The organism is Hungatella sp. SL.1.14 (genome assembly GCF_024460495.1).
Classification (GTDB): domain Bacteria; phylum Bacillota; class Clostridia; order Lachnospirales; family Lachnospiraceae; genus Hungatella; species Hungatella hathewayi.
This window is the reverse complement of record NZ_JANFYJ010000031.1, coordinates 1-83,267: the sequence shown is the minus strand read 5'-3', so window position 1 is coordinate 83,267 and position 83,267 is coordinate 1. Positions and strand designations below refer to the sequence as shown.

At 45.3% G+C, this 83,267-nt stretch carries 68 protein-coding genes and 1 pseudogene; 65 read left to right on the top strand and 4 right to left on the bottom strand.

Features of this window, described 5'->3' with window-relative positions; genetic code table 11:
- Nucleotides 1-132: 132 nt before the first annotated feature.
- The 3 genes from NE473_RS25865 to NE473_RS25855 all read left to right on the top strand — a co-directional run bounded on the left by NE473_RS25865 (nucleotide 133) and on the right by NE473_RS25855 (nucleotide 6,510).
- Nucleotides 133-4,743 (top strand): S-layer homology domain-containing protein, encoded by a 4,611-nt coding sequence (locus NE473_RS25865; RefSeq protein ID WP_055652135.1) that lies wholly within the window; start codon nucleotides 133-135, stop codon nucleotides 4,741-4,743.
- A 332-nt stretch (nucleotides 4,744-5,075) separates the two neighbouring features.
- Nucleotides 5,076-5,840, top strand: coding sequence for a hypothetical protein (locus NE473_RS25860; protein ID WP_242866258.1), 765 nt, complete (start codon nucleotides 5,076-5,078; stop codon nucleotides 5,838-5,840).
- Between the two features lie 4 nt (nucleotides 5,841-5,844).
- A complete protein-coding gene (locus tag NE473_RS25855; RefSeq protein ID WP_081035034.1) occupies nucleotides 5,845-6,510 on the top strand; it encodes a VanZ family protein in 666 nt (221 codons plus the stop codon).
- Between the two features lie 255 nt (nucleotides 6,511-6,765).
- Here the strand turns inward: NE473_RS25855 and NE473_RS25850 are convergent, their stop codons facing one another.
- Together NE473_RS25850 and NE473_RS25845 are read right to left on the bottom strand one after the other, a co-directional pair.
- Nucleotides 6,766-7,107 carry a DUF805 domain-containing protein gene (locus NE473_RS25850; RefSeq protein WP_006776280.1) on the bottom strand — a complete coding sequence of 114 codons (342 nt, stop codon included), beginning with the start codon at nucleotides 7,105-7,107 and terminating at the stop codon, nucleotides 6,766-6,768.
- Nucleotides 7,108-7,274: 167 nt separating this feature from the next.
- Nucleotides 7,275-8,084 carry a LytTR family transcriptional regulator gene (locus NE473_RS25845; protein WP_022033455.1) on the bottom strand — a complete coding sequence of 270 codons (810 nt, stop codon included), beginning with the start codon at nucleotides 8,082-8,084 and terminating at the stop codon, nucleotides 7,275-7,277.
- Between the two features lie 263 nt (nucleotides 8,085-8,347).
- Here NE473_RS25845 and NE473_RS25840 point away from each other — a divergent pair, with 263 nt between their 5' ends.
- The 27 genes from NE473_RS25840 (at nucleotide 8,348) to hslO (ending at nucleotide 42,872) form a co-directional block, all read left to right on the top strand.
- Nucleotides 8,348-9,064: a LytR/AlgR family response regulator transcription factor gene (locus NE473_RS25840; RefSeq protein WP_172682309.1), complete on the top strand. Its 717-nt coding sequence runs from the start codon at nucleotides 8,348-8,350 to the stop codon at nucleotides 9,062-9,064.
- A 1-nt stretch (nucleotide 9,065) separates the two neighbouring features.
- Entirely contained in the window at nucleotides 9,066-10,394 is a 1,329-nt protein-coding gene (locus NE473_RS25835) for a sensor histidine kinase (protein ID WP_055652138.1), read from the top strand.
- A 113-nt stretch (nucleotides 10,395-10,507) separates the two neighbouring features.
- Nucleotides 10,508-11,314 (top strand): CPBP family intramembrane glutamic endopeptidase, encoded by an 807-nt coding sequence (locus NE473_RS25830; protein WP_055652139.1) that lies wholly within the window; start codon nucleotides 10,508-10,510, stop codon nucleotides 11,312-11,314.
- Between the two features lie 2 nt (nucleotides 11,315-11,316).
- Entirely contained in the window at nucleotides 11,317-13,317 is a 2,001-nt protein-coding gene (locus NE473_RS25825) for a type IV secretory system conjugative DNA transfer family protein (RefSeq protein WP_081035036.1), read from the top strand.
- Complete coding sequence (locus NE473_RS25820) at nucleotides 13,314-15,389, top strand: hypothetical protein (RefSeq protein ID WP_055652140.1); 2,076 nt, start codon at nucleotides 13,314-13,316, stop codon at nucleotides 15,387-15,389. The genes NE473_RS25825 and NE473_RS25820 overlap by 4 nt, the downstream gene beginning before the upstream one ends.
- Nucleotides 15,390-15,417: 28 nt before the next feature.
- Complete coding sequence (locus tag NE473_RS25815; RefSeq protein ID WP_138314213.1) at nucleotides 15,418-16,659, top strand: Mbov_0396 family ICE element transmembrane protein; 1,242 nt, start codon at nucleotides 15,418-15,420, stop codon at nucleotides 16,657-16,659.
- A 17-nt stretch (nucleotides 16,660-16,676) separates the two neighbouring features.
- Nucleotides 16,677-18,908, top strand: coding sequence for an Mbov_0396 family ICE element transmembrane protein (locus NE473_RS25810; protein WP_055652141.1), 2,232 nt, complete (start codon nucleotides 16,677-16,679; stop codon nucleotides 18,906-18,908).
- 27 nt (nucleotides 18,909-18,935) lie between these two features.
- Nucleotides 18,936-21,677, top strand: coding sequence for a VirB4 family type IV secretion system protein (locus NE473_RS25805; RefSeq protein WP_172682310.1), 2,742 nt, complete (start codon nucleotides 18,936-18,938; stop codon nucleotides 21,675-21,677).
- 11 nt (nucleotides 21,678-21,688) lie between these two features.
- Complete coding sequence (locus NE473_RS25800; RefSeq protein ID WP_006777417.1) at nucleotides 21,689-22,336, top strand: substrate-binding periplasmic protein; 648 nt, start codon at nucleotides 21,689-21,691, stop codon at nucleotides 22,334-22,336.
- Between the two features lie 6 nt (nucleotides 22,337-22,342).
- Nucleotides 22,343-22,594: a hypothetical protein gene (locus NE473_RS25795; RefSeq protein ID WP_006777416.1), complete on the top strand. Its 252-nt coding sequence runs from the start codon at nucleotides 22,343-22,345 to the stop codon at nucleotides 22,592-22,594.
- On the top strand, nucleotides 22,591-23,577 hold the full coding sequence (locus NE473_RS25790) for a hypothetical protein (protein ID WP_022033463.1): 987 nt from the start codon (nucleotides 22,591-22,593) through the stop codon (nucleotides 23,575-23,577). Before NE473_RS25795 ends, NE473_RS25790 begins: the two co-directional genes overlap by 4 nt.
- Before the next feature lie 66 nt (nucleotides 23,578-23,643).
- Nucleotides 23,644-23,991, top strand: coding sequence for an Mbov_0395 family pilin-like conjugal transfer protein (locus tag NE473_RS25785; protein ID WP_242866259.1), 348 nt, complete (start codon nucleotides 23,644-23,646; stop codon nucleotides 23,989-23,991).
- A 79-nt stretch (nucleotides 23,992-24,070) separates the two neighbouring features.
- Nucleotides 24,071-24,385, top strand: a complete 315-nt coding sequence (locus NE473_RS25780; RefSeq protein ID WP_022033465.1) for an STAS domain-containing protein — start codon at nucleotides 24,071-24,073, stop codon at nucleotides 24,383-24,385.
- 27 nt (nucleotides 24,386-24,412) lie between these two features.
- Complete coding sequence (locus NE473_RS25775) at nucleotides 24,413-28,186, top strand: hypothetical protein (protein WP_055652142.1); 3,774 nt, start codon at nucleotides 24,413-24,415, stop codon at nucleotides 28,184-28,186.
- Nucleotides 28,187-28,226: 40 nt separating this feature from the next.
- Entirely contained in the window at nucleotides 28,227-28,532 is a 306-nt protein-coding gene (locus NE473_RS25770; RefSeq protein ID WP_006776994.1) for an STAS domain-containing protein, read from the top strand.
- A gap of 21 nt (nucleotides 28,533-28,553) precedes the next feature.
- Nucleotides 28,554-30,290 (top strand): MATE family efflux transporter, encoded by a 1,737-nt coding sequence (locus tag NE473_RS25765; protein WP_242866260.1) that lies wholly within the window; start codon nucleotides 28,554-28,556, stop codon nucleotides 30,288-30,290.
- Nucleotides 30,291-30,306: 16 nt separating this feature from the next.
- Nucleotides 30,307-31,152 (top strand): formyltransferase family protein, encoded by an 846-nt coding sequence (locus tag NE473_RS25760; RefSeq protein WP_055652144.1) that lies wholly within the window; start codon nucleotides 30,307-30,309, stop codon nucleotides 31,150-31,152.
- Entirely contained in the window at nucleotides 31,142-32,758 is a 1,617-nt protein-coding gene (locus tag NE473_RS25755) for a SpoIIE family protein phosphatase (protein WP_055652154.1), read from the top strand. Before NE473_RS25760 ends, NE473_RS25755 begins: the two co-directional genes overlap by 11 nt.
- Nucleotides 32,755-33,162: an ATP-binding protein gene (locus tag NE473_RS25750; RefSeq protein ID WP_006776989.1), complete on the top strand. Its 408-nt coding sequence runs from the start codon at nucleotides 32,755-32,757 to the stop codon at nucleotides 33,160-33,162. The genes NE473_RS25755 and NE473_RS25750 overlap by 4 nt, the downstream gene beginning before the upstream one ends.
- A gap of 43 nt (nucleotides 33,163-33,205) precedes the next feature.
- On the top strand, nucleotides 33,206-34,126 hold the full coding sequence (locus NE473_RS25745) for a M48 family metallopeptidase (RefSeq protein WP_022033471.1): 921 nt from the start codon (nucleotides 33,206-33,208) through the stop codon (nucleotides 34,124-34,126).
- 26 nt (nucleotides 34,127-34,152) lie between these two features.
- Nucleotides 34,153-38,550 carry a hypothetical protein gene (locus NE473_RS25740; RefSeq protein ID WP_055652146.1) on the top strand — a complete coding sequence of 1,466 codons (4,398 nt, stop codon included), beginning with the start codon at nucleotides 34,153-34,155 and terminating at the stop codon, nucleotides 38,548-38,550.
- A gap of 193 nt (nucleotides 38,551-38,743) precedes the next feature.
- The gene (locus NE473_RS25735; protein ID WP_055652147.1) at nucleotides 38,744-39,727 is read left to right on the top strand and encodes a hypothetical protein; all 984 of its coding nucleotides are present in this window, start codon (nucleotides 38,744-38,746) and stop codon (nucleotides 39,725-39,727) included.
- A 180-nt stretch (nucleotides 39,728-39,907) separates the two neighbouring features.
- Entirely contained in the window at nucleotides 39,908-40,216 is a 309-nt protein-coding gene (rplU, locus tag NE473_RS25730) for a 50S ribosomal protein L21 (RefSeq protein ID WP_022033474.1), read from the top strand.
- Between the two features lie 16 nt (nucleotides 40,217-40,232).
- Nucleotides 40,233-40,523 carry a 50S ribosomal protein L27 gene (gene rpmA / locus NE473_RS25725; RefSeq protein ID WP_002603749.1) on the top strand — a complete coding sequence of 97 codons (291 nt, stop codon included), beginning with the start codon at nucleotides 40,233-40,235 and terminating at the stop codon, nucleotides 40,521-40,523.
- Between the two features lie 128 nt (nucleotides 40,524-40,651).
- The gene (locus NE473_RS25720) at nucleotides 40,652-41,161 is read left to right on the top strand and encodes an SEC-C metal-binding domain-containing protein (protein WP_022033475.1); all 510 of its coding nucleotides are present in this window, start codon (nucleotides 40,652-40,654) and stop codon (nucleotides 41,159-41,161) included.
- Between the two features lie 65 nt (nucleotides 41,162-41,226).
- Nucleotides 41,227-41,988 (top strand): class I SAM-dependent DNA methyltransferase, encoded by a 762-nt coding sequence (locus NE473_RS25715; protein ID WP_055652148.1) that lies wholly within the window; start codon nucleotides 41,227-41,229, stop codon nucleotides 41,986-41,988.
- 2 nt (nucleotides 41,989-41,990) lie between these two features.
- The gene (gene hslO / locus NE473_RS25710; protein ID WP_070102856.1) at nucleotides 41,991-42,872 is read left to right on the top strand and encodes an Hsp33 family molecular chaperone HslO; all 882 of its coding nucleotides are present in this window, start codon (nucleotides 41,991-41,993) and stop codon (nucleotides 42,870-42,872) included.
- Between the two features lie 192 nt (nucleotides 42,873-43,064).
- Here hslO and NE473_RS25705 read toward each other — a convergent pair whose 3' ends face one another.
- Nucleotides 43,065-43,262, bottom strand: a complete 198-nt coding sequence (locus tag NE473_RS25705) for a cold-shock protein (protein WP_006776951.1) — start codon at nucleotides 43,260-43,262, stop codon at nucleotides 43,065-43,067.
- Nucleotides 43,263-43,454: 192 nt separating this feature from the next.
- Between NE473_RS25705 and NE473_RS25700 the strand changes: the two genes are divergently transcribed.
- Both NE473_RS25700 and NE473_RS25695 read left to right on the top strand, forming a co-directional pair.
- Nucleotides 43,455-44,000, top strand: a complete 546-nt coding sequence (locus NE473_RS25700) for a DUF5662 family protein (RefSeq protein WP_055652224.1) — start codon at nucleotides 43,455-43,457, stop codon at nucleotides 43,998-44,000.
- Nucleotides 44,001-44,012: 12 nt separating this feature from the next.
- A complete protein-coding gene (locus tag NE473_RS25695) occupies nucleotides 44,013-44,819 on the top strand; it encodes a helix-turn-helix transcriptional regulator (RefSeq protein ID WP_055652223.1) in 807 nt (268 codons plus the stop codon).
- Nucleotides 44,820-44,829: 10 nt separating this feature from the next.
- Here NE473_RS25695 and NE473_RS25690 read toward each other — a convergent pair whose 3' ends face one another.
- Nucleotides 44,830-45,927, bottom strand: a complete 1,098-nt coding sequence (locus tag NE473_RS25690) for a ribonuclease H-like domain-containing protein (RefSeq protein ID WP_055652222.1) — start codon at nucleotides 45,925-45,927, stop codon at nucleotides 44,830-44,832.
- 267 nt (nucleotides 45,928-46,194) lie between these two features.
- Between NE473_RS25690 and ruvA the strand changes: the two genes are divergently transcribed.
- The 33 genes and pseudogenes from ruvA to NE473_RS33225 form a co-directional block, all read left to right on the top strand.
- Nucleotides 46,195-46,803 (top strand): Holliday junction branch migration protein RuvA, encoded by a 609-nt coding sequence (gene ruvA / locus NE473_RS25685; protein WP_006777095.1) that lies wholly within the window; start codon nucleotides 46,195-46,197, stop codon nucleotides 46,801-46,803.
- A 21-nt stretch (nucleotides 46,804-46,824) separates the two neighbouring features.
- Nucleotides 46,825-47,820 carry a Holliday junction branch migration DNA helicase RuvB gene (gene ruvB, locus NE473_RS25680; protein ID WP_006777096.1) on the top strand — a complete coding sequence of 332 codons (996 nt, stop codon included), beginning with the start codon at nucleotides 46,825-46,827 and terminating at the stop codon, nucleotides 47,818-47,820.
- A gap of 116 nt (nucleotides 47,821-47,936) precedes the next feature.
- Nucleotides 47,937-48,359 carry a cell division protein ZapA gene (locus tag NE473_RS25675; RefSeq protein ID WP_055652221.1) on the top strand — a complete coding sequence of 141 codons (423 nt, stop codon included), beginning with the start codon at nucleotides 47,937-47,939 and terminating at the stop codon, nucleotides 48,357-48,359.
- A gap of 99 nt (nucleotides 48,360-48,458) precedes the next feature.
- The gene (locus NE473_RS25670; RefSeq protein WP_055652220.1) at nucleotides 48,459-50,711 is read left to right on the top strand and encodes a U32 family peptidase; all 2,253 of its coding nucleotides are present in this window, start codon (nucleotides 48,459-48,461) and stop codon (nucleotides 50,709-50,711) included.
- 6 nt (nucleotides 50,712-50,717) lie between these two features.
- Nucleotides 50,718-52,046: an FtsW/RodA/SpoVE family cell cycle protein gene (locus NE473_RS25665; protein WP_055652219.1), complete on the top strand. Its 1,329-nt coding sequence runs from the start codon at nucleotides 50,718-50,720 to the stop codon at nucleotides 52,044-52,046.
- A complete protein-coding gene (locus tag NE473_RS25660) occupies nucleotides 52,033-53,460 on the top strand; it encodes a peptidoglycan D,D-transpeptidase FtsI family protein (RefSeq protein WP_055652218.1) in 1,428 nt (475 codons plus the stop codon). The genes NE473_RS25665 and NE473_RS25660 overlap by 14 nt, the downstream gene beginning before the upstream one ends.
- 113 nt (nucleotides 53,461-53,573) lie before the next feature.
- On the top strand, nucleotides 53,574-54,026 hold the full coding sequence (locus tag NE473_RS25655) for an NUDIX hydrolase (RefSeq protein ID WP_002603763.1): 453 nt from the start codon (nucleotides 53,574-53,576) through the stop codon (nucleotides 54,024-54,026).
- 302 nt (nucleotides 54,027-54,328) lie between these two features.
- Nucleotides 54,329-55,822, top strand: coding sequence for a carboxypeptidase M32 (locus tag NE473_RS25650; RefSeq protein WP_055652217.1), 1,494 nt, complete (start codon nucleotides 54,329-54,331; stop codon nucleotides 55,820-55,822).
- Nucleotides 55,823-55,930: 108 nt separating this feature from the next.
- Nucleotides 55,931-56,860 (top strand): cysteine synthase A, encoded by a 930-nt coding sequence (cysK, locus tag NE473_RS25645; protein WP_055652216.1) that lies wholly within the window; start codon nucleotides 55,931-55,933, stop codon nucleotides 56,858-56,860.
- 291 nt (nucleotides 56,861-57,151) lie between these two features.
- Entirely contained in the window at nucleotides 57,152-57,994 is an 843-nt protein-coding gene (locus NE473_RS25640; protein WP_055652215.1) for a tyrosine-type recombinase/integrase, read from the top strand.
- Nucleotides 57,995-58,234: 240 nt separating this feature from the next.
- The gene (locus NE473_RS25635) at nucleotides 58,235-58,573 is read left to right on the top strand and encodes a helix-turn-helix domain-containing protein (RefSeq protein ID WP_039894157.1); all 339 of its coding nucleotides are present in this window, start codon (nucleotides 58,235-58,237) and stop codon (nucleotides 58,571-58,573) included.
- Nucleotides 58,574-58,694: 121 nt separating this feature from the next.
- On the top strand, nucleotides 58,695-60,836 hold the full coding sequence (locus NE473_RS25630) for a polysaccharide biosynthesis protein (RefSeq protein WP_055652214.1): 2,142 nt from the start codon (nucleotides 58,695-58,697) through the stop codon (nucleotides 60,834-60,836).
- 14 nt (nucleotides 60,837-60,850) lie between these two features.
- Complete coding sequence (locus NE473_RS25625) at nucleotides 60,851-62,146, top strand: DegT/DnrJ/EryC1/StrS family aminotransferase (RefSeq protein ID WP_006776215.1); 1,296 nt, start codon at nucleotides 60,851-60,853, stop codon at nucleotides 62,144-62,146.
- 240 nt (nucleotides 62,147-62,386) lie between these two features.
- Nucleotides 62,387-63,424 carry a GNAT family N-acetyltransferase gene (locus NE473_RS25620; protein WP_242866262.1) on the top strand — a complete coding sequence of 346 codons (1,038 nt, stop codon included), beginning with the start codon at nucleotides 62,387-62,389 and terminating at the stop codon, nucleotides 63,422-63,424.
- A gap of 128 nt (nucleotides 63,425-63,552) precedes the next feature.
- Nucleotides 63,553-64,125, top strand: a complete 573-nt coding sequence (locus NE473_RS25615; protein ID WP_118077584.1) for an acyltransferase — start codon at nucleotides 63,553-63,555, stop codon at nucleotides 64,123-64,125.
- Between the two features lie 20 nt (nucleotides 64,126-64,145).
- A complete protein-coding gene (locus NE473_RS25610; RefSeq protein ID WP_006776218.1) occupies nucleotides 64,146-64,994 on the top strand; it encodes a sugar transferase in 849 nt (282 codons plus the stop codon).
- The gene (locus tag NE473_RS25605; protein WP_006776219.1) at nucleotides 64,987-66,177 is read left to right on the top strand and encodes an ATP-grasp domain-containing protein; all 1,191 of its coding nucleotides are present in this window, start codon (nucleotides 64,987-64,989) and stop codon (nucleotides 66,175-66,177) included. Before NE473_RS25610 ends, NE473_RS25605 begins: the two co-directional genes overlap by 8 nt.
- A 23-nt stretch (nucleotides 66,178-66,200) precedes the next feature.
- Nucleotides 66,201-67,382, top strand: a complete 1,182-nt coding sequence (locus tag NE473_RS25600; RefSeq protein ID WP_006776220.1) for a Gfo/Idh/MocA family protein — start codon at nucleotides 66,201-66,203, stop codon at nucleotides 67,380-67,382.
- Between the two features lie 52 nt (nucleotides 67,383-67,434).
- Nucleotides 67,435-68,463, top strand: a complete 1,029-nt coding sequence (locus NE473_RS25595; RefSeq protein ID WP_006776221.1) for a 3-deoxy-7-phosphoheptulonate synthase — start codon at nucleotides 67,435-67,437, stop codon at nucleotides 68,461-68,463.
- A gap of 28 nt (nucleotides 68,464-68,491) precedes the next feature.
- Complete coding sequence (locus tag NE473_RS32900) at nucleotides 68,492-69,658, top strand: DegT/DnrJ/EryC1/StrS family aminotransferase (RefSeq protein WP_055652212.1); 1,167 nt, start codon at nucleotides 68,492-68,494, stop codon at nucleotides 69,656-69,658.
- A 30-nt stretch (nucleotides 69,659-69,688) separates the two neighbouring features.
- Nucleotides 69,689-70,891 carry a glycosyltransferase family 4 protein gene (locus NE473_RS25585; RefSeq protein ID WP_006776223.1) on the top strand — a complete coding sequence of 401 codons (1,203 nt, stop codon included), beginning with the start codon at nucleotides 69,689-69,691 and terminating at the stop codon, nucleotides 70,889-70,891.
- A gap of 21 nt (nucleotides 70,892-70,912) precedes the next feature.
- The gene (locus NE473_RS25580; protein WP_055652211.1) at nucleotides 70,913-72,151 is read left to right on the top strand and encodes a hypothetical protein; all 1,239 of its coding nucleotides are present in this window, start codon (nucleotides 70,913-70,915) and stop codon (nucleotides 72,149-72,151) included.
- Nucleotides 72,152-72,187: 36 nt separating this feature from the next.
- Nucleotides 72,188-73,327 (top strand): polysaccharide pyruvyl transferase family protein, encoded by a 1,140-nt coding sequence (locus NE473_RS25575; RefSeq protein WP_055652210.1) that lies wholly within the window; start codon nucleotides 72,188-72,190, stop codon nucleotides 73,325-73,327.
- Nucleotides 73,328-73,380: 53 nt separating this feature from the next.
- Nucleotides 73,381-75,138: a thiamine pyrophosphate-binding protein gene (locus tag NE473_RS25570; protein ID WP_039893362.1), complete on the top strand. Its 1,758-nt coding sequence runs from the start codon at nucleotides 73,381-73,383 to the stop codon at nucleotides 75,136-75,138.
- Between the two features lie 28 nt (nucleotides 75,139-75,166).
- Nucleotides 75,167-76,255 carry an NAD-dependent epimerase/dehydratase family protein gene (locus NE473_RS25565; RefSeq protein ID WP_006776746.1) on the top strand — a complete coding sequence of 363 codons (1,089 nt, stop codon included), beginning with the start codon at nucleotides 75,167-75,169 and terminating at the stop codon, nucleotides 76,253-76,255.
- Nucleotides 76,256-76,258: 3 nt separating this feature from the next.
- On the top strand, nucleotides 76,259-77,254 hold the full coding sequence (locus NE473_RS25560; RefSeq protein ID WP_050797866.1) for a glycosyltransferase: 996 nt from the start codon (nucleotides 76,259-76,261) through the stop codon (nucleotides 77,252-77,254).
- 40 nt (nucleotides 77,255-77,294) lie between these two features.
- A complete protein-coding gene (locus tag NE473_RS25555) occupies nucleotides 77,295-79,310 on the top strand; it encodes a pyruvate formate lyase family protein (protein ID WP_055652209.1) in 2,016 nt (671 codons plus the stop codon).
- A gap of 60 nt (nucleotides 79,311-79,370) precedes the next feature.
- Nucleotides 79,371-80,825, top strand: coding sequence for a flippase (locus NE473_RS25550; protein WP_055652208.1), 1,455 nt, complete (start codon nucleotides 79,371-79,373; stop codon nucleotides 80,823-80,825).
- Nucleotides 80,815-80,994 carry a hypothetical protein gene (locus NE473_RS25545; RefSeq protein WP_006776751.1) on the top strand — a complete coding sequence of 60 codons (180 nt, stop codon included), beginning with the start codon at nucleotides 80,815-80,817 and terminating at the stop codon, nucleotides 80,992-80,994. Before NE473_RS25550 ends, NE473_RS25545 begins: the two co-directional genes overlap by 11 nt.
- Nucleotides 80,991-81,830: a radical SAM protein gene (locus NE473_RS25540; RefSeq protein WP_006776752.1), complete on the top strand. Its 840-nt coding sequence runs from the start codon at nucleotides 80,991-80,993 to the stop codon at nucleotides 81,828-81,830. The genes NE473_RS25545 and NE473_RS25540 overlap by 4 nt, the downstream gene beginning before the upstream one ends.
- Before the next feature lie 419 nt (nucleotides 81,831-82,249).
- On the top strand, nucleotides 82,250-82,492 hold the full coding sequence (locus tag NE473_RS25535; protein WP_006776754.1) for a hypothetical protein: 243 nt from the start codon (nucleotides 82,250-82,252) through the stop codon (nucleotides 82,490-82,492).
- Nucleotides 82,493-82,683: 191 nt separating this feature from the next.
- The gene (locus tag NE473_RS33230; protein ID WP_373237992.1) at nucleotides 82,684-82,845 is read left to right on the top strand and encodes a helix-turn-helix domain-containing protein; all 162 of its coding nucleotides are present in this window, start codon (nucleotides 82,684-82,686) and stop codon (nucleotides 82,843-82,845) included.
- Nucleotides 82,846-83,194: 349 nt separating this feature from the next.
- A pseudogene (locus NE473_RS33225) lies at nucleotides 83,195-83,267 on the top strand (IS66 family insertion sequence element accessory protein TnpA); the annotation flags it as partial.

Below are 83,267 nucleotides of genomic sequence, written 5' to 3'. Positions count from 1 at the left end.
TGAACCAGCGCTCCTGGAGGAGACCCCTCCTGATATGACATCACAGAATATCCTTACATCTATACCACAAAAAGAATAAGTCTATAGCCTGTTTTGCTTGGCTATAAACTTATTATACGAGGAGGGAAAAGAATGAAAAACAGGAAACATGCACGAGGCCTTTCACTGATTCTGTGCGCCGCCCTGCTGGCGGGACAACTGGGGACGACAGTTTACGCAAAGGGGATATCACCGGACATCGAAGGTTTGTGCGAACACCACCAAAAGCATACAGCAGAGTGCGGTTATAGGGCGGCTGAGGCAGGGCACCCCTGTGAACACGTTCATACGAACGATTGTTACTCGAACGAGGTGAACTGCGGCTATGAAGACGAGGACATGGAATTAGCGACGGACAGTGATGCCGTACATGAACACACGCAGGACTGTTATCCGCTGGATTGTCCCCATAAACGCGGAGAACATGACGACAATTGCGGTTACAGGGAGAGCGTGGAGAGCCAGGCCTGCGGCTATGTCTGTGACGAATGTGGGAAGGAACCTGGATTGAACCCCGAACAGCCGGAGGAAACGGCTGTATTTACCATCACACATTTTGACGAGCTGGATGAGAAGGTGCAGTTTCAGACGGTTCCTGTTGGTACCCGGATGGCTGATTTAAAATTGCCTTCCATGCTTGGCGCGTCCGGTTATACCGTGGACGAATCTAACCCGGAGACTGCCATCATTCAGAGCGTGAAGTGGGAGTCCGGCAGCACTTGGGATGAATCTGTTGGGGGCCGTTACGTCTTTACACCCATTCTTCCGGCCGGTTATACCTGTACAGAGGGGTTGAGTCTGCCGGAAATTTTCGTGCAGATTGGTGCGGAAAATGCTGCTTTGTTAAATCTTGACGATTACAATGCCGGTGATGTGGCGGTTATTAACAAAATAATTGAAAAAAATGGTCTTGCATGGACAGAGAATGCTCCTACAGACTGGGGGAAGAACGTCGTATGGGATGACAGTCCTTCAAAAAGAATTGTCGAATTGTATTTATATAAAGAGGGCTTGCACGGGGAACTGGACGTATCTGATCTGGAGGCTCTGACTACATTGGAATGCTCCTACAATACGCTGACGGCGCTGAATGTATCCGGTCTGTCCAAACTGGGAAGTCTGCTTTGCGGCTATAACGAACTGGAGAAGCTGGACTTGTCCAACCTGCCAGGTCTGTGGCATGTGTCCTGTAACGATAACCAGCTGACAGAATTGAAAGTATCCGGTTCGGACTACCTGGTAAATATAACCTGCACCAACAATCAACTGACGGAGCTGGATCTGCCTGCCCTTTCCAGGCTGACAGGTTTATCCTGCGCCAATAACAGGTTGACGGAGCTGGAACTATCAGGTCTTCCCAAACTGGATACCCTGGACTGCTCTAAAAACGAGTTGACGGAATTGGATTTGTCTGCCCAGGACAACCTGCAAATTCTGTTCTGTACCCATAATGAACTGACAGAACTGGATCTGTATGAGAAGAACAACCTGATGTTTCTGATGTTCAATAATAATCCACTGAAGTCATTTCGAGCAGTGAATGGAATTACCATGACTATTAACCAAACGAATGGAGGTACAGTAAAGGCGGATTCATTTGATTTAAACAGCCGCGAGCTGAAATTAACGGCGACGCCTGTGCTCGGATATGGTCTCAAAGAATGGAACGTATCCTCGGGTACATTAGGTCCAGGCACATCCGTTAGTATTCCACTGAATCAGAGCTTGTCAGCAGAAGCTGTTTTTGAAAATACGCATAACCTTAGTGATATAAAAGCTTTCCAGGAGATTCTTGAAGCACATCCCAGCTTAAAGAATATCAGCGGTATGGACGAAGATGACCTGACAAGCTGGCAAACAGCAAATTTGGTGACGTGGGACACGAGTAATCCGAAACGAATTACAGAGCTGAAACTCAACAACAGGTCATTGTCCGGTAAGCTGGCGGTATCTGAACTGACGGCTCTGACCAGACTGGAGTGCTACGCAAACCAGCTGGAGATACTGGAGGTGTCCGGCCTGAAGGATCTAAAGGAACTGTACTGCAGTATGAACAGTCTTACAGAACTGAAAGGGCTGGAAGACTTAACCGCGCTGACCATACTGAACTGTGATGTAAACAGGCTGGAGGCGCTGACCGGCCTGGAGAAGCTGACGAATATAACCTATCTGTACTGCTACCATAATCATCTGAAGGGAACTCTGGATGTAAGCGGTCTGATGGATCTGACTCACTTAGACTGCTCCGAAAATCAATTGACGGAGCTGGATGTGTCCGGCAAGTCCAGCTTAAAGACTCTGTACTGTTATAATAATCCGTTTACTTTCTTTAAGACAAAGGATGACCATACCCTGACTGTCAGACAAACGGCGAATGGCACGGTATGGACAACAGCATATGAGCTTGGCAGCAACAAGGTAGAATTAACGGCTGAACCTGATACCGACTATGGCTTTGAAAACTGGCCGGTTCTGCCGCTCGGTGTCCCGTCAGACACAAACCCGGTCAGCCTTTCACTGAATGATAATGTGACTGCAGAAGCGGCGTTTTCATATGTGGGAGCTGTATACACGATAAGCGGTACTGTCAAAGGAAGTGATACAGATGCAGGCATTCCAGCCACGCTTCAGTTAAAGCAGGGGAATGTCGATGTTGGCCGCGCGGTAACGGCGGACAGCAATGGCGCATACATGATTCCTGATGTCATACCGGGAACCTATATAATCGAGGTAAGCTGTACCGGGTATGAGAATAAGGTGATTGATAACATTACGGTGTCTGACACAAATGTGAACGGCAGGAACCTGACCCTGACTAAGACCTTTGTCCCCGTTACCGGAATTTCCATGATAAATGCCGCCACAGTTCATACAGGCGCCGATTTAAGCCTTGAGGCCGCAGTTATACCAGTTACTGCGACGAATACGGCCATCGAATGGAGCGTAGATGATGCGGGCAGTACGGGAGCAGCAGTCACAGGCAATACATTTAAGGCGTCGGCGGCAGGTACAGCCGCTGTAAAAGCGGTTATTAAAAATGGTCTGGCAAATGGGCGCGATTACGCGCAAACCTTTTATATCGAAGTGACATTAGAACCTGATACTACAAAGCCCACCGTATCGTTGGTCAGTCCAACAGGCAGTGATGCAGCTGTAAATGGTAAGATTGAGATTACGTTCAGTGAGGAAATGGATATCACAGAGGGCAGTGTGGCTCTTTCCGGCGGCGGCGGGACGGTAGATGTATTGGGATCATGGAGTGCAGGTGGTACGGTTTTTGCCATTGGCTATTCAGGTCTTGCTTACAATACAGACTATACGATCCATATTTCCGGCTTTAAAGACAATGCGGGCAACGAAATGGAGGCCAATACCGATCACAGATTTAAAACGGTAACGCGCAGTTTCGGAAGCTCTGATTCCGGAGGTGGAGACAGCACCGCTCAAACGAGTGCACTAAGAGACAGCTATAAGGTTTCAGGAGATAGAATTAACGAGACTATTTCACTCGCTGATTTAAAGCAGCTGGCAGATTCCGGAAGGAGCCTGACACTCTCCTGTGATAAAGCCGGTATGACCTTTCATGCGGCTGCATTGAAAGCTGTTTTCGCATCGGTACCCGCAACTGTGAACGGTATCACTTTTTCAGCCAGCCCTGCAGATTTAAACGCGTTCTCTGATGCGGCGGCACTGATCGGCGCCCGTCCGGCGTATGATTTTACGATCACCTGTAAGGACGGCAGGGGAGAAAACGAAACGGTAAAGGTGAAGTTCCCTGCAGACTCAGCTTCCATTACTCTGAATTATATACCGGAGGAAACGGAAATTACAGGCAGTCTGTTCATGGTATGTGTGGACGATTCCGGAGCTGTGATATGGCTGGATAAGTCCGGCTATGACAGAGGGAGGGTACTGGCTGACGTTCCCCACTTCTCTGTCTATGGTGTGGCCTGTAAAACGTCTGCCCCGGTGTTTTCCGATACAGCAGACCACTGGGCGAAAGAAGATATAGAATTTACAACGGCGCGTGGTTTGTTTACAGGAACGGAAAGCAATCGGTTCTTACCCGATGGGGCCATAACGCGTGGCCTGTTCGTTACTGCATTGGGACGTCTGGCGGGCGTCGATCCCGGAGCTTTTGAAACACGAAGCTTCACTGACGTAAAATCCGATACTTTCTATGCCCCGTACATCGAATGGGCTGTACAGAATAATATTGTAAAAGGGACGGGAGATGGCCTGTTCAGCCCGGAAGCACCGGTAACGCGGGAGCAGATGGCGTCTATGATTGCAAACTATGCCGGACAGATGGGTATTACGATCCCGGCAGTACTTGACGAGACTGCATTTGCCGACAGTGATACCATCAGCGCGTGGGCCGCAAAAGAAGTTAAAGCTCTGCAGCAGGCCGGTATCGTCAAAGGCAGAGTGGGAAACCGGTTTGATCCGCAGGCAGATGCCACCCGAGCTGAGGCGGCAGCCGTGCTGCACCGGTTTGTAAAAATTGTCATTGACCCGGCTTCGGCGCAGGGATGGGCCGCAAACGATTCCGGTCAGTGGTTCTATTATGAAAACGGCAGACCTGTCGTCGGATGGAAAGAGTTAGGAGGCAGGTGGTACTACTTCTATGCTGATGGTTTGATGGCCGCTGATACAGACAGTGACGGTTATAAAATAGGACCTGATGGAGTCTGGAACTCTTAAATATACTTATTTTCCTCTTTTTATGCGGAAAGCTCTAACCTAGGCGGTTAGGCATGCTTTCCGCATTTATTATTTTGGAGGTGAGGCGGAGGAATTACCGCCGCTGTCCGATTGACGGGTTTATTGACTTTTTTCCGGAGGAGGAGCGTCCCTCAGAAGATCTTATATAAAAAAACTGTTCAAGCAACTGTTTATGCTGTATAATAAATTGGATTATATTGAAAAAACATAAAAATTCAACGAATCTGGCGGTGATAACAATGGCGAAAAATCTCTCTTGTCCGGTAACTGATCCCTTAACTCAATCCTCAAGGCCAGGCTGTCCTGAAAAGATGCCTGGTTTACATGCGAATATCACCATGCAGGACATCATGGAGGCGATTGCAGAAGCCTACGAGAATCCGGCAGACGATGACTTTGGCGGCGACAGCTGTGCGGCTGAGAAGTGGAAAGAACATGCAAACTTAAATTTAATAGCGGAAGAATTTGGCATGACACCGCTGAAGGTAAGAAAACTGCTGATTACGGCCGGTTACCATTATCAGAGAGAAATTTACAGCACCCCCATAAGCCGGAAAGTGAATGATCTTTATATTGAAGGGAAGAATATAGAGGAGATCATGGAACTGACCGGACTGAGCCGCGCCTCTGTCCATGGATATCTGCCTTACAGCAAGACGGTATATAAGATGGAAGAAGAATCAGCGGCGTCTGAGCGGATCAGGCGGTATCAGGAGCGGAACTATGCATGTGAAAGACTGCGGACGGCGATTCATCTGCAGGAGCCTGAGGTGGATGAATTGCTGTGGAATACCATCATTCAGTTTGAAGGGTATCCATTCTGTACCAGCAAGGGACTTAAGTTTTCTTACATAATAAAAAAACGCAGGGACGGATCAAACAGCGGTGAGATGTTCATCAGCCGGAAAGAAAAGTCCATTACGAAGGCAACGGTGATGATTGCATTTCATAAGGCATTGGAGCTGATGGATGCGGAAGGGAGTGTATCGGGGCCGAAGAAACTGGGGACATTCGGTGCCAGCTATCTTTACCCGGTATTTATCAGATTATTTCTGCCGGAGAACAGGAGACTTTAAAACTATGTTTAACAGCATTACAAAGCTTATCTCATGGGACAGCATCTGGAATCCCTATACATTTACCGATGCAAAAATCATTGTGGCGAGTCTGCTTCTGGCGATGGCTGGAAGCATTGTTTTAACTGCGATTGTATGGGGGAGAAAAAGAGCGGCAGCGGTCTTAAAAAGAGAAATGCTTCTTTTCTGGCTTTTTACGATCTTTTCGGCCACCTTACTGGCCAGAAAAGAGACGGCAGAGCCCAAAATCAATCTGGAACTTTTCTGGACGATCCGGTATGCGTGGAAATACCATTCCGGAATCCACTGGTTCTATATTGTTGGAAATATTGCTCTTTTTATTCCGCTGGGCTTCCTGCTTCCGCTTAATGGAAAGCTGTTCCGGTCCTGTGTCCTCACGGCTCTTGCCGGCTGTCTGCTGTCCGTTTCGATCGAAGCGACTCAGCTTTTTCTGAAATTGGGATTGTGTGAACTCGATGATGTCTTTCACAACACATGGGGGACGTTACTGGGCTGCTGTATGTTCAGACTGATTACTCCTGATGCGGTGGTGCGCTCAAAAGGAAGGAAAGTGATCAACATTTTAAGCAGGGGACTCTGCGCGGTTATGCTTTTCGGTACTGTGATTACTTTTTGTATCCTGATCTGGATGAATGCGCCGGTGAAATGATCAATTTTTTTATTTAAATTGAAATAGGATGAATAAACGGCTTCGAAATGGGAAAGATAACAATATCAACGAAAGAAAAAAGAAATACTTATCCTCCCCTTTTTAACATCCTGTTCGCTGCAATGAGTGCGGCGGGCGGGGTGTTTTTTGTTCTGGAATTAAGTTTTATAATTTATAAATTTATATATAATTAAGAAGGGAGTGAAAAACTGTTTATAGTTTTCGCTCCCTTCTTAATTGAGGTATATATGTTCTTTACACCTGCATGGATCCGTAAATATTTCCTTCATCAACACTGCTTTTACAGAACCAGACGAGTAAAATAATCCCTCCCACAAGTGGAATCATGGGAAGAAAGACCCACCAGCCGCATCGGTTGATATCGTGAAGGCGGCGAATTTCAAGAGCGAAGAGCGGTATGATAGACGCGAATACATAAATGCCCGTTAATACAGCGAAAATTAACGTGAAATTACTCAGCAGCGTCAAAACGATCGTAACGATGATGTGAAACGCGATTGCCAGCCAATATCCGCGTCTTGAAGTGCGTCCCTTAAAATTCGCAAAGTTTTTCCATATTGATAAATATTCTGGCATGGTATACTTCTCCTCTTTTGTCTGTATGATTTTTATCGCACAAGTTGTTTATATCCTAGCATACTATTTTATTTGTGTCAAATACAAGAATTAAAGGGTAAAAATATAAAATAAAAAGCAAACAGACAGAAGAATATTCGCAGATTCTGCAAAAATATGGAAAGAGACTAGGGCCTTTTTTCTAAAAATCTTTTAAGACTCATGTAACGTTCCTTGCTGACAGGAAGAACCTGACCATTGAGTAAGGTTGCCTCATAGCGGCAAAGGGAACGGATATATCCGGTATTCACGAGGAAGCTTTTGTGAATCCGCTGAAAGTCTTCCGGTACAGCCTGTTCATGCGCAGCCAACAGCCCGTATGCCTGAAAACTGCCATTTGTCGTGTAGACAGTGGTCCACTGAAGCGCGGCCTGCATATATATGATCTCGGATGGATGCAGGTAACGGTGCCTTTTTTCTCGATCGCGAAAATCCAGTTTTGGTCCATTTGTCTTAAGGGAATCCAGGCGTTTCATAAATTCAAAATAATCGGAATCACTGGTCAAAGGTTTTGCTGAAGGTACAAGCTGGTTTAAGGGGATATCCTGCGCATGTGAGCCGTGGACATGGGCCAGAGTGATCACTCCGTTGATTCGTTTCCAAACGTAGGTGCCTCGTACATGAGCATGCATAACGGAACCGTCCTCGAGAATTGCAGTTACCTGGTAGCGTCCGTATAATACCCATACATTTCGTTCGTGAAACAGCAGATGGTACTCCTCGTCAGACAGATACACAGGAGGCTCTTCATATTCTTTTTTTGTCACTTGTAAAAAAGATTCCAGACCTTCGCACCATTGGAAATCGTTCGATCCTATCCACATAAAATCTTTCGCCATGGGAGCTGTTGTAATCTCCGGATTTCGGTTATAGAAGCTTCGAACATTATCCCGGGTCATTTGGATAATCTCTGATTCTGAAATACTGGACTTTCCCATTTGTTTTCCTCCTCAATCTCGTAAAATCAGTATATCAGATTCCTATGGCGTTTACAAGCGCGTTTACAAGGAAATCACGTCATATTCAGGAAAAAAGTCGAAAAAATATACTGTTTATTATCATATATATACTAATAATTATTAAAATTGACAATGAAAAAACACCATGATAAAATTTACAGGAGGGTGCGTAAGTGATCTGATTTGTGCTGGAAATATCTTTCGTGCTTTCGTTTAATGAACGGTTAATGGAGGACATTAAAATGAATATAGCAGTTTGTGAAGATGAGGAAAACATCCGTAATTTCTTGTTGGGCAGTCTTAAAGAAGAACTCAGATGTCGCAGACTGTACGCAAATGTGCAGACTTACGAGAGCGGTGAAGCGCTTTTGGAAGCGATGAAGCATATGACATTTGAAATTTATTTTCTTGATATTTTTATGCCGGGAGTCAGCGGCGTATCAGTGGCAGAGACACTGCGTGCGAAGGATTCTGATGCGGCCATCGTATTTACTACCTTCAGCCAGGATTATTATGCGGCTGGATTTGCAGTGGGAGCTGTCCATTATCTGGTGAAACCATTGAAAAGAGAAGATATCAGCGAGGCTTTTAAACGGTGCTTAAAACAGGTTGGCGAGATGGAACGGTATATTGAACTGACAATCGACCGGGAAAACCGCCGGATTATGCTTCCTGATTTTATCTGGGTGGAATCGAAAGACAAGGTATGTGAACTGCATCTGAAATCGGGAGCGTTTCGAACCTATCTGCAGCTCAATACACTGGAGTGCATGCTTGAAGATTCCCGTTTCCTGCGATGTCATCGCAGTTTTATTATCAATATGGATTATGTGTCCAGGATGGAAAATGGCAGATTTTATATGTCGGACGGAGCAGTTATTCCTGTCCGGCAGGCAGAGCGGGGGCGTTTTCGTATTGTATATGAAGACTATATGTTTGAAAAAATGAGGAGGCGGTGAAATGAAAGAAGCTTTGTTGCTGGCGGTGGGAAGGCTTGTTTGTACAACGCCCTGGTATGTGATCTGCTGCGTTCCTTTTTATGCACACCGACGCATCAGCCGCAGTAAAATAGCGGCGGTGATCACGGGGATCAGCATGCTTTTTTTTGTTTGTAATTTCTATCTTCAGTTTCGTTATGACAACTTTAAGACTCATGGAAGTCTTGTTTTTTGTGCGCTTTATATTATTTTAATCGGACTGTTTGTGTGGGGATTCCACGTGGAGTTTGCAAAGCTTTTGTATGTGTTCCTGATTGTACAGGCGATTTCCACTGCGATTAACTATATCGCTGCAATTATGCTGAAACCCTTTTTCAAAGATATGCGGATTTCTCTTCATACAACTCCGGTCTATATACTTGTCATTTTTTTTCTAACCATTGCGGTATACCCACTTCTCTGGTATTTCTTTTCCCATCAGCTTCGGGAAGCAGTGGAGGAATTGAAGGATCGGGATTTTCGATTGCTCTGTATCCCTCCGGTGCTGATTTTTATTATTACTGTGATTTTTAACGATGTAGGGGTTAATCCCGCAATACCACAGAGTCAGGCGATTGCGATTTTTCTGTTGATCACTGCATCAGGTCTGATCACTTATTTCCTGCATGTTCGTCTGGCATTGGATGCCGTGCGGCGAATTCGGCTGGAGATGGAGATGGAAGCCATAGAGAGTCAGATTGCAGTCCAGGAGCAGAGCTATGCACAGCTTACACAGAACATTGAAAGCGCACGCGCGGCGCGTCATGATCTGCGCCATCATCTGGCGGCCATGTCCGCTTTTTTGGAAAACAGTGATATGGAGGGCCTTTTAGAATATCTGGCAGAATACAGAAGAAGTCTGCCGGTCGAATTTGACCAGCCCCAGTGCGCAAACCATGCGGTAGATGTGGTAGTCCGGTACTATTTGCAGCAGGCTAAGGAGGCAGGGGCAGAACTGGATATCAAACTGGACGTACCGGTCGGCGCGGGATTTCGTGATACAGATCTGGTCATCGTCTTTGGAAATCTTTTTGAAAACGCAGCTCAGGGGATTTCCCGTCAGACAGCGGGAAAACGGTACATAACTGCAAGATGCGGAATGGAACAGGGGAAGCTGATTCTTACGATTGATAATTCTACCGGGCCGGGAGATGCGGAATATAAAAGCAGCACCGGCCTTGGAATTGGACAGTCATCGGTGAAAGCCGTGGCTCAAAAGTATCATGGGTCAGTGCGCTTTGAATTTAAAGAGGATATTTACAAAGCCTCGGTTTTGATGGTAATGCCTGTATCAGAAAAAGTACAAGAATAGATTTCGGTGATTCAAAGATAGATTTCGGTGGTTCTGTTGAAGTGAAAGACAGAATCTGTAATACTACAATACGGCGTTACTGCGAGTCGAGTCCGCGGAGGGGAGAAAGTTATATGATTGATGAGCGTACAAAAGCGATTGGCAGTATGTTTTTTATACTGCTGTGTTATATTTTGTCCTATGGGATTTTGAATGCGCTGTTGAGCGGATATCACGCGGATGCCTGCTTTGTTCAGATGCTGAGCGGAAGCTTTTTGCTCTATATGATTTGGAAACGGGAAAAGAAGAAACAGATTAATTTCTTTGAGGAGAGCAGATTTCTTCCATTTCCGCAAAGCTGGAAGCCTCTTGGCTGGGCGGTATTGCTGGGAATCGGCCTGAACTGTTTTGTAGGGGGATTTATTAATCTGCTCCCGTTAAGCGACCGTATGGTGTCAAGCTACATGGAAGCCTCCTCCGCACCTGTACGGGGAGTGGCTCCGGCAATGGCCTTTGTGATTATTTCGATCATTGCCCCTTTTATTGAGGAATGCCTGTTCCGGGGGGTGATATTGAGGCGCATGAGGAAATCCATGGATGATCTGGCGGCGATTGCACTGACTTCCACTGTGTTCGGATTGCTGCACGGGCAGATTATCTGGATCATGTATGCAATTATACTTGGGATGGTCTTAGGACTGGTTTATGTTCTGTATGACAGTATCTATCCGGCGATTGTTCTGCACATGAGTTTTAACCTGGTATCCGGAATACCGATGATTTTAAATCAGCAGGGTCTTGTATACCGCTTTACCTATGGTAATCCGTTTTTTCTGTTTCTTATGATGGCAGGCGGGTTTACAGGCGTGGCAGTAATCCTGTATCGGATTTACTTTAAGAGCTTTATGCAGAAAACTACAACAGCAGGCAGGGGAGAATGAATATGGAAGTCAAAGGAATTATTAAAAAAATATTGATTTATGGGGGACTGTTTATCTGTGTTTCGCTGGCGGTCGGGATTGCGATCGAGGGTATGATCGTTTATTTGATGGCTGGTATGAATGGGGAGACGGTTCCGTTTTTTTCCTGGTCTTATTTCGCTGAGGCCGATACCTACAAGTACGGGTTTGGGTTAACGCTTGCAGCAATTCTGCTATATCAGGTATTTTCCAATCAAAACAGTAAAAAAGCAAAGAGGATGCTGAAGGGGAAAGCAAAGGGAGTCGAATCAGTTCTGGAGAATTCCCGCTTTATGACGGATAAGGAACGAAATGAGATATTCCCCGGATACGGTTTTGCTCAGTCCGCTGAAAAGAAAAAGGATGGGGTTCCGGTACGGGCTGTATATGATAAGAAGAAAGGTCTGCAGGTGAATCTGGCTTCTCCCATGCACGCGTTAATCATTGGTTCTACCGGAAGCGGTAAGACGACTACCTTTATCAATCCCATGATTCAGATCCTGGGTGCATCCGATGCAGGATCGTCCATGATCATGACGGATCCTAAGGGTGAGTTGTTCCAGCTCCATTCTGGCTTCTTGAAAGAACGGGGCTATCAAGTCATGGTTTTGGACCTTCGTGATACATATGAATCCTATCGCTGGAATCCGCTGGGCGATATCTACGACCGGTACCAGCTCTACATTGAGGCCGGAAAAGGAATTTACATAAGGAACGATGCACCGGAAAATTCAGGTCTGGAGCTTCAGGATGATTTGGAAAAATTCGGTGAGGAGTGGTACGAGTACCAGGGACAGGGGTATGCGGACCGCAGGGAGCTGATTACCGTTGTTAAGATTAAAAAACAGAAAATTTACGATGAGTTATACGAGGATTTAAACGATCTGGTTGGAGTGCTTTGTCCCATCGAGTCAAAAGACGATCCGATGTGGGAAAAAGGCGCGCGTTCCATTGTAATGGCTACGCTTTTAGCCATGCTGGAGGACAGTGAGAATCCGGAACTGGGAATGACGAAGGATAAGTTTAATTTCTATAATCTGAACAAGGCCATGTCCAATTCTGAGAACAATTTTGAAGAACTGAAGAATTATTTCGCTGGACGCCCCATGACGTCCAGATGTGTGACATTAAGCCGCCAGGTTCTGTCGGCAGCCGACAGCACCCTGTCCAGCTACATGTCCATCGCTTTTGATAAGCTGAACATGTTTAATGACGAAGGGCTCTGCGCTCTGACCAGCAATACTGACATTGACCCCAACTGCTTTGCAGATGAGAAGACGGCTCTGTTCTTAAAGATCCCGGATGAAAAGGATACGAGACACGGACTGGCTTCCATGTTTATTCTCTGCATCTACAAAGCGCTGATTAAAAAGGCATCGGCCAGAGAGGACTTATCTCTTCCGAGAAACGTCTATTTTATACTGGATGAGTTTGGAAACATGCCTCAGATTAATAAGTTTGACAAGATGATCACCGTAGGGCGAAGCCGTAAGATCTGGTTTAACATGGTTGTTCAGTCCTATGCCCAGTTAAACAATGTCTACGGGGATACGGTAGCCAATATCATTAAGAGCAACTGCGGAATGAAGATGTTTATCGGTTCCAATGATATTGAGACGTGTAAGGAATTTTCAGAGCTCTGCGGCAATATGACGGTTACGACGGCCAGTGTCTCCAATGGCGGCCAGGATAAAGATATCTCTGTATCCAGCCAGCTTCAGACGAGACCGCTTATCTATCCTTCAGAGCTGCAGAAACTGAACAACAAGCAGAGTACCGGGAATTCCATTATCGTAACCTTTGGAAATTATCCGTTAAAAACTCAGTTTACGCCCAGTTATCAGTGCCCGCTTTATAAAATTGGAGCGATGGATTTAACCGAGGCGCGGAGAAATGTTTTCTTTGGCGACGAGGTTTATTACGACCTTGGAGAGAGGAACCGAAGTGTGCTGAATACGGAAGAAGGAAGGGAGAAAGAGGCATGAAGAGAAGAAGCGTGATAGCTTTCATCGTCTGTCTGATGGTGTACACCGGTTTTGGACGGATTGCGTATGGAGCGGAGAGAATCGTTTCCGATGAAAAGGGACCGGGAAAGTCCACGGTAACGCTGACAGAGACGTATAACCAGGAAATGGGGCTTTATGAAGAGCAGTTTGCAGGAGGACGCCGTTTTGTTACGAATATTCCTAATGGGGGACAGATGTATGACGCGGCCTACATTTCCCTTGGCGGAAGCATCCGCGGAAAGCTGGAACGCGACGGCGTAAGTATTGCCATTCCCGCGAACGGTTATCTCTACGATCCGGGTTACTATATTCTTACGGTGGAGGCCCAGCAGGTGGGAAAATCCATCTATGAGACCGCCGTATTTTCATTCCGGCTCTTAGGACAGCCCAGGGGTGCTGTCAATACCGAAGAATACTCTCATCCGAAGATCGTATGCGGTACAGAGGTGACGAGTGTGGCGGGAAGAGATGGCTGGTATCGTTTTGCTATGCCTAACTATAAAAGTGTGTTTTCCTCACTTTCACAGAATAACAGCACTGTGTCCTCTGCCACCTTTTATATCCCGGGAAATGTAGGTGCATCCCTGACCAGAGATGGGGCGGCGGTTTCTCTGATTAATCAGGTGGAGATAACGGCTCCGGGACAGTATCAGCTCAAAGCATGGGCGGAGAGCTATGGACCGGACAATGCGTGCCCGGTCTGGTACGAAACAACGATTTCCTTTACGATTCCCCAGCCGGAGTCGGAGGCAGCAGCGGCTTTTTCCAGTCTCTTTGGTTCAGGCGGGCAGGGAGATGAAAAAGAAAATCTGGAGACAGCGGAGACGCTGAGTGAGATATACCACGAAAATGCGGACTTATACGAGGAGGCGTTTTCTAACGGAACCGTTTTCTATACGAATACTGCAGGCGGCAGTATTACAGGCGGCAACGTCTATCTGGATATTCCGTCTAATATATCTGTTGTCATGATGAAGGATGGCAAGCCTGTAGCGTTTGAGAGCAAGGTTCCGATTAATGAAGAGGGAACATATCTGTTGAATCTGTCTACCGGTTACAGGGAAGACGGCGTCGTACATACGCTGACCAGCACTTTCCGCTTCCGCATTCAGAGAAGCCTTGGGGCAGCGCTGCCTGAAGAGGAGAATATGTCGGCACCGGCGGAGGGAGAGGAAGTTTCCCCGGTGGAATCAGACATTGACATGCCGGAAGAGATAACGGAATCGCTTTCTGGTGAATCGGAACGTACGGGAAGTGAAAGCTATGATGCAGACCGTGGGATGTTCCTGCATCAGTTTACCGATGGAACCAGCTTTTACATCAATGTTCCGCAGAACGCTGTGGTGAACGATGCTGTCCGGGCAGAGCTCCCGGAGCAGGCGACTGCAGTATTGACGATGGAGGATGGCCCGTCAATGGAGTATGAATCCGGCTCAACCATAGGGGACCATGGGTCTTACGCTCTTACCGTTGAGACGGCAGGGGGAGAGACTGTGACATGGAACTTCAGGATCATTCTTCATGCGGTGAATGATGTGACGGCTTTCACGGCACCCGATGGGTATTTGATTGCAAGTGTGAATCTAACAGACAAACTTGGCGAATCGAGTGAGACTCTGGAACAAGCCTCTTACTCCCTTACCGGGGATGGAACATACAGCTTTATTTTGAAAGGGAAGGAAGCAGGGCTGCCGGAGTTGTTTACTGTAATCATTCAGGACACTGAGGCACCTGTCGTCACCTTTGAAGGCGTGGACGATAAGGGCAAGGCAAAAAAAGGCTCATTTTCCTATTCCTGTGATGAGGAGAATGTATCGATTTCCATTAAAAAGGGGAATAAGGCGGTCAACACGCTGGGCAACACAGTGAAGGGCTCGGGAACGTATACGGTTACGGCTGTGGATGCCGCGGGCAATACCAGTGTCTATCAGATTAAGGCGGGAGTTCACCTCAATATGTTCTCCTATATCCTGCTGGTGATATTGGCGATCATAGTCGGAATACTGATTATATTTTATTCGGTAAACAGAGATCAGATGAAGGTACGATAAGCAGACAGGAAAGGGAGATGACATGCAGATGGACAGAGTGTATATGATACCTCTCGGATTTAATTTCATAAAGTGGCTCGGAGATCATCTGCTGAAGCCGATCATTGACGCGATTGTCAAGATTCTGGATCCCATCTTTACGGGATTTTTGGATTTCCTTGGCGACATGATCGTAAAGATGCTGGCCGGGGTATTTTATGCTATCTATACATCGCTTTTGTCCATGGTAGATTTCTCACAGACGATTTTTGATTTTCTGTCCGGTGCGAGGAAGGTCTATTCCCCTCAGGGAGGTTTTGCACTGGAAGACTATATGCTGAATTTCTTTATCAACTACGGTCCGGTTAAGAAGGCCTTTACAGGGATATTCATAGTCAGCCTGAGTCTTTGTACCATTTTTACAGTTATCGCCTGTGCTCAGGCGGCGGCAAACTATACGGATACGGGCAGAAAAGTGCGGGATGTCCTTCATGATCTATGGAAGGCGCTGCTTACGTATATCCTTGTGCAGGTGTTGGTGATTGCAACCATAGGCCTGACCAACAACCTTTTGACTGTGGTGGATAAGAGTATCCAGGTGGCGTCCATGGATAACCCTTCCGAGATTAAGTCTGACGGAATCCGGGTGGCTAACGTGATCTTTATTTCAACGACGTTAAGCGCTGCAAAGAATACGACGGCTACCATCCACGACCCCCTGAATGCCGACCCGTGGAAGAGCTATTACACGGGGGCGGCAAAATACACGGATGACAATGCGCTGAAAAACGATTTTGACGCGACGAAGGTAGATTACGTAAGCGGATATCTGTGCTGTATTTTTATGGTATTTGTCATGTTCAGCGCCGTTTTCCTGTTTATACAGCGATTTTTTGAGGTGGTGCTGCTGTATATCATATCGCCGTTTTTCGTAGCCTCCATGCCGCTTGACGGCGGGAGCCGGTTTAGCGCATGGCGGGAGATGTTTATAGCGAAATGTCTTGCCAGCTACGGGATCGTGGTGATTATGCGGCTGTTTATGATCTTCCTTCCCATCTTTATGGGAGATATTGAATACAGCAAGAACAGCACGGTCAATGCGATGATTCGTCTGCTTCTGGTATTGGGAAGCTGTATTGCGGTAAAGAAGGGCTCCGGCATTCTCCTGCAGGTGATCAATCCGCAGGCGGCCCAGTCATCCGAGTCGGCGATGGGCAGTCTGACGGCCATCGCCATGACGGCGCGAAGCGTGGCAGCCAGCGGAAGCCATGCATTCCGCGGCAAAAAATAAGAGAGAGGAGGAGATCTATGGGAACCAGTCAGTATATGTATACGTATTTAGGCATCTTCGACAAAATTGCCGAGTGGGTGTTCAGCGGGATTTCCAAGGCGATTTCCTGGCTCTTTAAGACTATTTTCGGGCCGATTTTTGAGGCGGTGCTCAATCCGGTGGCCAACGCTATCGTCGATGCGGTAAAAAGCGCCATGGCCGATGCGTTTTTCTATATTTTTCAGAAGCTTCTGTATCTCATCGATACGATTGAACGGGCGGCCAAGATTTTTTCTGGAGCTGAGTATGTGACCTATGAAGGAAAGCAGTGGTCCCTGATTAATATCCTGATCTTTGGAGAAGGAACAGTAGGCCGGGCTATCAAATATATGACTTATATAGCGGTACTGTTTGCGTTTGTGTTTGCGTTTATCTCGCTGAGCCGTTCAATCTTTGATTTGGAGACAGACAACAGAAGGCCCATCGGCGTTGTGCTGAACTACTGTCTGAAGGCTGTCATATCATTTCTCCTGGTTCCGGTCATGTGTGTGGCGGGATTTCAGCTCAGCAGCCTGCTGATTCAGGTGACCAGCCAGGTGACCGCCCCGGGAGGCAGCGCCGTGACCATAGCGGATGAGTTGTTCAGGACATGCGCCATGGGGGCATTTAAGACGGGAAAGGGGATAGGTGATTTATCTGGCGGTCTGTGGACCGACATCGCCAATACGAAGAAGGTGCTGGACCTTGCAAAGGTGGACTACATCACGGCCTATCTCTGCTCTCTCTTTATGATCTGGAATCTGTGCAGCATCAGCTTTGTATTTATACAGAGAATGTTTGAGATGATTCTTCTGTATCTGGCATCGCCCTTCTTTGTGGCCACCATGACGCTAGATGGAGGAGAGAAATTCCAAAGATGGAAAAATACCTTTATCGGAAAAGCGATTACCGGGATGGGGACGCTGATACTGCTCAATCTCTTCCTGATCCTGGTGCCCTTAATTACCAGTGATACGATCATCTTATCGGCAGGAGTCGCCGAGTCGGGGAATGCAGCTCAGCAGGCCTACACGGCGCTTACGAAGCTTCTCTTTATCCTCGGGTCTATTATGGCAGTAAAAAACGGCGGCTCACTTCTGACCTCCATCGTCGATGCCCAGACCGGCTCGGCGGAACAGGCCGCCAGCCAGCAGACATCGGCCATGATGGCAGGCGCCCTGCTGGGCGGAACCCGTATGGTGCGGGGCGGCGCGGCCAAATGGTCGGCCGGTAAGGAACAGCGCACGATGAAGAGGGAAGGCAAGGCGTTCATAAAAGGGGAGAGGGAGTATAAGAGGAATGAGCAGGCAGCCTCGGCCATGCAGGCCAGAGGCGATATACAGGGCGCTTCCAGGCTTCGCTCACTGAATGAAAGCCGCCATGCGCGTTCTCTGGTCCGGGCTGAGAAGGCCGGACTGGGAACTGCTTCCAGAGACCGCACCGGGAAGGTGGTCAGCAATGGGAAGTTCCAGTTAAAGGGCGGCGAACAGATGAAGGATATCAAGAAGCAGCTTAACAAAGTAAGAGGAAAATCCGGTATTATATATAATCTGGAGCACGGCTCGAAGAAAGTGGGGCAGAAGATTCATAATCTGCAGCGTGACCTGGATGAGAGATCCGAGATGTCAGATCTGAGAAAGAACAATGAAATGAGCAGCATTGAGGAAGGCTTTGGGTATCAGCTTAAGTCCATTAGAAGCAGTTACGATAAGAAGACAGCTAAAAATCCAATTATCGAGGGGCTCCGTAAAGGCGGGCTGTCCGTAGGCGGTGGAGAATCACCGAAACCACCGGGACCGCCGAAACCACCGGGACCGCCAAAACCGCCGATACCGCCGAAAGCATCGGCTCCGTCGAAACCGTCGGAAGCGCCGGAACCATCGGAGACGTCGAAACCGTCGGAATCTTCGATACCGCCGGAACCACCAAAAACGTCAGAAGCGTCGAAACCATCGGAAACGCTGGAAGCATCGGAAACTCCGATACCGCCGGAACCGCCCAAAGTGTCGGAACCGCCCAAAACGTCGGAACCGACCAAACCATCGGAATCGTCGATACCACCGGAACGGCCTAAAACATCGGAACCATTAAAACCGTCGAAACCATCGGAAACTCTGAAACCGTCGGAAGCACCAAAACCGTCGGAAGCATCGATACCGCCGGAACCACCCAAAACATCGGAATCGTCGAAACAAAAGGATAAATCCGATTTGCCGGGAAGCGATACGTAATGTAAAGGATAAAAAAGAGGTGAAACCATGAGAATTATACCGAAAAAAACAAAAGTGTCCATCGAGTTCTTTAAAGGTGTCGATATCATTGACCTGATAATAGGTATGATCGGCGTCTTTCTGGTGGCCATGGTTGTGATGTCATCGCTTCCCTTTAAGCTTCCCCTGACTATGGTGCTCATTATTATCTTCGGCGTCCTTTTGGTTCCCATTGACGAAGATAAAAACTATGAGGCTGTTCTCTACATTCTCCGCTATTTTGCCCATCCGAAGGTGGTAAAGAGAAATACGGAAAAGGAGAGCGGCCAGGAGACGGCAGAGGCCAAAGGAAAGGCGAAGAAAAAATCAGGAAAGAGCGTAAACGTAGAGGATGTCATGGCGTTTACGGGAATTAAGGGAAATGAAATCCTGTACGGCGACAGCTACGTTGCCTCCGTGATCGGGATATCGCCGGTGGAATTCCGCTTCATGGCGGAAAAACGCCAGGATTATATGATAGAGAGGGTGTTTGGCGCTGCGCTCCGCATGGTTACCGGAAGTAACCGGGGCGCCTCCATCGTGAAGGTGGAGCGGCCGATTCTCTATGATGAGACCATCCAGTATGAATTCCAGAAGATGGAGAGCTTAAAGGAAGCATTTTATAACGATATCATTAATGAGGAAGAGCTGACGACGAGAGTCGAGATTATCTATGACCGGATTATGGAGATCGAACGAATCAATTTTGACGATAAGGTCTACGACTCGTTCCACTACCTGGTTCTATACGATAAAAACAGCAAATCCCTAAGTGATATGACCAGGTCGGTCCTTCAGACGCTGGATGGCGGCGGCCTTCCCGTAAAGCTGTTAGATGAAAAAGAGCTTGCGGTATTTTTAAAATACAATATGACGAGAGATTTCGATGAGCGGGAGATCGAGACGCTGAAGCCGGAGGAGTATAAGGCGTGGATCATGCCGGAATGTGTGGAATTCGGGACGCGCACGGTAAAGATCGACGATGTGGTCACCCACAACTTAAAGATCGTCAATTATCCCACAGAGGTCGGCAATGCCTGGGGACACAGTATTTTTAATATGGAAAATACGAAGGTAATCATGAAGCTGACTCCTGTAGACCGTTTTAAGGCCGTGCGTAATATTGATCGCTCAATTGACGAGTTAAGGGGGCAGGAAGCGAATACGAACAAAGAGAGCCGTTTAATCGAGCTGGCTGGTCATATTGAAACGCTGCAGAACTTGCTTTTGATGCTTCAGAGTGATAATGAACAGTTATTTAACGTCAGCATCTATATGACGCTCTATGATTATGAGGAAACAGAGAGGCGGCTTGGGAAGAATAAAACAGAGGGAGAGCCAGTTCAGGTCAGCGATATGAAACGGCGTGTCAAGCGGCTTTTGGCGGAACAGTCCTTTCGTACCAGCGATATGTTCCTTCGTCAGTTTGAGATGTTCGTGGGTTCCCAGGTATCCAGATATGATCCTTTTGCTAAAAAGGCCAGAGGTATACACTCCAACTCAGTAGCAGCCGTTTTTCCGTTCGTGTACAGCCATATCCATGACAAAGGAGGCTTCCGCATTGGTCATTCTGCCGGACTTCCCGTGTTTATTGACTTTTTCGTCCGTGACAGAAACCGCGTGAACAGTAATATGGTCGTCATAGGTAAATCCGGAGGCGGAAAATCCTTTGCCACGAAGATGATGCTGACCAATCTGGCGGCGGAAAACAGCAAGATTTTTATTCTGGATCCGGAAAATGAGTATACGGCTCTGGCCAAGAGCCTTCACGGTAACTGGATTGACGTGGGAAGCGCCACACAGGGCCGCATCAATCCCTTCCACATTATCACGGCCCTGAACGATGATGAGAGTGGGGAAGAAGAAAACAATGTAAGCTATGCAGTCCATCTTCAGTTCCTGGAGGAGTATTTTAAACAGATTCTTCCCGGAATCGATACGGATTCCATGGAATTTTTAAATAATATCGTGATTCGAGTCTACGATGAAAAGGGGATTGACGAGACTACCAATTTAAATCTCCTTGGGCCGGAGGATTACCCTACCTTTGATGATTTATACGATAAGCTTCTGACAGACTATCAGGCATCAGACAGTGATTATATGAAAAACCACTTAAGAGTGTTAATCAGCTATATTTCGAAGTTTTCCACAGGAGGAAGAAACTCTCATTTATGGAACGGTCCTTCTACCCTGGATGTGAAGGAAAACTTCACGGTATTTAATTTCCAGTCCCTTCTGGCCAATAAGAACAACACCGTGGCCAACGCTCAGATGCTGCTGATTCTGAAATGGCTTGATAATGAGATCATCAAGAACAGGGATTACAATGAGAAGTACCATGCCAGCCGGAAAATTATTGTAGTTGTGGATGAAGCTCACGTGTTTATCGATGAGAAATATCCAATAGCACTGGATTTCATGTTCCAGCTTGCAAAACGAATCCGTAAGTATAACGGTATGCAGGTGGTCATCACACAGAATGTAAAGGATTTTGTGGGAACGGAAGAACTGGCAAGAAAGTCTACGGCAATTATTAATGCCAGTCAGTATTCCTTTATCTTCCCGATGGCACCGAATGACATGCACGACTTATGCCGTCTGTATGAAAAAGCAGGAGAGATCAACGAAACAGAGCAGGATGAAATCGTGAATAATGGCCGCGGACATGCGTTTGTAGTAACGTCACCGGCCAGCAGGAGCAGCATTGAGATTACGGCTGACGACAGCATGGTGCGTATGTTTGAATAGAGGGAGGCTTCATGAAACTCAAATGGAGAATGATAACAGCTTTGGCGCTCCTGGTTCTCTCCATGTGCGGGTGTATGCGTCAGGAGACGGAAAGTCAGGTGATACGGCTGGCCGTGGAGAGCGGCGGAGAGAATCTGTCCGGGCTGACGGAAGAACTGTCCAAAGCCTGGAACCGACCGGTGGAGATCGTCTCTGTGGCAGAAGACCGGTTGTTTGATGAGATTTCTCAGGGCAACTGTGATGCGGGAATTGGCTTGCCGGAGCGCGAAGAGAGAATAAAGATTGGTATCTGGTCACTGGCTGTAGGAGAGCCTGCTAACGCTGTGGTGATTGGGAATCAGCCATACCGGTACAGTAAGGAACTGGAGGGAAAGAAGATCGGTTATCCGGCTGGATTTCCGGAAAGTCAGCTGGTTCTGTCCGGAGGATTACAGCTAAACAGTTATCAGAACAGAAATTCCATGGAGCAGGATCTGGTAAACGGCGTACTGGATGGAATTATGCTGGAGGGATCGGATGGAGAGGTATTTATGGAGGAACACAGCGGCAGCGGTTATCTGATCTCTCAACTGAAGGATCAGCCAGTCCTGTCCAGATATTTATACAGCAGCAGTATGGATTTGATACGTTTGGCAGCAGGCAGAAAAAAGGGAGAGTGACAGACAATGGCTTATTTTGACGATCCGGAGAATCGAAAAAACTGGGAGAGAGAACTTCGGCAGATGAAGGTGGAAAAGGCCCGGCGTGCCGGAGGTTATGAGAGCTCGGTGAAACGGGCGGAAGAGTCTTATCGCAGAGCGGTTACCTTTGAAGAACTGATGGCCATGGAGGGGATCGGTACCGGGAATGCTGTTTCTAAGAAGAGTATGGAAAAAGGGTTGGAAAAGCAGAATCAGATAGAAGGACGAACTTTATGAAAGGGCGGGGCATTTTTTTTGTTTCCGTGTTCAGTCTGCTGACAGCCTTCAACGCTTTTGCACAGACAGAAACGGTTTCGTCCTCTGCAGTACAGGATCATCTCGTTCAGGGCTATGATTCTGCAGCTAAGATGTATACACAGACCTTTGCGAATAAAAAAACGTTCCGGACAAACGTTCCGAACCGTATGATAACCAGCCGCAGTGTAGTGATGGAGTTTGACACTGGGGAACTGATTTATACGCTGACCCGGGATGGGGAGGCGATGGCATACGAGTCAGGGCAGATTATTACTGAGCCGGGCTACTACTGTCTGAAAGCGATGGCACTTCCGGAGATTCTGGCAGAAGACGTTCCGGAACCGACGATAGACCAGCTTTATGGCGAGGCGGCAATGCCGGAGTTTACTTTATATGAAGATGACAATGTCTATCAGAGCTGTTTTTATTTTTTTATTCCGGGAAAAGCAGAGAACCGGCTGGATTATATCAATGCACCGGAGGGATATCAGATTGGATATGTGGAAAAAAACGGACAGCGTGTACCTGGAGATTCGCCTGACTGGCAGCGGCTGAAAGAAGATGGAAGCTACCGTTTTTTATGGAATCCGGTAAAGGAAGGACTGCCAGTCTGTGAATCTGTCCTTGTGCGGGATACGAAGGCGCCGTTCCTGGAGATCGATGGTGTAAAGGATGGCGGGTACTCGAAAGGAGGCATTTCCGTCTATGCCGATGAGGCGGACATTACCATCAGGGTGACAGACGGAAGCTTCTCCTGGAATTTAGACGGTTCTAAACTGGAACGGCCGGGGATTTATGAGATTACGGCAGTTGATGCGGCTGGAAACCAGAGCAGGTACGGAGTCGTTATAGACATGGATATGACATGGGCAATGGTTCTGGCTGGGGCTGCTTTAGCAGCGGCAATTGGTGCATGTATCTGGTATATTCATGTTCAAAAAAAGAAAATTCAGGTTCGATAGCATGTAGCGAACGCTTAAGCGGTTCGTTCACATAGATTAAAATTTAAAATACGAGGAGGAACAAGTATGTTTCAAAATTTATTCACGAAGGTAATGATGCAGGGGCGGTTTATATTTGCAGCTTCAACTGAAGGTACAACGGCAGGTACGGTACCGGATTTTACGCAGGCGGTGAAACCGATTGTCGATTTCATTAATGCCTTAAAGGGGCCGGCGTTAACTGTCGTGATTGCCTTAGCAGCAATTTACTGTATAATTCTGGGCGCAAAGTTTGCAAAGGCAGAAGAGCCTCAGGAAAGAGAGAAGGCAAAGGCTGCTTTAAAGAACGGAATTATTGGTTTTGTCCTTATTTTTGTACTTCTGGTTCTGTTAGGCGGAGTAAGCGATTTGTTAGTAAATTGGGTAAGTAAGTAAGTAAGTAAGGGCAGAATAGAGGTATGGCGCAGGAACCCTGCGCCATACTTGCTAAAATACGAAGACTGAGGGGACGCAGATGGAGATTTTAAGAGAGAAAAACGGACAGAAAGAAGTAGTTACATTAGTTGGAAAATTTGACACCAATGCGGCCGCAGAGATGGAAAAGATACTGCTTGACTGCATTGGAGAAGGTATTGCCTTAGAAGTTGAGATGGCTCAGGCCAGTTATATCTGCAGCGCAGCGCTGCGTGTGTTTTTAAAGACCCAGAAGGAGATCAATAAGCTTCCGGGAAGCAGTATGGAGATTCTGCACTGCAACCAGGGGGTAAAGGATATTTTTGAAATTACCGGATTTTCAGGAATCCTGACGATAAAAGAAGACGAAAAGTAGAGGAACAGGAAGGAGGCGGAGGTTTCCATGAAAAAAATAACAGTTCAGATGACTGCTGTGATATGTGCACTTTCTTTAACAGGCTGCAGTTCTCTGTTTGGGATGGCCACACCGCCGCCGCCGTTTCCAGATGATTTTATGATTGTGGATGGGTCCGGCGTGGATTTGTCGGACCCTGCCTCCATCCAGGCTGCTTATGACCGCCATATCCAGTCGCTTATGCAGGCCGATTACGTGGGGAATCCGGCGTTTTCCAGCCAGATCAGCGAGATTGTTTCAGCAAAGCCGGAATGGTCCAGAAACTTCCAGAATTTTCAAATCGTAGATTACGATATGGACAACGATATCCTTGTCTATGCCTATCAGACCACTCTGCTCGCCCAGGACGGGGAGGACTACAGCGCGCCTGCGGTGGAGGTAGCACCGGTTGATTACAGCATCGATACAAAGGTGAAGAAAGAAAACGAGAAGCTGATAGAGCGGGACTCTAAGGTGAAGGAGGAATACGGCGGGGCGGTCAGCGATGATAAGAAAAAGCTGATCAGTGCAGTGGGAACCTACCGGTGGAAGGATGACGATGGAAAGGTATTAAAAGAGAGCACGATTTTCTGGGATACCGATGTTCCGGCCAACAAAGCCGTTGTCTCGGAGCTGGGAGTGGGAAATAAGAACCTGATTGTGAAGCTGGCGGATAACGGGCAGTTGGTCATCTGCTATAACGATGAGCTGCTTTTCTACCAGTATGGCGATGTTGAGGTCAATGTGACGAAAGACGGGGCGGTGACAAAGGAGATCAGGAAGACGTATACTCCGGTGTTAACGAAGAATGCAGGAGAATGGATTGGGAATAAGGAATCTGCCCTGGCCTTTGATATCAGAGCAATTAAAAGTGCGGCCAAAGGAAAAGGAGGCCTTTTCAATGAGATTGTCAGCTATGATGTCACATATAAGCTTGATGCGGAAGATGTAAAGACAGCGAGGAATAATGGAGTCGAGGCTCAGCTTTATCGAATTATGGATGAATTTATTGCAGAGCTGGATGAGGAAAAGATGAAAGCGGAGTGGGAACGTACGTATGATGAGACTTTAACGAAAACAGAGTCCGATGGCGGCAAAACTGTTAACATCACGGTGTATCCCGATTACAGTCGATATCTGATCGAAGCCATGAAGGAGTATGGCAAAAAGAATGGGTATGAGATGACGCCCGGCAGCTGGAATCCGGATAACCGCCGGACTTTCGAGGCCGCTTTTGTATATCATGGAGTAACGTATCATTTTAAAGTTACAGGAAAACGTTCGCAGGTGTCTTCGGAGCTGGCCGCGGATCAGGAGATAACGCTGACCGATATGGAGATATATCCGACTAAGAACACTTATCAGCTCTATGATGACGGCGATCAGCAATATCTGGCTGTTTTTCAATTTCGTACAGAAGAAAAGAAAAGTACAGAGGAAAACGTGGAAGCAGGCCCGGACAGCAATGCAGATGATACCGCAGATTACAGTGTGGATGAAAAGATGAATGCGGAGAATCCGGCGGTTTATACAGTCGCTGCCGCTATTTTCGGTGCTACAAGAGATAAGTATATGGAAAGCAACATTTCCGTGATTCAGATCACCAATAACCAGGATATGCTGCAGGCATTTAAAGAGGAGAGAGAGAGGATTCGGCAGGAGATTGCAGCCAGGCGTACGTCGTTTCAAACGGAGGTAAAAACCGGAGCGGACGTCCAGGTATCAGAGCGCAATGTGGAGGATATTTCTCTGATTCTCGATAAATGGGACAAGATTTTTGAGCTGCAGCAGGAGATAGAGGAAAAGAGCAGCGCCCTAAAGGAGCAGGCAACCGCATCAAATGCAGAAAAAGGAGAAGGTGACAGCTCTGAAGAAGAGAAAGCGTTAAAAGCAGAAATCGAGGAGCTGCAGCAGGAAATAACCGCTCTCTTTCAGGAGATTACAACGGCTCCCCGGTCGGTGAAGATTACATACAGGGATACCGTGATGTTTCAGCCGGATAAGCCGGAGAATATGGTTATGACACTAAGTGGGGAAGCGGTGGAAGCACTTCGGAGCGCCGCAGGGCTGTATGAGGAGATTCAAAGGACGCAAGGTAAGCTTGATACCAGCTTCGAGGCATTTAGAGAGGCATATAACAGTGCGTTGACGCCGTATTACAGTGCGGCACTGGATAACTTATGGCTGAAAGAGCAGGAGATGGATGATGAAACAAAAACGGCTGTAGAGTTCCTTCGCCGGACACTTTTGGAAACTGCGCCGGACAGCGAGACATTGAAAGATATTTCCGCAGTTTTAAATAACAGAGAACTCTTAGACTGGCTGGAACAGACGGAAAGAAATCTGGCACAGGCTTCCGGCTTTGCAGAGTCAGTTACCTATCCCGCCGTAGAAGCAGTGATAGATGGGCAAACCGTGAAGAAAGATCCATACAGGGATGGTTATACCGTTTATATGGATAAGGTAACTGCAATGAAGGAGCATTTGAAGGTAATGACAGAACAGTCCCAGCTTCTTGCAGAAGCCAGAAAATCGCTGGGGGAGCTGGAATCTCAGATTAAGCTGGAACGTCGTGATGATTTGACCTTTGATAATCAGCAGTCATTTCTTTTAAAACAGTGTGACAGGATGCAGGAGCTGATTCAGCAGGTAAACCAGGGCGCCAATGACAAGGTAGTAAACGATGCCAAAAAGGAACTTAAGGAGACTGCATGGAAAATCGGCTTATCTCCGGGAATTGGAGACAACTCGGTGCTTAAGCTCGATTCAGCACTGCTGGCAAGAGCGGTCTATCTCAAGAAGACTGTGGTGCAGCAAATTGACAGCGGAAAGAATCCCTACATTCTAAACCGCATCAGCCACTCCAGGGTGGCTATGACGGATGGAAACTATGTCACACTGCTCAATTTCAAAAATGGTGATATAGAGACAAATAAGGTTGATAAGACTGAGGATTTTAAAAATTACAGTCTGGTAGAAGACTCCTGTATGGGCGGTGGAGAGGGGGCAGTCTATGCAAACGCGGATACCGATTATAAGAAAAAATGTATTGTTGATATTAACCAGCTGGTAGGGACTGAACTGCCTGCCGCGGGAGGGTCTTCCGTCTACCTTATGTACAGTGGAACCGCACTGGCAGATGACAGACTGGGCAGCACCGTTAATTTTACAAAGGGGAATACGTATGTTTGTATGAATTCTCTTGGTAAACCGGCAGATACCGTATATAACGTATCCAGCTACTCATTTTATTATAAAAGAGCATTTCTCGAGTATGCAAGCAGTCAGAAAGTTGAGAAAAAAGACCAGGAAAAGGTCAGTACAAACTTAGATGTCGAAATGGATGAGCTTTATGGAAAAGCCAAAGCGACAGAAGAGTTAAAGACAGACACAGAGTTTTTAAGCCAGGAGCACACGATTATTCTGCCTCAGAAAAACCGCTATGACAATGACATATATTTTCTCAATATTTCCCTTCAGGAAGGGGTAGTGTTGTATAAGTACTCGAAAGCCTATTCGACTTCTGTACCCAAAATGGAGGTGGTCAGACGGATTACCGACGAAATGAATTACAGAGGAGGAAAGATGGGAGGCAGCTACTTCAGAGGCTGGCTGAAAGAGAAGAGAGCCAATGGAAAGGTTACGGGATACGACCTGGTTCTCCTGGGCTTCAGCAAAGAGGATACGCTGACCGAGGTGAACGGAGTGAAGGAGTACAGAAGCATTGTGCCGGATGATATTTATCAGGCCCATCTGTATAAGATTAGTATCCCTAAGCCGTAATAGAATCATTGGCGTCAAATAACGGATTGGAGAGAGACGTATGGAAATAATAAAGGAAAAAAATGGAACAGCAGTGACGATGTCCCTTCAGGGCAGGCTGGATACGGCTACCGCGCCGCAGATGGAGGCAGAACTGAAAAAAGATATGGAGGAGGTGACCCGGCTTATTTTAGATATGCGGGAGCTTGAATATCTTTCTTCCGCAGGGCTTCGGGTTATCTTAAATGCGCAGAAAATGATGGGTAAGCGGGGGGGCATGGTGGTCCGCCATGTCAATGAAACAATTATGGAAGTGTTTGAACTGACCGGTTTCAGCGATATCCTGACGATCGAGCAGGAATCATAAGCATGGAGATGAGATTTCATCATGAATAAGGATAAATTTACAGGGCCGATGTATTTCAAACTGTGGTGGCCGGCCATGTTCTCCTCCGTGGGCTGGGCACTCAGCGATATGGCGGATGCCGTTGTAGTGGGGCAGAAGCTGGGAGCAACGGGGCTTGCCGCCATCAGTCTGATTCTTCCGGTATACATGTTTAACTGCATGATGGCCCATGGATTCGGGCTCGGCGGTTCTGTGCGGTTTTCAACGCTTTTGAGCAAAGGGAAGGAAGCAGAGGCAAACCGTCACTTTTCAGCAGTGCTGGAGCTGGCGATGGTGTGCAGCATCGTGACGGCAGCGCTGGGGATTCTGTTTCTTGACCAGCTGCTTGCGTTTCTGGGAACTACATCTTCAGACGGGAAACTGTTTTATGCGACGAAGGACTATCTGTTTATCCTGGTTCTGTCAACGCCGCTGTTTTATCTGTCTAATATTCTTAATTATTTTTTGAGAAATGACAGTTGTCAGAGGCGGGCTGGGATTGGTTCCGTCATCGGCAATATCACGGATATTGGCTTAAATATCATTCTGGTATTGGGGCTGGGACTGGGGACTGGGGGAGCGGCGCTGTCGACCTCCATCGGACAGATAATTGCCATTGTGGTCTATCTGCCGGGGCTGTATGGGAAGGAGTCTCATCTGACTCCCAAACTGCTAAAAAGGCTTCCGGTGAAGGATGTGATGAAGAGTCTGCGTTCCGGCTTTGCCACCTCGGTGCAGTATCTGTATCAGATGGTGTTTTTCTGGCTCTGCAACAACGTTCTGATGCGGCTTTCCGGGGAAAACGGTGTGGCTGTATTCGATCTGATACAGAATACCTCTTATCTGATTCTCTATCTCTATGAGGGAACCGCCCGGGCCGTGCAGCCAATCCTTTCTACCTATTACGGGGAACACAATGTAAGCGGGCGCAGAAATGCGGTGAGACTGGGATTTGCCTCGGGCATCGCGGTGGGCACACTTCTGATTGCAGCAGTAATGGTGTTTCCGAATGCGTTCTGCAGGCTGTTTGGCATGACGGAAGTAGCGCTTGCCTCCATGGCGGCGGAAGCTCTGAGAATATACTGTGCAGGAGCCTTTTTTGCTGGAATCAGTATCTTGACCTGTAACTATTACCAGTCCTGTGAGCGGCTGAAGGCGGTATTTTTGATTGAAACCATGAGAGGAGCCGTGGTGCTGCTTCCCTGCACTCTTTTGTTTGCGTCCTGCGGTATAGAGAAGTTCTGGCTGCTGTTTCCCGCGACGGAGATCGTCTCGCTGCTTATTTTCCTCCTGTGGAGAAGATTCAGTCATTACATCGTTGATGACGGGGATCCGGAGCGGGTATTCCAGTACACCATCTCAGGAAGTGTGACAGATTTGACAGAGGTATGCGGGCGGATTGAAGATTTTTGCGTCAAATGGAATGCCAGCGCCGGGCAGAGGTATTTTGTGGTAATGACGGTTGAGGAACTGGGGATGGCGATTTTGACAAAAGGCATGAAGGACCGTGATGACGGGTATATTCAAATCACGGTAATCGCTGCCGAAAACGGAAAGTTTAAACTATATTTAAGAGACAATGCATGGAAGTTCAACCCGTTTGAGATGGAGACGAAACGTGCGAATTCAGAGGATGAGGTCTTCATGGATTCGATGGGAATCCTCGTTTTGAAAGAGAAGGCGGAGGATTTTTATTATCAGCGGTATCAGGGGTTTAACTCTCTTGTTCTGACGATATAGCAGAGAGGTGTGAAAGTTGAAGATTGTATATTTTGGAACAGATGTTTTTCTGCCGTGTTTTTCCTACTTTGTGCGAAACCATCAGGTTCTGTCACTGTATACGTATCACAATGATGAGGATTGTTTTACTGAGTACGGTATCGTGAAGGAAGCAGAAAAATACGGCATACCGGTGCATTACGAGGACATGACGGCGGCTGAAACGAAAAGACTGTTCACAGAGGAGGGCTGCGGACTCTTTTTCTCCGCGGAATATAACCGGATTCTTCCGGTGCCGGAGGATGTGACTGCCTTTCGCGGCATTAATCTTCACAGCTCTCTTCTGCCGGAGGGCAGGAGCTACTATCCGATTGAAGCTGCCATGGAACGGGGGTTTTTGGAGAGCGGTGTCACCATGCATAAGATGACGGCTGCCCTGGATGGCGGCGATATTCTGGACCAGTCCAGTGTAGAAATCACGGAGGGAATGGACAGTATAGACGTCTATCTGCGGTGCAGATCGGAGGCAGAGCGGATGGTACAAAAACTGATGGCTGACTTCGAGCCCCGGTGGGCGGCGGCCCAAAGGCAGGAGGAGCCGAAAAAGCATCCCTACTGGAAGCGGCCCTCTGATGAGAAGCTTACGCTTACTCACGATATGACGAAATCGGAGGCAAAAGCGTGTTTTCGCTGCTATAACCAGATGACACAGGTGAAGATTCATGGAACCTGGTATTACGTGCGCGCACTGGATACGGGAGAGACGAATCTGGAGCAGGATGTAATCGCAGTCAGGAAGGATCAGGTATTGTTTGGCGTGTCGGATGGGCACCTTCGTCTGATTCTTTGGGAGAGAAAGTGTGGTATGCCGGATGAAACGTAAAAAAATGAAATTCCGTCTGCAGCCTAAATTGATCATGGGGCTGGTATTCATGGCAGTGGTTCTGGTTCTGGCGCTTACATCGGTTGTAGTTGTAGTGTACCGGGGGCAGATGGAGGAACAGTATGGCAAGGTGGCCTTCGATGAAGCCACTATCGCGGCAGAGATGATTGATGGAGATATGGTTGAAAAGTATTACGCCACAGGTGAAAAGGATGCGTATTACGAGAAAGTCGCAGCGGCTCTCCTGCGCGTAAAGCAGACCATAGGGCTCAAATACTTCTATGTGGTTGTCCCCGAGGAGGATGTCATGGTATACATCTGGGATGTGGGGGAGGAAGGCGAAGAGGGTGTGCGCAGGCTGTTGGATACAGATTCCTATTACGGCGGCGGCAACGAGGTTATGCATGCCGCGTTCTCTGCAAATGCGAAGAGAAATATCCTGTTTACGCGAAATGAGGAATACGGTTATCTGGCCTCTGCCTATGTTCCGATCTTTAACTCGGCTGGTGAGCCGGTGGCGCTCTCCAGCGTGGATATTTCCATGGAAAAGATTAACCGGGATATCTACCGGTTTGTATGGACAGCCGTTTCCATAGCAGGCCTTGCCATGTTTGTATCCATCATCGCATATTACTACTACATTCGACGCATTGTCATCAGGCCTGCGGAGGTGCTGCATGATGCCGCCTCTGCGCTGATTAAAAATGACATGGACGATCTGGAGAACTTTTCGATCAGCGTAAAGACGGGGGATGAGTTTGAAGAACTGGCGGATGCCTTCCAGTTTATGACGGTGGAGCTTTCGGAATATATTAAGAATCTGACCGTGGTTACCGCAGAGAGAGAGCGGATCGGTGCGGAACTGGATGTGGCGACTCAGATTCAGTCCTCCATGCTCCCCTGCATTTTCCCGGCGTTTCCGGACCGGAGAGAGTTTGACATTTATGCCACCATGAACCCGGCTAAGGAAGTGGGGGGAGATTTTTACGATTTCTTTATGGTGGATGAGAGGCACCTCGCCATCGTTATGGCGGATGTGTCGGGAAAGGGTGTGCCGGCTGCCCTGTTTATGGTAATCGGCAAGACGCTGATCAAAGACCACACCCAGCCGGGACGGGATTTAGGCGAGGTGTTTACAGAGGTGAACGACCTTTTGTGTGAGGCGAACAGCGAGGGGCTGTTTATTACTGCGTTTGAGGGTGTGCTGGATTTGGTAACAGGAGAATTCCAATTCGTCAATGCAGGACACGAAATTCCGTTTATCTGTAAAAGCGGCGGTTTCTATGAGCCTTATAAGATACGCGCCGGATTTGTGCTTGCCGGTATGGAAGGAATTCGATATAAAGCGGGAACCATGCAGTTAGAGCCGGGGGATAAGATATTCCAGTATACCGATGGAATTACCGAGGCGATGAACAGCAGAAATGAACTCTATGGAATGAAACGGCTGGAAGAGACTTTGCGGAAGAATGTCTATAAGGCGCCGATGGAGCTGCTTCCGGAGGTAAAAGCAGATATTGATTCATTTGTGGGGAGTGCAGTGCAGTTTGACGATATTACGATGCTGTGCCTGGAGTACAGGGCACGGATGGAGGGCATATCTTGAAAGAATTGACGATCAGTGCAACGATTGAGAATATTGAACGGGTAACCGATTTTGTAAATGAACAGTTAGAGAGCCTCGGATGTTCCATGAAGGCCCAGATGCAGATTGATATTGCCATTGACGAACTGTTCGGCAATATCGCCCACTATGCGTACCACCCTGAAAACGGATTTGCCACCGTCAGAGTGGAGGTGATGGACAATCCGATGGCGGTAGTAATCACTTTTATGGATAACGGCGTTCCCTACGACCCGTTAGCCAATGAAGACCCGGATATCACGCTGTCTGCAGACGAGCGGGGAATCGGCGGTCTGGGAATCTATATCGTGAAGAAGAGTATGGATGAAATTACATATGAGTATAAAGATGGAAAGAATATACTGAAAATCAGGAAGAACTTTTAAGAAAACTGACGAAAAATACATGGAAAGTACGGAGGAAAAGAATATGGAAATAACGGAAAACATCGAAAACGAAGCTGAAGCCGCCAGAAGCCCGGGGGAAGTGAAAAAAGAGATCCGCAAACTGCGGCATAAGGCAGAGCGCCCCCTCTACTGGATCTTGTTTGTGATGAATATTCTGATTTTGCTGTGTGCGTTTGTCTTTACCATGGCAATGCAGAGTTCAGATCTTTCCGGGTTTATTGACGATCCGGATATCATCGAACTCCTTCAGACCATCAATGGCGGAATTGTCTTTTTCTATCTGGCTTATGTTATCATTGCTTTTCTCTGTGCGTTTTACCAGCTCTATGCCAGTGAATTATCTTATGCGATTAAGGTCACTCCGAGAAATTTCCCGGAAATTTATGAGAAGAGTGTGGAATTTTCTAAGAATCTGGGGATGAAGAAAGTTCCTGAGGTTTATATCCGCCAGCAAAACGGCATTCTGAACGCATTCTCTGCCTGGGTGATTGGGAAACGGTACGTACAGCTCAATTCGGAAATTGTCGATATTGCCTATATGGAGAATAAGGACTTTGATACGCTTTACTTTGTTATGGCTCATGAGTTTGGACATCACTATTTTAACCATGTTACCCTGGCCCATTCCTTCAGCATCCTGCTCCCACGCATTATACCGATTCTGGGGCCGCTTTACTCCCGCAGTCAGGAGTACACCGCTGACCGGGTCGCCCAGGTATTGACAGAATCCACGGGCATTAAGTGTATGGCTATGCTGTCCGCGGGACGCCACCTCTATCCATATGTGGATGCAGAAGATTATCTGGAGAACATTTACCGCCATCCCAATGTCCTGGAACGGCTGGGCCGGTGGATTGTCAACCTTACCGTAGATCATCCCATTGCTCCTTTCCGCGTTGCTGCAATCGTGGATCCAGAGCAAAAAAGCGGACGTCTTATATAAAAAATTATAGAAGGGTGGAATAAATTATGCTAAATCCAAATGAATATCTTGACATGCTCCCGATGCTTGCGGAGTTTGCGAAAACCAGACCAGACGCATGGAAGAAATTTGTGGAAGAAAGAGATAAGCTTAGTACTGCAGGACAATACAGGGGACTTCGGAAAGATATGTATGAGATCAAGGGCAGTAATGTTGAAAGTATGCTGTCAAATGTAGTGGCGAAAGAATTAGATATACGAAACCCGAACCGGCCGAATAAAATTGCTCAGATTTCTAACACGCTTTTTGTTACAGCGGACTTATCTATCAATAGTACATATGGGGCCGAGGAGGCAATGAACCTGCGGACTTATAAGAATATGGTTAAGAGTATCAGTGGTGAAAAGAAAGAACTGGCGGAATTCCTCATCGCCTGTTATGAAGAAGTGCTGACCATGTCATTTGCGTATGCGGAAGACGTCGACATTAGCCAAAAAATGAATGGTTTTGATCCTTTAGGTGAGATGACGAGCAATCTGGGTGAGTTTCAGAGCGCAGAAATGTGTTTGGCCCAAATGTTTATTCCGCTTATACAGGGCGAGGACATCCAGATTCATCAGATTCATTTGGAGCGGGAGAAAAGCAAAGGGCAAGACAGTAATGAATATGAAAGCAGGGAAATGTACAGAAACAGAATCCGGGAGGAGCGAGGAAAGATTATTTATGCGGCCGACCACTCCAACATCCCAGCTGATGCAATGGCAGTTGATCTCTTTAATTATAATTTAGTTTTCGAAAAGGTATCATCACGCCCGGAGTTTCAAAAATTCCGCGGTATTACAGCGGATCAATTGTGCGACTTTGATTATCGCCACAGATTAGCTCAATCAGGAGAGTACAGGCTGCCAGACCGCATGGATTTTCAGATTAAAACGAATGAAATTATCGATCCTGCCGCGTTTGTGGAGTTTATGGAAAAGAAAACCGAGCCAGAAAGAAAAGCACTGGTTGAGTTTTATAATACAAATAGTGCAAAAGCGAAAAAAGGAGATGATATATATTATATATTTAAATCTTACTCCAGTCTGCCTGAAGAGGTTCAGACAGGCTGTAAAGCTCTGGTTGGATACATGGAATACGGCTCAACCTGGTATAACGATAATATTGGCTGTATGATTCAGAAAGAGACGCATCAGCTTTTAGAGGAAGCCGGCCTTGACTGGACAGATATGATTTTTATCGGAGATAAAAGCCTCCGTGAGATCGTAGGCAGTCAATACGACGATATGCCGAAGGAGCTGGCAGAGAAAGAAAAGCAGGCCAGAGTAACGGCGGCAGTGATTAAGGCGGAGGAGCCGGTATCCTTTGGAGTTATGGAAAAGGCTCCTGACGAAAAAATAAGACTTGCCCGCGTAATTCCTGTATATAGGGATGTCCTTCCCTTTCAGAAGACGGAAGCGGAAAAAACGGCGTACAGGAAAAAACAGGAGGCATTGAATGCATCCCCGGTATTTGCCGAACAGGAGGCGGCTATCCGGTGGAAAATGAAGGAATACAAACCGGCTTACAGTAACGCATACACAGAGAATCACGTCAAGCCGAGCGGCAGCGATACCCTGAAATATATGACGGGTGGACTGGACCCGGAATCATTTACCAGTATATGGCATGGGTATGTCCCGTTGGCATTTAACGAGTTGAACAAGCCGGGTAGAGTAAACAGCCTTACCAATGAGATAGACCGGAAGGCAGCGATGAAGTGGAAGGCCCTATACGATGAGCAGACCGATCCAAAGAAAAAGGATACGGTCAAGGCAATGTATGAGCTTCAGCGGTGTGGTGTAAGAAGAACGGAGCCAACCAGAAGCCACGGAAGCTTCTTCGAATCGATCCTCTATCTGAACATAAAGGCGAAGCATCCGGAGTACCACATGAGCGATATCATGTGCACAGACCGATGTGAAAACCAGGAGCTTGCGGACAAAATCAGGCTTGAAAAGGAAGCAATGGGCCCTCAGATCATGGCAAAAATGGGAACGACAGAAGGACTTGCCGATGTCATGAAAGTCTGTATGAGGACGGTGTCGGGGCTTGATCTGGGGCGCGAAGCTGATTATGCGGCGAAGATTCCGGAAACACTGACGGTGGAAGAACGGAAGGAACTCTGTAAGCGGCCGGAATACGAGGGGGCCAGGGCCGGATTCTTCGTCACTCTGGGAGGGGCCATACAGGGACTTACACAGGGGCTGGAATCGGCTGGAGGTTTCACGAAAAAGGTACCTCCCGTAAAGGTGACAAATGAAAACAGAGCTGTTTTCAGTAAGTATCCTGAAGCACTGAAGCTGAGGGAAAAAATCGGGGAGCTGTCGGTGCAGGAGCTGGCAGAGTTTAACCACGCCGTAGAAGCCGTCATTAAGGTGTCGGATCTAAACCGCAATAAAGCACAATTTATGGGAGATACAAAACGGGATCAGATCTCCGATGCAGAGCTGGCTGCCTGCGCCGAGGCGACGATCTTAAATGAACAGCTGGAGGAGAGAGGAAGGATTGGGGGAAAGAAAATTGCTACCGGACGTGCCGGAACGCTTCTTCCGCTGGTGGCGGATATTCCTTCGCAGGAACAGCCGCGCATGATGAGAGGACATCTTCCTGAAACACTGAAGGAGGCGTATTTTAATGACGAAGGAATAAAAAAGAAACTGACGGATGATGCGATGGGAGCGATGCCAAACATATCGAAGGAAGAAGAATCCGTTTTGCGCTACTTGTCGACGCCGGAGCCGGAGCGGAAGTTCAAACCAGAGGCGGTTCCGGCTCATCCTCTTTATGATATAACGAAATTCAGCAAAACAGCAACACTGCCGGAAGATGTAGTTATCAGAATGCAGGAAGAAAACGCCAAACGGGCGATCGTAACCAATACGGTTTTAACTTTTCTGGAAGAGCATAAAATAGATAATCCGGGCGATACGAGAGACTTTAGCGGAATGATAGATACAAAAGGGCTTGATAACGCACAAATTGAAGAAAAGACAAAACTGGCGCTGGAGGACTATTACAGCGGTGACCCACAGCGGAGAAAAAAGGTTCTGGATGAATTCTATAACCGTGCGGAATCATTTGATCTGCGCAGCCTGGATTTATCGCTGCTTACTACAAATCCGCCCAGGGATCCGGCGAAGAGAGCGAAAAGTGCAGAAGATTTAGTCCGTCTATATGAAGTCGTGGTTTATGATCAGACAAGAGAGACGAAACTGAAGGAAAATCCCGAATATAGAGCTGACAGATATTCAGATCCGGAAAAACATGCTCAATATGTCCATTTGGAAAAAGGGTTGAAAATGGTTGCTCCATACTTCTATCAGGTGGTGTTTGCCAACAGCGGTTACGATCAGGCCTTGAAAGTTCATGATGTAAAGATGATGCGGGCATCTGTGCTGCCGGAATGTACAGCCAGTATGATTGTGGAGACCAAGCGTTTTTACGACCGTGCTGCCCACATGGAAGGGAAAAAAACGGATGGAGTCCTTCCATTTGTGGCGGTAAGCGAGATGGAAAACCTGCTGGACGTCAGGAAGAATCCGGAAAGAAATGCTGCGGGACTGAGCGCTCAGCTGCGGACCCTGTACATTTCCGAATTCCAAACCGATAAAAAAGAGTGGGAGAAGGGCGGGATTACACAGCTTTCACAAATTTTCTTTATAGATGGCAAGACTGCGGAAGAATACTGCGGAAACCGTTTTTCTAATCTGCCGGAACAGGAAAGAGAGAAAAGGATCGAAGCAGAAATTATGACGGCAATCGCGTCAGGAGAACATCACGTTGATATTGCCACCATGTCTCCTACGAAGGAGGGAACTTTAGATATACAGATGTATTCTATCAAGGCGGATCTCCACGCACTTGACAAAAAACAGAGAGAGAAAGAGGGAATGTTTGCGAGCCTGATCTCCAAGAAAGCGGACAAAACCTGGAATAACGATAAAGACAGGGCGTCCAGGCTTGAAAAAGAACAGCAAAATCTGTCAGAGAGAATGGTCTCTACGATTCAGAGAAAGATTCAGGAAAAGGATGAACTGGCCAGGCAGTCCGCAGGGGCAGAAGTAAAGCAGGCGCCCCAGGCACCAGCAGCAGGGGTAGAAGTGAAACAGGCACCCCAGGCACCAGCTGCAGGGGCAGAAGTGAAACAGGTGCCTCAGCAATCATCTGGCGGGAAAACGGCGGTGAAAATTGCAAGCACGCTGGAAGAGATGTGCAGCATCCAGAAGAACGCGGATCAGGCTCAGGCGCTCCAGAAGGCAGAGAAAGCACCGGCGGCGCCAGAAGCTGCAGCCAAGGCAAACATACCCGGACGAACAGAGCTGAAACTGGATCTTACAGCACCAGTCGCGAAAACTGGCGAAGTCACGGCCAGTCCAGAGAAAAGTAACAAAAAAACCATCTAAAGGAGAAGGTAGCTCTGCGGCAACGCCTTGTCGCAGATTGGCGTGCAGCAGACATCACGGTGGGCTGCGGAGGCGGTTATTCCGGCGGAGGCCATGGGGGCGGAAGCCGATAGAATTGGCTGTTGGCTGCGGTTACGGCTTTAAGCCTGAACCGCAGCCCAATAATAGAGAAGAAAAAGGGAGATATAGTATTATGAAGAGACGAGAATTTAACTGCAAAAAACTGATGGTACTGGGTGCTGCACTCTGCCTTGGGCTGACGGCCTGCGGCGCGAAGACGGCAGCGGAATCACAGGGCTCAGGAGCGTCACAGGAGGCAACGGAACCGCAGACAGTACAGGAGTCACAGACAGTGCAGGAAATAGAGACTGCAGAGGAACCGCAGGAGGCGGCCGGGATGCAGATTACGATGGAGCAGGTGATCGAAGCCAACAGTACGGAGAAACTGCTCAGCCATTATCACAGTGCTTATGAGGTTTCTCCAACTATGAGGCGGTATGTGGAAACTGAGTTCCGCTATTATAATGAAGACGGAGTTAAGGAAGAGATTCAGATGCCGGATACGGTTTACGGCTTATATGACGGCCAGTACTGGGGACAGCTTACGCCGGGCGGCGTATGGAATTCTGACAGTGAATATTATGCTTATTTTGGGCTTGACCATGAGGCCACCGCATTGGAGGAGATAGAAAAAATCGAGGATAACGGCGATACGCTTATGCTTTACACGGTGCTGCAGCCAGACAGTCTTTCTGCGAAGAAGGATACGCTTGGGATTGATTACCGGGACGGGGACTGGATTGAATGTTCCTATAAGCTGGATTCGGAGACGCTGGCGATTCTGGAAACCGAAAATGTGCAGTGTCATGCGGATGGGACAAAGGAAGAGCCTTCCACGGTAACCGTTACATACGATGCCCCGCGGCCGGAAGGCGCTCTGGCACTGCTGGAACGGCTGTCGGATAAGCAGAACCTGCGGACTATTACACTGATTTTGAATCCTGGCACAGAAAAAGAGAGCAGCGATAGTGTTTACGTACAGAAGGGAGAAGGTGTAATGCTTATAAACCCGGAAGGGAAGACGCTTGAAGTCTTTAAAGATTCTGCATGTACAGAACCGTATACCGGAGGGGCTGACACCAATAAAGATCTTACTATTTATGGCCGGTTTGAGTAAGAGGATAATCTCCGGGCCACTGAATTTCTTATTAACAAAAAAATGTGAAAACGAATAAAAAACTTGACATACTTTTTAAATAATGGTATCCTGACAAGGTATGTGCCGCTCAACGAGGTCTTAAGCGTCCGGCTGGCCGGACCACCGAAATTGGCGAGTAAAGAAAACAGGAGGTGCCATATGTACGCAATTATCGCAACAGGTGGCAAGCAGTACAAAGTATCAGAAGGTGACACAATTAAAGTTGAAAAGCTTGGTGTCGAAGCAGGAGAAACAGTAACATTTGATCAGGTTCTGGTTGTGAACAACGGCGAACTGGCAGTTGGCTGCCCGACCGTAGCAGGCGCTACCGTAACAGGTACCGTTGTAAAGGAAGGCAAAGCAAAGAAAGTCATCGTTTACAAGTATAAGAGAAAATCCGGCTATCACAAGAAGAATGGTCACAGACAGGCTTATACACAGATCAAGATCGATAAGATCAACGCTTAATAAGGGGGACTGACAGATGTTAAATATGAATCTTCAATTTTTTGCACATAAAAAAGGTGTTGGATCCACAAAGAACGGCAGAGACTCTGAGTCCAAGAGATTAGGGGCCAAGAGAGCAGACGGCCAGTTCGTTTTAGCCGGCAACATTCTTTACAGACAGCGCGGAACTCATATTCACCCGGGTATTAATGTAGGCCGCGGCGGAGATGATACCCTGTTCGCTACAGTGGACGGCGTTGTCAGATTTGAAAGAAAAGGCAGAGACAAAAAGCAGGTTTCTGTTTATCCGAGAACAATCAGCGAATAATTAACTGGAATCCCCGTGCCTGTCATGGGGATTCTTTAAAAGGAAAAACATTTTGCAATATTCTCAAAGTTGTTATATACTGGTTTATGGAGTATTACAGAAATAACAGATAAAAGGATGGTTGAGCGATGACTATTTTAGAAAATTGGAGAACCCTGGCATATGGCGATGGGCTGGATGATAAAGCAAGGGAAGAGTTATGGTCTAATTACTTCGTAGTGGAGAAAGGAATCTATGAGCAGATTCTCTCCGCGCCGGAGGCTGTAGTGGAAGGAACGGTTAAGGAGCTGGCTGAGAAGTACGGTACCGATATTCAGACCATGACAGGCTTTTTGGACGGTATCAATGAGAGCTTAAAGGGATATGAGAATCCGATTGACACCATGGATGAGAATACCTCCGTGAAGATCGAGATCGACCCGGAAAAGTTATATTACAACATGGTAGAAGCGAAAGCGGAGTGGCTTTACGGTCTTCCCCAGTGGGATTCGATTCTTACGGAAGAGAAGAAGAAAGAGCTGTATAAGAAACAGAAAGCTTCCGGAACCATTGTAAAAGGTCCGAAGATCGGAAGAAATGATCCATGTCCGTGCGGCAGCGGCAAGAAGTATAAAAAGTGCTGCGGAAAGAACGCATAGTAACGCAAACTGATACCCTGCATGTTATGTGCGGGGTATTTGATTGTCAGAAGGAGGAGAGGACGATGGAGGCCTATACCGGTTTTGCAGAGGTGTATGATACCTTTATGGATAATATCCCGTACGGAGAATGGTGCCGGTATCTGACCGGACTTTTAAAGAAATACGGCGTCGGAGACGGTCTGATTCTGGACCTGGGCTGCGGAACGGGAAGTGTGACGGAGCTTTTGTCAGAGGCAGGATACGACATGATCGGTGTCGATAATTCCGAGGATATGCTCCAGATCGCTATGGATAAGCGCGCCGCTTCCGGTCACGATATCCTGTATCTGCTTCAGGATATGCGTGATTTTGAGCTGTACGGAACGGTAGCAGCCGTTGTCAGCATCTGCGACTGTATGAATTACATTCTGGAATACGATGATCTGGTGGAGGTATTTTCTCTTGTCAACAACTATTTAGATCCGGAGGGTATTTTTATTTTTGATTTAAACACAATCTATAAATATAAAACCCTGTTGGGAGAATCCACCATTGCGGAAGACCGGGAAGAGAGCAGCTTCATCTGGGAGAACTATTACGACCGGGACACCATGATCAATGAGTATGATCTGGCCCTCTTTATCCGGACGGAAGAAGACCTTTACCGGAAATACGTGGAAACTCATTATCAGAAAGCTTATTCTCTGGACACGGTAAAAAAGGCGCTTAAAGAAGCAGGAATGGAGTTTGTGGCGGCATATGATGCATTTACTGAAGAGCCCGTCAAGGAGGACAGTGAGCGTATCTACATCATTGCCAGGGAATGCGGAAAGAAAGAGGAATGACGATGACAGATTATATTGTAAGAGCCACAGCCGGAGACCATCAGATCCGGGCATTTGCGGCGACAACACGAGAACTGGTGGAACATGCCAGAAGCGCGCATAACACGAGCCCGGTGGCTACAGCGGCCCTGGGACGCCTTTTGACGGCAGGAGCCATGATGGGTGTGATGATGAAAGGGGATCAGGATTTACTGACCTTAAAGGTGCAGGGGAGCGGTCCTATCGAAGGCCTGACGGTAACTGCGGACTCGAAGGGGAACGTAAAGGGCTATGCCTATAATCCGGGAGTCATGCTGCCGCCGAATGACAAAGGCAAGCTGGATGTAGGCGGCGCCGTGGGAGAGGGCGTTTTGAGCGTGATAAAAGATATCGGCTTAAAGGAACCTTACGTGGGTCAGACAATTCTGGTCGGTGGGGAGATCGCGGAAGATTTGACCTATTATTACGCCACGTCGGAGCAGACCCCTTCTTCCGTTGCACTGGGAGTTCTGATGAATAAGGACAATACGGTGAAACAGGCGGGGGGCTTTATCATTCAGCTTCTGCCGGGCGCATCGGACGAGATGATCGACCAGCTGGAAAAGAAGCTGGGAGAGATTACTTCCATTACATCACTTTTGGATGAAGGAAAGACTCCCGAGACGATTCTGAACTATATTTTAGGAGAATTCGGCCTCGAAATTATGGATAAGGTACCGGCGGAATTCACCTGTAACTGTACAAAGGATCGTGTGGAAAAGGCGTTAATCAGCATTGGGAAGAAAGAACTAAATGAAATGATTGACGAGGGTAAGAGCATAGAGGTAAACTGTCATTTCTGCAATAAGCATTACAATTTCTCAGTGGAGGAATTGACTGATATCCGTGACCGCGCGGTGAGATAGGAACTGAACCGGCAGAATACAGGCTGCGTGTTCCCGTGATATCAAAAAGAGCCATCCGAAATCGGGTGGCTCTGTCTGTAATCATGTAAAACAATCGTACTTCTTCCTTATATGTTGTTTGTTGCTGTCCACGCCTGATAAATTCATAGGGGGCTACCACATCGTGAAAAAGGTACATCGATAAGTCAATGATTATAATTTGGTAACGTTTACTGCCTGAGGTCCCTTGGCTCCGTCGACTACGTCGAATTCAACGCTGGCGCCTTCGTCTAAAGACTTGAAGCCATCCATGTTCAGACCTGAGTAGTGTACGAATACGTCGTTGCCCTGCTCGTCGGAAATAAATCCGTAACCTTTTTGGTTGTTAAACCACTTAACTGTACCTTTCATTATGATACCTCCAAAATGAATAAAAAATTATAGTATATTGAGCTGCAGCACCTCTGCAACTTCCCTAAGAATAGCATAGTTTCGGAAATGTGTCAAGAATGAAAATTATAGTGGAATCCGGGTGGGAAAGTGTGGTAAAATGGGAACGATTTGAAGCGTATTCTGCGCTTATAAGAACAGATGGAGGCGGCTATGAAGTTACATAATCTTTGGGGACATTTTCATACGATAACGGCGCATAAATTCAGAGTCATGAAGAACTGTTTCCGGGTAGGACTCTATAAACAGGGCCTCCTTCATGATTTATCCAAATACAGTCCGGAAGAGTTTATTCCGGGGGTGATTTACTATCAGGGGACAAGGAGCCCCAACGCTGCCGAAAGGGAAGAGAAGGGCTTTTCGAAGGCATGGCTGCATCACAAGGGGCGGAACAAACATCATTACGAATACTGGATCGACTTTACGACAGATATGTCGGAGGGCTTAAGAGGCCATAAGATGCCGCTGAAGTACGTGATCGAGATGATGATGGACCGGATCGCTGCATCGAAAACGTACAAGGGGAAGGACTATACGGACGCATCTCCCTGGGAGTACTACATCCATGCGAAGAAGTACATGGTCATAGCGCCGGAGACGGCAAAACTGCTGGAAGAGCTCCTTCTGATGCTGAAGGAAAACGGAGAAGAGAGGACCTTTGCATATATGAAGGCCCTGCTGAAAAAAGGCGATTATTAATGGGGGGATTTTATGAAGTGCAACATCAGCCGCACGAAGCGGTCTTACGAGTTTCATATGGCAGAAAGCCACTGGCACACACATTATGAGTTTTACTATCTCTATTCGGGACACTGCAAGATTTTTATCAACCATACGCTGTATTACGTGGAGCCGGGAGATATTATCTTTTTAAAACCTGGGGAGATACACCGGACCACATACCATTCGAGTCCGGTAAATGAACGGGTGACCATCAGTTTTGACGGGGAGTATCTGGACAGTATGAAGGAACTGTGCGGGGAAGAAAATGTGGAATATATTTTCCGAAACTCGAAGGTTACCGTGCCGAACGGGAACCGGAGCAGGGTGGAAGAACTGATCAGACGGATTGAGTACGAGGAGACGGGACAGGATGGATTTTCCCCTCTAATGAAGAAAGGGTGCTTTTATGAGCTTCTCGTCTCTCTGTCGCGATGCCAGGAGGCGGAAACGGATCACGGCAGGCTGGAAATCGGAGAAGAGACTATTGAAGCAGCCGCTAAATATATTTACGATCATTACCAGAATCCGATTACGCTGGAGGAGGTGGCGGAATTAAGCCATATGAGTCCCGCCTATTTCTCCCGGAAGTTTAAGGCGGTCACCGGTTTTGGATATAAAGAGTATTTGACGAACATCAGAATCCGGGAGGCGTCGAGGCTTCTTCTTCATTCCGCCTGTTCCGTCACAGAAATCGCGGACCGGTGCGGATTCGGGGACGGAAACTATTTTGGAGACGCGTTCAGAAAGGCGAAAGGCGTCTCCCCGCGTGCATTCAGAAAGATGCAGGGCATATGATACGGTACCATTATTTTCCGCAGAGGTAATCCAGTAAATGGCGGACGTAACCTCCGGACTGCTCCAGCTCTGCAAACTGCCTGTCATCATAAGGAAAGTACGTGAGCCGGTCCTTATATTCCTTTTGGAGAACCGGTTCAAAAACGGGGGTAAACTGCGGCAGGTAACAGCCGGACCGGCGTGTATAGCAGGTCTTGGCCGTTGCCTTGATGCGGGCCTCCCTGTCCACATATTCGGCGACGCTCTTATGGATTGCCCGGTCCTCATAGATCAAGTAGTAATAATTTTTATAGTCGGGATAAAAATACTTAAGCTCCCCCTCATATAAATCCACGGAGGCGGTGAGTTGCCCGCCCTTCGCTTCAATATCGGCTACAGAAGAGGTACGGGAAAAGGAAACCGGCACCATATAATCACTCTGATAGACCAGCTTTAAGGCGTGATATTCCCGGCCGAAGAGATCACTTCGTGTCAGAAGTTCCTGGCTCTCCAGCTTGAAATCATGCTCCAGATAGTCCGGATAATTGAGAATCGGCAGGATCCCCGGCATTCCCCGAAGATCGTCGGCATTATGTAAGAGGAGCAGATCCAACAGGTCCTGATCCTGCGAAGATAAATAATCCTGATACACTTCGATCAGCTGGCCGCCGGAGTAAATGTCTTCCCGCCCGACACCGAGAAACTGTTCGATGGCTTTCTGTTTCATGCTCTCTAAGCCCAGCAGGTTCCGGTAAGGGCGTATTTTTTTGTAGATATCCAGACTTGTCACTCCGGAAAAATCGTAAGGCAGGCCGTATGCGCGGCAGCGTTTTAAAAGATATGGAATGTCGAAGCCGTCCCCGTTAAAATGTACGACCATGGAAAAGCGCTTCAGAAATTCAAAGAAAGTGACGAGCACTTCTTTTTCCGCGGACACGGTATCTGCAAACCACTGAACCAGATTCCAGCGGCCGCCTTCATAATAGACGCACCCGATTAAATATAAATTGGTATATTCTCCGGAAAACCCGGTCGTCTCTATGTCAAAAAATAAAAGATCTTCCCGCCTTCCAAGACGATCTAAAGGGTAGGTCTCCGGGAAAAGCATGGTTTCGTGTATTGTTATCATTGCAGTGTCTCCTGATTGATGCTGTGCTGACGTTTTGTATGAGGAAAACGGTGAATCTGTTTTCATGGGGCTATTATATCATAAACCGGTCATTCAGGAAAGACGGTAACCGGTGTTTCTGCGCGGAAAACAGGTGACGGTTCTGCCTTTGCATCTGGCCGAAGCTGTCCCGGAAACAGAATATTTGTTCGATTAACTGCTTGCATATGGATACACGGTATGTTATGATTAAAGACAAAGCTAGAAGAGAAAAAGGAGACAGAGAACGTGATTTCTTATGTAAAGGGACCTCTGGTCGATATCTTTGAGGACACTGTGGTCATTGAAGCAGGATACATCGGACTGGAAATTCATGTGCCGCTGTCCGTACTGGACCGTCTGCCTGGAATAGGCATGGAGACGGTCCTGTATACGTATTTTCAGGTAAGGGAAGACGGGATGTGCCTTTATGGTTTCTTAAACCGGCAGGATTTGCAGATGTTCAGACAGCTGATCAGCGTCAGTGGGATAGGTCCCAAGGGAGCTTTGGGCGTCCTGTCGGCCATGACGCCGGACGAATTGAGGCTGGCCATTATAACCGGAGATGCGAAGGCGATTTCCAGAGCCCCGGGGATCGGAGTGAAGACAGCCCAGCGGGTGATCCTGGATTTGAAGGACAAGATTGATATGGCGGATGTTCTGCCTGCACAGTTTGCAGCGGAGGAAGAACCCGGAATATCAGCCGGAGGCGTGGCCAAAGAGGCGGTGGAAGCGCTGGTTGCGCTGGGGTACTCCACGGCTGAGGCGAACCGCGCGGTAGGCAAGGTGGAAGTGACCGGGGACATGACCTCGGAGGATGTCTTAAAGGCGTCGTTGAAGCATCTGGCATTTCTATAAAAACAGCAGGTAGATGAGAAGATGGAACGAAGAATCATAACAACGGAAGTAACGGAAGAAGATAAGCGGACAGAGCCAAACCTCCGCCCGCAGAGCCTGAATGAATATATTGGCCAGGAAAAGCTGAAGGCAAATTTAAAGGTCTATATCGATGCGGCAAAGGCCAGGGGAGAGTCCCTTGACCATGTGCTGTTTTACGGCCCTCCCGGCCTTGGAAAGACTACCTTATCCGGGATCATTGCCAATGAGATGGGCGTGAACATGAAGGTGACCAGCGGCCCTGCGATTGAGAAGCCGGGGGAGATGGCCGCCATTCTGAATAACCTTCAGGAAGGCGATGTCCTGTTTGTAGATGAGATCCACCGGCTGAACCGCCAGGTGGAGGAGGTTCTCTATCCGGCCATGGAAGACTATGCAATCGATATTATGCTGGGAAAAGATTCAGCGGCACGCTCGATCCGGCTGGATTTACCCAGATTTACTCTGGTAGGCGCGACCACCAGGGCGGGACTTTTAACTGCCCCGCTGAGAGACCGGTTCGGCGTTGTACAGAAGATGGAATTCTATACGCCGAAGGAACTGGAGATCATCGTCTGCCATTCGGCGAAGGTTTTAGAAGTAGAGATCGAGCCGGAGGGGGCTGCAGAGATTGCCAAGCGCTCCAGAGGAACGCCGAGACTGGCGAACCGCCTGTTAAAGCGGGTCCGTGATTTTGCCCAGGTGAAGTATCATGGAGTGATTACAAAAGAGGTGGCTGATTTCGCACTGGATATTCTGGATGTGGATAAGTTCGGGCTGGACAACAACGACAGAGCCATTTTAACCACAATGATTGAGAAGTTCTCGGGAGGTCCGGTAGGTCTTGAGACGCTGGCGGCCTCTCTCGGTGAGGATGCCGGGACGCTGGAAGATGTGTACGAGCCCTATCTGCTGATGAACGGATTTATCAACCGAACGCCCCGCGGCCGCGTGGCTACGGAACGGGCATACCACCATCTGGGACTTACTCTGGAATAGAGCGAAACCAGTGAAAAAATATAAAAACTCAGGGCAGGAACACTTTGACATCCGTGTAAAATATGGTATATTATGATAAGAGCGCGTTACAGCAAAAGATAACAGGAGAGCATGACATGGATACCAAGCACTATACCGAGGTTTTAATAGATGGAAGAATATATACTCTGGGAGGCACCGAGGATGAGGGCTACATGCAGCGTGTGGCCAGCTATATCAATGAGATGATCACGACATTGAAGAGGCAGGAAGGTTTTACGAAGCAGAGTGCAGAGTACCAGACCGCCATGATAGAACTGAATATGGCGGATGATTACTTTAAAGCAAGGGAACAGATTGCGCGTCTGGAACAGCTGAAGCATGAGATGGAAAAGGAAGTCTACAGTTTAAAGCATGAACTGGTGACGACCCAGATGAAGCTGGAGGCGGCGAATAAGGAGCTGGCGGCAGGAAGAACTGCCAGGCCGTCGGGGGCTTCAGGGAATGCTTCTGAGAGTAAGAAAGGCGCAGACCGGGCAGGTAGTGAGAATAAGGAATAATATCGGGGGGATGTCTCATGAGTAAGGGAGACATCCCCTGTTGCATCAGAAGAACGCTTAAAAAAGGAAAACTATCATTCCGATGACAGGGAGGATTACGTGAAACAGAAAAGAGTAGAAATTCTCGCTCCGGCGGGCTCATTTGAAAGTATGAAGGCGGCAGTGGCGGCAGGAGCGGATGCGGTCTATATCGGCGGCAGCAGGTTTGGAGCACGCGCTTACGCGGAAAATCCGGAGGAAGACCGTCTGTTAGAGGCCATCGATTACGCCCATCTTCATGGCTGCAGACTGTATATGACGGTAAATACGCTGATGAAGGAATCGGAGATGGCAGAGCTGTGTGCATTTCTGGAGCCTTATTATATGCGGGGCGTAGATGCGGTTATCGTTCAGGATATGGGAGCGTTTGCACTGATCAGGGAGCGGTTTCCGGATCTTCCGGTCCATGCCAGCACACAGATGACCATAACAGGCTCGTATGGCGCACGTATATTAAAGGAATTGGGAGCAGAGCGGGTGGTGACCGCCAGGGAATTATCTCTGGAGGAGATCGAAAGAATTCACCGGGAGGTGGATGTGGAGATCGAAAGCTTTGTCCATGGAGCGCTGTGTTACTGTTACTCGGGGCAGTGTCTGTTCAGCAGTCTGATCGGCGGCCGAAGCGGCAACCGGGGAAGATGTGCTCAGACCTGCCGCCTGCCTTATGACGTGAAGCGGGAGGGCAGGACGCTGAACGGGAAGGACAGCCGGTATGTGCTGAGTTTAAAAGATTTGTGCACGCTGGATCTCATTCCCGATATGATAGAAGCGGGAATCTATTCCATGAAGATCGAAGGCCGCATGAAGAGCCCGCGCTACACAGCCGGAGTGGTGGAAATTTACCGGCGCTATACCGACCTCTATCTGGAACGCGGCAGGGCTGGTTACCGGGTAGAGGAGAAGGACAGGAAACGTCTGCTGGAACTGTTTGACCGCGGAGGCCAGACCGACGGATATTACCGCCGCCATAATGGAAAAGACATGGTGGTATGGAAGGAAAAACCGTCTTTCCGGGAAGGCAATCAGGAGCTGTTCGACTATCTGGATAAAAATTACGTGGAAAAGCAGCTGCAGGAACCGGTCCGGGGCAGGATTGTACTGGAGACCGGAAAGCCTGCGGTACTGGAACTGTCCTGTGGAGAATGCAGTGTGTCTCTGGCCGGTGATACCGTTCTGGAGGCGCTGAAACAGCCCATGGATGAAACGAGGATCAGAAAGCAGCTGCAAAAGACCGGGAATACTCCGTTTTATTTTGAAGAACTTACCGTAACGCTTACAGGAGAAGTCTTTCTTCCGGTGCAGTCTTTGAACGAACTGAGAAGAAGGGGGCTGGAAGCGCTGGAGGAGGCGGTGCTTAAGCAGTACCGCAGAGAAGTATTGCAGAACCAGCGGGAGGTTTTGCAGTGCAGACAGGAAGATCCGCAGGGGCAGCGGGAAATTCCGCAGGATTGCCGGGAAACTCCACATTCAGCGGTTTCGGGGAAACGGGAGAGCAGCAGCGGCCAGCCCCGGATTTTCGTCTCTCTTGAGAGACCGGATTGTCTCCCTGCCGTTCTCCATAATCCATACGTGGAGCGCATCTATGTGGATGCGGCTGAATTCGGGCCGGAACTGTGGAAGGAAACAGCCTCGTCCTGTCATGACGCGGGCAAAGAATGTCTGCTGACGATGCCGCACATCTTTCGCACTGAGGCGGAACGGTATTTTGAGCGCAGCAGGAAGGCTTTTTGCGAGGCCGGATTCGACGGAGTGCTGATCCGTTCCATGGAGGAAATCGGATATTTGAAGACTCATGGTCCGGAACTTCCCTGGGTTTTCGATTATGGGATGTATGGAATGAACGACAGGGCGGAATCCTTTCTTATGAAGATGGGGGCGGCAGAGCTGACCTGGCCGGTGGAATTAAATGAGAGAGAGCTCTCGAGGCTTTCCGTACCGGGTGAACTGATTGTATACGGCCGCCTGCCCATGATGGTAACGGCGCAGTGCATACACCAGGGGACGGAGTCATGCGATAAAAAGCCGGGCCTTCTTACGTTAAAAGACCGCATGGGCAAGGAATTTCCGGTAAAAAATCACTGTGCCTTCTGTTATAACACGATTTATAATGCAGCGCCGGTGTCCCTCCTGGGACTGGAAAAACAAATCAGGGCGCTGGCCCCGACGGCGGTAAGGCTTCAGTTTACCGTCGAGACACGAAAGGAGACGGCGGAGGTGATCCGGTGCTTTGCAGACAGTCTGTTGCTGGGAAAGCAGACGGAGCAGCCCGTTGGAGAGTTTACAAGAGGACATTTTAAACGCGGTGTGGAGTAGGAGCCTATGGTGAATCTGATTGTCGATGTTTCCAGGTATTTGATGATACTGCTGATCGCGGTGTATACCTGGTTGAATTTCAGGTATTTTTCTTTCCGGGATGAAGGAAAACAAAAGAAGATATGCGGACGCCAGAACCGGTGCATGTTTCTGATTCATTTTCTGGCGTACGGGATTCTGTGGCTGAAAACGGAGGACGAGCGTCTCATCGCGTTTTACGCGGCGCAGGTGATCTTTTTTCTGTGCTACATCTACGTTTCCCGCCTGTTCTACCGCCATGTGTCGCGGCTTCTGGTGGGTAATATGTGTATGCTGCTCAGCGTGGGATTTATCATTCTGACACGGCTGTCCTTTGACCGTGCGTTAAAACAGTTTATTATCGTGCTGGCAGCGGCGGTTATAACCTGGATTATTCCGTTTATTATAGACCGGGTGTGGCAGCTTTCGAAGATTCCATGGGTGTACGGTGTTCTGGGGCTGATTCTGCTTGGGGTTGTGCTTATAACCGGTATCAACAGCTTCGGGGCTCAGCTCTCCATTGGAATCGGCGGTTTTACATTCCAGCCGTCTGAATTTGTAAAGATCAGTTTTGTCTTTTTTGTGGCGACCATGTTTTACCGTTCTACAAAATTTGTGACGGTATGTATCACGACACTGGTGGCGGCTCTTCATGTCCTGATCCTGGTAGCTTCCAGAGATTTGGGGAGCGCGCTGATTTTCTTTGTGACCTATGTTCTGATGCTGTTTGTCGCTACTGGAAAATGGGCGTATCTTTTAGGCGGGGCAGGCGCAGGGGCTGCGGCTTCCGTGCTGGCATATCAGCTGTTCGATCATGTCAGGGCGAGGGTGCTTGCCTGGAGAAATCCGTGGTCGGATATCGAAAACAAGGGATACCAGATTACGCAGTCGCTGTTCGCCATTGGAACGGGCGGCTGGTTCGGCATGGGACTCTGCCAGGGGATGCCGGGGAAGATACCGGTAGTGGAAAAGGACTTCGTGTTTTCTGCCGTATCGGAGGAATTGGGAGGAATCTTTGCCCTCTGTGTGCTGCTGATCTGTTTCGGCTGTTTTCTGCAGTTTATGATGATTGCAAGCCGTATGAAAGCGGTCTTTTATAAACTGATTGCCTTTGGCCTGGGAACGGTTTATATCGTCCAGGTGTTTCTGACCGTGGGAGGCGTGACGAAATTTATCCCCTCCACCGGAGTGACCCTTCCCCTGATGAGCTACGGCGGAAGCTCTGTGTTCAGCACATTTATTCTGTTCGGAGTCATGCAGGGGCTGTATATTTTAAAACGGAATGAAGAGGAAGAAGAAAAATATGAAAAAGGCTGACCCGAATCCCAAGGCAAACCGCCATATTCTGATGATCACCTATGGAATGGCGGCGCTTTTTGCAGGACTGGTCCTGTATTTTGCCTTTTTTCTTCAGATAAAAAGTGAAAGTGTAATCAATAATTCCTATAACGCCAGGCTGGACAGCTTTTCAGACCGGGTGGTCAGGGGTAGTATCTTAAGCAGCGACGGCCGGGTTCTGGCCCGCACAAATGTGGACGAGAACGGCGGCGAAACGAGGTACTATCCTTACGATTCCATGTTTTCCCACGTAGTCGGATACTCAACCAGGGGAAAGACAGGCCTGGAGGCACTGGGAAACTTTTATCTGCTAACCAGCCATGTGAATCTGGCGGAGCAGGTGATCAATGAGCTGTCGTCTGTAAAGAACCTGGGGGATAATGTCGTTACGACTCTCGATGTGGATCTCCAGAAGGCGGCATATGACGCTCTCGGCGGCCGGAAGGGGGCTGTGGTCGCCATGGAGCCGGATACGGGAAAGATCCTGGCAATGGTTTCCAAACCGGACTACAATCCCAATACGCTGTCGACAGACTGGGACGCTCTCGTGGCAGGTGACAACGGGGAGGGGCAGCTGTTAAACCGCGCTGCTCAGGGACTCTATCCGCCCGGTTCGACATTTAAGATCGTGACGGCACTGGAGTATATAAGGGAAAATCCGGAGAATTTCAGAGATTACCGGTTTGACTGCAGCGGATTTTTTCACTATGAGGATTACACGATAAAGTGCTATCATGAGACGGCCCACGGCAGTCAGGATTTTACCAGGGCCTTTGCAAATTCCTGTAATGGGGCCTTTGCAAACCTTGCCCTGACACTGGATCTTGGAAGGCTTAGGAATACGGCGGAACAGCTTCTGTTTAATACACCGCTTCCCGTCGCGGTTCCATATAGCCAGAGCGCCTATGCGCTGACTCCGGGCGGAGATACGTGGCAGATTCTTCAGACCTCCATCGGGCAGGGACAGACCCAGATGACACCCTTACACGGTGGGATGATTGCGGCGGCCATCGCAAACGGAGGCACACTGATGAAGCCGTATCTCATTGATCATGTGGAAAATGTGGGCGGTGATGTCATTAAAAAATTCATGCCCCAGTCCTACGGCAATCTGATGACCGCAGAGGAGTCGGCTGTCTTAACGGAACTGATGAGAGCCGTTGTGACGGAAGGGACAGGTTCTGCGGTGCGTACAGACGCCTATACAGTGGCGGGAAAAACGGGATCAGCGGAATTCGATAAGGATAAGGAGACTCACGCCTGGTTTATCGGATTTGCCCCGGCGGAGCAACCGAAGCTGGTGGTAAGTGTGATCGTGGAGGAAGGCGGTTCCGGAGGAAAAACGGCTGCGCCTATAGCCAGGACTTTGTTTGATACCTATTTTGCGAGATAAAAGAACACTCTTGCATATAAGGTTAAAAAGAGGTATACTATACCCAGTCTGTGAGACACACCAAAACCGGAATCCCGGATCGGGATGCAAGGTTTCAGTCTGGAGGAATTGCAATGATAGAGGCAACGAGCTGTGGCGGTGTGGTTATTTTTCGAGGTAAAATTCTGGTTTTATATAAGAATTACAAAAACAAATATGAAGGTTGGGTTTTGCCAAAAGGAACTGTAGAAGCGGGAGAAGAATATAAGGAGACGGCCCTTCGGGAAGTGAAGGAAGAGACGGGAGTCAGTGCGTCAATTATCAAGTATATCGGAAAGAGCCAGTACTCCTTTAATACGCCGCAGGATATGGTGGAGAAGGATGTCCACTGGTATCTGATGATGGCGGACAGCTATTACAGCAAACCACAACGGGAAGAGTATTTTATTGATTCCGGGTATTATAAGTTCCACGAAGCGTATCATTTACTGAAGTTTTCCAATGAGAAGCAGATTCTGGAAAAAGCATATAATGAATATCTGGATTTAAAGAAGAGCAACTTATGGGGGAATAAGAAGTATTTTTGATGCGTGAATGTGTGGAAGAATACGGAGTATAGGAAAAGAGATGCAGGGATGCCGGCGATGACGGGTTCCTGCATTTTTCATTTTTACATTTTCATATGAAAATGAAGCAAGGTTACAGAAGGAACGTAGTAATTTCTGAGATTTCGTATATACTGTTTGGTAGGATCGTCTTTTACTGTTTTCAGTGTATTTTTGCGGCCGTTTTTTCCCGGAATTTCCATACTTTACAGGATATGGCAGAAGAGGTATACTGGATACAGATATGACAGATTATGAATATAGAGACAAGGAGATAAGACATCATGAGTAAAGCATATGAAAGATTGGAAAAAGTACTGGAAAAGACGATGGCGCTGCAAACTGCGCTGATTCTGTTTGAATGGGACAACGAGACGCTGGCGCCAGAGGAGGCAGGAGCCAATACAGCCAGAGTGATCGGGGCTTTATCAGAAGAGTATTACCGTGTTATGGCCAGCGAAGAGATGAAGGAGGCCATTGAGACCTGTGAGAAGGAAGATGGGCTCACGGATGTGGAAAAAGCTATTGTAAAAGAGGCAAAGGAGACGAGAGAGCAGCTCGTCTGCATCCCTTCGGAAGAGTACCGTGATAATGCGCAGCTGGTGTCGGAGGCCACGAGGGTGTGGGCCAAGGCAAAGAAGGATAATGATTTTGATAAATTTGTCCCTACTCTTGAAAAAGTAGTGGACTATCAGAAAAAATTTGCCTCCTACAGGGCGAAGGATGGCGAGAAGCTGTACGATTCCATGTTGGATTTATATGAAAAGGACTTTAGCATGGAGCTGCTGGATCAGTTTTTTAGCGAATTAAAAGAGGCAATTGTTCCCCTGATCCGTGAGATCCGGGAGCGTGGAAAGAAGATCGACAGTGAATTCCTAAAAGGTGATTATCCGGAAGAAAAGCAGAGAGAGCTGGCGGAATTTTTGGCAGAATACGTAGGCTTTGACTTTAAAAAGGGTGTCCTGGCAGTCAGCGCCCATCCGTTTACCACGAACCTGCACAATCATGACGTAAGAATTACCACTCACTACAGTGACCGGGTGGACAGCTCCCTGTTCTCGGTTATCCACGAGGCAGGCCATGGGATCTATGAACTGGGCATTGGCGATGAACTGACGCAGACTCTGGCAGGCCAGGGCGCATCGATGGGGATGCATGAATCCCAGTCCAGATTCTTTGAAAATATCATCGGCCGCAACGCCGCCTTCTGGGTACCGCTCTATGAGAAGCTCCAGTCTATTTTCCCGGAGCAGTTAGAGGGTGTCAGCAGAGATCAGTTTGTGGAGGCTATCAATAAAGCAGAACCAGGTCTGATCCGCACAGAGGCAGATGAACTCACATACAGCCTTCACGTTCTGATCCGTTATGAGATCGAGAAAATGATCATCGAGGAGGATCTGGATTTAAAGAAGCTTCCGGAGATATGGGCGGACAAATACGAAGAATATCTGGGAATCCGTCCTGAAAATGCTTCCGAAGGAGTGCTGCAGGATATTCACTGGTCGCAGGGATCCTTTGGCTACTTCCCTTCCTATGCGCTGGGCAGTGCATTTGGAGCACAGCTGTATTATCATATGAAGAAGAAGATGGATTTCGAGGGCCTTCTGGAGAGAGGGGAGATCGGAGTAATCCGTGAGTATTTACGAGATCATGTCCATCGTTTTGGTAAATTAAAGACCAGCAGAGAGATTCTGAAAGATACGACGGGAGAAGATTTTAATCCGAAGTATTATATTCAGTATCTGAAGGAAAAATACAGCCGTTTATATGACTTATAGAAATATGTTCCGTAAACACAAAAAACAGTTGACAAATGGCAGCATTAAGACTAAAATCAGTAAAAAGAATTCATATGAAAACACTATGAATTAGAAAAGAGGCTGATTATGGAAAATATCAGAAAGAGTGCAATGGAACTGATTGGCAACACCCCTCTGGTGGAACTGACTAATTATGAGAAGAAGCATCAGCTGAAGGCTTCCGTCATCGCGAAGCTGGAGTATTTAAATCCGGCAGGAAGTGTGAAGGACCGGGCTGCTCTGTTTATGATTCTTGATGCGGAAGAAGCGGGAACCTTAAAGCCGGGCGCCACCATTATCGAACCGACATCCGGCAATACCGGTATTGGGATTGCCAGCATTGCTGCGATGAAAGGATACCGGGCAATCCTGACCATGCCGGAAACCATGAGCATCGAGCGCCGGAATCTGTTGAAAGCATACGGCGCGGAGATTGTACTGACGGATGGAAAGAAGGGGATGAAGGGAGCGATTGCGAAAGCAGAAGAGCTGCGAGACGAGATCCCCGGTTCCGTAATCATGGGACAGTTTGATAATCCGGCTAACGTGAAGGCCCATAAGGAGACGACGGGGCCTGAGATCTGGAGAGATACTGATGGCACTGTGGATATTTTTGTAGCGGGCGTAGGTTCAGGCGGCACGATTACGGGAGTGGGAGAATACTTAAAGAGCCAGAATCCCAATGTGAAAATCGTTGCGGTAGAACCGGCAGGATCCCCAATTCTTTCGGGCGGAAATCCGGGACCTCATGGCCTTCAGGGGATTGGCGCCGGCTTCGTTCCGACAATTTTAAACAGGGATATCTATGACGAGATTATTCTGGTCAAAGAGGAGGACGCCTATTCAACTGGACAGGAGATCGCCCGGAATGAGGGAATCCTGGTTGGCATATCATCGTCAGCGGCAGTATGGGCTGCGAAGGAGTTGGCTGAGAGACCTGAAAATGAAGGAAAGAAAATAGTTGTACTGCTTCCTGATACGGGAGACCGGTATTTGTCAACGCCGCTGTTTTCCTGATAAAAGAGAAAAAAGTGATGGAATGGGCCGTGGGAATATGATTGATTCCCACGGCTTTTTGTATAATTGAATATGATCATTATATCTTACACCTCATCGGTTTGGTTGTGCGCGGCTGATGGGGCTTTTTTTTGCGGCTGGCTGCGTACCTTTTGTAAAACTTAATTTCGGGAACAATAAATGTTACAATGCATAAATAAAACGGCAAAATTACAAGATACAATCATAAAACCGTGTGATTCCGGTGATGTACGAGTGAAAAAATAAACGAACAGGAGAGAGACAGGGAAAATGAATGAACTTAGGATTAAGAAAGCGGAATTAGAGGGATTTAAAAACTATTTAATTATGGAAGAAAGAAGTAAAGGAACGATAAAAAAGTATATCCATGATATTGATTGCTTTTTGAATTATATCGGAAAGAATCCGGTAACTAAGGCGCAGATTATCAGCTATAAGGAGTCTCTTCAAAAAAAATACAGTGCGAGAAGTGTGAATACCATGCTGGCCTCTCTGAACAGCTTCTTCCGATGGCTGGATCATCCAGAGTTTCTCGTAAAGCAGCTGAAGATCCAGCAGCAGGCATTTTGCCTGGAGGAAAAAGAATTATCGAGACAGGAGTATATACGTCTGGTAAAGGCGGCCAGAAAATCCGGCAATATCAGGCTGGAAATGATCCTGCAGACTATATGCTGTACAGGAATTCGGGTTAGTGAGCTGTGTTTTGTGACCGTAAAGGCCGTAAGACTGGGATATGCAGAGGTATGCTGCAAAGGAAAAAACAGAAGGATTATGATACCGGGAAATCTTAGAAAAAAACTGCTTTTTTACATTCAGAAAAATGGAATCGAAAAAGGCGAGGTATTTATCACGAAAACCGGAAATGCCATGGATAGAAGTAATATCTGGCGTGGAATGAAGGGGCTCGCAGCAGAAGCAGGGGTGCTGGCCGATAAAATATTTCCGCATAACCTTCGCCATCTGTTTGCCAGAAGTTTTTATGAAATTGATAAGGATATCGCAAAGCTTGCAGACGTGCTGGGACACAGCAGTATTAATACTACCAGAATTTATATGATTTCCACAGGGGAGGAGCACAGGAGACAGCTGGAGAGGCTGAGACTGGTGATTTAGAAGGGGGAACAACATAATAAATATTATGTTGTAAATACAATTTTAATGTATGTTTTAAACCAAAACTGTATATTATACTATCACGCATTTCGACTTTTTACAACTCTTAAAATCCAAAATTTCCTAAAATATATGATTGTTTTTATAAAAAACCATGACCCAAATGCAGGCGGCAGGCGACATTTCGCCCTATAAACAACATAATATTTATTATGTTGTCTCATCGAAAGGCGGGATGAAATGGTTACCTATAACAGGCAGGAAGTGGGAAAACGACTGGGCTGCCGTCGACGTGAAATGGGACTGACAGGGGAGGAAATGGGGAGAAGAATCGGAAAGAATGGACGGTATTATCGTGACATTGAAAATGGCCGATGTGGAATGTCTGTTGAGACCTTGATTCTTCTGTCTGAGGAAATGGGATTGTCTCTGGATTATCTGATCTACGGAGATTCGTCTGATGACGGCAGGTTAGGGGAGCAGAAGCAGATTGTAAATATATTATCCCACTGTAATGGAGGCATTCGTGAGGGGGCAGTAAACCTGCTGAAGGTTTACTTGGAATCTGTATCGAAGTGATGCAGATTAGCGATAGCACGGATAGATACAGACCGATCAAGCGATCGATACGAAAGACAGATAACCTCAAGCTTTTTGGGGGTTATGGGAGAACGGAGTATAAAGTACGGTGAGAGTAAATATGAGTTATTTAAAGGAAAGTAATAAAGTATCAAAACCTTCAAAAGGAAATAATTTAAAAAAAAGACATATCGAACATTGGAAAGTGATCGCTTTCTATCTTATTATATATGACATTATCGCAGTGAATTTTTCCTACTTTTTTGGTTTGTGGCTGCGGTTTGATTTGCGTTTCTCAAAAATCCCACAGGTATATCTCGATTCATACTTGAAATTTGTACCGCTTTATACGGTATTTGCATTAATTGTGTTCTATGCGCTGCATCTGTACAAAAGTCTATGGAGATTTGCCAGCTTTAGTGAATTAAATCGAATATTTGCGTCGAGTGTGATTACCACAGTATTTCATACTGTGTTTATTACTGTGTTACTCAAACGTATGCCGATCTCCTATTACGTGATCGGCTCAGCCATGCAGCTTGCGCTGGTAACTGCGGTACGGTTTGCGTATCGCTATGTGACGCTGGAGCGGACCAGAAGAGAACGGAATGTGAGCGCTGTCCACAACGTAATGGTAATTGGCGCCGGTGCTGCGGGACAGGTGATATTAAAAGAATTGAAAAGCTCAACGGAGGTTATGTCGAAGCCGTGCTGTGTAATCGATGATAATCCTAATAAATGGGGACGGTTTATGGAAGGAGTGCCTGTGGTTGGCGGGCGCGATTCGATCATGAAAGCAGTGGATAAGTATAGAATTGACCAGATTTTACTGGCGATTCCAACCGCATCTCCAAAAGATAAGAGGGACATTTTAAATATCTGTAAAGAGACCCATTGCGAACTGAAGAGTCTGCCGGGGATCTACCAGCTTGCCAACGGCGAGGTGTCGCTGAGCAGAATGAAGGCAGTGGCGGTAGAAGACCTGTTGGGAAGAGAGCCGATTAAAGTAAATATGGAGGAGATATTCCAATATATTTGGGGAAAAACGATACTCGTCACAGGAGGAGGCGGTTCGATCGGCAGTGAACTATGCCGTCAGATTGCGGGCCATGAGCCGAAACAGCTGATCATTTTTGATGTCTATGAAAACAATGCCTATGATATCGAACAGGAATTAAAAAGAAAGTATAAGGATAAGCTGAATCTGGTAGTTTTAATTGGTTCAGTGCGTGACAGTAGAAGAATCAATATGGTATTTGAGAAGTATAAACCGGATATCGTGTACCATGCAGCGGCACATAAGCATGTTCCGCTGATGGAAACCAGTCCCAATGAGGCGATTAAGAATAATGTAGTGGGTACATATAAGACGGCTTATGCAGCATTGAGGAATGGAGCACAAAAGTTTGTGCTGATCAGTACGGATAAGGCTGTTAATCCAACCAGTATTATGGGGGCGAGCAAGCGGCTCTGTGAGATGGTGATTCAGAGTATGGATGCGGTCAGCAAAGAGGGAAGGATGGATATATTGCCGTTTTTGTATGCGCATGCAAATAAAACAATTGATTGGCAGGTGGTGCCTGATCCGGTAGATCATATGGCTGTTGAGAGTGTAAGGGAAGAAAAAAACATGGACACCATTGGACAAGGAAGCAGAGCGAGAACTCAATTCGTGGCGGTTCGATTTGGGAATGTACTTGGAAGCAACGGTTCTGTTATTCCGCTGTTCAAGAAGCAGATCGAAGCAGGTGGTCCGGTTACGGTTACACATCCGGACATAGTTCGTTATTTTATGACGATACCGGAAGCGGTAAGTCTTGTAATGCAGGCAGGTACTTATGCGAGGGGCGGAGAAATCTTTGTTCTGGATATGGGGGATCCGGTTAAGATCGATACTTTGGCTCGGAATCTGATCAAGCTGTCAGGGTATGAGCCGGGAATTGATATTCAGATGGCTTATACGGGGTTAAGGCCTGGGGAAAAATTATTTGAAGAGAAGCTGATGGCAGAAGAGGGGATGCTTAAGACGGACAATGAGCTGATTCATATAGGGAAACCGGTTGAATTTGATACAGAGGAGTTTTTAATGCAGCTGGAGGAGCTTGCAAGGGCAAGTTATGAGAACAGTGACCATATTGTAGAGATGGTTAAAACAATTGTTACGACATTCCAGCCGGTGGGGGATAAGCCTACGGGAAAAGAGTTTTTAAGAAAAAGTGGACAGGGAGCCGGAGAGGCGGCAGTAACGACAGAAGAAGAGTAAAAGGAGTTGTAAAAATGAACAAAGAGCAAAAAGGTCAGGAAATGCAGCTTATTCCATTTACCAATAAAGTCTGGCTGAGTTCACCAACTATGCACGGTCAGGAAATCGAGTTTGTAAAAGAAGCATACGAATCAAATTGGATGTCTACGATTGGTTCTAATATAGATGAGGCAGAGCGCCTTATTTGTGATAAGACAGGCTGCAAATATGCGGTAGCTTTGGCGACAGGAACTGCTGCACTTCATATGGCGATAAAATTGACGGGGATAAAGCCGGGCGATAAGGTCTTTTGTTCGGATCTGACATTTAGTGCAACTGTCAATCCGGTGAAATACGAAGGTGGGGAAGCAGTTTTTATAGATACGGAATATGATACATGGAATATGGATCCGAAAGCGCTTGAGAAAGCATTTGAATTATATCCGGATGTGAAGACTGTGGTGGTTGCCCATTTATATGGAACTCCCGGGAAAATTGATGAAATTAAGAAAATTTGTAAAAGACACGGTGCAATGCTTGTGGAGGATGCAGCAGAATCACTGGGGGCTGTCTATAAAGGAACACAGACTGGAGTGTTTGGCGATTTTAATGCAGTCTCATTTAATGGCAACAAAATTATTACAGGTTCCTCCGGCGGGATGTTTTTGACAGATGATGGGGAAGCCGCAAAGAGAGTGAGAAAGTGGTCTACACAGGCAAGAGAAATCGCATCGTGGTACCAGCATGAAGAGTTGGGGTACAATTATCGAATGAGCAATGTGATTGCAGGAGTAGTAAGAGGACAGATCCCTTATCTGGAAGAACATATTTCACAGAAGAAAGCAATCTATTTGAGATATAAGGAAGCCTTTGAAAAAGCAGGACTTCCTGTTGAGATGAATCCATATGACAAAGAAAACAGTGAGCCAAATTTCTGGCTTTCCTGTCTGCTAATCAAACCAGAAGCGATGAGCAGGCAGGTACGGGGAGAACAGGAAGCGCTGTATATTCGGGAAAGTGGAAAAAGCTGCCCGACAGAAATATTGGAAGCACTGACCAAATACAATGCGGAAGGACGTCCAATATGGAAGCCCATGCATATGCAGCCGTTTTATCGGATGAACCCGTTTGTTACGAGGTATGGGAACGGAAGGGGAAAAACAGATGCCTATACCGACGGCAGAATAGGGGCTGCCTTGGGGAAGGACGAGCTGCTGCTGGATGTGGGGGCGGATATTTTTGAGAGGGGGTTGTGTCTGCCAAGTGATAATAAGATGAGTAAAGCGGATATGGATAAGGTGTGTGAAATTGTGAAGAGGTGTTTTGGGTGATAGGGCAGCATGGGCTGTAGAAAAACATGTATATTACAAGGCTGTTCTCACATATGGTGTTTGGGCATGAGCTCAAGAAAATGCTGAGAAATGACAGCATACCTGCGGTTGACTGTGTGTTTAACAGCTTTCTCGTAATATTATGACTCAATATTAATGATAGCCACAGTGTGGCACTATTATAAAAATAATCAGTTAGGAATGATTTAAGCAATGCAACATATAACAGAGATACCAGTCTTGGAAAGAGAACGCTGGGATCAAGCAGTAAAGTCCATTAAGGGCTACGATGTTTTTTATTTTAATGAATACGTGACTGCATTTATGCATGAGGATGAGAGTAAGGGAGAGCCGGTTCTTTTGTATTACGAGAACGGCTCTGATCGTGCTATTAATGTGGTTTTTAAGAGAGATGTGGCGATGGATCAAAAGTTGGCGGAATCTCTTCCAAACAACACATACTTTGACCTAATCACGCCCTATGGATATGGCGGTTTCATAGGTTCTATTACGGATTACGATGCACTCAACGCCTCTTATACAGCCTACTGCGTAGATAAGTCCTACGTCTGCGAGTTCGTCCGTTTTGAATTGTTCTCGAATTACCATATGCACTACAGCGGTGAGACAGAGACTCGGACACACAATGTAGTAAGAAGCTTAGATATTCCTATTGACACCATCTGGATGGATTTCAAACAGAAGGTCAGGAAAAACGTCAAGAGGGCTAACACATACGGCTTGGAGATCATAGTAGATGAGGATGGCACTCACATGGATGATTTCCTGCGTATCTATTACAGTACCATGGAGCGCAGTGATGCAGAGGATCAGTTCTATTTTAAGAAACCCTTTTTTGAAGAACTGATGTCCATGGAGAATTCGGTAATGTTCTATGTAAGATTCCAGGACAAAATCATCTCAACAGAGTTAGTGATCTATGGCTCAGAGAACTGTTACTCGTATCTTGGTGGTACAGAATCTGAATACTTTTATACGAGAGCTAATGATTTTCTGAAATTTGAAATTATTAAGTGGGCGAAAGAGAAGGGATTAAGGAACTTCGTCCTTGGTGGAGGTTACGGTGCCGATGATGGGATATTTCAGTACAAGATGAACTTGGCACCACATGGAATAAGGGATTTTTACATAGGCAGGAAGGTTTTTGATGAGGGAGCTTATCAGGAACTATTACATATAAGAAGCAAAGGTAATAGTGAGATGGAAAAGAAGCTGATTGATAGTGGATTCTTCCCCGCATATAGGGGTACCCATTAAGGTTACTCAGGGGAATCCGAGATTTGAAGATGTGAATAGGTTTTGACCTCATCAAAGATACTATAAGGATCATGGAAAATGTGTTTGAGAAGGCTGCAAGATAAAAATCATTTGTAGAGGGCATAAATATGAACAAGAAACGATTATTACAGACAATAGGTCTGACTCTGAAACGGGGAGCTGGGCAAAGAGGAGAATATTTGAGGGAGAAACATATCCTTGCATCTGTGGGAGAGAACGTTTATTTTCAGCCGAGATTAGTTCCGCTTTATCCGGAACTGATTAAACTGCATAATAATGTCATGGTATCGGCTGGAGTTCGACTCATCACACATGATGCATCTTTTGTAGTTCTGAATAGGCTTGGTAAAGGGGAGTTCCCTGAAAAGGTTGGTTGCATTGAGGTCATGGATAATGTCTATATCGGATATAACGCAACGATTATGCCCAATGTAAAAATTGGTAGTAACGTGATTGTAGGCGCAGGTGCTCTTGTGTCAAAGGATTTGGAACCTAATGGAGTTTATGTGGGAGTTCCAGCTAAGAGAATATGCAGTTTTGATGATTACATGGTGAGACATTGTGAAAATCCTGACAATCAGGGGGGGGGTATTCCTATCCCTATGTACAGCATAATCAAAACATATCTAAGAAAGAGATTGAGAAAGCCTGGGAGTTCTTTGAGACTGGTAGGAGTATAAATTCGGGAGGAGATTAGGCCGTGGACAAAAAAAAGAAAATTGCTATAACTGCGGCAGTGAGTGCTGGGGTAGGTGTAGCGTCATATAGATTGAGAAAATCGTTAAAACACAGTAAGGACAGTGAATCCATTACTGATTTAGACTCTAACAATACAGAAAGCAAAAGTATTTCGCAAGTGTTTTCACATACGGAGTGTTATTATGAAAAGCATATAAAACGTACTATGGATATTATTTGTTCAGGGCTTGCCTTAGTTGTTCTTTCACCTGTTTTTCTTGTTTCTGCCGTAGCAGTGTGGATTAGCCTTGGCAGACCAGTAATATTTGTTCAGGAAAGGTTGGGCAAAGATGAAGTGCCTTTTAATCTTCTGAAATTTAGAAGTATGAAAAATGTTTTTGATGAATATGGTGTGCCTCTTCCTGACCAGAAGAGGAGAACAAGAATTGGGAACATTATCAGAAAACTAAGCATAGATGAGCTTCCGAGCCTGATTAATATACTTAAAGGTGACATGAGCATTGTGGGACCAAGGCCTTTACCAACTAACTATGGACCTTGGTTTTACGAAAATGAGAGGAAGCGTCATTCTGTTAAAGGTGGATTAACCGGGCTCGCTCAGATAAATGGAAGAAATGTACTTTCATGGGAAGAACGCTTCGTCTATGATCTCCAGTATGTAGATCATATCACGTTCTTGGGTGATGTAAAGATTATACTAAAGACAGTAGAGAAAGTATTGAAGAGAAGCAACATCGGTGAAAGAGGCGTTAACTCCCCAGGAGATTTTCACGTTTATAGGTCTGGGATGACAGAGCAAGAATTGGTTATGTGGGAAAAAGAGAAAAGGGAGAAGGAATGTAATGCGTAGAAAAAAGTTATTAATGTTGAATGCAAGCAACAGCGATGTGCCGTTGATCCTTGCAGCTAGAGAAGAAGGGTTTTATGTAATAACCACAACGACTATGTCAGATTATATTGGGCATAAGTATTCTGATGAGTACATCTATCATGATTATATGGATTTTGATGGATTAGTAGAGCTGTGTAAGGAACATATCATTACTGCTGTATCTTGCGGTGTCAGTGACGGAGCTTCTTTTCCAGCCTCTTATTTGACAGACTATTTTGGCTGGAAAGGCCATGACTCATATGAAACTATAGGAAAACTCCATAATAAAGATGAATTTAAAGCTTTGGCTAAGAGACTCAAACTAAGATCTCCTGTTTCGGAGGGATTCGATAACATAGAAGGCGCCCTTGCCTATACTGAAAAGCTGACCTATCCAACAATTGTAAAGCCCGTAGATTTGGGTGGAGGACAAGGAATAAGTGTTGTCAATAATCCACAGGAGTATGCGAAAGCTGTGAAAGTTGCAATCAGTCGTTCCAAAATCAAGAGGATTGTTGTGGAACCATATATTGTTGGCACTCAGCATAGCTTTAGTTCATTCCTTATAGATAAGAAGGTAGTGCATTACTGTACATGGGATGACTTGAACTACTCCGACCGTTTTATGGTCTCCAAGGGATCTTATCCGGCTTCATATAAAAATGCAGAGTATATAGATAAGACTATATGTGAAGAAATTGAAAAGATTGCGGCAGAATTAAATCTTGTAGATGGTCTGCTCCATCTTCAGTTTATTGTTTCCAATGGAGCGCCTTATATTATCGAAGTGATGAGAAGGGCACCAGGGAACTGGGATACATGCCTTTCTTCTGTTGCGTCTGGAGTTGAGTGGAATAAATGGATCATCAGGGCAGAGGCGGGCATGGATTGCCATGGATTTCCTATGGGGCGTATCCAGAGTGGGTATTGGGGTTACTATTGTCTTCTTGGAAGCAGAAACGGCGAGATGAAGGATATCATGCTTTCAGAGGATATTAAAAAGAATATTATTCGCTTTGACCGATGGGTGGACAATGGATTTAAAATTACTGATTTTAAACATCAGAAATTAGCACTTTTCCAGTTCTGGTTCTCTTCTAAAGAGGAGATGAATCAGAAAATGGGTATAATAGATGATCTGATACAGGTAGAGTACAAATAAAAAGCAGAAGGGAGAGAGTGTGTGTGAATAAAAAGGGTGAAATATGTCTGGGTATGATAGGTGCCGGAAGAGCAACAGAGTTGCATATGAATGCACTGACTCGTTATACAGGAGTTCCTCTTTGCTTTAAATGGATTGCTGCGCATCGTTACGAGCAGGTGAACATGATGAAAGAACGCTATGGATTTGTGAACTCTTCCTTGGACTATCATGATATCCTTAACGATCCAGAGGTGGATATTGTAGATATCTGCACACCGCCATATGCGCATACACAGATGATAATTGAAGCTATGCGAGCTGGAAAGCATGTGATTTGTGAAAAACCTTTGACAGGTTATTTTGGCGAGGAAGGTGACGAGAGGCCCATAGGAATTAATGTTTCCAAGGTACACATGTATGAGAAACTGTGTGAGTCCTTGGAGGAAGTAAAAAAAGTAGTAGATGAATCTGGCAAAAAGTTTATGTATGCAGAAAATTTCGTCTACGCCCCTGCTGTGCGTAAAGCAGCTGAGATTCTTACAAAGAAGAAAAGTAAGATTTTATATGCAAAGGGCGAGGAAAGTCTAAAAGGATCCAGTTCTCCAGTTGCAGGAGAGTGGGATAAAACTGGTGGAGGCACTTTTATTCGTACCGGAGCACATCCTCTTTCTGCAATCCTCTGGCTTAAGCAGATTGAATCTGAAGCAAGGAGCGAAGAGATCACAGTTAAAAGTGTCTTTGCTGACATGGGGCATATAACACCATCCCTTTCAGATTATGATCATAGACATATCGCTGCTAGACCACATGATGTAGAAGACAACGGCACGGTTATTATTACATTTTCAGATGACAGTAAGGCTGTGGTGATTGCAACAGATGTTCTCCTTGGTGGAAGTAAAAACTATCTGGAGCTTTACTGCAATGATGCCGTAATCAATTGCACACTAACATTGTCAAACTTAATGAGTACATATTTCTTGGATGAAGATAACCTGGATGATGTTTACATCTCAGAAATGCTTCCTTTAAAAACAGGATGGAATAATCCTTTTGTAGAAGATGAGATCATTCGTGGCTATATGGACGAACTAAGAGATTTTGTAGAATCTGTTTATTTTGATAGAGAGCCGAAGTCTGGATTTAAGTTGGCCTATGATTCTATTAAGATCATATATGCTGCCTATAAGTCCGCAGAGCTAGGAAAAGCAGTGGAGCCGTAATGAAGTGAGATAAGAAAGAACAGTAAATGAAAGTAAATGAAGGTATGAATTAATGATACTTGTCAATAAACTGCCAGATGTGGAAGAAGTAAAAAATGAGTACCCTCTTACAAAGGAACAGGAAAATAATAGGGGAGTTTTCATTAAGCAGATAAGGGATATTCTCTCTGGCATAGATAAAAGAAAAATACTTATCATAGGACCGTGTTCAGCAGACCGTGAAGATACCGTGGTTGACTATATGGTGAGGCTTTCAAGAGTCAGAGAAGATGTTAAGGATACCATATTCATTATTCCGCGAGTTTATACTAGTAAGCCACGAACCAATGGAATTGGATATAAAGGACTTCTTCATAATCCAGACACAAATGATGCACATGAGGATCTAATAAGTGGAGTATTAGCCTCCAGAAAAATGCATTTGAAAGTAATACAGGAAACTGGCATGTATGCAGCCGATGAGATGCTATATCCAGATAGCCTTATGTATTTCGATGATTTACTCTCTTATCTTGCTGTAGGTGCGAGATCAGTTGAAGATCAAATGCACCGGGAAATGGCCAGCGGCTTTAATATTCCGGTAGGTTTAAAAAATCCTACAAGCGGAGACCTCTCTGTGCTTCTGAATGCAATATTTGCAGCACAGCATTCACAGCGGATGCTTTATCACGGCTGGGAGGTTGCAACAAAGGGCAATCTATATGCACATGCGATTTTAAGGGGATATATAGACCGAAACGGAAAGATGTATTCAAATTACCATTATGAGGATTTGAACGATTTCCATGATCAGTACATAAAGTTAAATTTGAAAAATAGTTCTGTTATCGTGGACTGCAGTCATTGCAATTCCGGAAAGAAATATTATGAACAGGAGAGAATCCTGGAAGAAGTACTGTCTGTGTGCAGCAGGAAAAGAGGGATATCCTCGTTAGTAAAAGGTTTTATGGTAGAAAGCTACTTAGAAGAGGGAAATCAGATGGTAGGAAGCGGAATATACGGCAAGTCCATAACTGATGGCTGTATCGGATGGGATAAAACACAAGAGCTGATTTATAAAATGGCTGACACATTAGCGTAGATGAAATAATGAATATCGGGGTGATATAGTGGCAGAGATAGGAAGTGAATTCTGGGAGGCAGCAGATACAGGCAAAAAAAAATACCTGATATCAGGTAGAGCTGCCCTTGAATACATTATACGTGATATTTTAGAAGAACACAGTGTTGACTCTGTTTTGATGCCTTCATATTGCTGCTACACCATGTTAGAGCCATTTGTAAGGCATGGCATAAAAATCAGGTTCTATGACATTTTCTATGATGAAGAAAAAGGCTTATGCGCTAAACTGCCGGAAGAGGATTATACAGAAGTTTCTAAAGAGAACCATGATAACGAGATTTTTTATTATATGACATTCTTTGGCTTTTCTCAGTTATCCGGGTTGGATGTAAAGCAAATCCGTGATATATACGGACTGATAATAGTGGATAGAACACATTCGTGGCTTAGCGATAGTACCTTCCAGGTAGAAATAGATGCTGACTATACATATATAAGTTTCCGAAAATGGACAGGTTTTTATGGGATCGCAGAAGCAATAAAGCAGCATGCACCTTTTGTCCTTGAGTTAGGAACAGTTGGAAGCGAGTATTCCGAACATAGAAAGGAAGCCATGATGATGAAGAATGATTATATCAAGTGGCAAAGAACTATCGAGGTTGATGAACATCTTTCACATGCTACTGAGATTGCGGAAGCTGAAGGACAAAAGAAGAATTACCTCAATAAATATGACGAAGCGGAGGATTTTTTGGATGAGCATTATGTAGGAAATAAGCCTACAACAGAATGTGTATATCAATTGCTTTTGGCTGACTGGAACTTTGTTAAAGGGCAGAGAAGGACAAATGCAGTGGTTCTGCTGCAAGGGCTGAGGGATATACCTGAGATCAAGCTTATGTATGGAGAGCAAAGTGAGATGGACGTACCACTATTTGTCCCCATTTTGGTGAAGGATGACAGAGATGGCCTGAGAAGACATCTGATTAACAAACAGATTTACTGCCCGGTACATTGGCCGTTATCAAAGTATCATCAGAATATCTCGAATCAAGGGAAAGAAATATATAACAGAGAGATCTCCTTGGTGTGTGACCAGCGGTATACCGAGGAAGATATGAACAGAATAGTCGATGCGATTAAAGATTTTTTTGATAAGAAAAGTGTAGCTTGTGAGCAAGTCACAAATATCAGAGATTATGTATGTAACTGATGTTGAATCAGTAGAAACGAGTTTGTAAGTATGAGAGAGACTACAGTAAATAAAACACTAAAAAATAGAAAAATTAAAATTGCATTTGTTTCATTGTTTTCAAATATCAGTGGCGCAACTTTAGCAATGCTTGAGATCATTGATAAGCTCATAGAAGATGGAAACTTTGATGTGATTGTCATTACCGGATCAAGGGGGACATTAGAGACCAGACTTGAAGAAAGGAATATTCCGGTTTTCAAGTGTTTGTTCTTCTCATGGCTAAAGGGGAGGGGAATAGTTGAGGAGATAAAGATACGGGTTAAGCGCGTTCTTTCATTCAGAAGTGAAATCCAGATTTTAAATATTTTAAAGCAGGAGAAAGTGGATCTCCTCCATATAAACACAGGAATTTCTCCGGTTGGAATTAAAAGCGCAAAGAAGCTTGGTATTCCTGTTATATGGCATTTGAGAGAGGAACCTGTTTCATATTTTAACAGGGAGCCGTATGATAAAAAAGTTGAATTACGCAGTATAAAACAGACTGACGCAATTATTACAATATCCAAATATATTTACGATTGTTACAAAGATAAATTCAACCATAATGCCAGAGTTATATATGATGGAGTATATACAGAAGGAGCCGACGATTTAAGAACAAAAGAGATTTTTACTGGAGAGACCGTTCATATGTCGTTATGTGGTTACAACGCTTTCAAGGGTCATGTGGAAGCCATAAAAGCGCTGTCACTACTCCTTAAGAAAGGTTATGAGAATATTTACCTTTACTTTTATGGGAATATAGAACCCACATTCAAAAAAAATCTTATGGCAATGGTGGAGAAAAGAGGGCTCGGTAACCATGTTAAATTTGAAGGTTATGTAGATGATATGCCAAAGAAGTGGGCTGAGTCTGATATTGGACTGATGTGTTCAGATGGGGAAGGCTTTGGAAGGGCTACAGTAGAAGCTATGGCTACCGGGGCGCTTGTTATAGGTGCAAATAAAGGCGCTACTCCTGAGATAATAGAAGACGGAAGAGGTTTTCTGTATGAGAAGGGAAATGCAAAGCAACTGGCAAGGAAAATAGTGTACGCAATAGAACATCCGGAAGAGGCAAGAAGGACAGCAAAAAATGGACAAAGATACATAACTTCTGGAACATTCTCTATGGATAGGAATATTGATAATTTGAAAAGCCTATACCAGGAAATTCTTGAAAAGAAAAAGATAACTTCGGTGAAGATATAAGAGCAAAAATGAGGTAAAAGCATGAATGCAACCACAGCAACGACGCTGACAAAGCAAAATACAGCAGTAAGGTTAATTAAACACAACGGGCTTGATAGAATATTTGCATTTTTATTTGCAGTTATGGTGATAGTGCAGCCTCTTCGTTCATTCTTACCAGTGACCCTTAGTATGGCGATTATTATTGCTTCGATTCCATACATACTTTTCTTTTTGAGCAGTAGATGGTTAAGTATGAAGAGCGTGTATTTTGTTGCCCCATATGCCATATTCCGTATAATCAATCATGGAACATCGGTTGAAGAATTTATTACTATGCTTTTTTTGATCTTGCTGGTAATTTTTCTAAGTAATAACTGGTTCGATTTCGATGATTTTTTTAAATGGACTGTGAGGATTAGTTGCTTTGCATCGGCATGTCTTATCTTACAGAACCTGGCGCATTTGATAGCTAATATTCACATTCCATTTTTAAACATTGGAATGTTGCGAGATGGCATGTCCAGCTATGAGACACTTATATCAACCGGAACGGCCTCCGGAGTTTATCGACCATCAGCTTTTTTTATTGAACCGTCTGCTTACACACAATATGCTTATCCTGTTCTGGTGTATCTGCTTTTTAAGAGTGGCAGCAAAAGAAGTCTTAAATTTGCATTATTGATAAGCATAGGAATTATCGCCAGTACATCAGGCATGGGTATTATGCTTGCTGTGGGCTTATGGGGATTATATCTGTTCTACAATAGTTTTGGAACAGGAAAAATTAAAAGAAAGTGGTTTGGAGTATTTATCGTTGCTGTATTAATGGTTCTTGTTGCTTATATTATGTCGCCACAGCTACAGTATAGTGTACAGAGAATATTTACTGGAATAGGAGGGCAAAACTCTGCCATCCAAGGCCGCTTAGGTGGAGGGCAATATTATATTTCTCTTTTTAATAGGTCAGAGTTTTTGTTCGGCACAGGTGATGCTGGAACCGAATTAACAATGTATATGTCTGGATTGTACCACTTGATTTATATTGACGGAGTCATATGCGCAGCCTTGTTTATTTTGATGTTTGCTGTGCAGGCTATCAGAAGAAGAGGGGGTGACAGGCTGTTGCCTTGTATTGTAATTTTGATGACCGTATTTTCAGACACTACGCTGATTCAAACCTTAGTATATGTCATGATATATGTTTTTGCTACTGTAAATCATGTGGAAGTTAAACAGCTCAAGAGGAAAATAAAAATAAGGGTACCTTCAAAACACTAATCCTCAGAAGATACTTAACAAATTGGAGTGATGAAGATGAAAAAAATCGGTTTAGTTACATTATGGAAGAGAAATTACGGGTCAGCACTTCAATGCTATGCAACGAAAAGTATGGTAGAAAAGATGGGGTATCACTGTATCCCTTTATATAGAACATTTCCTGGTATTCAGAGGTATACCTATTACCTGGGAGAGATAGTCCGATTTGCCATAGATAGTTTTCGGTATAAAGGGTATATATCAAAGTATACATCATTAAGATCTGCTGGAAAAAAATCTATAGGAAGCCTTTCGAAGAAATCCGAAGAGTCTATAGACCGGTTTGTAGATGACACATTGCAGCCTGAAGGTTACAGCTATAGCCAACTAAAGAATATAGGAAAATCCGAAGACTTCATTGCTTTTATTGCTGGAAGTGATCAGATATGGAATGGCTCCAGACGATATGACCTGGTATCCTTTTTAGGATTTGTATCGGACAAAAAAAAGATAGCACTTGCGCCCAGCTTTGGAAGTGAAATAGAAGACTATAATAAAAGGTCCTTTTCAAAAGAAATTAGAAAATTCCAATTATTATCCGCAAGAGAGCAGGAGGGTGTAGACAATATAGCAGAATTAACTGGCCGTGATGCTATTCGCCTGTCAGATCCGACCTCTTTCTTGACACCGGACGAATGGAGAGATTTCAGTAAGGCGGCAGATGATTTGGAGGGAGAGTACATATTCATTCATTTTTTAGACAAACCCTGTGATTTCGCATTGCAGGCAATGGAAAAACTTAGAAGTGATAGGGGACTACCGATGGTAGCATTTGCTTATCCGCAAGAAGAGTATGAAAGAATAAAGGGAATAAGGTTTTGCAATGGAGGGCCGAGGGAATATGTGAAGTATATAGATCGAGCAAGTTATGTAATGACTGATTCTTTTCACACTACATTGTTTTCGATATATTTTAATACTTCATTTTTTACATTCCACAGGCAGTATACTCACAATGCGAAGCAAACCAGTCGTATTTCAAACCTGCTCACATTGTATGGTTGTGAAGAACGTTTTGTTGCTGATATGGCTGCATTTATAGAGATATTAGATTCTGATTTGCCAGATAGTTTTGAAATCAGGGATAAAGAGCGACAAAAATTAATTGGATATCTAAAGAAAGCTTTAGATGACTGAGGATAGGTGCAAGTCAGGCACCAGTAAAATCAAAACTGTAGGAGGATGGTAATGTGAGCAATTTTTCCGAAGAGAAAAATGTGTTGATGATGATGAGTCTGATGAAGGCTCATAATATAAAAAAGGTGATTGTTAGTCCGGGAACCACAAATGTATCATTGGTTGTAAGCATGCAGCAGGATGACTATTTTGAACTTTATTCTGCTTATGACGAACGCAGTGCAGCTTACATGGCTTGTGGTATGGCGGCTGAGTGCGGTGAGCCGGTAGCATTATCATGTACCCAGGCGACGGCGTCCAGAAACTATTTTTCAGGGCTGACCGAGGCTTACTACCGAAAGCTTCCCGTTGTTGCAATTACATCCACGCAACACCCCGGGAGAATCGGACAGGGATTTCAACAGGCGATTGACAGGTCAGTACAACCTGTGGATACGGTAAAACTAAGTGTCCAAGTGCCAATCATTCATACAGCACAGGATGAGTGGCATTGTAATGTACTGATAAATAGAGCACTAACGGAATTACGAAGGAACGGCGGACGACCGGTGCATATTAACCTTTTCACCACATACAGCCGTGTTTTCAATCAGAATTCATTACCACAGGAGAGGGTTATTCAAAGAGTCACTTATTTTGATGCTTATAAGAATAGATTGCCAGAGATACCTGATGGTGTAAATATTGCCATATTTGTAGGCGCACATCGGAAATGGACAGTGGAACAGTTGGATGTTGTGAATGCTTTTTGTGACAAATATAATGCTGTCGTCTGCTGCGATCAAGTAAGTAACTATCATGGCAACTATAGAGTAAATGTTGTTTTGGCTTCTTATCAATGGGAATATAATACACCGGCAATGGGAGCGGATATCGTAATCCATATTGGGGAAATCACCGGAATGCCTCTTCGTATTCATGCGAAAGAAGTTTGGAGAGTTGATCCAAACGGAGAGATCATGGATACTTTCCAGACACAGAGATATATTTTTGCTATGGAAGAGGAGTATTTCTTTTCTGTGTATGCAGACAGAGCAACGGGGGCTTCAGACCATACTTACCTGAAATTATGGCAATCAGAAGCAAAGAAGATTTCTGAAGCACTACCTGAGTTGCCGTTCTCTAATGCCTGGTTAGCTAAAAATACGCTACCAAAGCTTCCAGAGGATTGTATCTTGCATATGGGCATATACAATTCGTATAGGATGTGGAGCATGTTTGAGGCACCAGGCAGTGTTGTGGGATATGCTAACACAGGTGGGTACGGTATTGACGGAGGGCTGTCTTCGCTTTTGGGGAACTCACTGGTTACAGACAAGTTGGTCTTTGGAGTGTTTGGGGATCTTGCCTTCTTTTATGATATGAACTCATTGGGAAACAGGCATTATGGCAAGAATGTACGCATCATCCTGGTTAATAATGGTTTAGGTACTGAATTTAAAAACCCTGATAACAGAGCTTATCAATTTGGAGATGATGCAAATCCCTACATAGCTGCCGAGGGACACAATGGAGCAAAATCCAAGAAATTAGTGAAACACTATGCAGAGGATCTGGGCTTTAAGTATTTATCTGCAGAGAATAAAGAAGAGTATATGGAAAATCTGCCTACATTCCTGTCACCGGAGATGGACAGCTCTATTATCTTTGAGGTTTTTGTCGATACTAAGGAGGATACAGAGGCCTATTCTGTACTGAGCCATTCTCATACTACAGTAAAGGGAAAAGTAAAAACGGAAGTAAAGAAAGTTCTGGGTGGGGAAGGAATAAAGACAGTAAAGAAACTGTTGGGTAGAAATAGGGATTTCTAAACCATTTCAATAGCGAGGTATAGTAAATATGCGAGTATTGGTGTTAGGTGGCACTGGAGCAATGGGGATGCCATTAATAGAGAAATTAAGCAATCGTGGCGAACAAGTATTTGTAACATCAAGATATCAACATGGTTCTGCCGAAGATATCCATTACCTGCGAGGTAATGCTCATGATGAAAACTTCCTCTCAGAGATACTCAAGCAAAAGTATGATACTATTGTGGATTTTATGATTTATAGATCTGATGAATTTGCATCGAGAGTAAATAGTCTATTGGAATCTACGGATCAGTATATTTTTACTAGCTCAAGCAGGGTTTATGCTGATTCGGAAAGTCCTATTACGGAGTGTTCATCCAGACTATTGGATGTAAGCAACGATGATACTTTCCTTGCGACAGACGAATACGCACTGGCAAAGGCAAGACAAGAGAATCTGTTATTTAACAGTGGTTCCTCAAACTGGACAGTTATTAGACCTTACATAACATACAATGTTGAAAGGCTTCAGTTGGGTACTATTGAAAAGAATGTATGGCTGTACCGAGCGTTACATGGCAGGAACGTTCCTCTGCCCAAAGATGTGGCGTGCCATCAAACCACAATGACGTGTGGGGGGGATGTTGCACAGGCTATAGCTGACCTCGTTGGAAACAAAAGAGCTTATGGTGAGGTACTTAATCTGACCGGAACGCAACATATGGAGTGGTGGGAGGTATGGAAGATTTATAGTAGAGTGTTGCAGGAGCATGCCGGTATAACATCAAAACTTTACCAACCAGAGGATAGCAGTGGTATCTGTAAGGTTATGGAAAATGAATATCAGGTCCGATACGACAGGTTATTTGACAGGACATTTGATAACTCCAAATTACTTTCTATATGTCCTGATTTAAGCTTTGTGTCTATGGAAGAGGGACTCACAATGTGCCTTCGCAAGTTTATCAAAAAGCCAAGTTGGAAGGGAACTTTCGGATGTGGGGTAGAGGCGTATTTAAATAGGCAGACCGGAGAGAAGACGAAGCTATCTGAGTTGGACAGCATAGCAACAAAGCTCAGATATCTTGGCTATAGGTGGATGCCAGGGATTGTGAATATTTTGAAGGGAAGATAGAAATTGGAAAAAGAAAAAATGGAAGCACGCAATGTTTGCGTAGCTACGGTCACTTACAACAGAAAAGAGTATTTGTTAAGATTATTAAATGCTTTGAGTGAGCAGACGCATCAAATTAATACCATCTATATTGTGGATAATCACTCTGTGGATGGTACTATGGAAATGCTTTTCCAACAGGGTATTATAGTTGTTAATGGGATATCACAATCTGGATTTTCAGGTTTGTGGAAGGGAATTAGAATAAGCTACCACTATAATGATACCAACACTGGAGGAGCAGGAGGATTTGAAAAGGCTTTTAAAATAGCATTTTCAAACAATCATGATTTTCTTTGGGCAATGGATGATGATGTTCTGCCTGAAAAAGACTGTTTAGAAATACTTTTGTCAAAGTTGGATGAGGGGCATAAAGTGACCATTCCATCGCGAACAGATGAAAATTTTACGGATCGTATTTCAGTATCATATAATCTGACGAATCCGTTTGTTTTTAAGGTGAATGGTAGGTATAAAATAGTATATTCAACAGAATTAAAAGAAGAATGTGTTGACACATATGCATTCCCCTTAGAAGGACCTCTTTTTTGCATGGATATTGTAAGGCAAGTTGGATATCCTGATTCCAGCTATTTCATTATGTACGATGACAGCGATTATGCAAGAAGGTGTCTTGCTTATACTAAAATCAGATATGTGACTTCTGCCTGCCTGCACAAGCAAATTATTCCACCTGCTAATGATGAGTTTTCCTGGAAAGGATACTATGGATATCGGAATTGCTTTTTATATGATATGAAGTATGGAAAGAATATAGGAGTTCGCAAACTCAGACCATTTTTTATTATGATGGCCACGTATTTAATGAATAAATACGTAAGACATAAGGATTTAGTAGCAGATACAGTAAAAGTAGCTTTTAAGGATGCAGTGGCTGGAAGGACTGGAAAGACCGTAGAGCCTGGAAAATTAGAAGAATACTTGGAGAAACGTAAATAGTCGAGTATGGCCTGCATACAGTAAGAAGGTAGTTTTTATAATGAATTTAAAAAATTTTATTGTAGATAAAATAAAGAGAACAGACATATATCAGAATAAGAAAGAAGAGGCATATTATTCAAGTCGAAGCAATATGCTTTCCATGCTGACCCCGGATGAAAAATCTTCAAGTAAAAGGCATGTTTATTTCAAGAAAAGCAAAGCAGATGAGTATAACAAAATGTTTGGACTCATCAACATTACAATACGGTTCGGCAACAGATTCCAGACATGGATAGATACAGGATTATACTTCAGCAACATATATGCGCTTGAAGACAACACAACCCCTGATTATGAGCTTATTCTGGATAATTCCATCAATGATTTGATTAATAGATCAGGAAATTATAACAATAGCGTTTCTTATGAAGTCCAGATTATGCTTCGTGGTATCCTTTCATATATTGATCGAATAGTTGAAGAAATCCAAGAGGCCATACTGACATTAAAGGATACAGCAGATATTGACAGACTGAACAATACTAAAACGTATTTCCTGCGAATGAAGGATCAGAAATGTTCTTCCCTGGAGGAGGCATTGCAAAGAATACTATTTTGGTCAAGTCTCTTTTGGCAATCTCAGCATACATTGGTTGGTATCGGACGTCTTGATAAAGTGCTGGCAAGATATAAATTAGATATACCAGAGTCTGTTCAGATTATTGGAGACTTTTATAGTGAAATGCATAGGTATTTTGCATTTAAAAGTTCCGGAAAACTTCTCGGTGATACGGGGCAGATTATTGTATTAGGTGGTATTGATCCTAATGGTGACTATTTCTGCAACGAATACACACATATATTCATAGAGGTAATGAGGGATAAGCCGATTCCGGATCCTAAGATTTTATTACGTATTAGTTCAAAAATGCCGGATGATTTATTAGAGCTTGCAATTCAATGTATAGCAACCGGTGTAGGGTGTCCCCTGTTATCAAATGATGATGTTATCATCCCTGCCTTAGAGGAGTTTGGATATACACATGCCGATGCATGTAATTATGTAACTTCTGCGTGTTGGGAGCCCATGGCGTATGGTAAGTCTCTTGAAAAGAATAACATTAAATCTATAAATTTTGGAAGATGCTTTGAAAAGACATATAACAATGATGAGTTCACAGCATGCAAGAACTTCGAAGGGTTACTTACATTGTTTCTTAACGAGGTCGATAGAGAAGCAGAGACCGTAATTAATATATTGAATGATATTAGATGGGAGAAGAATCCTCTTAGAAGTCTATTCACGGAAGATTGCATAGTGAAGGGAAAAGATATATCCGAAGGAGGAGCTACATACAATAATTATGGGGTTTTAACTGTTGGGCTGGCAAATGCTGTTGATAGCCTATTGAATATTAAAGAACTGTGCTTCGAGGAAAAGAAATTTACGCTGGATCAGGTAAGAAGTATTTGCAGGGAAAGCAATTTTGAATCAGTTGATTCCTCTTTAAAGAAATGGTATGGTACAGAGAATACTCAGGTCGCTCAATTAGTAGAGCAGATGACAGACAGAGTGTATAATAATTTGTCATCTTATAGAAACCGTTTTTATGGGAAGGTGAAGTGGGGATTAAGCGCTTCAAACTATGTGGAATCCGGAGCTGTAGTTGGTGCTACATTTGATGGAAGAAACAAAAATGAACCTCTTGCTGTTCACATATCAGCACCATCGGGTGTGGCATATACGGAGTTAATCAATTTTGCTTCTTCTCTTGATTATTCCGGCCAGAGATCCAATGGAAATGTAATAGACTATTTTGTTACACCGGATTTTATTAAAAATAATCTCAAAAAGTTTACACTGTTTATTAAGGCGTCAATTAAGAAAGGTTTCTTTCAGATGCAGATGAACGTTGTAAGCAGCAAAACATTGATTGCCGCAAGAAAAGATCCCAGCGCATTTCCTAATTTGATTGTTAGAGTTTGGGGCTTTAGTGCCTACTTTAATGATTTACCGGAGAATTATAAAGATATTCTGATCAAACGTGCGATAGAAAGTGAAATAGCCGTTTGACCTGAAATAAGGGGGATTGTTATCTGAATATGGGATTAATGCGATCTGAGGGGGATAATAATGGCAAGGAAAAGCATTAAAAAGAATTATCTGTTTAACTTAAGCTATCAAATATTGCTTTTAATCACACCATTAATAACAACTCCATATGTTTCTAGGGCATTAGGAGCAGACGGGATTGGAACAGTGAGTTACGCTGGATCAATGGTAACTTATTTTACACTATTTGCGACACTGGGTATAACTATCTATGGACAAAGAGAAATATCATATGTTCAGGACTCCGCTGATAAGAGGTCAAAGGTATTTTGGAACACAAAGATTCTTGGTTTTTTTACCTCCGGTTGTGCGTTCCTTATATATGTAATATTTAGCCTCTTCAATGATAATACTCCCTTATATCTCGTACTCGCATTTAATATATTAGCGGTATTTGTTGATGTAACATGGTTTTTCCAGGGATTAGAAGAGTTTGGAAAAATAGTTATCAGGAACACGATAATTAGAATTATCAGTATCTTATACATTTTTATTTTTGTAAAGACTAAAGATGATATTCTGGTTTATGCATTTGGACTGGCTGTTTTTGTTTTCTTAAGCAATCTGTCTCTGTGGGCATATCTTCCCAAGTATATTACTAAAATAAGTAAAAAAGATATTCATCCATTTAGGTTATTACCTACAGTTATTACCTTATTTGTGCCAACTATTGCAATTCAGGTGTATACTGTGCTTGATAAGACAATGATCGGTGTCATAACTCAAAGTTCCTTTGAAAACGGATATTATGAACAGGCATTAAAGATATCAAGGACTATTCTAACGCTTGTTACCGCATTGGGTACCGTTATGATACCGAGGATAGGCTACTATTTTGAACTTGGAGATACAGATGAGATAAGGCGATTAATGTATCGTGGATACCGCTTCGTTTGGTTTCTCGGAGTTCCATTGTGCTTGGGATTGATCAGCGTATCTTCTAATTTAGTGCCTTGGTTCTTCGGACCTAATTATGATAAGGTCGTTATTCTACTGAAGATACTTGCTCTTTTAATATTAGCAATAGGAATAAATAATGTGACAGGCATGCAGTATCTGATACCATCAAAGAGGCAAAATATTTTCACATTTACAGTTGTATTTGGCGCATGTGTTAATTTTGTTTTAAATAGTATTTTTATTTCATTGTGGCAATCAATAGGGGCAGCCATTGCTTCAGTGGTTGCAGAGATGAGCATCGCTGTAATTCAATTGATAATTGTGAGAAAGGAGCTTTCCCCCCTTAGGGTAATAAAAGAAGGCGTGCATTATTATATAGCAGGACTTATCATGTTTGGTGTTGCATATATGTTAGGAAATGCGTTGTCACCGTCCATTCTTCACACAAGTATTATAGTTATAGCTGGTGCAGTGACTTACTTTGCTGTTCTATTTATTATAAAAGATCAGTTTTTTATATCTAATATTAAGAATATAGCTAGTAAAGTTATTAGTAGAGGTAGACATGAAGTATGATTATTTAGTAGTGAACTCTGGCCTTTATGGCGCAGTAGCCGATAAGGTAGTTTATACTGGCCCGATTGATGCCTGTTTCGATTATCGATTAGGGGAATATAAATATTATGACATGGATCAGGTGATTGCCGCTGCCTTTGATATGTGCGATAAAGAGATCAGATCATGATGGACAAGATATTAGTTACCGACATCCAGAGATTTTCTTTTCATGATGGCCCGGGAATAAGAACTACAGTTTTTCTCAAAGGGTGTTCCATCCGCTGCCCATGGTGCAGTAATCCAGAGAATCTTGAACCAGCCATACAGAGATATATAAAGGATGGAAATGAAGGTCTCTACGGCAGATGGTATAGCAGTGCAGAATTGTATCAGGAAGTGATCAGGGATAAAGAGTTTTATATCGGTGATATTACAGAATATAAAATTACAGATCCTATGATGTTAGACAAACTTCCAGGAGGAGTGACATTCTCTGGAGGAGAGTGTTTATTGCAGATGAGTGAGCTGGAGGATGTACTACGGAGGCTGCATTCTGAAAAAATACATATTACAATAGAAACCAGTTTATTTTCAAATATCGAGCAATTAGAGATAGCATTGAAATATGTTGATCTATTTTATGTAGATATCAAGATTCTGGATAAGATGCGTTGTAGAAATGTGCTCAAAGGCAATTTAGATAGTTATTATAATAACTTGAGCGTTCTAATGAAAAGAGGCGCACTGACTGTTGCTAGGATTCCGGTCATTGCAGGATTTACAGATGACATTGAGAATAGAGAAAGAGTGGCTGAACTGCTTGGAAGCTTTCAAGGTAATCTGCTTAAAGTTGAAATTATAAAGGAACATAATCTGGGGATTAGTAAGTATCAGTCACTGAGAAAAGCAGGAACATCCATTAAAGTTCCAGACTACAAAGGCGTGGAGGATAATATGCTTATTGATTATCGAGCACGGTTGAAGAAATATGTAAATGTGCCGGTAGAAGTGTGTAAAATATAGGTATGAATATTAGAAAATTTAAATCCGACAGCATCACTTTCAGTAACAGAGCTTCGATCTACTACGGTAATGAAATGGAGTTCCTGCATAATCCAATAAACCCCAACTGCTTGACTCACACTTCCAGCTGGGGGTATAATATAAGCGAGGATTTTTTTAATAACGCAATATCCGTAAAGAAACTGGAAAAAGCAATTCGGTTGGGAAACTTGGGAGCGTAGTTTGTTCTGATTTCTTCATTAACGTTTGAACGGCTTCAATTTGTTAGTGCTGAGAATGCAGTGTGGGATAAATACTGTGTGTTAAAATCAAAAGGGATAAAGTGGCACTTTCTGAGTATTTGAACAGTGACCGAAGACCTGGTTATAGTGCAGATGAACTGTATATGCTGGATATTATGCGTCAGGGGGAGAAACCAGATGATCCACGCTTATGATGAAATGTATGTTGAAGGAGCCATGATTCACATGGGTGATATGATAGAATATGCCTGCCCGGATTGCAGGTATGCTCCTGATGGATTCTGGAGAATGTTTCTCCAGAATGAAGTGGTACGCCGTTTTGAAATTGGAGATGAGTCTGTGGTAGCAGGAAAGTCGGGATCGGAGTTGGCCATACGTGGATTTGGCGGCGATAGAGAAGAGCGAAATGATCGATACTAGAGCGGCTGGCTGCTTGCATATTTTAAGTGGTACACAGCGCAGCCGTTTTCTGTTATCTGGAGCAGTATCAGCATTCGGAGGCTGCAAAAGATGTATCCTGTATTTCACGAAGCAGTTATTGCTAAAGTAGCGGACATGTTATTAGAGATTTAGAAACCGATAAAGAAGACTTGATCAGTAATCTGCGTCTTGTGCGTGGAATGATACAGCAGGAGTTAGCTGGTCGTGCTCACATGAGTATTTCGCAATTGCAGCGATTGGAATATGGGGAGCGAAAGTCTTGGAATTTGTCATTGAAATCAGTGTTAGCGCTTGCAAATGCGCTGGGTGTTAATGTAGAGGAATTGGATTAAATCAGAGAGAGTGCCCGGATGTCTGTCATAGATGTCCGGGCGTTTATTTTTGTTGTGATATAGTATAGTTGTAACGTAAGTGGCTTATAAGATACGTAAGCGCCAAGTATTAGGGAGGCTGGCGCTTTACTACCAAATACTCCATAATAGTAGATAGCTAGATGCAAGCATTTTACTCTGGAATACAATAAATCCCATTGTCAGGTGCGAGCACTTCACTACATATTTGTGGAGGTGTTAAAAAATGTCCAATTACAATGCCAGAGTACCAGCTGACAAGCAATACCAGCTGATCATGGAATGCAGGAGCAGCGGTCTCACTGATTTTCAGTGATGCAAGGAACATGGGATTCATCCCGGGACCTTTTACAACTGGGTCAGCAGACTCAGAAAGAAAGCATGCCGTGAGATTCCTGAATCCA

Excerpts from the sequence above, each read along its gene's own strand:
- NE473_RS25805 (WP_172682310.1), top strand. The coding sequence starts at position 18,936 with ATGAGAATTATACCGAAAAAAACAAAAGTGTCCATCGAGTTCTTTAAA.
- cysK (WP_055652216.1), top strand. The coding sequence starts at position 55,931 with ATGGAAAATATCAGAAAGAGTGCAATGGAACTGATTGGCAACACCCCT.
- NE473_RS25585 (WP_006776223.1), top strand. The coding sequence starts at position 69,689 with ATGAGAGAGACTACAGTAAATAAAACACTAAAAAATAGAAAAATTAAA.
- NE473_RS25595 (WP_006776221.1), top strand. The coding sequence starts at position 67,435 with ATGATACTTGTCAATAAACTGCCAGATGTGGAAGAAGTAAAAAATGAG.
- NE473_RS25655 (WP_002603763.1), top strand. The coding sequence starts at position 53,574 with ATGATAGAGGCAACGAGCTGTGGCGGTGTGGTTATTTTTCGAGGTAAA.
- rpmA (WP_002603749.1), top strand. The coding sequence starts at position 40,233 with ATGTTAAATATGAATCTTCAATTTTTTGCACATAAAAAAGGTGTTGGA.
- rplU (WP_022033474.1), top strand. The coding sequence starts at position 39,908 with ATGTACGCAATTATCGCAACAGGTGGCAAGCAGTACAAAGTATCAGAA.
- NE473_RS25615 (WP_118077584.1), top strand. The coding sequence starts at position 63,553 with ATGAACAAGAAACGATTATTACAGACAATAGGTCTGACTCTGAAACGG.
- hslO (WP_070102856.1), top strand. The coding sequence starts at position 41,991 with ATGACAGATTATATTGTAAGAGCCACAGCCGGAGACCATCAGATCCGG.
- NE473_RS25865 (WP_055652135.1), top strand. The coding sequence starts at position 133 with ATGAAAAACAGGAAACATGCACGAGGCCTTTCACTGATTCTGTGCGCC.
- NE473_RS25780 (WP_022033465.1), top strand. The coding sequence starts at position 24,071 with ATGGAGATTTTAAGAGAGAAAAACGGACAGAAAGAAGTAGTTACATTA.
- NE473_RS25580 (WP_055652211.1), top strand. The coding sequence starts at position 70,913 with ATGAATGCAACCACAGCAACGACGCTGACAAAGCAAAATACAGCAGTA.
- NE473_RS25625 (WP_006776215.1), top strand. The coding sequence starts at position 60,851 with ATGAACAAAGAGCAAAAAGGTCAGGAAATGCAGCTTATTCCATTTACC.
- NE473_RS25745 (WP_022033471.1), top strand. The coding sequence starts at position 33,206 with ATGGAAATAACGGAAAACATCGAAAACGAAGCTGAAGCCGCCAGAAGC.
- NE473_RS25660 (WP_055652218.1), top strand. The coding sequence starts at position 52,033 with ATGAAAAAGGCTGACCCGAATCCCAAGGCAAACCGCCATATTCTGATG.
- NE473_RS25700 (WP_055652224.1), top strand. The coding sequence starts at position 43,455 with ATGAAGTTACATAATCTTTGGGGACATTTTCATACGATAACGGCGCAT.
- NE473_RS25715 (WP_055652148.1), top strand. The coding sequence starts at position 41,227 with ATGGAGGCCTATACCGGTTTTGCAGAGGTGTATGATACCTTTATGGAT.
- NE473_RS25845 (WP_022033455.1), bottom strand. The coding sequence starts at position 8,084 with ATGGGAAAGTCCAGTATTTCAGAATCAGAGATTATCCAAATGACCCGG.
- NE473_RS25825 (WP_081035036.1), top strand. The coding sequence starts at position 11,317 with ATGGAAGTCAAAGGAATTATTAAAAAAATATTGATTTATGGGGGACTG.
- NE473_RS25575 (WP_055652210.1), top strand. The coding sequence starts at position 72,188 with ATGAAAAAAATCGGTTTAGTTACATTATGGAAGAGAAATTACGGGTCA.
- NE473_RS25850 (WP_006776280.1), bottom strand. The coding sequence starts at position 7,107 with ATGCCAGAATATTTATCAATATGGAAAAACTTTGCGAATTTTAAGGGA.
- NE473_RS25695 (WP_055652223.1), top strand. The coding sequence starts at position 44,013 with ATGAAGTGCAACATCAGCCGCACGAAGCGGTCTTACGAGTTTCATATG.
- NE473_RS25755 (WP_055652154.1), top strand. The coding sequence starts at position 31,142 with ATGAAACGTAAAAAAATGAAATTCCGTCTGCAGCCTAAATTGATCATG.
- NE473_RS25705 (WP_006776951.1), bottom strand. The coding sequence starts at position 43,262 with ATGAAAGGTACAGTTAAGTGGTTTAACAACCAAAAAGGTTACGGATTT.
- NE473_RS25860 (WP_242866258.1), top strand. The coding sequence starts at position 5,076 with ATGCCTGGTTTACATGCGAATATCACCATGCAGGACATCATGGAGGCG.
- NE473_RS25675 (WP_055652221.1), top strand. The coding sequence starts at position 47,937 with ATGGATACCAAGCACTATACCGAGGTTTTAATAGATGGAAGAATATAT.
- NE473_RS25785 (WP_242866259.1), top strand. The coding sequence starts at position 23,644 with ATGTTTCAAAATTTATTCACGAAGGTAATGATGCAGGGGCGGTTTATA.
- NE473_RS25640 (WP_055652215.1), top strand. The coding sequence starts at position 57,152 with ATGAATGAACTTAGGATTAAGAAAGCGGAATTAGAGGGATTTAAAAAC.
- NE473_RS25820 (WP_055652140.1), top strand. The coding sequence starts at position 13,314 with ATGAAGAGAAGAAGCGTGATAGCTTTCATCGTCTGTCTGATGGTGTAC.
- NE473_RS25545 (WP_006776751.1), top strand. The coding sequence starts at position 80,815 with ATGAAGTATGATTATTTAGTAGTGAACTCTGGCCTTTATGGCGCAGTA.
- NE473_RS25650 (WP_055652217.1), top strand. The coding sequence starts at position 54,329 with ATGAGTAAAGCATATGAAAGATTGGAAAAAGTACTGGAAAAGACGATG.
- NE473_RS25630 (WP_055652214.1), top strand. The coding sequence starts at position 58,695 with ATGAGTTATTTAAAGGAAAGTAATAAAGTATCAAAACCTTCAAAAGGA.
- NE473_RS25540 (WP_006776752.1), top strand. The coding sequence starts at position 80,991 with ATGATGGACAAGATATTAGTTACCGACATCCAGAGATTTTCTTTTCAT.
- NE473_RS25795 (WP_006777416.1), top strand. The coding sequence starts at position 22,343 with ATGGCTTATTTTGACGATCCGGAGAATCGAAAAAACTGGGAGAGAGAA.
- NE473_RS25775 (WP_055652142.1), top strand. The coding sequence starts at position 24,413 with ATGAAAAAAATAACAGTTCAGATGACTGCTGTGATATGTGCACTTTCT.
- NE473_RS25635 (WP_039894157.1), top strand. The coding sequence starts at position 58,235 with ATGGTTACCTATAACAGGCAGGAAGTGGGAAAACGACTGGGCTGCCGT.
- NE473_RS25770 (WP_006776994.1), top strand. The coding sequence starts at position 28,227 with ATGGAAATAATAAAGGAAAAAAATGGAACAGCAGTGACGATGTCCCTT.
- NE473_RS25665 (WP_055652219.1), top strand. The coding sequence starts at position 50,718 with ATGGTGAATCTGATTGTCGATGTTTCCAGGTATTTGATGATACTGCTG.
- NE473_RS25800 (WP_006777417.1), top strand. The coding sequence starts at position 21,689 with ATGAAACTCAAATGGAGAATGATAACAGCTTTGGCGCTCCTGGTTCTC.
- ruvB (WP_006777096.1), top strand. The coding sequence starts at position 46,825 with ATGGAACGAAGAATCATAACAACGGAAGTAACGGAAGAAGATAAGCGG.
- NE473_RS25605 (WP_006776219.1), top strand. The coding sequence starts at position 64,987 with ATGCGTAGAAAAAAGTTATTAATGTTGAATGCAAGCAACAGCGATGTG.
- NE473_RS25535 (WP_006776754.1), top strand. The coding sequence starts at position 82,250 with ATGATCCACGCTTATGATGAAATGTATGTTGAAGGAGCCATGATTCAC.
- NE473_RS25735 (WP_055652147.1), top strand. The coding sequence starts at position 38,744 with ATGAAGAGACGAGAATTTAACTGCAAAAAACTGATGGTACTGGGTGCT.
- NE473_RS25830 (WP_055652139.1), top strand. The coding sequence starts at position 10,508 with ATGATTGATGAGCGTACAAAAGCGATTGGCAGTATGTTTTTTATACTG.
- NE473_RS25740 (WP_055652146.1), top strand. The coding sequence starts at position 34,153 with ATGCTAAATCCAAATGAATATCTTGACATGCTCCCGATGCTTGCGGAG.
- NE473_RS25765 (WP_242866260.1), top strand. The coding sequence starts at position 28,554 with ATGAATAAGGATAAATTTACAGGGCCGATGTATTTCAAACTGTGGTGG.
- NE473_RS25720 (WP_022033475.1), top strand. The coding sequence starts at position 40,652 with ATGACTATTTTAGAAAATTGGAGAACCCTGGCATATGGCGATGGGCTG.
- NE473_RS25550 (WP_055652208.1), top strand. The coding sequence starts at position 79,371 with ATGGCAAGGAAAAGCATTAAAAAGAATTATCTGTTTAACTTAAGCTAT.
- NE473_RS25840 (WP_172682309.1), top strand. The coding sequence starts at position 8,348 with ATGAATATAGCAGTTTGTGAAGATGAGGAAAACATCCGTAATTTCTTG.
- NE473_RS25835 (WP_055652138.1), top strand. The coding sequence starts at position 9,066 with ATGAAAGAAGCTTTGTTGCTGGCGGTGGGAAGGCTTGTTTGTACAACG.
- NE473_RS25815 (WP_138314213.1), top strand. The coding sequence starts at position 15,418 with ATGGACAGAGTGTATATGATACCTCTCGGATTTAATTTCATAAAGTGG.
- NE473_RS25690 (WP_055652222.1), bottom strand. The coding sequence starts at position 45,927 with ATGATAACAATACACGAAACCATGCTTTTCCCGGAGACCTACCCTTTA.
- NE473_RS25565 (WP_006776746.1), top strand. The coding sequence starts at position 75,167 with ATGCGAGTATTGGTGTTAGGTGGCACTGGAGCAATGGGGATGCCATTA.
- NE473_RS25790 (WP_022033463.1), top strand. The coding sequence starts at position 22,591 with ATGAAAGGGCGGGGCATTTTTTTTGTTTCCGTGTTCAGTCTGCTGACA.
- NE473_RS25855 (WP_081035034.1), top strand. The coding sequence starts at position 5,845 with ATGTTTAACAGCATTACAAAGCTTATCTCATGGGACAGCATCTGGAAT.
- NE473_RS25810 (WP_055652141.1), top strand. The coding sequence starts at position 16,677 with ATGGGAACCAGTCAGTATATGTATACGTATTTAGGCATCTTCGACAAA.
- NE473_RS25555 (WP_055652209.1), top strand. The coding sequence starts at position 77,295 with ATGAATTTAAAAAATTTTATTGTAGATAAAATAAAGAGAACAGACATA.